At 67.8% G+C, this 115,343-nt stretch carries 96 protein-coding genes and 4 pseudogenes (2 of these 100 cut by a window edge); 54 read left to right on the top strand and 46 right to left on the bottom strand.

From position 1 onward, the window contains the following. The 7 genes from OHS16_RS29815 to OHS16_RS29785 form a co-directional block, all read right to left on the bottom strand. A protein-coding gene (locus tag OHS16_RS29815) for an APC family permease (RefSeq protein ID WP_328540350.1) crosses the window boundary here: on the bottom strand, positions 1-830 show its 5' portion. Its footprint begins 751 nt before the window's first position; the window shows 830 of its 1,581 coding nt (coding positions 1-830); its start codon is at positions 828-830; the stop codon falls past the left edge of the window. Between the two features lie 108 nt (positions 831-938). Further along, positions 939-2,558, bottom strand: a complete 1,620-nt coding sequence (locus tag OHS16_RS29810; RefSeq protein WP_443042715.1) for an MFS transporter — start codon at positions 2,556-2,558, stop codon at positions 939-941. A gap of 1,020 nt (positions 2,559-3,578) precedes the next feature. Then, the gene (locus tag OHS16_RS29805; RefSeq protein WP_328540349.1) at positions 3,579-3,821 is read right to left on the bottom strand and encodes a hypothetical protein; all 243 of its coding nucleotides are present in this window, start codon (positions 3,819-3,821) and stop codon (positions 3,579-3,581) included. Positions 3,822-4,151: 330 nt separating this feature from the next. After that, entirely contained in the window at positions 4,152-4,355 is a 204-nt protein-coding gene (locus OHS16_RS29800; protein ID WP_328540348.1) for a hypothetical protein, read from the bottom strand. Positions 4,356-4,381: 26 nt separating this feature from the next. Then, positions 4,382-4,828 (bottom strand): hypothetical protein, encoded by a 447-nt coding sequence (locus tag OHS16_RS29795; protein ID WP_328540347.1) that lies wholly within the window; start codon positions 4,826-4,828, stop codon positions 4,382-4,384. Between the two features lie 230 nt (positions 4,829-5,058). Continuing rightward, entirely contained in the window at positions 5,059-6,552 is a 1,494-nt protein-coding gene (locus OHS16_RS29790; RefSeq protein ID WP_328540346.1) for a sensor histidine kinase, read from the bottom strand. Further along, entirely contained in the window at positions 6,549-7,268 is a 720-nt protein-coding gene (locus OHS16_RS29785) for a response regulator transcription factor (protein ID WP_328540345.1), read from the bottom strand. The genes OHS16_RS29790 and OHS16_RS29785 overlap by 4 nt, the downstream gene beginning before the upstream one ends. A 283-nt stretch (positions 7,269-7,551) precedes the next feature. On the opposite strand from OHS16_RS29785, the pseudogene OHS16_RS29780 reads away from it, so the two are divergent. Beyond that, a pseudogene (locus tag OHS16_RS29780) lies at positions 7,552-7,817 on the top strand (hypothetical protein). A gap of 327 nt (positions 7,818-8,144) precedes the next feature. Here the strand turns inward: OHS16_RS29780 and OHS16_RS29775 are convergent. The 3 genes from OHS16_RS29775 to OHS16_RS29765 form a co-directional block, all read right to left on the bottom strand. Continuing rightward, positions 8,145-8,432, bottom strand: a complete 288-nt coding sequence (locus OHS16_RS29775; RefSeq protein WP_328540344.1) for a hypothetical protein — start codon at positions 8,430-8,432, stop codon at positions 8,145-8,147. A gap of 172 nt (positions 8,433-8,604) precedes the next feature. Next, on the bottom strand, positions 8,605-9,828 hold the full coding sequence (locus OHS16_RS29770; protein ID WP_328540343.1) for a DUF2637 domain-containing protein: 1,224 nt from the start codon (positions 9,826-9,828) through the stop codon (positions 8,605-8,607). Positions 9,829-10,011: 183 nt separating this feature from the next. Beyond that, positions 10,012-10,632: a TetR/AcrR family transcriptional regulator gene (locus tag OHS16_RS29765; RefSeq protein WP_328540342.1), complete on the bottom strand. Its 621-nt coding sequence runs from the start codon at positions 10,630-10,632 to the stop codon at positions 10,012-10,014. A 134-nt stretch (positions 10,633-10,766) separates the two neighbouring features. Here OHS16_RS29765 and OHS16_RS29760 point away from each other — a divergent pair, with 134 nt between their 5' ends. The 3 genes from OHS16_RS29760 (at position 10,767) to OHS16_RS29750 (ending at position 13,532) form a co-directional block, all read left to right on the top strand. Then, entirely contained in the window at positions 10,767-11,609 is an 843-nt protein-coding gene (locus OHS16_RS29760; RefSeq protein ID WP_328540341.1) for a class I SAM-dependent methyltransferase, read from the top strand. Between the two features lie 322 nt (positions 11,610-11,931). Next, positions 11,932-12,588, top strand: a complete 657-nt coding sequence (locus OHS16_RS29755) for a hypothetical protein (protein WP_328540340.1) — start codon at positions 11,932-11,934, stop codon at positions 12,586-12,588. 5 nt (positions 12,589-12,593) lie between these two features. Next, positions 12,594-13,532 (top strand): SRPBCC family protein, encoded by a 939-nt coding sequence (locus tag OHS16_RS29750; protein WP_328540339.1) that lies wholly within the window; start codon positions 12,594-12,596, stop codon positions 13,530-13,532. Between the two features lie 135 nt (positions 13,533-13,667). On the opposite strand, the gene OHS16_RS29745 is transcribed toward OHS16_RS29750, so the two are convergent. Both OHS16_RS29745 and OHS16_RS29740 read right to left on the bottom strand, forming a co-directional pair. Next, positions 13,668-14,018 carry a PRC-barrel domain-containing protein gene (locus OHS16_RS29745; protein ID WP_328540338.1) on the bottom strand — a complete coding sequence of 117 codons (351 nt, stop codon included), beginning with the start codon at positions 14,016-14,018 and terminating at the stop codon, positions 13,668-13,670. Positions 14,019-14,264: 246 nt separating this feature from the next. Beyond that, positions 14,265-14,432, bottom strand: a complete 168-nt coding sequence (locus tag OHS16_RS29740) for a DUF5670 family protein (protein ID WP_328540337.1) — start codon at positions 14,430-14,432, stop codon at positions 14,265-14,267. A 185-nt stretch (positions 14,433-14,617) separates the two neighbouring features. On the opposite strand from OHS16_RS29740, the gene OHS16_RS29735 reads away from it, so the two are divergent. Next, complete coding sequence (locus OHS16_RS29735) at positions 14,618-14,791, top strand: CsbD family protein (protein WP_328541033.1); 174 nt, start codon at positions 14,618-14,620, stop codon at positions 14,789-14,791. 272 nt (positions 14,792-15,063) lie between these two features. Continuing rightward, a complete protein-coding gene (locus tag OHS16_RS29730; protein WP_443042714.1) occupies positions 15,064-15,942 on the top strand; it encodes a class I SAM-dependent methyltransferase in 879 nt (292 codons plus the stop codon). 56 nt (positions 15,943-15,998) lie between these two features. Here the strand turns inward: OHS16_RS29730 and OHS16_RS29725 are convergent, their stop codons facing one another. The 3 genes from OHS16_RS29725 to OHS16_RS29715 all read right to left on the bottom strand — a co-directional run bounded on the left by OHS16_RS29725 (position 15,999) and on the right by OHS16_RS29715 (position 16,910). Continuing rightward, the gene (locus OHS16_RS29725; protein WP_328540336.1) at positions 15,999-16,214 is read right to left on the bottom strand and encodes a TetR-like C-terminal domain-containing protein; all 216 of its coding nucleotides are present in this window, start codon (positions 16,212-16,214) and stop codon (positions 15,999-16,001) included. Continuing rightward, a complete protein-coding gene (locus OHS16_RS29720; protein ID WP_328540335.1) occupies positions 16,211-16,495 on the bottom strand; it encodes a TetR/AcrR family transcriptional regulator in 285 nt (94 codons plus the stop codon). Before OHS16_RS29720 ends, OHS16_RS29725 begins: the two co-directional genes overlap by 4 nt. Before the next feature lie 118 nt (positions 16,496-16,613). Then, a complete protein-coding gene (locus OHS16_RS29715) occupies positions 16,614-16,910 on the bottom strand; it encodes a putative quinol monooxygenase (protein ID WP_328540334.1) in 297 nt (98 codons plus the stop codon). Between the two features lie 495 nt (positions 16,911-17,405). On the opposite strand from OHS16_RS29715, the gene OHS16_RS29710 reads away from it, so the two are divergent. The 4 genes from OHS16_RS29710 to OHS16_RS29695 all read left to right on the top strand — a co-directional run bounded on the left by OHS16_RS29710 (position 17,406) and on the right by OHS16_RS29695 (position 22,107). Continuing rightward, on the top strand, positions 17,406-18,491 hold the full coding sequence (locus tag OHS16_RS29710) for a ferritin-like domain-containing protein (RefSeq protein WP_328540333.1): 1,086 nt from the start codon (positions 17,406-17,408) through the stop codon (positions 18,489-18,491). Between the two features lie 387 nt (positions 18,492-18,878). Beyond that, positions 18,879-20,069 carry an MFS transporter gene (locus OHS16_RS29705; protein ID WP_328541031.1) on the top strand — a complete coding sequence of 397 codons (1,191 nt, stop codon included), beginning with the start codon at positions 18,879-18,881 and terminating at the stop codon, positions 20,067-20,069. Positions 20,070-20,782: 713 nt separating this feature from the next. After that, on the top strand, positions 20,783-21,085 hold the full coding sequence (locus tag OHS16_RS29700) for a hypothetical protein (protein ID WP_328540332.1): 303 nt from the start codon (positions 20,783-20,785) through the stop codon (positions 21,083-21,085). Between the two features lie 95 nt (positions 21,086-21,180). Next, on the top strand, positions 21,181-22,107 hold the full coding sequence (locus tag OHS16_RS29695) for a hypothetical protein (RefSeq protein ID WP_328540331.1): 927 nt from the start codon (positions 21,181-21,183) through the stop codon (positions 22,105-22,107). Positions 22,108-22,262: 155 nt separating this feature from the next. Here the strand turns inward: OHS16_RS29695 and OHS16_RS29690 are convergent, their stop codons facing one another. Then, positions 22,263-23,510, bottom strand: a complete 1,248-nt coding sequence (locus OHS16_RS29690; protein ID WP_328540330.1) for a DUF4032 domain-containing protein — start codon at positions 23,508-23,510, stop codon at positions 22,263-22,265. A gap of 352 nt (positions 23,511-23,862) precedes the next feature. Between OHS16_RS29690 and OHS16_RS29685 the strand changes: the two genes are divergently transcribed. The 3 genes from OHS16_RS29685 (at position 23,863) to OHS16_RS29675 (ending at position 26,599) form a co-directional block, all read left to right on the top strand. Then, on the top strand, positions 23,863-24,936 hold the full coding sequence (locus tag OHS16_RS29685) for a PP2C family protein-serine/threonine phosphatase (RefSeq protein ID WP_328540329.1): 1,074 nt from the start codon (positions 23,863-23,865) through the stop codon (positions 24,934-24,936). A gap of 418 nt (positions 24,937-25,354) precedes the next feature. Next, entirely contained in the window at positions 25,355-25,612 is a 258-nt protein-coding gene (locus OHS16_RS29680) for a hypothetical protein (protein ID WP_328540328.1), read from the top strand. 186 nt (positions 25,613-25,798) lie between these two features. After that, on the top strand, positions 25,799-26,599 hold the full coding sequence (locus tag OHS16_RS29675) for an alpha/beta hydrolase (RefSeq protein WP_328540327.1): 801 nt from the start codon (positions 25,799-25,801) through the stop codon (positions 26,597-26,599). An 84-nt stretch (positions 26,600-26,683) separates the two neighbouring features. Here OHS16_RS29675 and OHS16_RS29670 read toward each other — a convergent pair whose 3' ends face one another. Both OHS16_RS29670 and OHS16_RS29665 read right to left on the bottom strand, forming a co-directional pair. Continuing rightward, positions 26,684-27,535 carry an SDR family oxidoreductase gene (locus OHS16_RS29670; RefSeq protein ID WP_328540326.1) on the bottom strand — a complete coding sequence of 284 codons (852 nt, stop codon included), beginning with the start codon at positions 27,533-27,535 and terminating at the stop codon, positions 26,684-26,686. 315 nt (positions 27,536-27,850) lie between these two features. Beyond that, on the bottom strand, positions 27,851-28,297 hold the full coding sequence (locus tag OHS16_RS29665; protein ID WP_328540325.1) for an SRPBCC family protein: 447 nt from the start codon (positions 28,295-28,297) through the stop codon (positions 27,851-27,853). Positions 28,298-28,705: 408 nt separating this feature from the next. Between OHS16_RS29665 and OHS16_RS29660 the strand changes: the two genes are divergently transcribed. From OHS16_RS29660 to OHS16_RS29650, 3 genes are all read left to right on the top strand, one after another. Next, positions 28,706-29,923: a cation:proton antiporter gene (locus OHS16_RS29660; protein ID WP_328540324.1), complete on the top strand. Its 1,218-nt coding sequence runs from the start codon at positions 28,706-28,708 to the stop codon at positions 29,921-29,923. A gap of 335 nt (positions 29,924-30,258) precedes the next feature. After that, positions 30,259-31,788, top strand: a complete 1,530-nt coding sequence (locus OHS16_RS29655; RefSeq protein ID WP_328540323.1) for a carotenoid oxygenase family protein — start codon at positions 30,259-30,261, stop codon at positions 31,786-31,788. Positions 31,789-31,979: 191 nt separating this feature from the next. Beyond that, positions 31,980-32,468 carry a VOC family protein gene (locus OHS16_RS29650; protein WP_328540322.1) on the top strand — a complete coding sequence of 163 codons (489 nt, stop codon included), beginning with the start codon at positions 31,980-31,982 and terminating at the stop codon, positions 32,466-32,468. On the opposite strand, the gene OHS16_RS29645 is transcribed toward OHS16_RS29650, so the two are convergent. Together OHS16_RS29645 and OHS16_RS29640 are read right to left on the bottom strand one after the other, a co-directional pair. After that, a complete protein-coding gene (locus OHS16_RS29645; protein ID WP_328540321.1) occupies positions 32,469-34,871 on the bottom strand; it encodes a glycoside hydrolase family 65 protein in 2,403 nt (800 codons plus the stop codon). It lies immediately after the preceding gene. Further along, a complete protein-coding gene (locus OHS16_RS29640) occupies positions 34,868-35,659 on the bottom strand; it encodes an HAD family hydrolase (RefSeq protein WP_328540320.1) in 792 nt (263 codons plus the stop codon). The genes OHS16_RS29645 and OHS16_RS29640 overlap by 4 nt, the downstream gene beginning before the upstream one ends. A 343-nt stretch (positions 35,660-36,002) precedes the next feature. On the opposite strand from OHS16_RS29640, the gene OHS16_RS29635 reads away from it, so the two are divergent. From OHS16_RS29635 to OHS16_RS29590, 10 genes and pseudogenes are all read left to right on the top strand, one after another. Continuing rightward, entirely contained in the window at positions 36,003-36,158 is a 156-nt protein-coding gene (locus OHS16_RS29635) for a hypothetical protein (RefSeq protein WP_328540319.1), read from the top strand. A gap of 205 nt (positions 36,159-36,363) precedes the next feature. Then, on the top strand, positions 36,364-37,374 hold the full coding sequence (locus tag OHS16_RS29630) for an MASE1 domain-containing protein (protein WP_328540318.1): 1,011 nt from the start codon (positions 36,364-36,366) through the stop codon (positions 37,372-37,374). Between the two features lie 182 nt (positions 37,375-37,556). Next, positions 37,557-38,375 (top strand): maleylpyruvate isomerase family mycothiol-dependent enzyme, encoded by an 819-nt coding sequence (locus OHS16_RS29625; protein WP_328540317.1) that lies wholly within the window; start codon positions 37,557-37,559, stop codon positions 38,373-38,375. A 118-nt stretch (positions 38,376-38,493) separates the two neighbouring features. Continuing rightward, positions 38,494-38,928: a VOC family protein gene (locus OHS16_RS29620; RefSeq protein ID WP_328540316.1), complete on the top strand. Its 435-nt coding sequence runs from the start codon at positions 38,494-38,496 to the stop codon at positions 38,926-38,928. An 885-nt stretch (positions 38,929-39,813) separates the two neighbouring features. Continuing rightward, complete coding sequence (locus tag OHS16_RS29615) at positions 39,814-40,032, top strand: MbtH family protein (protein ID WP_328540315.1); 219 nt, start codon at positions 39,814-39,816, stop codon at positions 40,030-40,032. Positions 40,033-40,312: 280 nt separating this feature from the next. Continuing rightward, positions 40,313-49,912: pseudogene (locus tag OHS16_RS29610) on the top strand (AMP-binding protein); the annotation flags it as partial. Positions 49,913-49,971: 59 nt separating this feature from the next. Further along, complete coding sequence (locus OHS16_RS29605; protein WP_443042807.1) at positions 49,972-54,681, top strand: amino acid adenylation domain-containing protein; 4,710 nt, start codon at positions 49,972-49,974, stop codon at positions 54,679-54,681. A gap of 50 nt (positions 54,682-54,731) precedes the next feature. After that, positions 54,732-57,845, top strand: a pseudogene (locus OHS16_RS32175) (AMP-binding protein); the annotation flags it as partial. Positions 57,846-57,868: 23 nt separating this feature from the next. Further along, complete coding sequence (locus OHS16_RS29595; RefSeq protein WP_443042806.1) at positions 57,869-62,242, top strand: non-ribosomal peptide synthetase; 4,374 nt, start codon at positions 57,869-57,871, stop codon at positions 62,240-62,242. Between the two features lie 555 nt (positions 62,243-62,797). After that, the gene (locus OHS16_RS29590; RefSeq protein WP_328540314.1) at positions 62,798-63,235 is read left to right on the top strand and encodes an Asp23/Gls24 family envelope stress response protein; all 438 of its coding nucleotides are present in this window, start codon (positions 62,798-62,800) and stop codon (positions 63,233-63,235) included. Positions 63,236-63,338: 103 nt separating this feature from the next. Here OHS16_RS29590 and OHS16_RS29585 read toward each other — a convergent pair whose 3' ends face one another. Further along, positions 63,339-64,361 (bottom strand): PHP domain-containing protein, encoded by a 1,023-nt coding sequence (locus OHS16_RS29585; protein ID WP_328540313.1) that lies wholly within the window; start codon positions 64,359-64,361, stop codon positions 63,339-63,341. 251 nt (positions 64,362-64,612) lie between these two features. On the opposite strand from OHS16_RS29585, the gene OHS16_RS29580 reads away from it, so the two are divergent. The 4 genes and pseudogenes from OHS16_RS29580 to OHS16_RS29565 form a co-directional block, all read left to right on the top strand. Next, a complete protein-coding gene (locus OHS16_RS29580) occupies positions 64,613-64,807 on the top strand; it encodes a DUF6381 family protein (RefSeq protein WP_328540312.1) in 195 nt (64 codons plus the stop codon). Positions 64,808-65,387: 580 nt separating this feature from the next. Then, positions 65,388-66,101, top strand: a complete 714-nt coding sequence (locus OHS16_RS29575; protein WP_328540311.1) for an SDR family NAD(P)-dependent oxidoreductase — start codon at positions 65,388-65,390, stop codon at positions 66,099-66,101. Positions 66,102-66,269: 168 nt separating this feature from the next. Beyond that, positions 66,270-66,641 (top strand): YybH family protein, encoded by a 372-nt coding sequence (locus OHS16_RS29570; protein WP_328540310.1) that lies wholly within the window; start codon positions 66,270-66,272, stop codon positions 66,639-66,641. A gap of 32 nt (positions 66,642-66,673) precedes the next feature. Further along, positions 66,674-66,907: pseudogene (locus OHS16_RS29565) on the top strand (LysR family transcriptional regulator); the annotation flags it as partial. A 99-nt stretch (positions 66,908-67,006) separates the two neighbouring features. On the opposite strand, the gene OHS16_RS29560 reads toward OHS16_RS29565, so the two are convergent. The 5 genes from OHS16_RS29560 to OHS16_RS29540 form a co-directional block, all read right to left on the bottom strand. Beyond that, positions 67,007-67,702 carry a type 1 glutamine amidotransferase domain-containing protein gene (locus OHS16_RS29560; RefSeq protein ID WP_328540309.1) on the bottom strand — a complete coding sequence of 232 codons (696 nt, stop codon included), beginning with the start codon at positions 67,700-67,702 and terminating at the stop codon, positions 67,007-67,009. A gap of 167 nt (positions 67,703-67,869) precedes the next feature. After that, the gene (locus tag OHS16_RS29555) at positions 67,870-68,163 is read right to left on the bottom strand and encodes a hypothetical protein (RefSeq protein WP_328540308.1); all 294 of its coding nucleotides are present in this window, start codon (positions 68,161-68,163) and stop codon (positions 67,870-67,872) included. Between the two features lie 92 nt (positions 68,164-68,255). Beyond that, positions 68,256-68,558 (bottom strand): muconolactone Delta-isomerase family protein, encoded by a 303-nt coding sequence (locus tag OHS16_RS29550; protein ID WP_328540307.1) that lies wholly within the window; start codon positions 68,556-68,558, stop codon positions 68,256-68,258. A 299-nt stretch (positions 68,559-68,857) separates the two neighbouring features. Beyond that, positions 68,858-69,232 (bottom strand): toxin Doc, encoded by a 375-nt coding sequence (locus OHS16_RS29545; RefSeq protein WP_328540306.1) that lies wholly within the window; start codon positions 69,230-69,232, stop codon positions 68,858-68,860. After that, the gene (locus OHS16_RS29540; protein ID WP_328540305.1) at positions 69,232-69,474 is read right to left on the bottom strand and encodes a hypothetical protein; all 243 of its coding nucleotides are present in this window, start codon (positions 69,472-69,474) and stop codon (positions 69,232-69,234) included. Before OHS16_RS29540 ends, OHS16_RS29545 begins: the two co-directional genes overlap by 1 nt. A gap of 513 nt (positions 69,475-69,987) precedes the next feature. Between OHS16_RS29540 and OHS16_RS29535 the strand changes: the two genes are divergently transcribed. After that, positions 69,988-70,245, top strand: coding sequence for a DUF5133 domain-containing protein (locus OHS16_RS29535; RefSeq protein ID WP_328540304.1), 258 nt, complete (start codon positions 69,988-69,990; stop codon positions 70,243-70,245). Between the two features lie 70 nt (positions 70,246-70,315). Here OHS16_RS29535 and OHS16_RS29530 read toward each other — a convergent pair whose 3' ends face one another. After that, a complete protein-coding gene (locus OHS16_RS29530) occupies positions 70,316-70,960 on the bottom strand; it encodes a TetR/AcrR family transcriptional regulator (protein WP_328540303.1) in 645 nt (214 codons plus the stop codon). A gap of 237 nt (positions 70,961-71,197) precedes the next feature. Here OHS16_RS29530 and OHS16_RS29525 point away from each other — a divergent pair, with 237 nt between their 5' ends. The 7 genes from OHS16_RS29525 (at position 71,198) to OHS16_RS29495 (ending at position 80,736) form a co-directional block, all read left to right on the top strand. Then, positions 71,198-72,169, top strand: coding sequence for an alpha/beta hydrolase (locus OHS16_RS29525; RefSeq protein ID WP_328540302.1), 972 nt, complete (start codon positions 71,198-71,200; stop codon positions 72,167-72,169). Continuing rightward, entirely contained in the window at positions 72,166-73,014 is an 849-nt protein-coding gene (locus tag OHS16_RS29520) for an alpha/beta fold hydrolase (RefSeq protein WP_328540301.1), read from the top strand. Before OHS16_RS29525 ends, OHS16_RS29520 begins: the two co-directional genes overlap by 4 nt. A 432-nt stretch (positions 73,015-73,446) precedes the next feature. Next, a complete protein-coding gene (locus OHS16_RS29515) occupies positions 73,447-73,800 on the top strand; it encodes a hypothetical protein (RefSeq protein WP_328540300.1) in 354 nt (117 codons plus the stop codon). Positions 73,801-73,953: 153 nt separating this feature from the next. Continuing rightward, positions 73,954-75,132 carry an acyl-CoA dehydrogenase family protein gene (locus tag OHS16_RS29510; protein ID WP_328540299.1) on the top strand — a complete coding sequence of 393 codons (1,179 nt, stop codon included), beginning with the start codon at positions 73,954-73,956 and terminating at the stop codon, positions 75,130-75,132. Between the two features lie 563 nt (positions 75,133-75,695). Continuing rightward, positions 75,696-79,184 (top strand): glycoside hydrolase family 3 C-terminal domain-containing protein, encoded by a 3,489-nt coding sequence (locus tag OHS16_RS29505; RefSeq protein ID WP_328540298.1) that lies wholly within the window; start codon positions 75,696-75,698, stop codon positions 79,182-79,184. 287 nt (positions 79,185-79,471) lie between these two features. Next, complete coding sequence (locus OHS16_RS29500; RefSeq protein WP_328540297.1) at positions 79,472-80,263, top strand: cupredoxin domain-containing protein; 792 nt, start codon at positions 79,472-79,474, stop codon at positions 80,261-80,263. A gap of 23 nt (positions 80,264-80,286) precedes the next feature. Continuing rightward, complete coding sequence (locus OHS16_RS29495; protein ID WP_328540296.1) at positions 80,287-80,736, top strand: hypothetical protein; 450 nt, start codon at positions 80,287-80,289, stop codon at positions 80,734-80,736. A gap of 82 nt (positions 80,737-80,818) precedes the next feature. Here OHS16_RS29495 and OHS16_RS29490 read toward each other — a convergent pair whose 3' ends face one another. After that, positions 80,819-80,998 carry a DUF6480 family protein gene (locus OHS16_RS29490; RefSeq protein WP_328540295.1) on the bottom strand — a complete coding sequence of 60 codons (180 nt, stop codon included), beginning with the start codon at positions 80,996-80,998 and terminating at the stop codon, positions 80,819-80,821. A gap of 247 nt (positions 80,999-81,245) precedes the next feature. Here OHS16_RS29490 and OHS16_RS29485 point away from each other — a divergent pair, with 247 nt between their 5' ends. The 3 genes from OHS16_RS29485 (at position 81,246) to OHS16_RS29475 (ending at position 83,807) form a co-directional block, all read left to right on the top strand. After that, a complete protein-coding gene (locus OHS16_RS29485) occupies positions 81,246-83,111 on the top strand; it encodes a glycoside hydrolase family 15 protein (RefSeq protein ID WP_328540294.1) in 1,866 nt (621 codons plus the stop codon). Positions 83,112-83,354: 243 nt separating this feature from the next. Continuing rightward, a complete protein-coding gene (locus OHS16_RS29480; RefSeq protein ID WP_328540293.1) occupies positions 83,355-83,480 on the top strand; it encodes a hypothetical protein in 126 nt (41 codons plus the stop codon). A 3-nt stretch (positions 83,481-83,483) separates the two neighbouring features. Next, complete coding sequence (locus OHS16_RS29475; protein WP_328540292.1) at positions 83,484-83,807, top strand: nuclear transport factor 2 family protein; 324 nt, start codon at positions 83,484-83,486, stop codon at positions 83,805-83,807. Between the two features lie 179 nt (positions 83,808-83,986). Here the strand turns inward: OHS16_RS29475 and OHS16_RS29470 are convergent, their stop codons facing one another. After that, positions 83,987-84,781, bottom strand: coding sequence for a hypothetical protein (locus OHS16_RS29470; protein ID WP_328540291.1), 795 nt, complete (start codon positions 84,779-84,781; stop codon positions 83,987-83,989). A 96-nt stretch (positions 84,782-84,877) separates the two neighbouring features. Beyond that, the gene (locus OHS16_RS29465; protein ID WP_328540290.1) at positions 84,878-85,420 is read right to left on the bottom strand and encodes an HAD domain-containing protein; all 543 of its coding nucleotides are present in this window, start codon (positions 85,418-85,420) and stop codon (positions 84,878-84,880) included. Between the two features lie 328 nt (positions 85,421-85,748). Here OHS16_RS29465 and OHS16_RS29460 point away from each other — a divergent pair, with 328 nt between their 5' ends. Next, the gene (locus tag OHS16_RS29460) at positions 85,749-86,612 is read left to right on the top strand and encodes an oxidoreductase (RefSeq protein WP_328540289.1); all 864 of its coding nucleotides are present in this window, start codon (positions 85,749-85,751) and stop codon (positions 86,610-86,612) included. A gap of 134 nt (positions 86,613-86,746) precedes the next feature. Here the strand turns inward: OHS16_RS29460 and OHS16_RS29455 are convergent, their stop codons facing one another. Continuing rightward, a complete protein-coding gene (locus tag OHS16_RS29455) occupies positions 86,747-87,046 on the bottom strand; it encodes a DUF6355 family natural product biosynthesis protein (protein ID WP_328540288.1) in 300 nt (99 codons plus the stop codon). 311 nt (positions 87,047-87,357) lie between these two features. Here OHS16_RS29455 and OHS16_RS29450 point away from each other — a divergent pair, with 311 nt between their 5' ends. Further along, on the top strand, positions 87,358-87,603 hold the full coding sequence (locus tag OHS16_RS29450) for a phospholipase D-like domain-containing protein (RefSeq protein ID WP_328540287.1): 246 nt from the start codon (positions 87,358-87,360) through the stop codon (positions 87,601-87,603). A 91-nt stretch (positions 87,604-87,694) separates the two neighbouring features. Here OHS16_RS29450 and OHS16_RS29445 read toward each other — a convergent pair whose 3' ends face one another. Beyond that, the gene (locus tag OHS16_RS29445) at positions 87,695-89,131 is read right to left on the bottom strand and encodes a glycoside hydrolase family 43 protein (protein WP_328540286.1); all 1,437 of its coding nucleotides are present in this window, start codon (positions 89,129-89,131) and stop codon (positions 87,695-87,697) included. A 295-nt stretch (positions 89,132-89,426) separates the two neighbouring features. Here OHS16_RS29445 and OHS16_RS29440 point away from each other — a divergent pair, with 295 nt between their 5' ends. Continuing rightward, complete coding sequence (locus OHS16_RS29440) at positions 89,427-89,579, top strand: hypothetical protein (RefSeq protein WP_328540285.1); 153 nt, start codon at positions 89,427-89,429, stop codon at positions 89,577-89,579. 3 nt (positions 89,580-89,582) lie between these two features. Continuing rightward, a complete protein-coding gene (locus OHS16_RS29435) occupies positions 89,583-91,703 on the top strand; it encodes a SpoIIE family protein phosphatase (RefSeq protein ID WP_328540284.1) in 2,121 nt (706 codons plus the stop codon). 62 nt (positions 91,704-91,765) lie between these two features. Here OHS16_RS29435 and OHS16_RS29430 read toward each other — a convergent pair whose 3' ends face one another. The 9 genes from OHS16_RS29430 to OHS16_RS29390 form a co-directional block, all read right to left on the bottom strand. Further along, entirely contained in the window at positions 91,766-92,053 is a 288-nt protein-coding gene (locus tag OHS16_RS29430) for a gas vesicle protein K (protein WP_328540283.1), read from the bottom strand. Beyond that, positions 92,050-92,277: a gas vesicle protein gene (locus OHS16_RS29425; RefSeq protein WP_328540282.1), complete on the bottom strand. Its 228-nt coding sequence runs from the start codon at positions 92,275-92,277 to the stop codon at positions 92,050-92,052. Before OHS16_RS29425 ends, OHS16_RS29430 begins: the two co-directional genes overlap by 4 nt. Next, positions 92,274-93,254, bottom strand: a complete 981-nt coding sequence (locus tag OHS16_RS29420; protein ID WP_328540281.1) for a GvpL/GvpF family gas vesicle protein — start codon at positions 93,252-93,254, stop codon at positions 92,274-92,276. Before OHS16_RS29420 ends, OHS16_RS29425 begins: the two co-directional genes overlap by 4 nt. Beyond that, entirely contained in the window at positions 93,251-93,607 is a 357-nt protein-coding gene (gene gvpJ / locus OHS16_RS29415; protein WP_328540280.1) for a gas vesicle protein, read from the bottom strand. Before gvpJ (OHS16_RS29415) ends, OHS16_RS29420 begins: the two co-directional genes overlap by 4 nt. Then, positions 93,604-93,909, bottom strand: a complete 306-nt coding sequence (locus tag OHS16_RS29410) for a gas vesicle protein GvpG (RefSeq protein WP_328540279.1) — start codon at positions 93,907-93,909, stop codon at positions 93,604-93,606. The genes gvpJ (OHS16_RS29415) and OHS16_RS29410 overlap by 4 nt, the downstream gene beginning before the upstream one ends. A 1-nt stretch (position 93,910) precedes the next feature. After that, entirely contained in the window at positions 93,911-94,651 is a 741-nt protein-coding gene (locus OHS16_RS29405; RefSeq protein WP_328540278.1) for a GvpL/GvpF family gas vesicle protein, read from the bottom strand. Between the two features lie 3 nt (positions 94,652-94,654). Continuing rightward, a complete protein-coding gene (gene gvpJ, locus OHS16_RS29400) occupies positions 94,655-95,107 on the bottom strand; it encodes a gas vesicle protein GvpJ (protein ID WP_328540277.1) in 453 nt (150 codons plus the stop codon). A gap of 41 nt (positions 95,108-95,148) precedes the next feature. Next, complete coding sequence (locus OHS16_RS29395) at positions 95,149-95,472, bottom strand: gas vesicle protein GvpO (RefSeq protein ID WP_328540276.1); 324 nt, start codon at positions 95,470-95,472, stop codon at positions 95,149-95,151. A 172-nt stretch (positions 95,473-95,644) separates the two neighbouring features. Beyond that, on the bottom strand, positions 95,645-96,034 hold the full coding sequence (locus OHS16_RS29390) for a VOC family protein (RefSeq protein WP_328540275.1): 390 nt from the start codon (positions 96,032-96,034) through the stop codon (positions 95,645-95,647). A 245-nt stretch (positions 96,035-96,279) separates the two neighbouring features. Between OHS16_RS29390 and OHS16_RS29385 the strand changes: the two genes are divergently transcribed. From OHS16_RS29385 to OHS16_RS29370, 4 genes are all read left to right on the top strand, one after another. After that, positions 96,280-97,791 carry a metallophosphoesterase family protein gene (locus OHS16_RS29385; protein ID WP_328540274.1) on the top strand — a complete coding sequence of 504 codons (1,512 nt, stop codon included), beginning with the start codon at positions 96,280-96,282 and terminating at the stop codon, positions 97,789-97,791. 396 nt (positions 97,792-98,187) lie between these two features. Then, on the top strand, positions 98,188-98,673 hold the full coding sequence (locus tag OHS16_RS29380) for a potassium channel family protein (protein ID WP_328540273.1): 486 nt from the start codon (positions 98,188-98,190) through the stop codon (positions 98,671-98,673). Between the two features lie 270 nt (positions 98,674-98,943). Further along, the gene (locus tag OHS16_RS29375) at positions 98,944-99,264 is read left to right on the top strand and encodes an ArsR/SmtB family transcription factor (protein WP_328540272.1); all 321 of its coding nucleotides are present in this window, start codon (positions 98,944-98,946) and stop codon (positions 99,262-99,264) included. 47 nt (positions 99,265-99,311) lie between these two features. Further along, positions 99,312-99,908: a GNAT family N-acetyltransferase gene (locus OHS16_RS29370; protein WP_328540271.1), complete on the top strand. Its 597-nt coding sequence runs from the start codon at positions 99,312-99,314 to the stop codon at positions 99,906-99,908. Positions 99,909-100,164: 256 nt separating this feature from the next. On the opposite strand, the gene OHS16_RS29365 is transcribed toward OHS16_RS29370, so the two are convergent. Both OHS16_RS29365 and OHS16_RS29360 read right to left on the bottom strand, forming a co-directional pair. Next, on the bottom strand, positions 100,165-101,949 hold the full coding sequence (locus OHS16_RS29365; RefSeq protein WP_328540270.1) for an RICIN domain-containing protein: 1,785 nt from the start codon (positions 101,947-101,949) through the stop codon (positions 100,165-100,167). Positions 101,950-102,407: 458 nt separating this feature from the next. Beyond that, positions 102,408-102,941, bottom strand: coding sequence for a hypothetical protein (locus tag OHS16_RS29360; RefSeq protein WP_328540269.1), 534 nt, complete (start codon positions 102,939-102,941; stop codon positions 102,408-102,410). A 392-nt stretch (positions 102,942-103,333) separates the two neighbouring features. Between OHS16_RS29360 and OHS16_RS29355 the strand changes: the two genes are divergently transcribed. Continuing rightward, positions 103,334-105,103: an MOSC and FAD-binding oxidoreductase domain-containing protein gene (locus tag OHS16_RS29355; protein ID WP_328540268.1), complete on the top strand. Its 1,770-nt coding sequence runs from the start codon at positions 103,334-103,336 to the stop codon at positions 105,101-105,103. Positions 105,104-105,181: 78 nt separating this feature from the next. On the opposite strand, the gene OHS16_RS29350 is transcribed toward OHS16_RS29355, so the two are convergent. Together OHS16_RS29350 and OHS16_RS29345 are read right to left on the bottom strand one after the other, a co-directional pair. Next, a complete protein-coding gene (locus tag OHS16_RS29350; RefSeq protein ID WP_328540267.1) occupies positions 105,182-105,628 on the bottom strand; it encodes a nitroreductase family deazaflavin-dependent oxidoreductase in 447 nt (148 codons plus the stop codon). Between the two features lie 241 nt (positions 105,629-105,869). After that, the gene (locus tag OHS16_RS29345; protein WP_328540266.1) at positions 105,870-106,565 is read right to left on the bottom strand and encodes a nucleoside/nucleotide kinase family protein; all 696 of its coding nucleotides are present in this window, start codon (positions 106,563-106,565) and stop codon (positions 105,870-105,872) included. A gap of 371 nt (positions 106,566-106,936) precedes the next feature. Here OHS16_RS29345 and OHS16_RS29340 point away from each other — a divergent pair, with 371 nt between their 5' ends. The 4 genes from OHS16_RS29340 (at position 106,937) to OHS16_RS29325 (ending at position 115,119) form a co-directional block, all read left to right on the top strand. Continuing rightward, positions 106,937-108,247, top strand: a complete 1,311-nt coding sequence (locus OHS16_RS29340; RefSeq protein ID WP_328540265.1) for a M28 family metallopeptidase — start codon at positions 106,937-106,939, stop codon at positions 108,245-108,247. Between the two features lie 262 nt (positions 108,248-108,509). Next, complete coding sequence (locus tag OHS16_RS29335; RefSeq protein WP_328540264.1) at positions 108,510-111,137, top strand: alpha-L-rhamnosidase-related protein; 2,628 nt, start codon at positions 108,510-108,512, stop codon at positions 111,135-111,137. A gap of 98 nt (positions 111,138-111,235) precedes the next feature. After that, positions 111,236-113,146, top strand: coding sequence for a Na+/H+ antiporter NhaA (gene nhaA / locus OHS16_RS29330; RefSeq protein WP_328540263.1), 1,911 nt, complete (start codon positions 111,236-111,238; stop codon positions 113,144-113,146). Positions 113,147-113,277: 131 nt separating this feature from the next. After that, positions 113,278-115,119: an ATP-binding SpoIIE family protein phosphatase gene (locus tag OHS16_RS29325; protein ID WP_328540262.1), complete on the top strand. Its 1,842-nt coding sequence runs from the start codon at positions 113,278-113,280 to the stop codon at positions 115,117-115,119. Between the two features lie 141 nt (positions 115,120-115,260). Here the strand turns inward: OHS16_RS29325 and OHS16_RS29320 are convergent, their stop codons facing one another. Then, on the bottom strand, positions 115,261-115,343 hold the 3' end of the coding sequence (locus OHS16_RS29320; protein WP_328540261.1) for an APC family permease. 1,336 nt of this gene lie beyond the right edge of the window; only the last 83 of its 1,419 coding nucleotides appear in the window; its start codon lies beyond the right edge, outside the window; it ends in the stop codon at positions 115,261-115,263.

The raw sequence follows: 115,343 nt of genomic DNA, 5'->3' as shown, positions 1-115,343 counted from the left end.
GACGTGGTCACCAGCAGATACACCACGAGCAGTGTGACGGTGGAGATGACCGCCGCCCGGCCCGGTGTGCGGCTGCGGTCCGCCGTCTCCTCGTTGATCGACACGCAGGTGTCCCAGCCCCAGTAGATGAACACCCCGGCGAGCACACCCTTGGTGAGGGCATCGAGCGAACCGATGGCGGCCGGGTTGAACCACGACCAGTCGATGTGTGCCGATGTGCCCGGGGCCGATCCCCCGTACACCTTCACCAGCGCGGTGACGGCCAGGACGAGGAGCATGATCACCTCGACGGTGAGCAGCGCCTTCTGGATGTTGGCCGAGATCTCGATGCCGATGTAGCAGATCCACGTCATTACCGCGATCCAGATCACGCCGGCCACCGTGGTCCACAGCGTGCTGTCGGCCACCCCGTCGGCGCCGACGAGCTGGAATCCGTACTGCCCGGCGATCTGGGCCAGGTTGGCCATGACGATGATGTCGGCGGCGACGATGCCCCAGCCGCCCATCCAGCCCGTATGCGGGCCGAAGGCCCTGGAGGCCCAGGTGAAGGTGGTGCCGCAGTCGGGATCGGCCTGGTTGAGTCCCTTGTAGCCGTAAGCGATCAGGAACATCGGGACGAACGCCAGGATCATGATGATCGGCGACTGGACGCCGACGACCGCGACGATGACGCCGAGCGTCGCGGCAAGGCTGTAGGCGGGTGCGGTGGACGCCAGACCGATGACGACACTGGCGAACAATCCCAGAGCGCCGCCCTTCAGTCCTTTGTCCGTCGTGGCTGAGGGCGGTTCCGATGGGGAATCCGGGGAGTGGGCTGGAGACGAGGCCATGGGTTCCTCCGCTCGCGAACCAAGCGGTATTTTCCGGGAAATTCTCCTCCTTCCGCCTTCGGCTGACAACTGCGGGCCGGTTCGTCCGGCTCGTCACGGGGCCCGGCTTCAGTCCGGCGGCGGGTATTCCCGGGTGTCCTGGACGGGATTACCCGGAGTACTCCGTTCCGCCGGACCGGGGTCTGCCGGCGGCCCGAGCCCGGCACCGCCCCGCAGACGTTCGAGATCGGACGCGCGTACCTGGATGACCAGCAGGGCGATCAGGGCCGCGATCACGGCGAAGACCGCCGCGACGACGAAGGCGCTCGTGACACCCGAGGTGAGCACCTGGCTGCTGAAGGGCGGCGGCAGCCGGCCGGTGCGCTGGAACTGCAGCCGCTCGGCCGGTGTCGCCCGGGCCAGGAACTTCGGGATCTGGTCGGTGGCCTCGTTACGGCTGGCTGAGCCGAAGGTCGTGACCAGGATGGACAGCCCGAGTGAGCCGCCCACCTGCTGGGTGGCGTTGAGGATCCCGGAAGCGGCCCCCGACTCGTGCGGCGCGACGCCGGAGACCGCCATCAGCGTCAGGGACACGAACTGCAGACCCATGCCCAGGCCGAACATCAGCATCGGTCCGAGAATGCTGCCCAGGTACGAGCTGTGGATGTCGGTCAAGGTCAGCCACGAGAGGCCGCCCGCGGCCAGGATCGCGCCGGTGACCAGGAAGGGTTTCGGCCCGTATTTCGGCAGCAGCTGGGACGCGAGCCCCGCGCCCACCGCGATGACGGCGCTCACCGGGAGGAAGGCAAGGCCGGCCCGCAACGGGCTGAAGCTCAGTACGTCCTGCACGAAGAGGGTGAGGAAGAAGAACATCCCGAACAGGGCTGCGGCGAGGGACAGCATCATTCCGTAGGTGCCCGCCCGGTTGCGGTCGCGGAACATGGCCAGCGGGGTGATGGGCTGTCTCGATCCGCGCTCGATCGCGATGAACACAGCGAGCAGTACCACGGCGGCGCCGAAAGCACCGAGCGTCAGCGGATTCGTCCATCCCTCCTCCGAGGCCCGGATGAAGCCGTAGACGAGGAGCACCATGCCGGCTGTGGAGGTGAGTGCCCCCATGATGTCGAACTGTCCAGGACGGCGTTCGGACTCCCGGATGAAACGCGGCGTGGCGACAGCGATCAGTATCCCGATCGGCACGTTGACGAAGAAGACCCAGCGCCAGTCGAGCCATTCCACGAGCATGCCACCCGCGATCAGGCCGATGGCACCGCCGCCGGCCGAGACAGCGGCGAACACGCCGAAAGCCCGGTTCCGTTCCGGCCCCTCCCGGAACGTGGTGGTGATCAGCGCCAGAGCCGTGGGAGAGGCCACGGCACCACCTACGCCCTGCAGGGCCCGCGCGGCGAGCAGTTGCCAGGACTCCTGTGCCAGACCGCCGAGCAGCGAGGCGAGTACGAACAGCAGGACGCCGGCGAGGAACACGCGCCGACGGCCCAGAATGTCGCCGAGCCGGCCACCGAGCAGCAGCAGGCCTCCGAAGGTGACGGTGTACGCGTTGATCACCCAGGACAGGTTCTCCGTCGAGAAGCCCAGCGCGCTCTGGATATGCGGCAGCGCAATGTTCACGATGGTGATGTCCAGCACCACCATCAGCTGGCACGAAGCGATGACGAGCAGAGCAATCCCGTTACCGCCCCCGCGCCGTGTGGCCGGAGACTGCCCGGAATTCTCCTGAGAGCTCATCATGGGCACATGCCTTGCGACGGGGAATGAGGCTGTCCACTGATCACGCTAGGTCAGGCCCGGCGGCGCCACCACTCGGCTGGAACGACCCTCGACGGCCCGACTTCAAGCGTTCAAACGCCGCGGGCGGCGCGCTGTCAGGTCCGGGGTGCTGTGCCGCTCCCCTCCGGAGCGGCAGCCCGACGACGGGCGGGCCGGGGAGACGGTGAAGCGCCGGCCCGAGGAACGGACCGCACTGCCCGAACTCGCGAGCCCGGGCGCCGGCGTGACCGGCCCCCTGCCGCCCCCGCACGACGCCCGGCTGGGAAGTCCCAGCCGGGCGTCTGTCCGCACTGCTCACGGCTTGATCAACCGACCACGTGTGGCAACGACCACCCGAATTCGCCACCGGGTGGAGCCGAGACCGTCAGAAGACGGTGGTGATGCAGTCGATGAGGGCGTTCAGCCATGACTGGCCTGCGGCGGCCTGGTGAATGTGTTCACCCGCTGCCAGGGCCCCCGCCACGCACCCGGCGATGGATCCTAAGCACCTCACTCCTTCACGCCAGCGTGCCGGCCTGGATTTCCGTCCGGGCCGACACGGCATGATCACGACCTCCAAGACCTGACGCCCCGTAGTGAAGTGAGCCCCCGTCAGGGGGCCCGCAAGGCGATTCCCTGCGAGCGTCTCAGCATGAATGTGGTCACGCGAGCAGGACGGGTTGCACGAGTCGCAACGACTGTCATGGGGTTCCTCCAGCATTTCGAGCCCTTCCACATGGCCGGACGACTGACCGGCACCGGGCCCCCGCGCGAACGCACGGAGGTTCGACACCGAACAGGCACCAACTCTCGGAAAGGCAGCGGGTATTGCTCCTGCACGAGCAGTCTTCCGTATGCGACTGTTTCGAACCAGGCTTTCCCTTACGGCAGTTGCAGAGCGCCGGCGATCGGCGCACCGGACAACGGAGCGGGGGCATGACCACCCGCGTCACGGCCCGGCCGGGCAAGCCCCGAACTCGGGATCCCGGGCGAGGGGTACTGTCACGCAGGCGACCGCAAGCACCGTGTGCGTGCCGCCTCCGCAGGCAAGGCGATACGTGCACGGATGCGGGTGGAGGCGAAATCTGCCGTGTCCAGCAGGGTGACACCGGCATCGAGCGCGGCCCCGATGATGGCGACGCCCTCCGTGTCGGCACGCCCGTAGACCTCCCCGGACATCGCGTTGCAGCCGAGTCCGATGGAGGAGGCGTCAGGAGCGCTGGAAGGGGGGCGTCGAGTGCGCATGAGGATTCCCTTCCGTTGAACGACACCGGGCGTGGCGTCCCGGATATCGCCTCCCCACTCCTATCATTAGCGAGGGCCCTCACAATGAAGGGCCCCCACGCTGTCGGAGAGAGCCATCGACCGGCCGGCGACGGCCGCCCGGGCTCCGGCATCGTGACGTCGTGGGTGCCGTCGAGGGTCGTCGGCGAGCAGAAGATGTTCCGCCTGGGGAGAAGCGACTCCGCGCGCGGGCTCGAGCGGCAGGCGCTCCGGCGCACCCGGACGCTCGAGGCCTCGTCACCCGACGCCGTCTCCCCCGGGGTTGTCCGCACCCGGTGGAGACGGCGGATATCAGTGTCCTGCGCTGTCGGCATCGCCGTTCGCGTCCGCGGAATCAGCGGCGCGTTCGGCGTCGTCGACCTTCTTCTGCATCTGCGCCAGCTGGTCCGGTGCAGATGCCGAGCTGCCGCTCGAAGCGGCCGGGGCCGGCTCGGCAGGATCGGTGGACGACGAGCAGGCCGTGGCGGCCAGCAGCGGAAGCGCGAGCGTGGCCATCACCCACAGGGTCCGACGCCGGTGACTCATGACGCGGGGGCCGTCTCGTCCTTGGCGCCGGCGTTGTTCGCCCCGCACCAGGTGCCGACATCCTTCAGATCCGGCGCCTTCTTCTCCAGGGTGGCCAGAAGACCCTTGCGCGTGGTGAGCCGGTCGCCGAGGAAGGCGGCGATGGCGGTGTGATTCGCCTTCTTCGCGTTGGCGATGCGCTGCTCCAGGTACTTGATGGAGCCACGAGTGCCGGCCGTGCCCTCCATCCGCTTGATCCGCTTGTCGATCCTCTTCTCCAGCTTGGGCACCCGCCGGCACAGCTTCTTCGCCCCATCGCCCTTGGGGCCGTTGGCGTGCGCAGCCGCGGCAGCTGTCCTGGCCGGGCTCGCCGTGCCGGCGGCGTATGAGGGCGCCGCGGCTGCCGTGGTGGCGAGGACGAGGCCCGTAAAGGCTGCGGTCATGGTCGCTTTGCGACGCTGCATGAGGTTCTCCATTCCGTGTGCTGCTCGGACAGGCCGGCGGCCCCGGCCCCATGGGACAGAGCGGCAGGCCGCGTGAGCACGCTAGGAGCGGTTCTTGTGGTTTCTTTGTGGCCCGGTTCAGCGCCGGGCAGCCGTCCGGCCCGGCACACCCCGGATTCGGGGCATCACCTCGTGGCGGGCACCTGGCCAGCCGTACACGGACACACGGTGCTGACGCGTGAGGACGAACGTCAGAGATGCGCCGGGTCGAATTCCTGTCGCTGCGGGGCCGTGTCGGACAGCCAGGTCCGGTGCCACGGAGCCGCCGTACGGGGCCGGTCCTGCCGCGTCACGGGAAAGGTGATCTCGAATCGCGCTCCCCGTCCACCGGGGCCGTCCAGGACACGCAGCCGGGCGCGGTGGAGATCCGCCTGTTGCGCGACCAGTGTCAGGCCCAGACCCGATCCCGGGCTGTCGGCACGGCGCTGAAAGCGCTGGAAGACCGTCTGCCGGTGCTCCGGCGGCACTCCGGGCCCACGGTCGTCCACGGTGAGGACGACCGCCGGCGTGCCACCGTCGTGGGCCGCCCGCAATCGCACGGTCACATGCGCTCCTCCGTCCGCGGATCGGCCGTGCGCCAGGGCGTTGGCGAGGAGGTTGTCGAGGAGTGACCGCAGCCCGGGCTGCCATCCGTGCACCGTCAGGCCTTGATCGCTTTCGAGCGTCACCTCGGTCCCGGGGTGGGCGCGGCACACGTCGGACACCGAGGCGTCCGCGAGATCGGCCAGATCTACGGGCACGAAGGCGTCCGTCTCAACCAGGTCTCCCTGGGCGAGTGCCCGCAGCATCACCAGCAACCCCAGCAGACGGGCATGTCCGCACCGCAGGTCGTCCACGGTCTCCGCGCGGTCGGCGGGGTCGAGTTCGTGGAAGGCGTCGAGGATGTCGAGACTGGTCTGCATGCTCATCAGCGGGGTGCGGAGCTCGTGGGAAGCGGCGGCGGAGAACGAACGGGCCGTGGCCAGCGCCTCCGCGGTACGAGCGGCTTGTTCGTCGTAACGTGCGAGGAACGTCTGCAGGGTGTGGGCGAGGTCATCGACCTCGGTGATCCGCGTCGGAGCGTGGTCCAGACGGGCCGCGCTGGTACGGGGGTCCAGGCCGCTGGTCCGCTGCTGAAGGCGCCTCAGCGGCCTCGCGGCGCCTGCGGCCAGCGCCCACGCCAGGGCAGCGGACACCGGTGCGGCGAGCAGCGCGACGGCGATCACCCGGCCACGCACCAGCCGGATCTGAGCCTGGCTCGCGGCCTCGGGAGAGAACAGCCACAAGGTCGTCTGCTGTGCCCCCTCCCCACTGCCGGCCACCGGCATGGTTACGGCACGCCACGTCTTTCCGTCGGAGCGGACCGTGACCGGCTTCCTGGTCCGAGCCGGGAGGCGTACGGCCGGGTCGGGCTGCGATCCGTCCATGACCGTGCCGTCCGGTCCCGTCAGGCGGATGCCGATGTCCAGCGCGGCGGTGAACAGCTTGCGCTGGCGCGCCTGCTCGGCGCGAGGGCGGTCGGCCGATGTGGCCCGGAGCAGTCCGCGGGCAGCCGTCGCCACACTGCGCGCGCGCTCGTCGAGCCGTTGGTCGGCCTGCGCGTGCATGTCCTTGCTGACCAGGCCCACCAGCACCCAGCCCGAAGCCAGCACGAGCAGGGGCACCACAGCCCCGACCACGAGCGCGATCCGAGTGGACAGCCTCACGACCGTATCCCCCTCTCGCCGCTCCCGTCGGCGCGCAGGGCGAAGCCCACGCCGCGCACCGTGTGCACGATCCGCGGCCGTCCGCCTGCCTCCAGCTTGCGGCGCAGATAGCTCACAAAGGTGTCCACCACATCGGTGCGGACGTCGAAGTCGTAGCCCCACACCCGATCCAGCAGCTGATCACGCGTCAGGACGAGTTCCGCGTTACGGGCCAGAACCTCCAGCAGGTCGAACTCGCGCCGGGTCAGCTCCACCGGTCTGCCGTCGAAGTCGGCGGTGCGCCTCGCTGCGTCGAGCACCAGACGCCCGACGCGTATGGCGTCGTCGGCTGCCGGCGGCCGACGGCGCAGCAGAGCATGCAGCCGCAGCACCAGCTCGTCCAGGGCGAACGGCTTGACCAGGTAGTCGTCACCGCCGGCCTGCAGTCCGGCCACCCGGTCCGCCACCTCGTCCAGAGCTGACAGCATCAGCACAGGTGTGTCGTTGCCGTCGGCCCGAAGCCTGCGGCATACCTCGATGCCGTCGGTCCCGGGCATCGAGATGTCCAGCACCACGACATCGGGCGTCTCGCTGCTCACCTTCTCCAGCGCGGTCCTGCCACCGTCCGCCAGGCACACGGTGAACCCGTTCAACCGCAGGCCGCGCCCCAGTGACCGCCGGATCGACGCATCGTCGTCCACCAGCAGGACCCGTCCACAGCTGGCCGTCACACCCATTCCCGCCTCCGCACGCCGCTCCACCGACCACCGACCACCGACCACCGACCACCGAAATCATGCACCACGCTGCGGCGGGACTCCCAGGGGCCTCACGCTGCTGCCGGCCGCCCGGTCCGAACGACCACGAAGGGGCGGGCATCGGTCAGGCCTCGCGTTTCCCGGCAGCCGGGGCACGCGGTCGGGCCGGAGCCGCGGCCGACCGGCCAGGAGAATGCGGAGGGGAAATGGCGTTGCGCGCTCCGTGACCGGCCGGGATCCTCGCGTACCGGAGAGGGTAAAGATGGTCCACATCGTCCTGAACGTGTCGGCGCGCGATCTGGTGCATGCGGATCTGGCGTCGTGCGGGTGGTCGGGTTCCGCACACCACTTGGCAGGCGTCTCCGAGCAGTTGGAGCGTGTCCTGCTCTCGGAGCTCGGCAGCTCTACGAACGACTGGGCTACGTCGCAATCGGCCGTCAGCCTGATTCGTGGGATGAGCAAGCCCCTGACGGATCTCTGCACCGCCACGAAACGATGTGCGCGCTGATGCGCAAGGACCTCTGCTGAGCACGTTCACCGGCGACGGTTTGCGCGCTCAGGGCACCCGGTCGGCTCACATCCGAGTTGTGGCTGCCTGCTGTTCGATTGCACGTCGCACCGGACGAGCCGAAGGCCACCGCGCGCATGACGCGAGAGTGTCGGACGGCGTCGTCACCCTGTCTCCGCTGTACGCCGTGCCGACGACACCGGCGCGTATACCTGGCAGGCGAGGACGAACCGCTGGTGCGCCGGCTGAACGGGCGCCGGGACGCGAACGGGGGCTGAGGCGTACTGTCGCCGGTGCATGGAGCCATCGCCCGACCGGATCACCCGTTCAGCCGGACGCGGGGCTGCTCAGCCGGACGCGGGGCTGCGGAACTCCATCTTCACGACGTCGGCCGACACTCTCATGAACGCACTGACCTCACCGTCCAGCTGTGCTCGCGGTTCGTCCATCAGTGTGATCGAGACCGGCGCATGTTCTGCGAGGGAGATGGTGCTCCTGGAATCAACAGGCCCGTGCAGCACTCCGGAGCAGCGCCCGCCCTCAAAGGTGAGCTTGGCCTCCAGGCTGAGCATATGAGCGTCCTCACCCTCGGTGGTGAGCAGCGCCGGTCCGGTGTACTCCTGGTCGTCGATCATGCATTCAGCATCTACCCAGCTGTCAGACACCGCACATCGAAGGGCTCGCCCCTGCCCTCAGTTCGAAGTCGGTGTGCGCCGGTGCGCTGCCGGCTTCCGGACCTCCTCCGGACCCGGTCTCCGTGCCGGGCGCCCGTCCGTGAGTCCGCCAGGGACCCACGTGGCGGTGTCCCTACCGGCCGAGCGAGGATGCGGCCACCGGCGTCTGTGCGGGTCCTGGTCCCGCTTCGCCGACACCCTCGCCCGACGGCTCACCGCTGTCACCGGGTACCGCCCCGGTCAGGTGTCTTTGCCGGAACTCCGTCAGGAGCAGGCTCACGCCGGCGTCCGAGTCCGGCATCTGCTGCCCGTACCGGTCGTGCAGATAGTGCCGCCACTGCCCAACGGTGGGGACGACACCCAGATCGTCGACGTAGTGACAGAACACGGCGAAGTACCACTCGCCTGCCCTCTTCACATCGAGGACGCGTATCGCCGGCTCACCGGCGGGTTCCGCCCGACGGCCGCCCTCGTCGGAGCCGTCCGGTCCGGTCATGGCCCCCCTCGCATCCGTTTTGCCGCCCCTCGCGACACCGGCCCGGTCCGTTCCCTTCACGAAGGCTCCCCACGCCTCCGGGTGATCCAGGTCCGCCTCGGTGGGCATACGCCCCGCGGGCAACGCCGCCGGGCGGTTGCCCGCCGACGGAAGCTCTCCACCGGCCTGTTGGCCGGCCTTCGCGGCGAAGGCTGCGGCGGCGAGGCCGGAGGGGCCTGTTTCGGCGAGCGGGACGCCGTATTTGGCGAGCCGCAGGGGCATCAGGGATTCGATGGGGGCCTTGCGCCGCCAGTTGCGGCCGAACCGGGCCTGGAGGCGGGCCCGGTAGATCAGCCGGTCCTGTTCGAGCTTGATGACCTCGTCGTAACTGCGCAGCTCCCAGAGCTTCATGCGGCGCCAGAGCCGGAAGGTGGGAATGGGGGAGAGCAGCCACCGGGTGAGGCGGACGCCTTCCATGTGCTTGTCGGCCGTGATGTCGGCGATCCGGCCGACCGCGTGGCGTGCGGCCTCGACGCAGACCACGAACAGGATCGGGATCACGGCGTGCATCCCGGTGCCGAGCGGGTCCGGCCAGGCAGCCGCGCCGTTGAAGGCGATCGTCGCCGCCGTCAGCAGCCAGGCCGTCTGCCGCAGCAGCGGGAACGGGATGCGGATCCAGGTCAGCAGCAGGTCCAGCGCGAGCAGCACGCAGATCCCCGCGTCGATACCGATCGGGAAGACCAGCGAGAACGTGCCGAAACCCTTCTGTTCGGCAAGCCTGCGCACGGCCGCGTAAGAGCCCGCGAAACCGATCCCTGCGATGATCACCGCGCCTGCGACCACGACGGCGATGAGTATCCGGTGCGTGCGTGTCAGCTGCATCGCGGGCCCCCCGTTCGAATGTCACCGCTCATGATCATCCTGTCATCGAACGACTACGTCTGTCAGGCCGGTCGGGCGGGAGACCCGATGACTCAGCCCCTCTGCTCCGCCCGATCCGCCTTTTCCGCCTGCTTCACCGCAGATTCGCTGATCGACGGAATCTTCACCGGTCTCGATCCGCCACTACGGGGCGTCCGGAGCCGAGGCTGCTCCCCCGCTACCGTCACCGACGAGAACGGCCACCAGCCGCTCCGCCTGCTCGCGGGTGTCACCCGCGCCGTTCCAGCTGGTCATCAGGATGTGATGCAGGGTGCCGACGAGGGCGAGCGCCATGGAGGCGGTGTCGCCCCCTGCAGCGAGGCGACCGCGACGCTGTTCGGCATCAAGATATGCCGTGATCGCATCCTGGATCACCGTGAAACCGGGGGCGCCGGCGGCCAGCGCCTGGCGGATCCGGTCGGAGGCCCCTGGGCGGGTCATGGCAACGCCGACGATCGCGGGATGCAAGGAGTTCAGGACGGCGAGCGCGACCGAGACGAGATTGCCGGCCACAGTGGCCAGGCCGGCTCGTGAGCGGAGATCTGCCGTCCGGCTCGCGGTGCGCGAGAAGCGGTCCAGGACCAACTCCGCCACGAATTCGTCCAGTCCGGCGAAATGAGCGTTCAGCACACCCTTGGCACAACCTGCTTCCGCGGTGATGGCCCTTCCGGTGAGCGCCCCCGGCCCCTCCCTGACGAGAACCCGTTCCGCCGCGTCGAAGAGCCGTTCGCGAAGGTCGGGAATCGCCACTCCACGCGGTGACATAGGGCCTCTCCGGTTCCGAATTCGCGACGCTCCCCGGAAGCGAGGGGGATTGCCGGTATGGGCGCACGCCCATACTATTTGGGCGTGCGCCCATACTAGCGGCCGAGGGCGCCGCTCACTCAGGGAGGTACCTCATGCACATCGTCAACACCGCTCAGGCGCAGGCATGGAACGGGTACGAGGGCGAGCACTGGGCCCGGAACCAGGGCCGTTGGGACATGGTGAACCAGAGCTTCAACCCGCCGTTGCTCACCGCCGCCGCGATCGGGGAGCGCGACCGGGTACTTGATGTCGGCTGCGGTTCCGGAGCCACGACCAGACTTGCGGCCTGCCTGGCCAGGAGCGGCCGGGCCCTGGGTCTGGACATCTCGGCTCCGATGCTGGCACGCGCCGTGGAGACCGCACGGCTCGAGGGGATCGGCAATGTGACCTTCGAGCGTGGAGACGCCCAGGTCCACGCCATCGATGCCGGCGCATTCGACATCGTGATCAGCCGCTTCGGAGTCATGTACTTCGCCGATCCCGTTGCCGCGTTCACCAACATCGGCCGCGCTCTGCGCCCCGGTGGCCGACTGGCGTTCATCTGTGCTGCGGAAGCCAGGACCAATGAGTGGCTCGAAGCCATCATGACACTGCGGGACATCCTGCCCGTCGGTGATTTCGGTGCACCGGGCAGCCCCGGAATGTTCTCCCTGTCCGATCCGGACCTCACCTGCGCGATGCTTGCAGGCGCTGGATTCGAGCACATCGGCGCGGAGCGCCTGGAGGTGTACGGGACGTGGGGGCAGGACGCCGACGACACTGCGGCGTTCCTCCTCGGTTCCGGCCCCGGACGCCACCTGACCAGCCAGGTCACCCCACCGATCCGGGATCGGGCAGGCCGGAGACTCGCAGACAGTCTGCGCGCCCACCGGAAGAACGGGGAACTGCGACTGCGCAGCACCGCCTGGCTGATCACCGCCGATCGCCGGTCCTGAGCCGAATCACCTCGTGGGCCCCGCCCGGCATTTTCCTGGCGGGCGGTGACCGAGACGGCAGGGGACCGCACCTTCGGCCTGGTCTGCGGCGGCGACGGGGCGGGGCGCGCGGGGACCGACGTGCCGGAAAGCGAGGCTCCGCAGGTCAGATGGCAGAGGATGCGAGGGCCCGCCTTCCGGGGGATGGTGGAGTCATGGGGGCACCGCCACCTCGCCACTCGCTTCCCCAGGGGCAGCTTCAGGCGTCGCAGCGGTGAAGGAGGCCCGCGCCGGTCTTTCCCGGGCAGGCTTGGACCACACCTCTCGTCGTTGAGGGCTGCTCATGGATGACAGCACGAAGGTCTCTCTCGCCGCCGCCGTCGCGGCGGGCTACGTACTCGGTCGCACCAAGAAGGGGAAGCTCGGTCTTGCCCTCGCGTCGCTGGTGGTCGGCCAACGGCTACCCCGCAATCCGCAGGAACTTCTCAGCCAGGGTGTCCGCAGACTCGCGGAGAACCCCATGGTCGCGCCCTTGATCGAGCAGGCACGCGACGAGGTGTTGTCCGTCGGACGGACCGCACTGTCCGCGGCAGCGAACCGCCGCCTCGAGTCCTTTGCCGACGCCCTGGAACAGCGCACCTCCGCACTACGGGAACCCCGTGCGGAGGAAGACGAGGAAGAGGACGGCGACGCGGAGGACGACTTCGAGGAGGACGAGGAAGAGCCCGAAGAGGCCACCGACGGCGGGCCGGAGGATGAAGAGGAGCAAGACGAGGAGGAAGAAGAGGAAGAGGAGGAGCCTCCTCGTCGCCGTCCGGCGAAACGAACAGCCAAGCAACCCGCGAAGAAGACACCGGCCAAGAAGGCGCCAGCCAAGAAAGCAGCCGGGAAGAAAGCGCCTGCCAAGAAGGCAGCACCCAAGAGGACTCCGGCCAAGAAGGCGGCAGCCAAGAAGTCCACTGCCCAGAAGTCGTCGACCAGCAACCGCCGCAGGAGGTAACTCTCATGGCCACGAAGGACGACGACTCCACGGAAGAGAATGCTTCCGGCCTCGACCGGATCAAGGAAGAGCTGGCCGCGTATGCGGAAGCGCGAGGCCAGCGGTTGGTGGACTCCGCCGGCAGCAAACTCTCCGACCTGGCACAGGGCTTGGGCGATTCCGCCGACGGCAACGGTGGTCTGATGGATGTCGGGAAGCGGGTGCTCGGCGGCGAGAACCCGGTCAAGGCATTCGTCGGCGAGAAGGCCGGTAAGCTCAAGGACAAGGCTGTGGACACCGTCAAGAATGCCGTCGGGAGTGGCGGCAAGGCCGGGAACACCAAGGTCACCAACATCATCGAAGTCATCGACATCGGCAAGCCGTTGCGTCTGGTCTACGACCGGTGGACCGAACTCGAAGAGTTCAGCTCCTTCACCAAGGGCGTCACCAGCGTCAGCAAGTCGGACGAGATAGAAAGCGACTGGAAACTCAAGATCGCCTTCTCGAACCGCAGCTGGAAAGCCACCGTCCAGGAACAGGTGCCCGACGAGCGCATCGTATGGACGTCCGAGGGCGGCAAGGGATCGACGCGCGGCGACATCAGCTTTCACGAACTGGCCCCCAACCTCACGCGTGTCGTCGCCGTGGTCGAGTACTACCCGTCCGGCTTCTTCGAGAAGACCGGCAACATATGGAGAGCCCAGGGACGACGGCTGCGCCTGGATCTCAAACACTTCCAGCGCTATGTGACCCTCACCGACGACGAGGACGTCGAAGGCTGGCGCGGCGAGATCCGCGACGGGGAAGTCGTCCGCAGTCATGAGGAAGGGCTCGAAGACGACGAGCGGCCGGATGACGAGGAAGAGCCCGACGACGAGGAAGAGGACGAGCCCGAGGACGAGGACGACGAAGACTACGAGGACGAAGAGGAATTCGAGGACGAGGAAGACGAAGAGGAGGAGTGAGCACGCTCAAGTCGGCGGACGCCCGAGCCCGGCCGCGGTACGAAGACCGGGCCGGGCGTCTCATCGGGCGCGGGTCGGACGGTGGCCTTGCCCCGGCGAGCGGGTCGGGCGGAGCGGTCACGCAAGTCCGCTGTGTCAGGCGCGGTGACTGCTGTAATAGCCGGCGATCTGCTCGTGGTAGCCCGCGTCTTCGACATGCTTGTCCTTGTCGAATTCCGGGGAGTTCTTGATCTGGTCCTTGGTGAGGTCAACGAAGATCTTCCGCTCCGCTTCGTCGATGATCCGCACCGTACCCGCGGGGAGCAGGACGTGCTTACCGAGGATCCATACGCCGGTATCGACGACCAGGTAGGCGGAGTTGACGTCGTCCGAGTGTTTGTCGACCTTTCCGACACTGCCATCGGTGGCCTCGACCTTGTAACCGGTCAGGTCGATACCGGCGGCGTGACCGGAGGTCGGATGGTAGCCCCAAATATTGTCACTCATACAGCTCCCTCATTGAAACGCTTCGGATTCGACAGCGTTGAAACCCGTGGTCGCACGTCACCACCCGAAGGGTAGGGACGTGTGCTCAGAACACCGCATGCCCCGCACCTCTCCACTCACACAATCGGACACACAAAGGGCAACGCTTCATGGGTGCTTTTCCTTCGCGGTGCGGCAAAGGAAAGGGGTGGGTTCCGGCATGACCGAGCCGGAACCCACCCCATCGGGGACTTTCAAGAACGCCGTCTACCAGCGATACCAGCGGCCACGCTTGCCGCCTGCCGTCGGGCGGATGACGAAGCCGAGCAGCCACACCACCAACACGATAACGGCGATCCACCACAGAGCCTTGAGTGCGAAGCCCGCACCGAAAAGGATCAGAGCGAGCAGGAGAACCAGAAGAACAGGAACCATTGTTATCAACCTCCGAAGCACCGAGTGCCCCGGAAGAACCAGCTCACTCCTGTAAATCTTATGTAGTCCTTACGGCACGCTGTGTCACGACAATTTCCATGTGGCAACTGTCCGGGGTTTGAGCCCCCGACCTACGGCCAGACGTCCGGATGACACCGTTTTCGATACCGAGGATGTGAGTGGCTGTGGCAGCGGACGAGAAGGCGCGAGCCAAGGGTGAGCAGGCCGAGGGCAAGGCCAAGAAGGTGGCCGGCGGCGCCGTGGGCAACGAGTCTCTCGAGACCGAGGGGCGCGCCGAGGAGTCCACGGGCGACGCCCGCCAGGCGAAGGAGAAGGCCAAGGACGCCTTCAAGCACTGAGTGCCAACCGTCCCGCACTCGTTGGTCCCGGCGGATTCTGACTGCCGGGACCAACCGCTGTCCGGCCACCCCCAGCCGTGACAGTGAGGGGCCGGCGGACGTGACAGGACATCTGCACCACCTACCGGCAACCATGCGACAAGACCCGTAGCGCGCTCGGCCCGGCAGGGTCTCCGCCGCGGTCACAGCCCTTCGCCACCGTGCCCCGAACAGGAAAAGTAGCTGCCCTGGGGCAACAATGAAAGCAACCGACAGCGAGGGCGGTGGAGCCAGTGACATCGGATGAGCACCACCTCGCGGAACCCGAAGACCCGGATGCGCCGGACCAGGGCCGCACACCAGGGCACTACGGCAGCGAGGTGTTTCCGGCGGAGGCTCGCGGCGAAGGCGAGCGTATCGATCTCGGCGCCCGCGCCTACGACGGTGTGACGATGGCCCGGCTCAAAGCGCTGGGGGCGGGGCCGGGCTGGGACTGCCTGGACGTGGGCGCGGGGACGGGCTCTGTCGCCCGGTTGCTGCTCCAGGACGCGGGAGTGGCGAGGGTCGTCGCGGTCGACCAGGACGTTCGGTTCCTGGAAGCGCATCCGATCCCCGGCCTGACCGCCGTTCGGGCGGACATCACGGCCGAGGACTTCCACCTGGGCCGCTTCCGTCTGGTGCACGCCAGGTTCGTGCTGATGCATCTGGCAGACCGGGAGCGACTGGTCACCGCGCTCAGCAGGATGCTCGCACCCGGTGGTGTGCTGGTCCTGAGCGACGCCGCTGATCCGGTAGCGTCCGCCGGGGGCGCCACCGACACCCCCTTCACCAGGGTGATGCGCGCCATGTGGCAAGGACTCAGGGAAAGCATCGGCACCGACATCTCGTGGGTCGCCACCTATCCGCAGCTGCTGCGCGGCGCCGGACTGGCCGCGGTGGCGGCCGAGCTGCACGTGCCTCCGCTGGAGCCCGGCAGCCCCATCAGCCGTTTCTGGGCAGATACCTGGGACCGGTCCCGAACGGCGATGCTGGCCACCGGGCTGGTGGATGACGCGGCGATCGCCGCGGGAATCCGGTATCTGGACTCACCCGAGTGTGCCGGTCTGTCACCGGGGATGATTACCTGCTGGGGACGGAAACCCGAGGAGACCGGCCGCGCCGGCCGGCAGTGACGGTCGTGCGAGGAACACCTCGGGGAGACCCACCGGTACCCCGGACTCCTCGCCGTTCAGCACGCGCCCTGGATGATCGATGCGGTGAGACGTCCGGCCGCCGCGGGGTCCAGGGGTTCGTGACCCAGCAGGAAGCGGTACCAGAAGACGACGTACACCTGATCCACCAGCAGGTCAAGGTCGCATTCCTCGGGGAGTTCGCCACGCTCCCGGCCCCGGACAAGGACCTCGTGCAGCGCAGCACGCCGGGCCCCGGTGAACTCCCGCATCATTGGACCACCTGATCGGCGCGGTCCCACATCGCGTCCAGCAGGACGGCACCCTTCGACGGCCACCAGCGGTAGAGGGTCTGCTTGCCGACGCCCGCCTCGCGCGCGGTGGTGCTGACGGTTACTGACGCGCCGTCCGCTTCCGCGAGCAGCCGCAGCGCCGCGTCGAGGATCGCCTGTCGCGCGGCTTCAATGCGACGGCGACCGGTGTGGGGTCGCGCCGGCCGGCTGACGGTTCGCCGGGAACAACGGCCCCCTGCGCTGCAGAGCGTGCGCCTCGCCATCCATGTACCCGGTCGATCACCGGCTCCGGCTCCCGGCTGCCCCACGAGGCGCCGGACCACCGACGCCGGCACCTTCCGCAGCTGCGAGGTTCTTCGGGGTGCTGTGCCGGAGCTCGGTCTACTTGGCGGCGATGATGTCCGTGGTCCGGATCTCCGGCTCGCGGGCCAGCAGATCGGGGGCGATGTCGCCGAGCGCCTTGGCGATCTCGCCCCCCAGGTGCGCCGCACGGCCCTCCTCCGACTCGAAGGTGTCGAAGATTCCGAACTCCCTGCGGCCTGTCCTGAAGGCGTACCAGGTCACCGTCTGCTCCTCCGCATCGGCCAGCGCACGGCCGCTCTCCAGGAAGGCGGCCAACGCGTCCTCCTTGCCGGGTTTGGCTTCCAGGCGGACGAGCAGACCCAGTTTCACCGACATGCGAATTCTCCTGCTCTTCAACCGGATGAGTCCACGGGGGCGTGCTGAGACCCGTCCCCGTGGCGAAGCGGATCGGCGTCTCTTCCTACCAGTCGGCGGGCAGCCGGCAGGCCTCGGCCACGGAGCAGTTCCGTACGGAGCACCAGCATTCACGCGAACGCGGGACGGCACGGGACGGGCACGTCCGCCGGACCGGAGACGACAGGCCGACCGCTGTCCGATGTGCCGGCTGGGGTGGTGTCCGAACACCCGCCCCCTCCGCGCCGGCGCGGAACACCGGTGCTGGTCCGACAGGGTGATCCGCGCCCGCCCTGCCGGGGCGCGACCCCTGACTCCGCCTGATTGCCTGTTAGTTTCGCCCTTCTCTGCACGCCGATCGGGCAGAGCCGTCCGACGGACGTGGGTCTTACCGCAGTAGAAACGGAGCCGGGTGTGAGTGATCCGAACGAGGGTCTGAAGAGTTCGGCCATTCCCTCACTGGATCGCAGAGGATTCTTGAAGTCTGCCACCCTCGCCGTGGCCGGGCCGGCCGTCGTGGGCGCTGCTGCCACACCCGCAAAGGCGAGCGTAGGAGGCGCTGTTGCCCGGCTCATGGACACTCCTGGCGAAAGCCGGGACGCGGAATGGATCAAGGGCGCCCTCCAGGTAGCGGTGGAGCTGGAACTGGCAACCATCCCGCCGTATCTGTGCGCGTGGTGGTCCATCAAGGACCGCTCCAGTGAATGCGCCCGTCTCATCGCCGGGATCATCAACGATGAGATGTACCACATGGGGCTGGTCTGCAACCTCCTGGCGGCCGTCGGCGGGACACCGAGGATCGCCGACGCGGTGCCCAGCTATCCCGGACCGCTTCCCGGAGGTGTCCGGCAAGGCCTGACCGTCTATCTCTCCGGTCTGACCAAGGGGTATGTCCACGATGTCATGATGGCCATCGAAGCTCCGGAGGCCCCACTGGCACGGGTGGCAGGGCCGCCGAGTATCGGGTCTTTCTACACCGCGCTGCTGACTGCGTTTCACGAGGTCGGCCCGGCGCTGTCGCCGCAGCGACAACTGCCGCACCGGGTAGGCGCCGACAACCTGGTCGTGATGCGGACCCTGGACGACGTCGAGAGGGCCATCGAGATCATCAAGGAGCAGGGCGAGGGCACCGACGCATCGCCCGATGCGCCGTTCAGCAATCACACACCCGCCCACTACTACGCGTTCGGCGAGATCTACCACGAACGGCGGTTGAGCGAGTCCAACGGGGTGTGGGAGTTCACCGGAGCGGCCGTCCCGTTCCCCGACGCGCGTCCGATGGAAGTCGTTCCCTCGGGCGGCTGGCCTTCACCGGCCGGGCGTGTCCAGCGGCTCCTTCGTGAGTTCGACCGGAAGTTCACCACGATGCTCAACGACCTCGAAGATGCCTGGGCCACCGGTGATCCAGGTGCGCTCGACAGCGCGGTGCGGGCGATGCGCTCACTGGAATCGCCGGCCATCAGTCTGATGGGCATCCCGACACCCGGGGGTTCCGGTACCTACGGCCCGCAATTCCGTTCATTGCCGCGCCGCCCCGGCGCGACAGTCGGTGCGACGTCCTGACCCGGCACATGCCCGGAGGACACCGAACACGGCAGTCGCTCCGGCCGTCAGGCGGTCCTGAGGTGACGCGGCGATCCATGCGGTCACCCGTGCGTGCCGATTGACCCTGCGCCGAGGCGACCCCACACGTGAACCGTCACGGGGTCTGCACGCGCCGCAACCACGGCGCGTTGCCGGAGCCACCCGAGCGAGCTTCGCCGGCAGTGCTCGCCGGGCGGCGGCTCGGCCGTGATCACGGTCCACTGCTGACCTGCTGCCAGTGCTCCGGCACCAACCTGCCCTGGGTGCCCGCGGTGCGTGTCATGCTCTGAGGGATCTTGATGAGAGCGTGGGCGCTTGCCCGCCCGCGATGTCCGCCGATGGGAGCCCTCGCCAATGGCCCGTCAGATGCCCCGGGACCACAGAAGCCAACACCCTGGATATCCGGCTGCGGCGGCGGTGTTCGCGGTCGGCATGGCCGGGACCACACTGCCCACCCCGCTGTACGGGCTCTACCGGGATCAGCTCGGCTTCTCCGAGCTGATGGTGACAGTGGTGTTCGCCGTCTACGCCCTTGGGGTGATCGCCACTCTGCTGCTGGCGGGCAACGTGTCCGACGACGCGGGGCGACGGCCCGTGCTGCTGTGCGCCCTCGCGTTCTCGGCGGCCAGCGCCCTCTGCTTTCTTTTCGAGGGCGGCCTTGTTCCGCTGTTCGCCGGCCGGTTGCTGTCGGGGCTCGCCGCTGGACTGTTCAGCGGGGCGGCGACCGTCACGGTGATGGAACTGGCGCCACCCGGCCGGGAGGGGCGGGCCGGGCTGGCCGCGACGGCCGCGAACATGGGCGGGTTGGGCTGTGGCCCCCTGCTGGCGGGGCTGCTTGCCGAGTACGCACCGTGGCCGCTGCGCCTGACGTTCGTGGTGCATCTGACGCTGGTGGCAGCTGCCGGGGTGCTGACCTGGTTCCTGCCGGAGACGGTCCGCCACGCGAGTGGTCGCCTTCGGCTCCGGCCTCAGGGGCTCGTGGTGCCGGCCGAGGTCCGGGGTGTCTTCCTGCCCGCGGCGCTCGCCGCGTTCGCCGGTTTCGCTCTGCTCGGGCTGTTCACGGCAGTGGCCCCGGCCTTCGCTGCCGAGACTCTCGGGGTGCACAACCTGGCCGTTACCGGGGCGGTCGTCTTCTCCGTCTTTCTGGCCTCCACGATCGGGCAGTCACTCATGGGCCGAGTGGGGGTCCGCCGAGGCCTGCCGGGCGGATGCTTCGTCCTGGTCGTCGGACTGGTGCTCGTCGGCACCTCGTTGGCAGTCGAGTCACTGCCCGTGCTCGTGTCCGGCGCGATCTGCGGTGGGCTCGGCCAGGGGCTCTCGTTCCGCGCGGCGATGACCGCGATCAGTGGGGCCGCACCGCCGGAACAGCGGGGCGCGACGGTCTCGGCATTCTTCGTGGCCGCCTATGTCGGCATCTCCCTTCCGGTGGTAGGTGTCGGCGCTCTGACCCTGTGGCTGGGACTCAGGGGCGCCGGACTCGTTTTCACGGCCTGCGTCATGGTGCTGGCGCTGTCCGCTGGACTGTATGTGGCACGGCGGTTCGCCACCGAAGACTGAAACCCACGGGCTTCCACCGCCGGTTGCACTCCTCATGACGCACCGGAAGCCGGGACGCACGGCGAGTGGGCCCGCGTCCACCAGGGCGCTCGCACCGGCCGCTGCGGTAGCGGGCGGACATGCGAAAGCCCGGCCCTTGTGACGGGCCGGGCTCCGCTGGGTGGGATTTGCGTGAATTACCCCCCGTGGGGCCTTATGCCCCCGGTGTACCGGGCCTCGCGCCAACGCGCCCAGCAACCACACAAACGGATTCGTCCGGGCTAGCAGACGTCCCCACGACCTGGTGTTGCCCGATCGACTCGGGCCTTAACCACGTCCATTAGGCGTTGTTTCCCTACCGGAGTCAAACCGTCCGGTGCCCGTCGGATACCACCGGACAGTGCAACCGTCATCGACCTGCACCGACAGTTGTTTCTTTGTGTCACCGGTGTCACCTTCCGCCAATTCCCCGGATGGGACCGGATTCAGGAAAACAACTCGAGTAAGCATGGGACGCGGAGAGGGCACTGAGGCGGTTGAACACGGAGCGGAAAGTTGTGGCTAAAGGTTCAAAGACCAAGGAAACGGATTTAGTTGTGACCTGGTTGGAGACGGGCTTATCGTGGTCGAATTCAGGTTCCCGAACGGGTGATCCCGGTCAACGCCAACTGACCACGTCGCTTTGATCGTTTTCGGGGCCAACCGGGCTAGAGACAAAAGACCAAGGAAATCCGATGAGCCGTCTCCTCATGTCCTGTGCCGACTTCATCGCCGGTCGAACCGGCAGCCGTGCGGCACCCGCAGGACCGGACGCCACCGCGTGCGTCTCCCACCTCCCGTACGCCAGCGAACGCCACCTCGTCGTCCCCGTACGTCTGGTGGTGCTTGTGATCGTGCTCGCCTGCTTCGTCGCCGGCTTCGCGGCACTGCTGCGCGACGGTTACACGCCGACCGACACGGTCAGCGTCCTGTCCCTGGCCTCCGTCGCCGCTCTCGAAGCCGTGCGCCGCGCCAACGTCCTGGTCCGCCGCCGCTGACGGCGCCGTCACCCCAACCCCGTGTGCCGGTACCGGCCCTGCTCCGGCAGGGCCGGTACCCGCGCACCCCGGCGCCCAGTACTTGGGAGGACTCCATGGGACGCCCCGAGAAGACCATCACCACGTACAGCACCCCCGCAGGCGGCTTCGGCTGCCGGCTGCGCGGCGCACGCGACCGCGCGGGCAACCCCGGCTATCGGAAGATGGCCCAGGTGTGCGGCCTGAGTTTCGCCACTCTGTCGAAGGCCGCGGCGGGCGACCGGATGCCCACCTGGCCGGTTACCCAGGCCTTCCTCATCGCCCTCAACCACCTCTCCCCCGGCGGACGGCCCCGCGAGGACCTGGCCGACTGGTACGAGAAGTGGGAACGTGCCACGGAGCGCGACCTGGAACAGCCCGGCGGGCTGCGCCATCACACCCCGCGCCATGCCCGCACGGAAAAGCCTGTGGTGCGGCCGCGGACCGCTGAACCGCTCAATGCCACCACCGCCCTGCACTTCATGCAGCAGCTGCGGATCCTCAAAGCCTGGACGGAACTGTCGATGGAACAGATCTCCAGGCGCACCACGCAGTGGCCCCACGGCCAGCGCCTGGCGACCAGCACCATCAGCGACACCTTGCGCCGCGACGCATTACCGAGATGGGCCTTCGTGCATGCGTTCGTCACCGCCTGCGGAGGCCGCCGCACCGACCTCATCGCCTGGGAAACCGCCTGGAGCAGCATTCGCATCGCCCAGCTACTGGCCGCCGCTCCCAGTCCCACCGCGGGGCTGCGCAGTATCAAGAAGGAGATGGACCTGGCCACCGGCGCGGCCGTCGAACGTGTGCAGGAAGCCGCTCAGCACCTGAGGCTGGCCGCCCGCATTCCTCACCAGCCCACCGACGAGAACTGGCTGCGCCCCGCCGTGACCTCGCCCGATGACATGCCGTCGGAATGGGTAACGCCTTCGGAGGTACCCGCCGCATGGCTCGCCGCGGCTCTCGAACCTCCCAGCAATCAGGCCGCCTTCGACGGCGACTGAGATCTGTCCCGCCCGTGATCCCGCAGGGCGTCCGCCGGGGACCATGGGGTGACCCCGGGGACAACCGACGGCCGGGCCTGCGTACGTGCTTCGCAGGCCCGGCCGTTCAGCCGTACAGCACCGGGCCTATCAATGCCGCCGACGCCCGGTGGCTGTCAGGAGGATGTCGCCCCGTCGTCGGGCACCGCGGCAGGGCCGAGCATGTGCGGCAACACGTTGGCCAGGTAGTCCTCGACGGTCGCTACGATCCCCACATCCGCGTGGGCCCGCTCGGACAAGTACCAGCGGTGCTCCAACAGGTCGTGGTAGAGCTGCGCCGCATCCATCCGGCCGCGCAGCTCCAACGGAACGGCACGCACGGCCGGCCGGAAGACGTCGCGCACCCAGCGGTGGGCCAGTACTTCGGGCCGCGCTCCCAGGGGGTCGCCCGGCGCGTAGTCGTCCTGGGTGGCCATCCAGCTCTCCAGGTCATTGAGCAGGCTCCGCGCCTGGTTCTCCTCGGTGTCCAGACCGGTCAGGCGCAGCAGTTGCCGCTGATGGTGGCCGGCGTCCACCACCTTCGGCAGGAAGGTCACTGAGTCGCCGGCCGGTGAACGCTGGATCTGCATCTCGGCGACATCGAATCCCAGATCATTGAGCCGGCGTATACGCCGGTCGATGTAGTGCCGTTTGCTCGTCGGGTAGACCGACTCCCTGGTCAGCTCATGCCACAGATCTGCGTAGCGCCGGACGATCGTCTCCCCGAGGGTCACCGGATCGACCGAAGGATGAAGCGAGCCGCCCGCCTCCAGGTCCATCAGCTCGCCTGCGATGTTGACGCGGGCCAGCTCGATGTCGTACTCACGCTGTCCAGAGGTGAGCTGCGGCTGGATCTGCCCGGTCTCGGCATCCACCAGATATGCGGCGTACGCGCCGGCGTCGCGGCGGAACAGGGTGTTGGAGAGCGAGCAGTCGCCCCAGGCGAACCCGACCAGGTGCAGTCGCACCAGCAGCACAGCCAGCGCGTCCAGCAGCCGGTTCATGGTGTCCGGCCGCATGGTGGTCTCGAACATCGACCTGTAGGGCAGCGAGCCATTCAGGTGGCGGGTGATCAGAACCGGTTCCAGCTGCTCGCCGTCCGGGCCGACGCGCCCGGTCACCACGGCGATCGGATCGACGGCGGGAATGGCGAGGCGATCGAGATCGCGCAGTAGCCCGTACTCGCGCACCGCCGCCCACTCGCTCACCTCCTTGATCGCGACGACTTCCTCACCTGCCCGTGCGAAACGCACCACGTGCCGGGAGATACCACGGGGCAGCGCCACCAGACTCCCCTCCGGCCACTGTTCGAGCGGGATATTCCATGAGAGGTCGAGGATGTCCGTCGGGTGCCCCGCATCGGTAGCTCTGATCTGCAATGTCATGGCACTCCTCAGGCTCTCGTCCGCCGTGGTCGAGCAGCGGTCATGGTAGATGGCCTCCTCCCCCGGCGGCGCACGACCCGGTACCCGGGAACTCCACGGCCCGCACAGGAGGCGGCCGACAGCCGGGAGGATGATCCGGGACAGCCCCTCCGCGCCGGCAAGTACCGAGGACAGCCTCCTGGGCCGCCGCCCATCCCGGACCGGCCCGCCTCCGCTCGCTCCACCAGGCACACACTGAACACACGGAGCACCAAGGGTCCCATCCGATGGCCGGAGGGTGTCACGTGAGGTAAGCAGAGGTATGAGTTCGCTGCGGCTCCCGCGCTCACCCCAAAAGCCACGACGGTACTCGATGCCTCTCTTGGCGGTGCCGTTCGCGCTGATCGCGGTCGTCACCGTGGTGGACCTCCTGGCGCCGCCGGATGTACATCTCGGGCCGTTTCTGGTAGCGGCACCCGCGGTGACGGCGTCGTTCGCCGGCCCCCGCATGACGGCCCTCGTCGGCGCTGTCGCCGTACTCGCGCAGTCGCTCGTCGCCGGCGCTCGCACCAGCCTCACCGACCTCAACCACACCTACCAGATCGTGGCGCTCTTTCTGATCTCCGTCTTCGTCACCTTCTTCGCCTATCTGAGGGAGAAGCACGAACGGGAGATGTCCCATCTTCGATGGGTGGCTCAGGCAGTGCGGCAGGCGGTGATGCCGCCCCTTCCCGAGCGGAGCGGCGCGTTGCACATCTCGTCCGTCTACCTCGCCGCCGAGGCCGAGGCGCAGCTGGGCGGCGATCTGTACGCCGCCGTTCGCCAGGCAGGTGGAACGCGCGTGATGGTCGGCGATGTGCGGGGCAAAGGCCTCGACGCCATGGGTGAGGCGGCCGGACTGCTCGGTGCCTTCCGAGTGCTGGCACACCGGGAACCTGGGCTGCCCGAGGCGGTGGCCCAGCTGGACGCCGCCGTCACAGCGGACGGGACCGGCACCATGAAGCCGGGGCGCCAGGAGGGCGGCAGTGCGGAGGCCTTCGTCACCGCGGCCGTGATGGATATCCCTGACACCGTTCCGGAACTCCGTCTGGTCAGCTGTGGTCACCCGCCGCCACTCATCCTGCGCGCCGGCCACGTGCATGCGCTCGATGTAGGGGACCCCGCACCGCCCCTGGGGCTCGGGCATCTGCTCGACGTGGTGTTCGAGGAGCAGACCTTCGCCTTCGGCGTGGGCGACGTCCTGCTGCTGTACACCGATGGGGTCATCGAGGCCCGCGACGCCTCGGGGCGTTTCTATCCCTTGTCCGACCGGCTGGCGTCCTGCGGCGGGGGCGGGCCGGATGCTCTGCTTCAGCATCTGTGCGCCGATCTCCTCGATCACGCCGATGGTCACCTTGGGGACGATGTGGCCATGGTCGCCATCGAACGGCTTCCGGCAGACCGATGACGCATCTGTACCGCACCCACCTCGCCACCGCCCCGTTCCAGAAAGCGCGACCCGCTCCACCTCGGTTGTCCCCTTCAACAGCTCTGCGCGCTCCGCGCTCAACGCAGTCCATGCAGAGGCTGTGCGTGTTGCCGACAGGTACTCCTGGCCCTCTGTCGACGGGATGGCGCTGAGCTTGCCCGCCGATCGACTCCGCCCGTGCCCATCCAACAGGCCGCACCTCACGCGAGGTTGTGGAGGGCCCCGTGAACTGCGCCGGCCGCCCCCCGGGGCGCACGACCGTGTGGTGAACGTGTCCGAGCCCCGGAACGACCGGCTCTGCGCAGGCGGTCAGCGGTGGGAACGGTGACTCCGGATGCGGGGCTGGGCTTTTCGGGTGACGGTGGAGACACTCACGTATTCCAGCCATGGGAGAGTCATGATCGTCAAACTTTTGCATGAGAAGGGCCTCCGGAGCGACCACGCCTACACCGTCGCGTGCCTTGCCATCGGACTATCCGTGGCCTCGTGGGTGACGTCGATGAAGGTGGAACCGCTGGGCGTGGACCGTGCCGACCGGTGGGGGATCTTCGTCGCCACCTGGCCGGCGACCTGGTTCGGCCTCGGAGCGGCACTCGAGCAGTACGAGAGGGCCGAGACGGCCGGGCCCATTGCGTCGACCTTCGGGGACGGCTGACTACGGAGGTGAACCCGCCCGTCAGCTCGTCGGCATCCTCGACGGACGGGCACGCTGCCCGCCGGCCCTTCCGGACGCCGGCGGTACCGCGCATCATTCGGTACCCCACATGCTTGATCTTGTACGGTCGGTGCTCTGTTCCGATGCCCGCCACCCGGTGACGCAGAGCCCAGACGAGGATCAGCGATGGACGTAGCCGAGAACCGCAATGTGCCGTACATGCCCGGGGACGGTGCGCGAAGCAGACTGCTCGACGTCTATCAGCCCGGCACCGTACGGCCCGGTATGCCCAGCGTGCTGCTCTGGCACGGCATAGGTGCCGACGAGCGCGACGTCCTGGCGCCCCTAGCCCGCGAGATCGCGGGGCGCGGCATGCATGTCTTTGTTCCCGACTGGCGCTCCGACATGCCCGACGGCGGGCGTTCCCACCTGCTGGCATCCCTGCGTTACACACAGGAGAACGCCACCGCTCACGGGGCGGACGGACAGCGCATCGTGCTGGCCGGATGGTCGGCGGGAGCGGGCGCGGCGGCCGGGGTCGCTCTGCGGCCCGAACTCTTCGACGGCTGGCGGCCGGCGGCCGTGGTCGGCATCGCCGGCGACTACGGCAGGCCCGCCCGCACCACCGGCACAGCCCCGCTGGACGACCTGGCGGAGGTGGAACCGACCGGCATTCCGTTCGGGCTCATCCACGGTTCAGGCGACTCGACGCTGGGCAGCGGCAGTTCGCGTGCGTTCCACCGTGCGCTGCGGCACCACCAGTGGCCCGCGCAGTTCGACGAACCCGACACCGACCACGCCGGCGTCATCATGTCCGAGTACGATCCGGCGCTGCGCAGGTGCCGGAGCACATCTGCCCCGCATGCCCTGCGAGCCGGAGCGTGGACTGCCCGTCTCATCGCCTCGGCGGCTGCGCCGCCGGCATCGGACGGTGCCTCACGGACGCGGGCTTCGGTTCACCACGGTGAGGGGCCCGCCGTCCCGTGACGGTAGCGGGCGCACCCGCCCAGTAAGTGAAGCCGGGGCAGAGCTCGAGGCCGGACGCGGAGCATCCGCCGTGGGCGTCGCCGGTCAGACGACCCACTCCGCCGTCATCCCGGTGACCGCGCTGCCGTCGAGGTCGGCAAGCTTGGCGCCGACAAAAGCCCGTGCCCAGTCGGACGTCTGGCAGCGGAAGGCGGGGTGCTCGGCCGTCAGCGTCTCCACCACGACGGCCGCTGCCTCGGGCGACGTCTGGGCCGCGGCGAACGCATCCGCGGTACGCGCAAGATATGCCTGCATGGGGGGCGCGTACGGGCCCGCCTTCTCGGCACGTTCCTGCACGGAACGGACATCGACGTTGCGGACGAACTCGCTTGCTACGGCGCCCGGCTCGACAAGGCTCACCCTGACGCCCAGGCGTGCGGCAACGGGGTGGAGGGACTCCATGTACCCCTCGACCGCGAACTTGGCTGCGCAGTAAGCCTCGTTGAACGGCTGGCCGATCACACCACCGACGCTGCTCACGGTGATGATCCGTCCCTGCGCGGCTCGCAGGTGCGGCAACGCGGCAGCGGTCACGGTCAGCACACCGAAGAAGTTGACCTCCATCACCTTCCGCGCCTGCTCCACACCATCGATCTCCAGCGTGCCCACATGCCCGGCGCCCGCGTTGTTGATGAGTGCGTCCAACCGTCCGTGGTCGGCGACGACGGAGGCCACGCACAGCTCGGCGGAGGTGGTGTCGGTGACATCGAGCGGCCGGATCTCGACTCGGTCGGCGACCCCCGCCTGTTCGGCAGCGGTCCGCAGCGCCGGTGCCCTTGTGGTGTCGCGCATGGTGGCTACTACCCGCCAGCCCGCGCGGGCTGCGGCGACTACCGTTTCCAGGCCGATACCGCTCGATGCTCCGGTGATCAGCACGGTGGGCGGAGCAGAGTCCACGGCGGCGGCTCGATTCTGTGGGAGGAGTTGATGCCCGTCTCTCGCGGGCTCGGCGCGGTGTTCCCCTTCCGGGGGCGCACCGCCATTCTGCTGGCTGGAGCGAACTCGAAGCCAAATGGGCGCGACCGACGGTGCTCCACGCGAGCGAGCCGCGGGCATCGCCACCACCCGCCGGTGGCACGGCCCTTCGTGGACACGACCGGACTCTGCGGTCGAGCAGCCTGCCGGCTCACCACCCGCGACGGCCCCCCCGCTTCGGCTGCCCGTCCACCAGGACCGCACCCGGAGGACCTGCCCGGACGTCCGCCCGTCACCTCACATGGCCTCGACCGCGGCTTTGATCCGCTGCCCGAACGCAGGTGCGTCCTTGCGGGCTGCGCCGACGGCGAGTCCGGCCAGGAGTTTGCCCACGCCGTGACCTTCCAGGACGTTGAAGATACGTACCCGGGTGCCCCCCTCGCCTGTGGTCTCGAGGTCATATCCTCCCTCGACAGCTGTCACCAGGTTCTTGGACCGCTCATGCCAGCGGATTCGGTTCGGCGGTTCGAACTCATTGATCTCGAATTCCCTCGCCGTCTTCATACCCGCGTCCTTGACAGTGCTTCGGTACACCGTGCCCACCGCCGTCGGCCCCGGCGACGTCTTTTCGATCTCGATGACGCGAGGACTGAACTCACGGTCATGCTCTCCATCGGCCAGATAAGCGAAGACCTCACCTATCGGACGTTCGATATCTACTTTCGCTTCGAACTGGTTACTCATGGATGCTCCTCATCAGTCATTCACGTCGCGGATTCGGCAGATCGGTCAGGGACCTGATGCACAAGCCAGACGGCAACAGTGCTGCTCTTCGTCTGTCACGGGGTAATCGATGAGTGAAAGCCATGGCGTCGAATGAGCGTATGCCTGCAGGCCGACGGCGACAGTCACCGCTTCGGCGTTCGCGTTGACCTGATTTTCACACGCGGCCATAAATAGATTGTACTGCCGCACAACGGAGGCAGCAGGCTGGGCACGGCCCCGAGCGACCCGCCCGCCGTGTGAGCTTCAGGAGGCCGGTCCACTTCTATTCACCGTACCGGCCGCCGCGCGCTGATCCGCTGCGGACTGCGGGAGACCCCATAGAATCTGACCGGATCAGAGGAATGCGCACAGCCGAAAGCAGGGTGCATGCTTGCCGTTGCGATCATCGTGGGAATTCTGTTCGTCTGGACGCTTCTCGCGCACCGGCTGGCGCGATGGAGTATTTCCGCACCCATTGCCATGATGGCAGCGGGTATCGCGCTGACCAGCGGCTCGCATCCCCCACTCCATTTCGACCTCGACACACACACCTTCGAGCACGTGGTCGAGGTGATTTTGGCTCTGCTCCTCTTCGTTGATGCCATCGAAGTCCCCGGAGGGGTCCTCGGCAGAGAAAAGGCCCTTCTCACACGCCTGCTGGCAGGTGCGCTGCCGCTCACCCTGTTCGCTGCGTTCCTGACCGCCCTCGCCTTCTTCCCCGATCAGCCGGGCTGGGTCCTGGCGATCCTCGCGACGGTCGTCGTGCCCCTGGATCTGGCACCCATCTATGCGGTCATCCGCGACAGCAGGATCCCCTCGCGGCTGCGCGACGTACTCAATGTGGAGGGAGGCCTGAAGGACGGCATCATCTCGCCGGTCTACCTCCTCTGTATCGCCGCCTACACAGAATCCCACGGCAAGGGTGCCCACTACGCGGACGCGGTACTCGAAGCAGTCGGCGCAGCCTCATGGGCCGTCGCCACGGGCCTGGCCGTGGGCTGCACGGCAGGATGGCTGATGCGCCAGTCCTGGTCACACCGGTGGACCGAGCCCTCAGCGCTGCGGTTGGGTGTGCTCTCGGTTCCCCTGGCCGCGTACACCTTGTCCGGGGCGCTGGGTGGGAACGGGTTCGTCGCCTCCTTCGTCGCGGGTGTGTGCTTCGCCCCGGCAGCGAGGCAGCTCCCGGAAAGCGCGGTTGAGATGACCGCTGATCTGGCCACTCTCCTGACCATCGCGCTGTGGTTCCTCTTCGGGCAGATCGTCAATGACCAGTTCTGGGACGGACTTCACCTCGCGGTGATTCTCTACGCACTGATCGCCATCTCACTGGTCCGTATGGTCCCGGTCCTGCTGTCACTCGCGGGGTCGGGGCTGAAACTGACCGACAAGCTCTTTCTGGGCTGGTTCGGTCCCCGGGGCGTGACATCCATCGTGTTCGGCTCCCTTGCGGTCACCGAACTGCCGCCCAGCAGTGGTGACTTCGTTTCCGGCATCATGGTGATGACAGTCATGATGAGCATCGTGCTGCACGGCCTGAGCTCCGAGCCGATCGGCCGGTTCTACGGACGCGCCAGGAAGGCCGGGACACCCGCTCCCACCCGCTGAACCGCCTGTCGGCCGGGCCGCCCTCAGCCGTGATGCGTTCCGGCGCCCAGGGTCATGGCCTCTCGCCGGTGAGGGCCTCGGCGCACGCCCTGCCACGTGCTCATGCGCGCAGCCGGCATGGTGAGAACGATTCGCCTGTCGTGGTGCGTGCGATCCGTGCGCCGGGATGCCGGCGTCATCCACACCCGGAACACCGCCCCGGCGGCAGCGGGGGCTCAGCACCACCCCCCACACGGTCCTCAGCCCCACTGACACGGTCAGGTGCTCCGTCGCACACTCATCGACATCGGTTCGCACACCGACACACCGACCAATCGCTTCCGGGGGAGCACGTCATGCCAGAGCACATCCGATCCGGATTCACCCGGCGGGGGATCGTACGCGGGACGGCCGCGATCGCCGCGGCAGGCGGGATCCTCAGTATGGGTGGTGGAAGGGCCTCGGCCGTGCCGTCCCGGGCCGCGCGCCCGCACCCGGCCGGCCAAGACCGACACCATCCCTTCCTGAGCGGTGCCTTCGCGCCGGTGACCGAAGAGCTCACCGTGTTCGACCTGCCGGTGACCGGGCGTATCCCCCGCGAGCTGGACGGCCGCTATCTCCGCAACGGGCCCAATGTTCTCGGTCTTGAGGATCCGCGGGCGCACCACTGGATGCTCGGCGACGGGATGGTGCACGGAGTACGACTGCGCGAGGGCCGCGCGGAGTGGTATCGCAATCGATGGGTCAGGTCCGCCGCCGTCTCGCAAAAGCTGGGCGAACCCGGCCCTGGCCCCGTTCCGGACAACGACTTCGCGTGCAACACCCATGTGATCCCGTACAAGGGGCGCATACTCGCGATGCAGGAGAGCGGCCCGCTGCCCTACGAACTCGACGGCGAGCTGAACACGCTCCGCCCGTACGACTTCCGCGGATCACTGAGCGGTGCGTTCACCGCGCACACCAAATTCGACGCCAAGGCCGACGAACTGCACGCGATCACGTACTACCCGACGTGGGACCACGTACGGCACCTCGTCGTGGACCGCTCGGGGCGAGTGGTGCGAACGACGAGGATCCCGGTGGCCGACAACCCGATGATGCATGACTTCGCACTGACCGAGAAGCATGTGGTGATCTTCGATGTGCCGGTCACATTCGATCCGGTGGCGGCCGAGGCCGGTGCGTTGGTGCCGTACGTCTGGAACGACAGGCACCCGGCGCGGGTCGGCGTGCTGCCGAGGGATGCGAGCAGCGCGGGCGGGCTCCGGTGGTTCGAGGTGGCTCCCACCTTCTATTCGCACACCCTCAACGCCTACGACGAGGGCACGTCCGTGGTCATCGACCTGACCACGATGCCGGCGCCGTTCTACGCGGCGGGACGCGGCACCGACGGCCCCACCGCGCTCGGTACACCCGCCCTCGACCGCTGGACCGTGGACCTGGTCCGGGGCCAGGTCCATACGCGACGCATCGACGACCGGCCGCAGGAATTTCCGCGGGTGAACGAGTCACTGGTGTCCCGACGGCACCGCTACGCCTATGCGGCGGGGGCCGCTGAGATGTGGCAGGCGTATCTCTCCGCCGACGGTGTGCCGCCGGATCGTTTCTTCACCAACGCCCTGATCAAGCACGATCTGTTCCGCGGTACCACCCAGGTACACCGCTTCCCGCGGAACGCCGCGGTCGGCGAGGCCGTGTTCGTCCCTTCGGAGGCGCATGCGGCCGAGGACGACGGCTATGCCCTCGCCTATGTGCACAATCCGGAGCGCGGCGCAGCCGATCTGGTGATCCTGGCCGCGGAGGACTTCTCCGGCGAGCCGGTGGCGCGCATCCATCTGCCGGGCCGGGTCCCGCTGGGCTTCCACGGAAGTTGGGTCCCCAGCTGACGGACGGCAGGGTGGGCACGGCGCGCGCGACGACTCGCCGGGCCGAGGGTGGGCAAGGGGGTGCCCGAGGGGCAGAGGGCTGCGGCACGCGGGCAGCCACGGGCCGACGAATCGACGCCGTGCCTGTAGCGTTGAATCCGATTCCCGCCGCGGGAATTCAGTCGCGCCGTCGATGAACCAATTGAGGTGCCATGGGCTCCGAATCAGCGTCGTCGTCCCCGGGCAGTGATTCCGTACCGGCGGACACGTCGGACACCCGGGGCGGATCCAGGGGTATGCGGCCGGCCTCGCTGGTGACGTTCGTCCGTGAACTCGACCCCTCGGTGGAGTTCTACCGCGAACTGCTGCTGATGGAGGTGACGACCCGGGCACCCACAGCCGCGTTGCTCACCAGCGCCGACGGATGGCAGCTCTATCTGCGCGCCATGGGCAGCCATGCGGAACATTCACTCGGCGCCGTCGGGATCCAGTACGTCATCTGGACCGCCGCCGATCGCGACGACCTCCTCAGGTGCGAGCGCCTGCTCAAGGCACGCTCGGCGCATGTGTCCACCCGGGACGTCGAGGGACTCACCCTGGTCGAGGGGCGCGACCCGAGCCATCTGCCGCTGGTGGTCTCCTACCCCGGCCCGGACCAAGCCGTGCGCCACGAGATCATCTCCCGTATCTACGCCTGGTGATCAGTCACTCCCGGAGTGAGTGATCACTCCGGATGCGTCCGTCCCGGCGTCACGGGGTGCCGCGCGGCGCCGGGGTTCGCGGTGCGGAGGCTGTACGGGTGCGGTGAGCGGCGGGGACGCGGAGATCGGGCATTCCTGCGGGGCGCCGGCCGACACACTGACGGGCTGCCCGTGGTGGAGGAACTCCAGCGGTGGCCCGTCCACCAAGGTGTAGACGGCCGATTCCGCCGTCACTTCGACCCGCAGACGCCGCCGTTTGGGGGACACCACGAAAGCGAGCCTGGTGAGGCCCGGCGGCAGGCGGGGAGCGAAGCTCAGTTGCCCGATCTGGTCGCGCATGCCACCGATTCCGGCCACCAGGGCGATCCAGCTGCCGGCGAGAGCCGCGATGTGCAGGCCGTCCCGGGTGTTGTGCTCGAGATCGCCGAGGTCCATCAGCGCAGCCTCGGCCAGATAGTCGTGGGCCAGTTCAAGATGACCCACCTCGGCAGCCATCACGGCCTGAGTGCAGGCGGACAACGAGGAGTCCCGCACAGTGAGCCGTTCGTAGTAGGCGAAGTTCCGTGCCTTCTGCTCCTTGGTGAACGCGTCGCCACGGCGGGTCATCGCGAGGACCAGGTCGGCTTGTTTGATGACCTGCTTCCGGTACAGGTCGAAGTACGGGAAGTGCAGCATCAGCGGATAGTCGTCCGGTGTGGTGGCCGCGAAGTCCCACACCCTGTGCGATGTGAAGCCCTCGGACTGCGGGTGGATGTCGAGGGTCGTGTCGTAAGGGATGTACATCGCCTTGGCGGCATCCCGCCACTCAGCCATCTCCTCGTCATCCACGCCCAGTTGACGCGCTCGCTCCGGGTTGCGCTGGGCCGCGTCGGATGCGGCACTGAGGTTCTGCTGGGCCAGCAGGTTGGTGTAGACGTTGTTGTCCGCGACGGCGCTGTATTCGTCAGGGCCGGTGACTCCGTCGATGCAGAAGCGCCCTGACGGGTCATGATGCCCCAGGGACCGCCACAGCCGTGCGGTCTCGACGAGCAATTCGACCCCGATGGTCTCCTCGAAGGCTTCGTCCCCTGTCGCGTCCACGTAGCGGATGACCGCGTCGGCGATGTCGGCATTGATGTGGAAGGCCGCGGTTCCGGCCGGCCAGTAGCCGGAGCATTCCTCGCCGTGGATCGTCCGCCAAGGGAAGGCCGCGCCGTCCAGACCGAGTTGGCGTGCACGCTCGATGGCCATCGGGAGCGTGCTGTGCCGCCAGCGCAGCGCGTGGGCGGACGCCTCGGGTGCTACGTAGTTGAGCACCGGCAGTACATATGCTTCGGTGTCCCAGAAGCAGTGTCCGTCGTAACCGGGACCTGTGAGGCCCTTCGCCGGGATGGCCCTGCCCTCGGCACGGGCGCCCGCCTGCAGGAGATGGAACAGCCCGAAACGCACGGCCTGTTGCACTTCGGTGTCCCCGTCGACCTGTACGTCCGCTCCGGCCCAGAAGTGGTCCAGATGAGCCTTCTGTTCACGGAGCATGCCTTCCCAGCCGGTCCGCCGGGCACCGGCGAGCGCCGCATCCGCCTGATCGCGCACCGCGGGCAAGGAGCGTGCCCCCGACCAGCCGTACGAGACAAACTTGACCAGCCGGAGCGGCCGCCCGGGCTCCAGTGAAGCCGTCACGGTCACCCGCCCGAGATCAGGGAAGCTCTCCGCTGAGGTCTCGGTACCGGGCGGGCCGTCAACGACGTGGTCCATCGCGGCCGCGACGCACAGGTCGCTGTGACGGGTGGAGTGCAACAGCCCGGCCCGGGTCTCTGCCGCCGTATGCGCCTCACCCACCAGTGGCGCATCCAGCACGGCGGAGACCCGGGGGTCACCCCCGGGCTGCGGCAGCTGCTCGTTGGCGACGAGCTCGGACTGGATCACCACCCTCACCGGGCCGTTCAGCGGTTCCACCTCGTAGCAGACCGCCGCGATCGACCGCTGCACGAAGGAGACGAGCCGGGTGGAGGACACCCTCACCGCGCAGCCGGCGGGCGATACCCAATCGACCGTCCGCCGCAGCACTCCGTCCCTGAAGTCCAGCACCCTTTCGTGCGCCTGCAGTTCGCCGTAACGGACATCGAAGGCCTCGTCGTTGACAAGCAGCCGGATCAGCTTGCCGTTGGTGACGTTGATGACCGTCTGGCCGGACTCTGGATAGCCGTAACCGGCCTCTGCGTACGGCAGTGGACGCTGTTCGTAGACGCCACTGAGGTAGGAACCCGGCAGACCGTGCGGCTCGCCCTCGTCCAGGTTCCCGCGCCAGCCGATGTTCCCGTTCGACAGCGCGAAAAGGGACTCGCTCTGGGCGAGTACATCCAGACCCAGATCGGTCGACCGCAGACACCAGGGCTCAACGGGAAACTCCGGCTGGGTGATCATGAAAGGTCCAGGAGTTCGGCAAGGTCTTCCACCACGATGTCGGCGCCGTGTGTCTTCAGCTCATGCGCCTGGTGCGCCCGGTCGACCCCCACCACAAGTCCGAAGTCGCCCGCGCGGCCGGCTGCCACACCGGCCAGTGCGTCCTCGAAGACAGCGGCCTGCGCAGGGAGCACACTCAGCGCTGCCGCGGCCCTGAGGAACATGTCGGGGGCGGGTTTACCGGCCAGGCTCTCCTTCCGGGCGGTCAGCCCGTCCACGCGTACCTCGAAGAGATCTTCGATCCCGGCAGCCACCAGGACATCGCGGCAGTTGGTGCTCGATGAGACCACCGCACGGCGCAGCCCGGCCTTCCGTGCGGCGTGTACATAGCGCACGGAACTCTCGAAGACCCGCACCCCGTCCCGGTGAATCCGGCGCAGCACGATCGCGTTCTTGCGGTTCCCCAGTGCACGCACGGTCAGCGCTCCGGGCTCGTCGTGCTGATCGCCCTCGGGAAGCTCGATCCCCCGGGCCGCGAGGAAGGAACGTGTCCCGTCGTCACGCGGTTTGCCGTCCACGTACGCGTCGTAATCGGCAACGGGATCGAAGGCCACGAATTTCTCCCCCGTGTCGAGGGCCCGACGGCGAAGGTACTCGTCGAACATCTCGCGCCAAGCCGCAGCATGCACCTCCGCCGTCCGCGTGAGGACTCCGTCCAGGTCGAACAGACATGCGCGCACCCCGGGTGGCAGTCCGAGACCGGCAGCCCGGCGGGCCGGTCCGGGCTGTCCTTCTTCGAAAGAGTTCATCCGGGGCTCCCTCCGGAAAACGGTCGGCCTGCAGGCGGACTGCCTGAGCGGACATGGGTCCGCATGGACAGCCGGGCCGTCCGGTCGGCGCGCGGCGCTCGGAGACCGCCCTCAGGGACCAATATGTCACTTTCCGTGATATCCGCCACCGCTGGGACTCCGGCGGACCGACACGGGATGTGTCGCAGTAGGGCGACCGGCCTGCGCCCGCCATGAGGCCGTCCGGCAACGACCGGACGGTCATGCGGGCGGTCAGGAGGGGAGCACCTCCGCGTGCATGGATGTGCCCGGACCGGTGCGGACCACAGGGGGAACTGCGCTGACCGGCCTCATGCGCCCTCCGATGAGCCTGACCGTTTCGGTGATCATCATGGCGGCGGGCGTGTCGGTACCGGATTCCGGCAGCGACAAGAACTTCGATGGCCGCATGAAGCACGCCGCCACCCGGAGAGACAAGAGCCAGCGCGCCCTGCACTTCTCACCCGGCCTCGGCGGTTGAGGCTGCGTCGCGGCGGGGCGCCGGCAACGAGCATTGCGCCGGGGACAACACGTCCGCGCCCGCCGCGGATGCGGATCGGCGGCGGAACACCGGACGCGTGCGGCGGCTGTACGGCAGGGCGGCTCGTCCGGGCTCCCTCGGCCGCCGGGGCCGGCACTCGGCGCCGAGTGCCGGTGTGTCCCGGCGATGAGCGGTCGGCCGCCTGATGGCAAGCAGGTTCTTCAGTCCCGACAACAGCCGACCGGCCGTGGTTGTGGGACAGATGGTCGTGGTTGCCGCCGCGTACTACGCGTCGGCCCGACTCGGCCTGCTCAGGGAAGTGGTCGTGGACGGTGCGGTCGTCACGCCTTTGTGGCTTCCTGCTGGTGTCGCGCTCAGCAGCTTCCTCTACCTGGGCCTTCGGATGCTGCCCGGTGTGGCGGCCGGCGCCCTGCTCTCCGTTGCCACGATCAGCGACGCACTCGGTCCCTCCGACATCGCCATCGTGGCGGGCAACACACTCGCCCCCCTGTGCTCCTTCCTGTTGCTGCGCAGGATGGGGTTCCGGATGGAGCTGAACCGGCTGCGTGACGGTGCCGCTCTGGTCTTTCTCGGCGCCGTGGCGGGGATGCTGGTCAGCGCCACCGTGGGGGCCGGTGTGCTGACGCTCACCGGGAAGCTTCCCCACAGCCAGTTCTGGCGGGTCTGGTTGGCGTGGTGGGCCGGCGACAGTCTGGGCGTTCTCGTGGTCACTCCGCTGCTCCTCGTCCTGCGCAGGCTCCGCCGGCCCCGCTCCAGCGACCGCTGGGTGGAAGCCACCGTGCTGCTGGTGACGGCAGTCCCCCTCAACCTGCTGGCCACCAGAAGCTCGTTCTCGTTCCTCTTCCTCACCTTTCCCCTCGTCATCTGGGCTGCCCTGCGGTTCCAGCTTCCCGGGAGTGCCCCCTGCGCGGCTCTGGCCTCCGTACTGGCTGTCCTGTCCGCGACCGATGGGATCGGTCCCTTCGCCGGCCAGACGCTCTTCGAAGTCACGGCCACGGTGGCAGCCTTCAACGGCGCGGTGGCACTGACCGCCCTCCTGCTGGCTGCGATCGTCACCGAACAGCAGAACATCACTCGCAAGATCGAACGAGCGTGTGGAGAGCTGGCCGACCTGGTGGAACAACTCACCCCCGGAGTCGAGCAGCCCAGACCCCCGTCGGCCGGGCCCCCGCCCGTGGGCGATTCCGACTCCTGAAGTCCGGCGGGCTGTCAGCGCAGCCGGCCGCATGCCTGCGCCGAGGGAAGCGTCATGGCCTTCCCGGTCTGCCGGCCGGCGCCGACTGCCACCCGCTTACAGTCCTCGCCAGGGCTACTGGCACTCTGCACGCAGTGGCCGGACCTGCCGTCGAAGGGCTGGTCCCGTGAAAGGGAGACAGCATGGAGCCGATATCTGCACCCGCCCGGCGTGGCGCACTGCCCGAGGGGCTCAGCGAAGCGATCCGCGGGACCGCAGCGGAGATCGCAGCGCAACTACGCGGCCGTGCGGACACGGATGGACCGGTCCCGGGCTCCGAGTGGACTGTCGGCGAGGCGGCGGCCCACTTGGCGCAAGCCAACCAGCTGATGGCCGACATAGCGGCCGGCCAGGGGCGCAGCCACGGTGACGGGACGCCACAGAGCCTCGCGGCGGCCAATGAAGTCGCCCTCGCCCAATTCGGTCAGCGCGCGGCCGAACCGCTGGCCGAGATGATCGTGGCCCAGGCAGACGCCTTCCTCAGAGCTGTGGACCTGCGTTCACCCGAGGACACCGTGGACACGCCCTTGGGCGCGATGGACCTGGCGACATTCGGGTCGTACCTGCTCACGCACATGCTCGGGCACGGATACGATCTCGCCCGCGCGGTGGGCGGAGCCCACATGCTCGATCGCAAGCGTGTCGAGCTGTCCATGCCCTTCATGATGGCGACCATGCCGAACGTCGTGGCCGGTGCCGCAGCCGGCCTGACCGCACGCTTCGCGGTTCGGCTGTGGGGCACCGCGGCCTTCGGAGTGATCTTCACCAACGGCGAAGTGACGATCAGTTCACGCCCCATCACCCGGCCGGACTGCACCATCCTCATCGAGCCGGTGACATTTCTGCTGATCGCGCTCGGCCGCTGCGACCCCTGGGGTGCCATCGCACGCGGCCGCGTTCTCACCTGGGGCCGCAAACCATGGCTTGCGCCCCGCTTCCCCACCTTCTTCACCGCGCCCTGAGCCCGAGGAGTCCGGTGGCTCGCCTCCGGCCGAAGGCCGGATCTCCCAGGCGGCGGGTGCTGCGACCCTGGAGCGAAGCAGTACCGCGAGACCCAGAACGAAGCGGTACGGTGCTGTGATGGCAGCCGGAATCGATCTCACTCTCGACTGTGCCGACGCACAGCTCCTGGGCAACTTCTGGAAGACCGCTCTGGGGTATGTCGACGAACCGCCTCCGGCCCCCTTCGGAACCCGCGCTGAGTGGCATGCGAGCTTCGGCCTCCCGGAGGACGATTCGGTGGATGACGGCGCATGGCTGTGCGATCCGGACGGCATGGGCCCCAAGCTCTCCATCCTCAAGGTCCCGGAACCCAAGAAAGCCAAGAACCGGCTGCATATCGACATCCGGGTACCGGGGCACGGCAGCGCCGATGAGCGGTGGACCCGGGTGAGAGCCGAGTCCGGTCGGCTGGTGAAGGCGGGCGGGTCCGTGTTGGAAGAGTTCGACGGGCACCACATCGTCATGTCCGACCCGGAGGGCAACGAGTTCTGCGTCGCTGCCGCTCCGGCCTGAGGGGCCGCATCGAGCAGGGCGCTTCGGCGGTCGGCAGGACGGCGCACTGACCGCAAGCGACATCATCGGATTCCGTGCTCCCAGCTCCGGCTCCGGCTCCGATCGATCCGGCACGCTCCGGTAGGGCCAGGAGTTCATGGGTGCCCGCGCCGTGCCCTGTGCCGGGCTGCGAATCCGCACCGGCGGACCGAAGCGTCGCGTGGAACCGAACCGCCTCCGCAGCCATCCATGGAACCGCACCGCCGGCAGCTGCGTCTGCCAGGGCGACCTGTCCGTCGCGTTCTCCGCGGCCGAGTGCGGCGCCTCGCACCGCATTACGGTGAGCGTCCACGATTCCCTGGCCGAAAACAACGTCCGGGGCCGGATAGAGCCCTCTCCGTGAAGTAGAGAGTCATGCACCGGGGGCGCAAGGCGGGCGTACCGAAGCACACCGCGATACCTCTCCTTTGTGACGAGCTCCCATGCGCCCCCTCCTGGCGGCCGAGCGCGGGCGCAGGAGACCTCTCCCTCCGGGTGGCAAATACCTATCGCTTTTTGGCTGAATCCCGACTGATATACCAAATAGGCAATTGCCACAGACATAATGTGCGTCGTCTGCCCCTTAAATGTCGGGTAGGTAGGGGGCGAGACGGCGCGATGGCGCTCAGCGAGAACAGCCTGCCGCTCAGGCATGGTTTCCGGTTTAACGGACAGACACCTGCCGAACTTGGTTTCATGCGAAGGTGTGCAGACATAGCGCACGAGCGTCGCCGCGCAGATCACTGTTCGGGTCGCCGCACAGAATCAGCAACAGGCGCCGGGGTCGGACAAAAAGCCTCCAGGGGTGCCCGCAATCCCTTGCTTTCCGTCGACCCGGAGACCTGCTATTACCGAGATGGGGGAATCATGGTTAATCCTTTCGACGACGACACGGCTCAGTTCATCGTTCTGGTCAACGAGGAGCAGCAGTACTCGCTGTGGCCGGCCGCTTCGGAGGTGCCGGGGGGATGGAGGACGGCTCGGCCCGAGGGATCACGTCAAGAGTGCCTGGACTTCGTCGAGGCCACCTGGCTGGACATGCGCCCCGCCAGCCTTGTCAACGCCATGGCCGCCGAAGGCAAGTAGACCGTCGATACACTCAGCTGACCAGCAACGATGCCGCGCGGGTGCGGCAAAACGATGCCGCACCCGCCCGAGTCGGCTGACAGGAGCCCGCCACCGATCCAGCGGGGCCACCACCACCCCACCACCCAGACCCATCGCCGTCATCCATGCCACGCCCATGTCACTGATGAGCCGTCCCCGGTTTGTCCGGGCGTGGTTTTGCGACGCGGCTCAACGGCCCGCGGGGTGCGTCGTCATGCCCGCAAGCACTTTCCGAACACTCTCGAAAGGCTGAAACGTCATGCAGAAAAACCATGCCCGCCTCCTCCCTTTGACGACCGCCCAACAAGGCGTGTGGTATGGCCAGCTGACAGATCCGCAGAGCCCGAAGTACAACATCGGTGAATGCATAGAAATCCAAGGACAGCTGGACGAACGTTTATTCAGGGAGGCGCTTCGCCAGGCTGCGGATGAGTGTGAAAGCCTTAACACGGAGTTCATCACTCAGGACGACGTGGTCCATCAACAAGTTGTCCAGAATTCAACGGAGCGCTGCCGGTTCGTTGACCTGAGCGGCAGTAGCGATCCGGCCATGGCGGCCGAAAGCTATATGACTGACGACATGGGCACGGTCGACCGGCTCACCTCACCGCGCCACACCTTCGCCCTTCTGAGACTCCAACCCGACCTGCACTACTGGTATATCCGCTATCACCATATCGCCATGGACGGACTGGGAGGTTCGGTATTCGCACGCCGAGTCGCGTCCATTTACACCGCCGGCGTGAAGGGCGAGCAGACACCGGCAGTTATTAGATCCTTGAACGAGTTGGTGGATGCGGAGGCGGAATACCGCGATTCGCCGGAGTTCGAGAGCGACCGAGCCTACTGGACCCACAAGTACAGCGACCTCTCGCAACCCTCCGGAGCCGACGAAGGACCGCTCGGCTCAGCAGCCGGCGTCGGCGACGCCGTGTTCATCCCGCGCCGGACCTCCTTACGCACCACCGACAGCGATGAACTGCCCCTGGCCGCAGGCAGCCAACTGCACCAGGGCGAGAGCCTGCCTCCCGGTGTCATGGACGGCCTGCGGCGACTGGCCTCCGAAACCCGCTCGACTTGGCCCGCCGTCTTCGTCAGCGCGATCGCCGCATACGTCGGCCGTGTTACTGGCTCCCGCGACATCGCCATCGGACTCGCCTCCAACGGCCGCCGTGCGAACCTGCGCGAGGTCGTGGGGATGACCGCCAATATCCTCCCGCTGAGGATTCGGCTGACACCGGACATGACGGTGGAAGCCCTGGTCCGCACGGTATCTGCCGAAATGCGGCTGGCCTTGCGTCACCGACGGTACTCGCGGGAACAGCTCTCCCGAGACCTCAAGATCATCGGGAGCTCGGCGCAGCTCTCCCATGTGGTCGTGAATGTGATGCCGTATGACTACGGCCTCGATTTCGCCGGCAGCCCCGGCCTCTCGCGGCTGCTGTCCACCGGCCCGGTCGACGACGTGTCGGTCTTCATATCCGAACGAGCAGAGGGAAAGGGGCCGTTGATCGGCCTCGACCTGAACCAGGACCTCTACAACCCGTCGGACGCACTTCCCCATCAGCAGGGCATCACCGGCCTGATCACGGATCTGTCCCAGGCCGCCCCGGCCACCCCGCTGGCACACCTGCGGATGCTGGACCACGCAGCTGCCGAACTCGTACTGGACGGCGGGCGCGGCAGAACGCTTCAGCTGCCCTGGGGCATCGAGTCACCGACGGGCCTCTGCCTTCCGGAGTTGTTCGCTGCCCGGGTGGCGGCGCATCCGGAAACGATGGCCGTGTCGGATCCCGGCCGCGACGAAACGCTCACCTACCAGGAGCTGGATGAGATCTCGAGTGTGCTTGCCGGAACCCTCACCGCGCACGGCATCACCCCCGAAGACGCCGTCGGTGTGCTGCTGGAACGCTCCGCTTCCGTAGTGACAGCCTCGCTCGCCGTGGTGCGCGCCGGCGGCATGTACGTACCCCTGGACACACGCTGGCCCCTCGAAAGACTCCACCAGGTAGCCCGGACAGCCGGCCTCCGCGCCCTGATCACCACCACCGAACACACCACACTGCCCTGGACCAACGACATCCGCGACACCCTCCCCATCATCACCATCGACACCCTCGGCAACATCACCAACAACAACCCCCCAACCCCAGCACCCCTCCCCACCATCACCAACGGCGACCAACTCGCCTACACCATGTTCACCTCCGGCTCCACCGGCACCCCCAAAGCCGTCGGCATCACCCACACCGACATCGCAGCCCTCACCGCAGACACCACCTGGCACACCACCACACCCCACACCACCCTCATGCACTCCGCCTACGTCTTCGACGCCTCCACCTTCGAAATCTGGGTCCCCCTCCTCACCTCAGGACACATCGTCATAGCCCCACCCCACACCCTCGAACCCCACACCCTCCACCACACCATCACCACCCACAACATCACCACACTCTTCCTCACCACCGCCCTCTTCAACACCATCGCCGAAACCAACCCACACACCCTCACCGGACTCACCACCCTCTGCACCGGCGGCGAACAAGCCTCCCCCACCACCATGCAACACATCGCAAACACCCACCCCACCACCCACATCCACCACGTCTACGGCCCCACCGAAACCACCACCTTCGCCACCCACTACACCGTCCAACCACACACCCCCACCGGACCACCCCCCATCGGCCAACCCCTCGACGGCAAACACACCTACATCCTCGACACCAACCTCAACCCCGTCCCACCCGGCGTAATCGGCGAAATCTACATCGCCGGAACCGGCCTCGCCCGCGGCTACCTCAAACAACCCGCCCACACAGCAACCCACTTCATCGCCAACCCCCACACCCCAAACGGCACCCGCATGTACCGCACCGGCGACCTCGCCCGATGGAACACACACGGCCAAATCGAATACCACTCCCGCACCGACAACCAAATCAAACTCCGCGGCCACCGCATCGAACCCGGCGAAATCACCACCGCACTCACCAACCAACCCACCATCACCACAGCCTTCACCTGCATACGCGAAGACACACCCGGCAACCCACGCCTCACCGCCTACGCCGTACCCGCCAACAACTGCCACCCCACCGAACAAACCCTCACCGAAGAACTCAACCGCACCCTCCCCCCCTACATGATCCCCAACACCATCATCATCATCGACGCCCTACCACTCACCCCCAACGGCAAAATCGACCAACAAGCACTCCCCACACCCCCAACCACCACCACCCCCAACGGCCGCCCACCCCGCACCCCCCGCGAAGAAATCCTCTGCGGACTCTTCACAGACATCCTCCACACCGACCACATCACCATCGACGACAACTTCTTCACCCTCGGCGGACACTCACTCCTCGCCACCCGACTCGTCAGCCGCATCCGCACCACACTCCAAACCGAACTCAACATCAAAACCCTCTTCGACCACCCCACCATCGCCACCCTGGCCCCAGCCCTCGACAAGGCAGGCAACGCCCGCCAGCCCCTGAAACCCGAGCCGCGGCCGGAAATGCTGCCGCTCTCCTACGCCCAACAACGCCTCTGGTTCCTCAACCGACTCGAAGGACCAAACCCCACCTACAACATCCCCCTCACCCTCCACCTCAACGGCCCCCTCAACACCCACGCACTCCACACCGCACTCACCGACGTCATCACACGACACGAAACACTCCGCACTGACTTCGTCGAGGACAACGGGATCCCGCAGCAGCGCGTTCATGCCGCGGAAGAGAGCTCCCAGCTGGTGGCCCTGAACCTCGAATGCGCCCCCGACGGAATCGGATCCGATGAGATCCGGCGCTGGGCGGAAGAATCGATTTTGTCGTTCACCTCTGCTCCATTTGATCTGTCAGCCGGCCCTGCCCTCCGGGCACGGCTTCTTCGGCTGGGTGCTGAGGACTATGTGCTGGTGCTGGTGGTGCACCACATCGCCGCCGACGGATGGTCCCTCGCGCCCCTCGCCCAGGACCTCGGCCACGCCTACCGGGCACGCACCCAGGGCAACACCCCCCAATGGACACCACTCCCCGTCCAGTACGCCGACTACACCCTCTGGCAACGACACACACTCGGCGACGAGAACGACCCCGAAAGCCTCACCAACCAACAACTCACCTTCTGGAAGAACGCACTCCACGCCACACCAGAACTACTCCAACTCCCCCTCGACAAACCACGCCCCGCCACCCTCCAACACCACGGCGATCAGGTCCCTTTCGCTCTCCCCGAGGATGTGCATCGACAGCTGACGGCTCTGGCCGGAGCCTCAGGATGCAGCATGTTCATGGTGCTGCAAGCCGCCCTCTCCCTCGTCCTGTCCAAACACGGCGCCGGCAACGACATCCCCCTCGGCACCGCCGTCGCAGGACGCACCGACGAAAACCTCGACAACCTCATCGGATTCTTCGTCAACACCCTCGTCCTGCGCACCGACCTCACCGGCAACCCCACCTTCCACGAACTCCTCCACCGCGTCCGCACCTTCGACCTCGCCGCCTACACCCACCAAGACCTCCCCTTCGAACGCCTCGTCGAAGCCCTCAACCCACCCCGCACCCAGAACCACCACCCCCTCTTCCAGACCATGCTCGTCCTGCAGAACCAAGCCTCAACACACCTCAGCCTGCCGGGGGTGACGGTGACCGACCGATCGGCACACCCGGGCATCAGTAAGTTCGACCTGACCTTCTCGATCACCGAGATGCGAGACGGAAGGGGCCGGCCCGCCGGGTTGAGCGGGTATCTGGAGTTCTCCACGGAACTCTTCGGCACCAGCACAGCGCAGGCGCTCTCCCGTCATCTCTCCAGGGTTCTGACCGCTGTTGCAGCAGACCCGGACAGGTGCGTCCGCGACGTCGATCTGCTGGACGGAGAGGAACGCACCCGCGCCATCGCACAGGGATGCGGCCAGGTCAGGCCGGTATCCGCTTCGTCGGCAGTCGAGATGTTCCAGGATCAGGCCGCCCGCACACCCGAGGCCGTTGCGCTGCGAGATGTGCGGGGTGGGTCAACGTACGGGGAGCTCAACGCGCGCGCCAACGATCTCGCCCACCACCTGATCGGTCGGGGTATCGGCCCCGAAGACGTCATCGCCATCGCCCTGCCGGGGACCGCGGACATGGTGACCGCCATGCTGGCCACGCACAAGGCTGGTGCGGCCTACCTCCCCGTCGACCCCGACTACCCGGCGTCCCGCATCGCCTACATGCTCGACGACGCCCACCCCGCCCTGCTCATCACCACAACACAGTCACACCAAAAACTGCCCCACACACCCACCCCCCACCTACTCCTCGACCACACACCAACCTGGACCACCGGAAACACCACCAACCCGGACCACACCCCACACCCCCACCACCCCGCCTACATCATCTACACCTCCGGCTCCACCGGCCACCCCAAGGGAGTCATCACCACCCACGCCTCCCTCACCAACCACATGACCTGGATGGCCCACCACCTCACCCTCACCCCACAAGACCGCGTACTCGCCCGCACATCACCCAGCTTCGACGCCTCCGTATGGGAAACCTGGCTCCCCCTCCTCCACGGCGCCTCCATATGCACACTCCCACCCGAAGCCAACCACGACCCCCAACTCCTCACCCACCACATCAACCAACACCAAGCCACCATCGCCCAATTCGTCCCCTCACACCTCACCACCATCCTCAACACCACCACCACAACCCCCACCACCCTCCGCGCCGTCATGTCCGGCGGAGAACCCCTCCCACCCCACCTCGCACACCACACCGCACAAACCTGGAACACACACGTACACAACCTCTACGGACCCACCGAAACAACCATCGACGCCACCGCCCACACCGTAGAACCACACCCCGACCACACCGGAACAAGCATCCCCATCGGCCAACCAATCTGGAACGTCTCCGTATATGTGCTGGATGAGGGGCTGCGGCCGGTGCCCCAGGGCGTACCCGGCGAGCTCTACATATCCGGCGACAGCCTGGCCCGTGGATACCTCGGCCGGCCCGCCCTCACCGCCACCCGCTTCATCGCCAACCCCCACACCCCGAACGGCACCCGCATGTACCGCACCGGCGACCTGGTGCGCTGGAACACCCACGGCCAACTCGAATACCTCAACCGCACCGACAACCAGATCAAACTCCGCGGCTACCGCATCGAACTCGGCGAAATCGAAAACACCCTCACCACCCTCCCCCACATCACCGCCGCCTGCGCCACCATCAGAGAAGACCAACCCGGCAACAGACAGCTCGTCGCCTACACAGTCACCACTGACCGAGGCGGGCGGCCGGTGCCCTCTCTGCGCGACGCGGTCGCTGAGGTCCTGCCCGGATACATGGTCCCCTCGGTGTTCGTCGAACTCGACGCACTGCCTCTCCTGCCCAACGGCAAGGTCAACCGAAGTGCCCTTCCCGAACCGCCGATGGAGCCGACCGGCGCCAGGAGCCACAGCGGTGGTCGCTCTGTCGCGGAGGACATCCTGTGCGGGCAGTTCGCCGATGTGCTGGGGCTGCCGGACGTCGGTCCCGACGACAACTTCTTCGACATGGGGGGCCATTCACTTCTGGCGACGCGCCTGGTGAGTCGGATCCGATCGCTCCTCGGTGTGGAAATCCAGGTGCGCTCCCTGTTCGAGCACCCGACGGCCGCAGGTCTCGCCTCCGTGCTGGACGACGGGGCAGCCGCCAGGCCGGGGGTGGAGCGAGCGGAGCGCCCCGAGCTGATCCCACTGTCGTTCGCCCAGCAGCGTCTCTGGTTTCTCGACCAGCTGGAAGGACCCGGATCGACGTACAACATCCCGCTCGTACTCGACCTCAACGGCCGGCTCGACGCGGATGCGCTGCGCGCCGCGGTCGGTGAGGTTGTCGGGCGACACGAGTCCCTGAGGACCATCTATCCCGACCGGGATGGGATACCGCACCAAGTCGTGCTCGACGGCCCAGCCGTCGAGGCGGAACTCCCGGCGCAGTATGTCGACGCGAGCGAACTCGACGAGGCCGTGCTCGCCGCGGTGCGGACCGTTTTCGACGTCACCAAGGATCTTCCTCTGCGCACCTGGCTCTTCAGGACCGGCGAGAACCGTCATGTACTGGTCCTGGTGGTGCACCACATCGCCGCCGACGGATGGTCGCTCGCACCACTCGCCCGAGACCTGAGCGTCGCCTACCGGGATCGCGTCGCGGGCGGGGCCGGGGACCGGCCGGGGCCGGCCGCGCAGTATGTCGACTACACGCTCTGGCAGCGAGCGACACTCGGGGACGAGACCGACCCCACCAGTGTGGGCTCCAGGCAACTCGACTTCTGGCGGGAGTCGTTGCATGGGCTTCCACAGCTTCTGGACCTGCCGCTTGACCGTCCTCGGTCCGCTGTCCCTGATCATTCGGGCGGGGTGGTCACCTATTCGGTGAGCGCGGATCTGCACCGCCGGATGCGCGACCTGGCGAACTCCGCAGGCAGCAGTCTGTTCATGGTGCTGCAGGCCGCCGTGTCGACGATCCTCTCCCGGCACGGCGCGGGAGACGACATCCCGCTCGGTACTCCCATCGCCGGACGCACCGACGACGCACTGGACGACCTGATCGGTCTCTTCGTCAACACCCTTGTCCTGCGGACCGACCTCTCCGGCGATCCCACCTTCAGGGAACTGCTGGCAAGAGTACGGGAGTTCGACCTTTCGGCGTACGCCCACCAGGACCTGCCCTTCGAGCGGCTGGTCGAGGCGGTCAATCCGGAACGGGCACGGAATCACTTCCCTCTCTTCCAGACCATGCTGGTGCTGCAGAACCAGGACACCGCCGACATCGTGCTGCCTGAGCTGACAGCATCCAGCCGTCTGGTCCACAACGGAGTGAGCAAGTTCGATCTGACTTTCGCGTTCACCGAGGACGCCGACACCGGTGCCCTTACAGCCGGCGTCGAGTACGCGACCGCTCTCTTCGACGCCACCACCATCGAGGCGTTGGCGGCAAGGATCATCAGGCTGCTGGAAGCGGCCACCACCGACCCGGATCGCCCTGTTCACAGCTATGTCCTGCTCTCCGCCGAGGAGCGCGAAGCTGTGGCGGGCTGGGGCCAGGGGGCCGGTCTTCCGGAGGGTGTGCGGGAAGCTTCTCTCCCGGAGCTGTTCCAGGCGCGGGTTCAGGCACACCCTGATGCGGTCGCGATCTCGGGTGCGACCGGGACGCTCACCTACCGGGAGTTGGATGAGATCTCGGGTGTGCTGGCGGGAGTGCTGACCGGACACGGTGTTCAGTCCGAGAACGCCGTCGGTGTGCTGCTGGAACGCTCCGCTTCCGTAGTGACCGCCTCGCTCGCCGTGGTGCGCGCCGGCGGCATGTACGTCCCCCTGGACGCACGCTGGCCCCTCGAAAGACTCCACCAGGTAGCCCGGACAGCCGGCCTCCGCGCCCTGATCACCACCACCGAACACACCACACTGCCCTGGACCAACGACATCCGCGACACCCTCCCCATCATCACCATCGACACCCTCGGCAACATCACCAACAACAACCCCCAACCCCAGCACCCCTCCCCACCATCACCAACGGCGACCAACTCGCCTACACCATGTTCACCTCCGGCTCCACCGGCACCCCCAAAGCCGTCGGCATCACCCACACCGACATCGCAGCCCTCACCGCAGACACCACCTGGCACACCACCACACCCCACACCACCCTCATGCACTCCGCCTACGTCTTCGACGCCTCCACCTTCGAAATCTGGGTCCCCCTCCTCACCTCAGGACACATCGTCATAGCCCCACCCCACACCCTCGAACCCCACACCCTCCACCACACCATCACCACCCACAACATCACCACACTCTTCCTCACCACCGCCCTCTTCAACACCATCGCCGAAACCAACCCACACACCCTCACCGGACTCACCACCCTCTGCACCGGCGGCGAACAAGCCTCCCCCACCACCATGCAACACATCGCAAACACCCACCCCACCACCCACATCCACCACGTCTACGGCCCCACCGAAACCACCACCTTCGCCACCCACTACACCGTCCAACCACACACCCCCACCGGGCCACCCCCCATCGGCCAACCCCTCGACGGCAAACACACCTACATCCTCGACACCAACCTCAACCCCGTCCCACCCGGCGTAATCGGCGAAATCTACATCGCCGGAACCGGCCTCGCCCGCGGCTACCTCAAACAACCCGCCCACACAGCAACCCACTTCATCGCCAACCCCCACACCCCAAACGGCACCCGCATGTACCGCACCGGCGACCTCGCCCGATGGAACACACACGGCCAAATCGAATACCACTCCCGCACCGACAACCAAATCAAACTCCGCGGCCACCGCATCGAACCCGGCGAAATCACCACCGCACTCACCAACCAACCCACCATCACCACAGCCTTCACCTGCATACGCGAAGACACACCCGGCAACCCACGCCTCACCGCCTACGCCGTCGCAGCACAGGGAACACACCCCGACCCCGCCGAACTCACCACAGCCATCGCCCACACCCTCCCCGACTACATGATCCCCAACACCATCATCATCATCGACGCCCTACCACTCACCCCCAACGGCAAAATCGACCAACAAGCACTCCCCACACCCCCAACCACCACCACCCCCAACGGCCGCCCACCCCGCACCCCCCGCGAAGAAATCCTCTGCGGACTCTTCACAGACATCCTCCACACCGACCACATCACCATCGACGACAACTTCTTCACCCTCGGCGGACACTCACTCCTCGCCACCCGACTCGTCAGCCGCATCCGCACCACACTGCATACGGAAACCACGGTCAAGGCGCTCTTCGAGCACCCCACCGTCGCCTCACTGGCCGTAGCCCTCGACAAGGCGGGCGAGGCACGGCGGCCCCTGGGACCCGAGCCGCGGCCGGATGTGCTGCCGCTGTCCTACGCCCAACAACGCCTCTGGTTCCTCAACCGGTTGGAGGGTCCGGGGTCGACTTACAACGTTCCGCTGGTCCTGCGGCTGGACGGGGTGCTGGATGTCGACGCCCTGGGCACTGCGCTGCGAGATGTCGTGGGCCGGCACGACACGCTGCGCACCGTGTATCCCGACATCGATGGTGTGGCGCGGCAGCTCGTTCTGGAAGCATCGGCGATCGATCTGGACCTCAGGCCTCACTCGGTGGACCCGGAGGACCTGGACCGGGAACTGACGGCGCATGTCTCCCATGCGTTCGACGTCGCGTCGGATGTTCCGTTGCGGGCACGGCTTCTTCGGTTGGGTGCTGAGGAGTATGTGCTGGTGCTGGTGGTGCACCACATCGCCGCCGACGGATGGTCCCTCGCACCCCTCGCCCAGGACCTCGGCCACGCCTACCGGGCACGCACCCAGGGCAACACCCCCCAATGGACACCACTCCCCGTCCAGTACGCCGACTACACCCTCTGGCAACGACACACACTCGGCGACGAGAACGACCCCGAAAGCCTCACCAACCAACAACTCACCTTCTGGAAGAACGCACTCCACGCCACACCAGAACTACTCCAACTCCCCCTCGACAAACCACGCCCCGCCACCCTCCAACACCACGGCGACACCCACACCTTCACCCTCAACAAACACCTCCACCAACAACTCACCGACCTCGCCCGAACCACCGAGTGCAGCATGTTCATGGTGCTGCAAGCCGCCCTCTCCCTCATCCTGTCCAAACACGGCGCCGGCAACGACATCCCCCTCGGCACCGCCGTCGCAGGACGCACCGACGAAAACCTCGACAACCTCATCGGATTCTTCGTCAACACCCTCGTCCTGCGCACCGACCTCACCGGCAACCCCACCTTCCACGAACTCCTCCACCGCGTCCGCACCTTCGACCTCGCCGCCTACACCCACCAAGACCTCCCCTTCGAACGCCTCGTCGACGTTCTCAGTCCGGCGCGGACGCAGAACCACCACCCCCTCTTCCAGACCATGCTCGTCCTGCAGAACCACGCAGCCGCGGACATCGAACTCCCCGGAGTCACCACCAGCGCCCACCCCGTCCACACCGGCATCAGCAAGTTCGACCTCACGTTCTCCTTCACCGAGACGCAGGACGTGTCCGGTCGGCCCGGCGGTATCGACGGGAGTCTGGAGTTCTCCACCGAGCTCTTCGAGCCGTCGACCGCCCGCAGCCTCACCGCCCATCTGCACCGGGTACTGGCCGCGGTCGCTGAGGACGCGGGCCGGTCGTTGGGGGAGATCGAACTGCTCAGCGACGATGAGCGGACACAGCTTCTGGCAGCTGGGCAAGGGTCGCAGTGGTCCGTGCCGTACCGGACCGTACCCGAAGCGTTCGAGACTCAGGCCGCGCGGACACCGGGAGCCGTCGCGGTCCGCGACGCCGAGCGCACGCTGACCTACGCCGACCTGAATGCGGAGGCCAACGACCTCGCCCACCACCTGATCGGTCGGGGTATCGGATCCGAGGACCTGGTCGCGCTGGCCGTGGCGGGTACCGCGGCGACAACGGTCGCGATGCTGGCCGTGCTGAAAGCGGGTGCGGCCTACCTCCCCGTCGACCCCGACTACCCGGCGTCCCGCATCGCCTACATGCTCGACGACGCCCACCCCGCCCTGCTCATCACCACAACACAGTCACACCAAAAACTGCCCCACACACCCACCCCCCACCTACTCCTCGACCACACACCAACCTGGACCACCGGACACACCACCAACCCCGACCACACCCCACACCCCAACCACCCCGCCTACATCATCTACACCTCCGGCTCCACCGGCCACCCCAAGGGAGTCATCACCACCCACGCCTCCCTCACCAACCACATGACCTGGATGGCCCACCACCTCACCCTCACCCCACAAGACCGCGTACTCGCCCGCACATCACCCAGCTTCGACGCCTCCGTATGGGAAACCTGGCTCCCCCTCCTCCACGGCGCCTCCATATGCACACTCCCACCCGAAGCCAACCACGACCCCCAACTCCTCACCCACCACATCAACCAACACCAAGCCACCATCGCCCAATTCGTCCCCTCACACCTCACCACCATCCTCAACACCACCACCACAACCCCCACCACCCTCCGCGCCGTCATGTCCGGCGGAGAACCCCTCCCACCCCACCTCGCACACCACACCGCACAAACCTGGAACACACACGTACACAACCTCTACGGACCCACCGAAACAACCATCGACGCCACCGCCCACACCGTAGAACCACACCCCGACCACACCGGAACAAGCATCCCCATCGGCCAACCAATCTGGAACACGCGTGTGTACGTCCTCGGCTCCGGGCTCGAGCTGATGCCGCCCGGCGTGACCGGCGAGCTCTACGTGGCGGGTGACGGTCTCTCCCGCGGATACCTCGGACGCCCCGGTCTGACGGCATCGCGTTTCGTCGCCGACCCGTTCGGCGCGGCCGGCGAACGCATGTACCGCACCGGCGACCTGGTGCGCTGGAACGGAGACGGCAGGCTCGAATACATCTCGCGCGCGGACGACCAGGTCAAACTCCGTGGTTTCCGGATCGAACTCGGGGAGATCGAGGCCGCACTCACCAGACTGCCCGGCATCGACGCCGCGTGCGCCGTGGTGCGCGAGGACCGGCCCGGGGAAAGACGTCTGGTGGCGTACACCGTGGCCACCGCCGCGGACAGCGGACAGCGCCTCGGTGCGCTCAAGCTGCGCAGCCTGCTCGCAGCCGACCTCCCGGACTACATGGTGCCATCGGTATTCGTGGCGCTTGAGACCCTGCCGCTGATGCCCAACGGCAAGGCCGACCGCGGGGCACTTCCGGCACCCGACCCGACGGCCGGGCGTATCGCAGGGCGGGCTCCCCGAAGCGAAGGGGAGAAGGTTCTCTGCGAGGTCTTCGCAGACACGCTCAACATCGCGGGCTGCGATGTCGACGACGACTTCTTCGCTCTCGGCGGCGACAGCATTCTGTCCATCCAGGTGGTCAGCAAGATCCGCAAGGCGGGCTGGGTCATCACCCCACGGGACGTCTTCGCCCATCGCACTCCCGAAATGATCGCCTCCGTTGCCCTGCCGCTCGGCGAAGGCCTGGACACCGTGGCGGACACCGGAGTCGGAGAGGTCCCACTCACCCCCATCGCCGCCTGGTTCCTCGAACGGCCGGGTACCACCGACGGCTACAACCAGTCGAACGTGCTGCGCTGCCCCGCAGGGGCGCAGGTGAAGGACCTCGTCGCGACTCTCCAGATGCTTCTGGACCATCATGACGCGCTGCGTATGAGAATCACCCGGACGTCCGGCAAGCGTCCCGACGCCGAAATCCTGCCTCAGGGCGCCGTGTCCGCCCATGAGCGTCTCACCCGTGTGTCCACGGCAGGTCTGGACGAGGACGCCGCGGCCGCGATCATCGCAGAATCGGCGGAGGCTGCCCGCCTGCGGCTGCGGCCCGGTGACGGCATCATGCTGGAAGCAGTCTGGTTCGATCCGGGCCCGGACAGGTCGGGCAGGCTGCTGCTGGTCATCCACCACCTGGCTGTGGACGCGGTGTCCTGGCGTACCCTCACCGCCGACATCGCGGAGGCCTGGCACGCGGTGACAGCAGACCGCACCGGATCGTCCGCCGAGGTGCCGTCCGGTGGCGAAGGGACGGCATTGCCTTCCGTCCTCACCTCGTACCGTCGATGGGCCGAGTTGCTGATGGCCGAGGCGTACAGCCCGGCACGCATCGCGGAACTGCCCCTGTGGGAAGAGATTCTGCGTACGCCGGATCCGCAACTGGGTCTGCGGCCGCTCGACGCCCAAGAGCACACGGCCGGCAGCGCCCGGACGCTGACTGTCAGGCTCCCCGCCACCTGGACCCAGCCTCTCCTGACCACCGCGCCCAGCGCCTTCCACGCAGGAATCAATGACGTGCTCGTCGCCGGCCTGGCGCTGGCCGTCGCCGGGTGGCGTACGGAACGCGGTACCCCGGGGGGCTCGGCTGTGCTGCTGGATCTGGAGGGGCACGGCCGGGAGCAGATTGCCGAGAACGCCGATCTTTCGCGGACGGTCGGCTGGTTCACCAGCATGTACCCCGTCAGCGTCGACCCCGGCCCGCTCAGCTCCCGGCGGCCGCACGCGTACGACAGCGCACTTCTCGACCGTGCGCTGAAGCGGGTCAAGGAACAGCTGCGCGACATTCCCGACCATGGCATCGGCTACGGCCTTCTGCGCCACCTCAATCCGGACACCAGGGAACTGCTCCGGGACGCGGTGACTCCGCAGATCGGCTTCAACTACCTGGGTAGGTACGCGGTCCCGGATGGTGACGATGGCGCATCCGACTGGCAGCCCCTCATCGACGCCCGCGGGCCACGCAGCCAGGACCCGGAGATGGCCGCCCATCATCTGCTGGACATCAACGCCTACACCCAGGACCTACCGGACGGCCCGCGCCTGGTCGTCGGCTGGACCTGGCCGGCCGCCCTCCTCGACGAGGACGACGTCCAAGAGCTCGCGGAGGGCTGGATGCGCGCCCTGCGCGCCATCGCTGAACACGCTCAAGCACCGGACGCGGGTGGATACACACCGTCCGACCTTCCCCTGGTCTCCATGAACCAGGCCCAGATCGACCGACTGCAGAACAAGTGGGGTGGCCGTAAGTGACCGGGTTTCAGCTACAGGATGTTCTGCCGTTGACACCTCTGCAGCAGGGCATGCTCTTCCATGCTCTGTACGATACGGAGGCAGTCGACGTCTACACGGCACAATTCGTCTTCGACATCGAGGGCCCCGTGCAGGTGACGACGCTGCGAAATGCCGTCCGGGGGCTGCTTCGACGGCATGCCAATCTGCGGGTGGGATTCCTCCACGAGGATCTCGACGAGCCGGTCCAGGCAGTCGCCACCGAAGTCGATCCGCCGGTCGACGAACTCGACTTCACCATGGACGGCGAGAGTTCCCGTGCCGCCCGGCTCACAGCTTTCCTGTCAGCCGACCGCACCCGCCGCTTCGATCTGTCCCAACCGCCCTTGATGCGGTTCACCCTGATCAGAACAGGTGATCAGCAGTACCGCCTGGTGATGACCAGCCATCACATCTTGCTGGACGGGTGGTCGATGCCGCTCCTCGTGCAGGAACTGTTCGAGCTGTACGCACGCGACGGGGACGACAGTGCCATGCCGCGCGTCGCCCCCTATCGCAACTATCTGGCCTGGCTGGCCGGCCAGGACCGTGCCACCGCGCTCGATGCCTGGCGCGATGCCCTGACAGGGGTGGAGGAGCCGACTCTGCTGGCCGGCGCCGGGCGGGCCACCACAGCCACGGGCGAACTGCCGGATCAGGTCGTGATGAGTCTCGGCAAGAACACCACGGCTCGTCTTCGCGAAACCGCCCGGCGTCACCGCCTCACCCTCAATACGCTGGTGCAGGGCGCCTGGGGGCTTCTGCTCCAGCGGCTCACGGGCGGGCACGATGTGTTGTTCGGCGCCACCGTATCGGGCCGGCCTCCGGAGATCGCCGGTATAGAGACGATGGTCGGCCTCTTCATCAACACCATCCCGGTCCGGGTCGGTGTACGCCCTGCGGATACCCTGTCCGCGCTCCTGAACAGGGTGCAGGACGAGCAGACACGCCTGCTGGATTCGCAGTACCTCGGTCTCACCGAGATCCGCTCGCTCACCGGTCTCGACGAGCTCTTCGACACTCTTGCCGTCTTCGAGAACTACCCTATGGACGCGCAGTCGCTGCGGAACGCCCAGGACGGCCTGCCCGGCCTTCGCATCACAGGCTTCCACGGCACCGATGCGGCTCACTATCCGCTCACTCTGACCGTGGCGCCGGGAGACGATCTGCGGATCACGTTCGGGCACCGGACGACGGTCTTAGGACACACATCGGTACAGCTCATGGCCGACCGGATGCGACTCCTGCTGGAGGCCTTCGCCGCCGGTCTGGACCAGAAGGTCGCGGAGATCTCCGTACTTCTGGACGGGGAGCGTGAGCTTCTTCTTGCGCAGGCGAACGGCGCGACGCTTCCCGCGGGTGTGACGGGAGCCTGCCTTCCGGAGTTGTTCGCTGCCCGGGTGGCGGCGCATCCGGAAACGATGGCCGTGTCGGATCCCGGCCGCGACGAAACGCTCACCTACCAGGAGCTGGATGAGATCTCGAGTGTGCTTGCCGGGACCCTCACCGCGCACGGCATCACCCCCGAAGACGCCGTCGGTGTGCTGCTGGAACGCTCCGCTTCCGTAGTGACAGCCTCGCTCGCCGTGGTGCGCGCCGGCGGCATGTACGTACCCCTGGACACACGCTGGCCCCTCGAAAGACTCCACCAGGTAGCCCGGACAGCCGGCCTCCGCGCCCTGATCACCACCACCGAACACACCACACTGCCCTGGACCAACGACATCCGCGACACCCTCCCCATCATCACCATCGACACCCTCGGCAACATCACCAACAACAACCCCCAACCCCAGCACCCCTCCCCACCATCACCAACGGCGACCAACTCGCCTACACCATGTTCACCTCCGGCTCCACCGGCACCCCCAAAGCCGTCGGCATCACCCACACCGACATCGCAGCCCTCACCGCAGACACCACCTGGCACACCACCACACCCCACACCACCCTCATGCACTCCGCCTACGTCTTCGACGCCTCCACCTTCGAAATCTGGGTCCCCCTCCTCACCTCAGGACACATCGTCATAGCCCCACCCCACACCCTCGAACCCCACACCCTCCACCACACCATCACCACCCACAACATCACCACACTCTTCCTCACCACCGCCCTCTTCAACACCATCGCCGAAACCAACCCACACACCCTCACCGGACTCACCACCCTCTGCACCGGCGGCGAACAAGCCTCCCCCACCACCATGCAACACATCGCAAACACCCACCCCACCACCCACATCCACCACGTCTACGGCCCCACCGAAACCACCACCTTCGCCACCCACTACACCGTCCAACCACACACCCCCACCGGGCCACCCCCCATCGGCCAACCCCTCGACGGCAAACACACCTACATCCTCGACACCAACCTCAACCCCGTCCCACCCGGCGTAATCGGCGAAATCTACATCGCCGGAACCGGCCTCGCCCGCGGCTACCTCAAACAACCCGCCCACACAGCAACCCACTTCATCGCCAACCCCCACACCCCAAACGGCACCCGCATGTACCGCACCGGCGACCTCGCCCGATGGAACACACACGGCCAAATCGAATACCACTCCCGCACCGACAACCAAATCAAACTCCGCGGCCACCGCATCGAACCCGGCGAAATCACCACCGCACTCACCAACCAACCCACCATCACCACAGCCTTCACCTGCATACGCGAAGACACACCCGGCAACCCACGCCTCACCGCCTACGCCGTACCCGCCAACAACTGCCACCCCACCGAACAAACCCTCACCGAAGAACTCAACCGCACCCTCCCCCCCTACATGATCCCCAACACCATCATCATCATCGACGCCCTACCACTCACCCCCAACGGCAAAATCGACCAACAAGCACTCCCCACACCCCCAACCACCACCACCCCCAACGGCCGCCCACCCCGCACCCCCCGCGAAGAAATCCTCTGCGGACTCTTCACAGACATCCTCCACACCGACCACATCACCATCGACGACAACTTCTTCACCCTCGGCGGACACTCACTCCTCGCCACCCGACTCGTCAGCCGCATCCGCACCACACTCCAAACCGAACTCAACATCAAAACCCTCTTCGACCACCCCACCATCGCCACCCTGGCCCCAGCCCTCGACAAGGCAGGCAACGCCCGCCAGCCCCTGAAACCCGAGCCGCGGCCGGAAATGCTGCCGCTCTCCTACGCCCAACAACGCCTCTGGTTCCTCAACCGACTCGAAGGACCAAACCCCACCTACAACATCCCCCTCGCCCTCCACCTCAACGGCCCCCTCAACACCCACGCACTCCACACCGCACTCACCGACGTCATCACACGACACGAAACACTCCGCACACTGTTTCCGGAGAGGAAGGGTGTCCCCGAACAGCTGGTGCTGGAACCCGATCACGTACATGTCCATACCGAAGTGGACGACGTCACCGAGTCCGAGCTCCAGGAGCACATCGATCGCACCACAGCACAGCCGATCGACATCGAACGCGATATTCCGATACGTGTGCGCTTGTTGCGGTTGGGTGCTGAGGAGTATGTGCTGGTGCTGGTGGTGCACCACATCGCCGCCGACGGATGGTCCCTCGCACCCCTCGCCCAGGACCTCGGCCACGCCTACCGGGCACGCACCCAGGGCAACACCCCCCAATGGACACCACTCCCCGTCCAGTACGCCGACTACACCCTCTGGCAACGACACACACTTGGCGACGAGAACGACCCCGAAAGCCTCACCAACCAACAACTCACCTTCTGGAAGAACGCACTCCACGCCACACCAGAACTACTCCAACTCCCCCTCGACAAACCACGCCCCGCCACCCTCCAACACCACGGCGACACCCACACCTTCACCCTCAACAAACACCTCCACCAACAACTCACCCACCTCGCCCGAACCACCGAGTGCAGCATGTTCATGGTGCTGCAAGCCGCCCTCTCCCTCGTCCTGTCCAAACACGGCGCCGGCAACGACATCCCCCTCGGCACCGCCGTCGCAGGACGCACCGACGAAAACCTCGACAACCTCATCGGATTCTTCGTCAACACCCTCGTCCTGCGCACCGACCTCACCGGCAACCCCACCTTCCACGAACTCCTCCACCGCGTCCGCACCTTCGACCTCGCCGCCTACACCCACCAAGACCTCCCCTTCGAACGCCTCGTCGAAGCCCTCAACCCACCCCGCACCCAGAACCACCACCCCCTCTTCCAGACCATGCTCGTCCTGCAGAACCACGCAGCCGCAGACATCGAACTCCCCGGAGTCACCACCAGCGCCCACCCCGTCCACACCGGCATCAGCAAGTTCGACCTGAGCTTCGCTTTCACCGAAACCCACGACGAACGCGGCGCCCCCCGGGGAATCGGTGGGACCGTGGACTTCTCCACAGAGCTGTTCGAGGCAGGGACGGTCCACCGTCTCGTGGAACGGCTGATCCTGCTGCTGGACTCCGTGGTCTCCGATCCTCATCGGAACATCTCCGGATACGACGTGCTCCCGGCCGATGAGCGGTCCCTGGTCGACGAATGGGGACGCGGCCCCGCTCTGAGGGGGCCGGCATCGACAGTGCCTGAGCTGTTCCAGGAGTGGGCGGCGCGCACCCCGGACGCTCCCGCCGTTCGCGACGACTCGGGCACCTTGACGTACGGGGAGCTCAACGCGCGCGCCAACGATCTCGCCCAGCATCTGGTCGAGCAGGGCATCGGCCCCGAAGACATCATCGCCATCGCCCTGCCGCGCACCACCGACATGGTGACCGCCATCCTCGCCACACACAAAGCGGGTGCGGCCTACCTCCCCGTCGACCCCGACTACCCGGCGTCCCGCATCGCCTACATGCTCGACGACGCCCACCCCGCCCTGCTCATCACCACCGCCCCCGTCCACCGGCAACTTCCCACGACCGAAATCCCCACCATCGATCTCGGCAGCAGCGTGGTCCACAGAACCTCGGACAGTCCCGGCACCAACACCTCACCGCGCCCCGATGACCCCGCATACGTGATCTACACCTCTGGCTCCACCGGCCGCCCCAAGGGGGTGATCGTCAGCCACCGGGGGGTCGGAGCGATGGTGCGGACACAGGCAGAGCGGCTCCGCGTGGTCCCGGGAAGCAGAGTTCTGCAGATGGCGTCCATCAGTTTCGACGCCGCGTTCTGGGACATCTGCATGGGACTGCTGACCGGCGCCTGCCTCGAGATGGCGGACCGGACGAAGCTGATTCCGGGCCCGCCTCTCGCCCAGCTCCTCGTCGAGCGGGGCGTCACCCATCTCACCCTGCCCCCGGCCGCTCTGGCCGTGATGCCGGCGAACGATGGTGTGCCGTGCGATGTCACGCTGGTCCTTGCCGGTGAGGCCTGCACACCTGCGCTGGTCCGCCAATGGGCCACGAACCGCCGTATGTTCAATGCCTACGGGCCTACGGAGGCCACGGTCTGCGCCTCCATCAGCACCGTGCAGGAGGCGGATGGTCCACAGTCACCCTCGCATACCGTGCCCATCGGGACTCCTGTGGACAGCACCCGGCTCCTCGTACTGGATGAGGGGCTGCGGCCGGTGCCCCAGGGCGTACCCGGCGAGCTCTACATATCCGGCGACAGCCTGGCCCGTGGATACCTCGGCCGGCCCGCCCTCACCGCCACCCGCTTCATCGCCAACCCCCACACCCCGAACGGCACCCGCATGTACCGCACCGGCGACCTGGTGCGCTGGAACACCCACGGCCAACTCGAATACCTCAACCGCACCGACAACCAGATCAAACTCCGCGGCTACCGCATCGAACTCGGCGAAATCGAAAACACCCTCACCACCCTCCCCCACATCACCGCCGCCTGCGCCACCATCAGAGAAGACCAACCCGGCAACAGACAGCTCGTCGCCTACACAGTCACCACGCCGGGGGCGAATCCGGACGAGGAAGGTGCCGACCTGCGGAAGGTACTGGCTTCGACGCTGCCGGAATACATGGTGCCCTCCGAGTTCGTCACGCTCGACGCGCTGCCCCTCACTCCGAACGGAAAGGTGGACCGGCAGGCGCTGCCCACCCCCACCTCCACCCGGACTGCTGGGCGCGCACCGCGCACCGAACGCGAGGAGGCACTGTGTGGAGCCTTCGCCGATGTCCTCGGCCTGTCAGACATCCATATCGATGAGGACTTCTTCGCGCTCGGCGGTCATTCCCTCCTCGCGGTGCAGCTGGCCCAGCGCATCGAGGAAAGGCTCGGTGTGCGGCTCTCGATGCGGGCGATCTTCTCCGCTCCCACTGTTGACGGCATACGCCAGCTGCTCGACACACCGGATCGGTCGACCGGCGTACCTGACCCCCGCCTCCAGGACGACGTGCGCCTCGGACCGGACATCGTGCGGCAGATGAGCAGCGGTTCCACGCACGCCACGGGCGAACAGCGGCCTCTGCTGACCGGCGCGTCCGGATTCCTGGGGGCTTTTCTCCTGCGTGACCTGCTGGAGTCGACAGACGCCCAGGTCGACTGCCTGGTGCGCTCGGCCGACGTGGCCGAGGGCGCGCACCGCCTGCGCTCCAACCTGGAGCGGTACGGCCTGTGGCAACACAGCTATGCCGAGCGGGTCCGGCCGCTCCCAGGCAGTCTGTCGTCTCCCGGGCTCGGACTGTCCGAGGGCGTGTACCGGTCACTGTGCCGCCGGGTGGGCGCTGTGTACCACAACGGCGCCCAGGTCAACTTCGCCTCCCCCTACGCGGATCTGCGCGACGCGAATGTCAGGGGCACCGAGGAACTGCTGCGCATCGTCGCCGCGTCCCAGTCCAGTGGTATGCACTACATCTCGACGACGGGCGTGTACGGCCCGCAGGCGGGAGGGAGCCGGCCGATCACTGAGGCCACTCCCACGGGGCCGGTGCAGGACCTGCCCGACGGCTACTCGCAGAGTAAGCGGGTTGCCGAGCAGATCGTCGACATCGCGCGGCGCCGCGGACTGCCCGTAACCGTCTACCGCCCCGCCCGGATCTCGGGTGACTCACAGACCGGCGCCTGCCAGGATCGCGACCTCCTGTGGCAGTTCATCAAGGGGTGCCTGCAGGCCCGGGCGGTCCCCGAGGATCTGGACGAGTCGACCGGCTGGGTACCGGTGGACTATGTGAGCGCAGCTGTGGTGGCGATCGCCGGAGCGGAGCACGGCTCCCCTGCCGGGGACCACGGTGCTTTCCATCTCACCAACGACCGGGCGCCACGGCTCACCGAGGTGTTCCGGGCAGCGGACACACTCGGATTCGCCGTGGAGCCCATGCCGCACGAGGAGTGGCGCAAACGAATCGAGAACGATCAGGACAATGCCGCACAGCTCTTCCTCGGTTCCGCCGAACGGGAGACAACGAGGGACCGGAACGCGGCAGAGGCGCGCAGGGCGCCGCGTACGTTCGACTCCTCGGCCACCGCGGCAGTGGCTGCCGCGGCCGGTGTAAGTCTGCCTGAGCTGTCCGATGCGACACTGCTCGCCTATCTGAACTACTTCATCGGTACCGGATTCCTTCCGTCCCCCGGGGACGACGGCCTCCGGCACTGATCCGGGAACGGTTCCCGAGCGGACGGCCGCTCCCGGCGTCCGCTCGGGTACCGCTCCCACCGGGAGCCGGGGTGCCCGTTCCCGTTTCGTCACCGCCATGACGTCTCAGCGCCGGTAGCGGTGGCAGCGACCCCCTCGGCCGGCGAACCGCTCCCGGATGACATATTCGAGCCACACCTCTATTGCCTGGCTGGATCCGGTGCAATGCTGAGACAGCGGTGATCCCTTGCTGACAGGCGGAGGTCTCCAGCCCTGGCACTGTTGGCGGGTGCTCGGGCGCCGTTGCCGCCGTCCCTCCCGGCCTCCCTTCGGGAGGGCCGACGTCTGTGCCCTCGATCGTTCAGCCGAACGGGGGCCGTGGGCCGCACCCGATCCCCCTCCGCATGCTCGGACACGGCGGGTCGGCACACCTCATTGGACGGAAAACCCCCGAATGGCGGCTTCCCGGTGGCCGGAGGACATTGGAAGAGGTGACGCGAAAGGCGCCGGGTCAGGATCCGCTGACGCCCCCGCCATCGCTCACATACGACGTCTTCTCACCGTGGAGGATTTCCGATGGACAGCACCGACACATCCGCTCTGGGCAAGAGCAGCACTCGCGGCACGACGACCATCGCCGATTCCGTGGTCGCGACCATTGCGGGCATCGCGGTACGCGAGACCGATGGCGTCTATGCCGTCGGCGGCGGGGCCTCACGGGCTCTGGGGTCGGTCCGGGACAGGGTTTCGCGGTCGTCGTCCCCCGGTCGGGGCGTCAAGGTCGAGGTCGGCGAGACGCAGGCCGCGATCGACGTGGAAATCGTGGTGGAATACGGCGAGCCGATCGCCGACGCGGCGAAGGACATCCGCGCCCATGTGACCGACGCGGTGGAGACGATGACCGGTTTGGAGGTCGTCGAGATCAACATCAGCGTCCTCGACGTCCACGTGGCCGGTTCGGATGACGAGGAAGAGGACGACGAGGGCGGCGGCCGAAGCAGCAGGGTCCGGTGACACTGCTTCGCTTCCGGAGTCCTCGGGACGCTCCCGGGCTGTGAGCTCTCGCGTTCGGATATTCCGGGGAACGTGATGAAACCCGGCGCCTGCGACGACGGTGTCAGGTCCCGGTCCCTCCCGCCCAGGTCACGAGCCGATCGGCAGTCCATGTGTTGATGATCCGGTCTGCTGTCACACCGCATTCCTCCGCGCGGGCGCAGCCGTAGATCAGCCAGTCGAGCTGGCCGGGGGCGTGCGCATCACTGTCGATCGAGAAGAGTGTCCCCGCGTCCACCGCCTGCCGGAGCAGACGCCGCGGCGGGTCGAAGCGGTCGGGGCGGCAGTTGATCTCCACCGCGGTCCTGTGATCCGCACAAGCGGCGAAGATCTCGGCTGCGTCGAACTGCGATTCCGGGCGCAGCCGCCCGGTGATCTGCCGGCCGGTGCAGTGCCCGAGGACGTCGACGAGCGGATTGCGCACTGCTGTCAGCAGCCGCTTGGTCATCGCTGCCGCGTCCATCCGCAACTTGGAGTGCACGGAGGCCACCACCACGTCGAGCTCCGCCAACAGCTGCGGCTGCTGGTCGAGTTCACCGTCGGCCAGGATGTCGCATTCGATGCCGGTCAACAGCCGGAACGGCGCTAGCCTTTCATTCAGCGCGGCCACCAGGACGAGCTGCTCACGCAGCCGTTCGGGGCTCAGACCGTTGGCGATCGTGAGTCGTGGGGAGTGGTCGGTCAGCACGCACCACTGGTGCCCGAGGTCCTGTGCCGCCCTGGCCATCGCCTCCACCGGGCTGCCCCCGTCCGACCAGTCCGAGTGCATGTGGCAGTCGCCGCGCAGGGCGCCGCGCAGCGACTGTCCGCTGTCACCTTCGACGAGCGGGCCGCCCGCCTCCTCCTCCAGCCGCGTCAGGTAGGCGGGCACCGACCCGCGCAGTGTCTCTTCGGCAACCTTGCTGGTCTTGGGGCCCAGACCTTTGAGCCGGGAAAGGCTGCCACTGTCGGCGCGTTGGCGAAGCTCGTCGTCCGACAGGCCGGCGACCACACTTGCGGCGGTGCGGAAGGCGCGTACGCGGTAGGTCGCCGCCCCCTGCCGCTCCAGCAAGAAGGCGATCCGCTCCATCGCCTCGACCGGTTCCATGCATCGCTCCTCCCGATCCTGCGGCAGTTCGCTCACACGTTGCCGCACTCGCGGGCCGGCTGCCACCGCGGTCCGCCCACTCGTCCGGTGGTCGCCCGGGACATCCGAACCCGGCGGCGCAGGCTCACTTTTCAGCGCAGGAGTGAGTGCCGGAGCTGCATAGATAGCGGTGCGTAACCGCTCGGAATGCGGGTTCGCCCGAGCGCTGGTTCTCTGGAGCAGTCCGCTCAACCACAGACACAGGAGTGATCATGAGCGTTGCAGGCGAATCCGGTGGCCGTGCCCAGCAGATGCGCGCCAAGGCGGAAGAGATGAAGCAGGCTGCGGAGCGTGCGACAGACCCGCAAGAGCGTCAGCGGCTGACCGAGAAGGCCCGCAAGCTGCAGGAGCAGAGCGAGCAGCAGAAGAGCCACATGCGTAACGAGGACATGGACACACTCATGTAACCGTTCGCTGCCTCATCGGCCCGTGGTTTCCTTTCCGTTCAACGGACAAGGAGGCCACGGGTCTCTGCATGTCAAGCGGCATCAGGGCCGACAGACCGGTTTTCTCACCGCCGTTCCCGGGGATCCGGTGCACATCTCCTGCCGAACGGGTGTCCTCGCCCGAGAGGTCGGCCCGGTACAACTCGGCGCCTCGTGTGGTGGCGCAGCCCTCGCTGAACATCGGATGCCGCACGGGCAGTACCGAACGCAGCTGTGATGCCCGGGCCTTCGTGCCCGGCCGGCGCACGCCGCAGCCCCGGCCCGAGTTCTCCGACGCTTTCACCGCGCCCGGTGTGGCGCGCTCACCCATGGAACGGAGCGGACGTGCCGTTCCCTGCATCGGCCGCGGGAAGAGTCGTTTCCGCGGGAGCGGTCATGCTGCTCACCAAGGCTGCGGCGGCAGGACTCACCTCCCGTCCTCGCGCGGACCCTGTACGCCGGGTACTGCCGACGCGGACGGCGAACCGCCCGGCGCGCACGCCGTCGCCCACGTTCGGCGTCTGGGCATGCCGAACTCAGCGAACAAGGCGAAGATCCAATCATGGACACCGCACAGAAAGTCGCCATCGTCACCGGAGCCTCACGAGGCATCGGTGCAGCCCTGGTCGCGGCCTACCGCGGGCTCGGCTACGCGGTCACCGCGACCGCCCGCTCCATCGGGACGTCCAGCGACCCCGAGGTACTGGCCGTGCCCAGCAACGTGGCCGAGCCCGGAGCCGGAGCGCGGGTGGTCGGCGCGACCATGGACCGGTTCGGCCGGATCGACACGTTGGTCAACAACGCCGGGCTCTTCGTCTCCAAAGCGTTCACCGAGTACACCGACGCGGACTACGAGTCGGTGGTCGGCGTGAACGTGCGCGGCTTCTTCGAAGTCTCGCGCAGCGCGATCGCCGCGATGCTCTCCCGCGATGGCGGTGGGCACGTCGTGAACATCTCCACCAGCCTGGTCGACAACGCCGACGCGCGGGTGACCGGCGCGCTCGCGTCCCTGACCAAGGGCGGACTGAACGCCGTCACCAAGTCGCTGGCGATCGAGTACGCCACCCTCGGCATCCGGGTGAACACCATCGCGCTCGGCGTCATCCGGTCCTCGATGCACCCGACCGACACCGACGGCGCCATGGCCGCGCTCCACCCGGTCCGCCGGATGGGCGAGGTCGACGACGTCGTCCGGGCAGTCCTCTACCTGGAGCAGGCCCCGTTCGTCACCGGCGAGATCTCACACGTCGACGGCGGCCAGAGCGCGGGTCACTGACCATGCTCTCGTTTCCGGGCTCCCCCGGGCCGTCCGGGTGAACCGCGAGGCCACCGGTCCGGCGTCCGCTGTGGCCCGGAGCCGTACGCCGGGCCGGGCCCCGGCCGGGCGTACGGCTCCGGGCCGCGACGAACGTACTACCCGCATCCGACCGACAGGAGAATCCCGATGACCAGTACGCCGGACACCGAAGCGATCCTGCGGGACGTCCTCGACCGGTGGAAGGCGGCCGTCGACGCGCACGAACCCGATCAGGTCGCCGTCCGCTTCACCGACGACGCGATCTTCCAGGGACTGCACCCCTACAGCGTCGGACGGCAGGGCGTCGCCGCGTATTACGCCGCCCAGCCCCTGGGGATGACCGCCCAGTACCGGGTCCTGGAGACACGGCAGCTCGCCGACGACCTCATCCTCGGTTACCAGAGCGTCATGTTCGGCTTCATCGACCGGCCCCCGTTGACCGTCAACCTCAGCCTGCTGCTCAGGCGCCTGGCGGACGGCTGGTACATCGCCCACTACCAAGTGACCCTCCTGCCCTGACCGCCGCGATCCCCATGCCGCCACGACGAAGCATGACGAGCATGGAGCTGCGCCGACTGCGGCATTTTTTCGCCGTCGCCGAAGAACTGAACTTCGGCCGGGCCGCCGAACGCCTGCTTCTCTCGGGCCCTTCCCTGTCACAGCAGATCAACGTGCTCGAAGGCGACTTGGGCGTGCGGCTGTTCGATCACAACCGCCGCTCGGTGTCGCTCACCCCGGCCGGTCCGGCCCTGCTCCCGCACACCGGCGCCCCGCTGGAACACGCCGGCCGGGTCGGAACCGGCGCGGCCTCGGCTATGGAACCAGCCAGCTGCCCGGCAGGAGCAACGGCGAAGGCCTGCGGGCCACGAAGTCCGCCGGGGCACTCACGCAAAGATCTTCAGCAGCCGCTCCCCCAGCACTGCGGCCGACTGAGGATTCTGCCCGGTGATGAGGTTGCGGTCCTCCACCATGTACGGTTTCCAGATCTCGCCGCGGCTGAAGTCGACGCCGATCTTTTCCTTCAGTTCCGTCTCCAGCAGCCACGTCGCCCTTGAGGCCAGGCCGACGCCCTCCTCCTCCTCATTGGTGAAACCCGTGACCCGGTAGCCCTTGAAGGGCGACTCGCCGTGAATCCTTGTGGCCAGCATCGCGGAGGGGGCATGGCACACGATCGCCAGGGGCTTGCCCGAGGCGAGCTGCGCCGTCAGCAGCCGGCCCGCGTCGGCGTCCAACGCCAGGTCCGCCATCGGCCCGTGGCCACCGGGCAGATACACCGCGTCATAGTCCTCAAGACGGACGTCCGACAACTGGAGCGGCCGCCGCATCACCTCCGCGGAACGGATGATGGCCTCCAGATCGAGCGCACCCTGTTCACCACCTGCCATTGATGGGCGGAGACTCATCATGTCGACATTCGGGGTCACGCCACCGGGGGTCGCTACCACCACCTCGTGGCCGGCATCGGTGATCGCCTTGTACGGGGCCGCGAACTCCTCGGCCCAGTAACCGGTCGCGTACCTCGTGCCGTCCTTGAGCACCCAGTATGTCGCCCCGGTCACCACGAAGAGTACTTTCGCCATCACAACATCGCCTCCTTGCCCCCACCAGGAAAAATTCAGCACATTTCAGCCTAGCCACATGCTCGGACAGGTGCATGCGGACGAAGGCCAGGGCCCCTGGCCGACGGTCCATTCGGTCCTGCATCCGTGCATCCAACTCCACGCATCAGAAGGGTCGTTGAAGACCGTCACCGATCGCCGGGGGACGACACCTGATTCCGCTTCCGCTGGTCCTGGAACACCTGGCGCGCGAGGATCGCTGCCCGCCGATTCAGCGCCGGAACGATGGCTCGGTTCCGGCCTTCCGGCCCGCCCGCCTGCCCAGCGGCGTGGCGCAGTGAGCGCCAGGACACCACAGCCCAGGCGTCGGCGAGCAGCGCGTACAGGATGACGGCAGGCCAGACGAACAACTCCGAGCCGGTGCGGGCAGCGAGGGCGCAGGTGCCGGTTACGCAGGCGCCGCCAGGAAGTTGAAGGACCATGAGGTGGGGCGAAGGGCAACCCCGCTCGGAACTCCCTCACGGTCAGCGCCGCCGCCGCGGCCCGACGGCCGATGCGTACGACGGTTCCGCCGTCACGGCGTACCGAAGCCCCGGCCGGGGTCGTTGGGGTGGGGTTCGAGCGGGGTCACGTCGAGGGTCATCCAGGAGTGCAGCGGCAGCGTGCCGAGCACCTTCTCGTGGAGTTCCTCCTCGTCCTCGGCCCGCCAGACGCCGAGGCTGCGCAGCTCTCCGACCGGGCGCCACAACCGCGCCAGGTTGCCGGTCGCGGCCAGTTCCTTCGCGCGGACCGCTTCGGCGGCCCGCCGCCGGTCGACCTCGTCCTGGCTGGTTCCCTCAGGAACAGTGGTGGTGATCTCGACGAGGAACTCTCGCATGATCTCGCTCCGTTCGGTGGGGGCGGCGACGACCCGAGGACCGACGATGGCGGCCCGTCTCCACCGAGGAGCGCCGCGATCAGGCCGGACGCCGGCGGGCCGGTACAGTCGATCGACACCAGGCCCCAGTGCTCCAAGTGTCCGTCCGGCACAGGATCCACGCCACTACCGGTTCCTCTTCTCTGGGAGGATCGGCCTCTTACCGACGCAGGCAGCTGCGGCCACCGAGCCCCGTCGAGCAGCGGTTCCGGGTACACCCGTGGGCAGCGGTGCCCGGCCGGCCGGGTCGCGCGGCGCCATCAGATCTTCCATTCGCGGAGCTGTTCAGCAGCCCTGTACAGACTCGCGTCACCGGACCGGATCTTGCGGACCAGCTCGGGAAGCGCTCCGTAGGGCGGGTCGATCCCTTCGCCTGACTGCCCCATGTACTGGGCGGCCACAATGGCCGCGAAGAGGCTGTTGCGATAGGGCAGGGGTTCCAGGCGCACGATCGTGTGGAGCAGTGCGGCGGCCCGCCAGGCGCTGTCGGGATCCGCAGCGGCGAGTGTCGGCAGTTTCGTCCTGTGCCGGGCGACGGCGGCGACCATCGCGGAGTAGTCAGCGACGGACACGTCCTCCGGGACAGCCTGCTCCTGTACGTCGAGCAGCCAGGCGACGTCCACGTACAGGGCCATCAGGCGGCGCTGGATCCGTAGGCTGTCCTCTGCGCAGGCGGAACTTCCCCGGGAAAGGCCTCGTCGAACTCGCCGCGAAGCCTGTCGCCCCATTCCAGGGCGCCGGCCACAAACGTCCTGCGCTGGTGTTCGCGCACGCCGAGGTCGTGCAGATACACCTTGAGACTCTTGCCGTCCGCTGCCGCGGCGGCCCGGACCTGCTCGAGTTCTTCGTCGGTGAATGTCACATTCAGGGAGGGCATACAGGCATGGTACCTACTAGGTACCATGCCTGGAAAGAGCCGCTCGCGAAGAACCGCCCGGTGGATCGGACAGTCGGCCCGAACACCGCGAAGACCGCGCACCCGATCGTCGTCCGTCCGACGTCCCTCACCGCAGGACGGCGGGTGACCACCTTCCGGCAGGCTCGTGGACCCTGCCCGCGATGATGCCTTCGTGGCCACGCTTCTGCGCCGCGCCGGCCTGCGGCCGGGGCCCGGTGATGCATCCTGAGCGGAGCGGGTGTCGGCGAAGTATCCGTGGGTGAGGTGACCGTCAGCTGTGCGGCCGTGGGCGAAGTGACCGGGCAACCACGTGCGGGGCTGCTCTCGCGTGACCAGGCGTCAGGCCTGGCAGTCCGGGATTCACCGCTCACCCGGAGCCTCGGCCCTCCCGGCCCGCCACAAGTGAACGAATGCACAAACCCGTGCCGCGAGGGAATACGGCGGCGGGACCCGGGACATACGGACGGCAGGCACTCGAGAAGGGCTCCCCGCATGCTCACCCCCGACCCCCAGGTACTGCGGACACTCCTGTCCCGCCACGCCACGCTGTGCATCGCACTGCTGGAAAGGGAAACAGCGCACGCTCAGCACGCCCTCGAAGACGTCAGCTACACCCTGTGCGTGCTCACCGGCACCCGGACGGTCACCGACGCCATCCTCACCGCCGATGGCATCCTCGACCGGTCACACCGCTCATCCACCGCCTCCGCGGTCACCTCTTGCCCGCCCGGTCAGCCACTCGCCGCCTGAACGGGGCACGGAGGCTGCCACCGCGAAGCCGCACGAGCGGCAGGTTCATCCCGACCGGAGGGCCGGCGACTCACGCGTCGGCGGCCTCCTCTCGTTCCAGGGCACGCACCAGGGCCTCGAACCCCGCTTCGACCCCCGCCGTCTCCCCGCTCGTGAGCCAGTCCACGAGGAAGCCCCGCAGGACGGCAAGGATCATCTCAGCGACCTGCAGCCTGCGTTCATCGGTCCAGTTCTCCGGACAGAGGGACAGGAGTGCGGGCAGATACTGCTTCGACGCGTCCCGCCCGAACTCGCCGTAGCGTTCAGGGTCGTACATCGCCAGCCCGATGGCCTGGTCGAGAGTGCGCAGCCCCGATGTCGCGTCCAGGAGGGCCGACCACATCGCGCGCACCCGGGACGCCAGCGTCCGGCAGCCCGGATGCTGAGCGGCGGCAAGCGCGTTCCCGATACGCCTCTCCCTCAACCGGGGGATGGCCTGCTTGAGCAGGTCGTCGGCTCCGTCGAAGTAGTAGAGAAGCACCTTGTGCGTGGTGCCGGCGGACCGTGCGGCCCGCCGGAGCGAGAAATCCACGAGTCCGTTGACCGCGAGGTCGTCGATGACCCGCTCGAGCAGGTCCCGGCGCCTGGCCTCGCCCCGCCTCGATCCCGTCGATCGCCGGTAACCCGCCCGCCCTTGCGGGGCGCGGTCACCGGCGTTCCCATCGGCAGTGTCCATGGCCGGATGTCCTCACACAGTTGATGCACGACCCCACTGATGATGCCAGCACCGCCGCCTTCCCGATCAAGCCTGCCGTCCGGGTGACCAGCACAGGAGCCGTCCCGGCGCCGGCCGAGGGCGCAGGGCTCGCTCCGCTGGGGCCGGATCACGCGCGCAGAGCGGATCTGCCCGGCGGCATCCGTCACTGGCAGAAAAGTGAACCGCGTGGTTCACTTAAATCAGGATCCAGTCCACATGGAGGTCGTAGTGCGGGTGTCCGTGGAGCGGGAGAAGGTCCGATTCATCAGCGGCGGCACCGAATGTGCGGCCTGGCACTATCCGGGAACCAACGGCGCCTGTGTGGTCATGGCCGCCGGGTTCGCGATACCCAAGGAGCCCGGTACCGACCTGTTCGCGGAACGGTTCAGCCATGCCGGTTTCTCCGTACTCGCCTTCGACTTCCGCCGCCTCGGTGAGAGCGGTGGCAGGTCACGTCAGGTCGTTCGGCTGCGCGAGCAGCTGGCCGACTGGCAGGCCGCCATCGCCTTCGCCGCGGACCTGCCGGAAGTCGACCCTCCGCACATCGCGGTGTGGAGCTTTTCCCTCATCGGCGGCCAGGTCCTGGAAGTCGCGGCGCTGGATCATGGAGTAGCGGCGGCGATCGCACAGACACCGATCACGAACGGGCGCGTCTCGACCCGCCAGGCGATGGGACATTCGACCCCTTACGCGCTGCTGCGGCTCGCCGGACGGGGTGTCCTGGACGGAGCGGGCAGTCTGGTCGGGCGCCGGCCCCTGCTGGTACCGACGGCCGGCAAGCCGGGTGCCGTCGCTCTGCTCACGACGCCGGACGCGATGACCGGCCCCCGCGCACTCGATCCCGAGAACAGATATCCCGACTGGCAGCAGACGGTCGCCGCCCGCTCAGCGCTCCGCGCCGGTTCCTACAGCCCCGGCCGCCATGCCGCGAGCGTCACCTGCCCGCTGTTGGTCGTCGTCTGCGACCAGGATCAGACGGCTCTTCCCGGACCCGCGGTCCGAGCCGCGCAGCGAGCGCCCCGCGCGGAGGTGGTCCGCCTGCCCGGTGGGCACTACGCACCGTTCACGGACGCACACGAGCAGGCCGTCGACTGCCAACTCGCCTTCCTCCGTCGGAATCTGCTGGAACATGCCCCGGCAGATCCGGCAGCGGCACCATTCACTGCGCACCGGGGACAGGGGTCATGACGGAGATCGAACTGTCCGCCGGGACAATCGAATACGAGGACACCGGCGGCAACGGCCCCACCATTGTGCTCCTGCACGGTCTCCTGATGGACTCATCACTGTGGGACGGGACGCTCGCGAGCCTGGCCGTCGACCACCGGTGCGTGACACCGACGCTCCCGTTCGGCGCGCATCGTCATGCGATGAGGGACGACGCCGATCTCTCGCTGCCCGGGATCGCGCGCCTGGTTGCGGAGCTTCTCGAACGTCTCGATCTGCATGACGTCACGCTCGTGGGCAACGACACCGGCGGGGCCGTCGTCCAACTGCTCATGCCGGACGCAGGCGTTCGCGTGGGAAGGGTCGTGCTCGCCTCGTGCGAAGCGTTCGACAATCTTCCACCCGGTCTGACCGGCAGGACGCTCGCCCTGACCGGCAAGCTCTCTCCCCGGTCGTTCGGACTGTTCATGCAGCACATGCGGCTCCGGGCGTTCCGGCGGCTTCCGTTGGCGTTCGGATGGCTGACGCTCCGGGGTGACGCCGCAACCGCCCGGTGGGTGAAACCGGTCATGACGCAGCCCGGAATCCGCAGAGACGCCGTGCGTCTGCTGCGCGCGGTGTTCGGCGACCGCGGTCTCCTGCAGAAGGCCGCGGAGAGCCTGCCGGGCTTCGACCGTCCGGCCCTCGTGGTCTGGGCAAGCCGGGACCGGGTGATGCCCCTCGAACACGGCCGCCGGCTCGCGGAACTGCTCCCGCGGGGACGGCTGGTCGAGGTGGACGACAGTTACACGCTCATCCCGCTGGACCGGCCGGAAGAGTTCGCAACGATCATCGGGGAGTTCATCCACACCCCCGTCGGCGCCTGACGTGCTCTGCGACCCCGGAGGTGACGGGGCCGGTTCGGCAGGCCCGGAGAGTTCCGATCAGGGAGGCGGCTTCGTGGCGGGGCCGCCCCGGTCACTCGGGAAATGCCCTCAGTCTCCGCCACGGAGGCATCGGTACGCTCAATGGTCCGCTCCAACTCCGCCGAGTCATTGGGGACTTGTTATCTGAGCAGACCGGCTGCGACACGCGGGCCGATCACCCGCACCGGAGGCGGTGCGCGTCACAGGTCGGGCGCCCCGGTCACTCGTGCTGGTGATCCGGCGGCGTGCCGCTTGTCCCCCGACTCGGCGCTGGTGAAGGGTGGGTGCATGCGACGTCGGGCCGGTATTCTCATCCTTCTCGTACTCTTGGTCACGACCGGCTGCACTTCCGTGTCGCCGGCGGCGAACCCGCCGCCACCCGCGCGTGCGCCGATGGCGGACCCATCGCCCTCAGTCACCCGCTCCTGGCATCCGGCGCAGCCCCGGAGCCACGACGAACTCGCCACGAGCGAACCGGACGGCGGGGCGAAGAAGCCCAAGGCGAAGCCCGAACCGGTCCGCAGAGCTGCCGAACAGCGCCCAGAGGCACGCCACCGCTACACACCGGCGCCACCGCGCCGAGCCATGGCCGTACCGCAGCCATCGCTCCCCCGACCGCGAACGCACCCGGCGATGCGCCGGCCACAGCCCGCACCGGGCTTCGACATGGGCAGCCTGTGCCATCAGTCCGACGGTGTCACCGACCCCTCCATCACCGATGCCTGCACGAGCAACTTCGGTCACTGAGCCGTCTCCCGGACGACCCGGTGGCAAGGCCCAGCCGATCCACCGGAACGGGTCCGCGCATCCCCGGTCAACGGCCGAAGCATCGCTTGTGGATCACCGGGTAGGCGAGCGGTACACCACGCAGGAGTGATCACGGAGCGCGAGGGCTGACATATGGACCACAGCATTCTGGAAGAAGACCTTTACCGCTTCGAGGATCTGCTGGACGACGGGGAACGCGCAATCCTCCACCGCGTCCGCACGTTCCTGCAGAAGGAAGTAGCCCCGCAAGCCAACGAATGGTGGGGCAAAGCGCAGTTCCCTGAGCACATGATCGCCCGCTACGCCGAACTCGGCATCGCCGGACTCTCCTACGAGGACTGCACCACCACCCCTGCCAGCAACCTCCTCAACGGCTTCATCGCGATGGAGATGGCGCGCGTCGACCCGTCGATGGCAACGTTCTACGGGGTGCATGCGGGACTGGCCATGGGCAGCATCGCCCGCTGCGGCTCCCCGGAGCAGCGGCAGCGCTGGCTGCCCGCCATGGGCCGCATGGAGCGGATCGGGGCCTTCGCCCTCACCGAGCCGCAAGGTGGCTCCGATGTCGCCGCCGGTCTGCACACCACGGCCCGTCGCGACGGTGACACCTGGATCCTCAACGGCGCAAAGCGATGGATCGGCAACGCCACATTCGCCGATCTCATCGTTGTCTGGGCCAGGGAGGAGGACAGCAATCATGTTCTCGGCTTCGTTGTCGACGGAGCTTCGCCGGGTTTCTCCGCCACTCGTATCGAGAACAAGATCGCGTTGCGGACCGTCGAGAACGCCGACATCACCCTCACCGACTGCCGAGTGCCCGAAACCGACCGGCTCCAGCGGGCCAACGGATTCCGCGACACCGCGGACGTCCTGCGTCACACCCGGAGCGGCGTCGCCTGGGAAGCCGTTGGAGTGATGCTCGCGGCCTACCGCATCGCGCTGGACTACACCCGTGAGCGCGAGCAGTTCGGAGGGCCCATTGCCCGCTTCCAACTGGTCCAGGACCTTCTCGTGCGCATGCTGGGCAATGCCATGGCCTCCCTGGGCATGGTGGTCCGGCTGGCGCAGCTCGAGGACGCGGGCTCCTTCCACGACGAGCATTCGGCGCTGGCCAAGGCGTACTGCACCACCCGGATGCGTGAGACCGTCGGATGGGGGCGGGAGCTGCTTGCGGGCAACGGAATCGTTCTGGACTACAGCATCGGCCGGTTCGTGGCCGACGCCGAGGCCCTGTACTCCTACGAGGGGACACGGGAGATCAACACACTCATCACCGGCCGGGCAGTGACCGGTCACGCGGCTTTCGTCTGAGCCCCTCCCCCGCCACGTCGCGTCGCACGGCCGGCATGAACGGGGCAGCCCTCATCCGCCGGCGGCCGCTCCATGGTGGGTGCGTGCCGGACCGAGCAAAGACCCCTCTGGTATCCGCGGCCGGTCGGTGACGATGCCGGCTTCGCACCTGGAGCCGGCATACGTGAAGCTTTCGTACGTGAAGCTGAAGGCGCCGCCCCGCCTGCTGTGACCCGCCGGCCGGCCGCGCGGCCGGCTTCGGCGACGAGGCGGCCGTGCGCAGCGAGGTCCCGCACTCGCCGGTCGGGGCGGACGTCACACTCGCGAGCCTGGCGATTACCGCGTGAGCCCGAACGGTGTTCCGGAACGCTCCGCGTCCGCTGCCGTGTGCTGCGTCGGCGCGCCAACACCGGATCCTGGCCTTCCGGAGCTTTCATTGACGTCACCGTACTCTTCAGACTCTTCCGTTGAGCGGTCAATTCCTGGCGCCATTCGGCCCCTTGACGGTAAAGACGGCCAGGCATAGCGTCCGTCCGAAGCTGAACCGGGCGACTTGTAATGACCACCTAGATAAGGAAGTTGGCATGCAGATGGCCAGAATCACGGCGCAACGTCGCAGATGGCGGATCACCACATCGATCGCCGGCTCCCTCGTCGTATCGGCGCTGCTCGTCGCACAGACCGGCCAGGCCGCCGCCATCCCCCAAGCGAGAACGCCGGGCGCCGACACGCAGTGCCCCTGGATCGGGGCGAAGGCGTCCGCCGATTCCCGCGCAGGCCAGGTCGTGTCGAAGATGACGCTCGACGAGAAGATCGCGACGGTGCACGGCGCGGCCAGTGGTTCCTACACCGGCGAAGTGCCCGGAAACGCCCGTCTGTGCATCCCTGCTCTGAAGATGCAGGACGGTCCGACGGGCGTGCGGATGAACGACACCACCCAGCTGCCGGCGGCGACCGGTGTCGCGGCCTCCTTCGACCCTTCGGTGGCCAAGTCCTACGGACAGGTGATCGGTGAGGAGGACAGGACAAAGGGCGTGGACGTCGACCTGGGCCCCACCGTCAACATCGTCCGCGACCCGCGCTGGGGACGTGCCTTCGAGTCCTACAGCGAAGACCCCTATCTGACCGGGCAGATCGGCTCGGCCGACATCAACGGCATCCAGTCCCGGGGCGTCATGGCGCAGGTCAAGCACTGGGCCGTCTACAACCAGGAAACCAAGAGAAACACTTCTTCTGACAACGTTGTCGTCGATGACCGCACGGTTCGGGAGATCTACACCGACGCATTCGGCACCATCGTCGACCAGTCCCACCCCTCGTCCGCCATGTGCTCCTACAGCTGGGTCAACGGTACGGACGCCTGTGAGAACGCCTACCTCAACGACATCCTCAAAAAGGACTTCGGGTTCGACGGCTTCATCACTTCGGACTGGGGCGGTACGCACAGCACCGTGGCCGCGGCCAATGCGGGCATGGACATGCAGATGCCGAACGGATCGCACTTCGGGGCCGCGCTCAAGACGGCCGTGCAGAAGGGGCAGGTTCCGCAGAGCCGGGTGGACGACATGGTGACCCGCATCCTGCGCGAGGAGTTCCGCTTCGGCCTGTTCGACCACCCGTCCGCGGACACCCACGAAGCCATGGCGTCGACACCGGACCATGTCGCCTTCGCCAAGAAGGCCGCGGAGGACGGCACCGTCCTGCTGAAGAACGAGGGGAACGTCCTTCCGCTCGACACACACACGGTGCATTCCATCGCGGTCATCGGCGACGGTGCGGGGGTCGACACCATGAGTGCCGGAGGCGGTAGCGCTGCCGTGGCAGGCACCGGCACCGTCACGCCCTACCAGGGCATCAAGACGCGTGCCGGATCCCGGGCGACTGTCGCGTACGCCCAGGGCAACCAGGAAACCGGAGGCTCCCTGCCGGCAGTCGAGAGCGCGTATCTCACCCCGCCGTCCGGCAACGGACACGGGCTCCAGGGCGACTACTACGCGGGCGCCGCCCCGGACGGCAAGCCTCTCGCCACGCAGACCGATCCGCAGGTCGCATTCAACTGGAACGGAAAGGTCCCGGCCCCCGGCGTTCCCTCGACGAATTTCGCCGCCAAATGGACCGGATCGCTCACCCCACCGACGACCGGCACCTACACCTTCGGGCTGACCAGCGACGACGGCAGCCGGCTGTTCATCGGCGGCAAGCAGGTGATCGACAACTGGCGCGACCAGGGCGGCACCAGCACGGAGACCGCGAAGGTGGAACTGACCGCGGGTACTCCGGTACAGGTCGAGATCGACTACTACCAGAGCGGCGGTGGCGACAAGGTCAACTTCGGCTGGACCCGGCCGGGCGCCGGCACCGACCCGATCGGCCAGGCGGTTCGGCTCGCTGCCGATTCCGATGTCGCCGTCGTCTACGCCAACGACTTCGAGTCCGAGGGCAGTGACCTCTCCGGCATCGACCTGCCCGGCGACCAGAACGCCCTCATCGAGGCGGTCGCAGCGGCCAACGCCAACACCGTGGTCGTACTGAACACCGGCTCCGCCGTCACCATGCCATGGCTGAACAAGGTGAAGGGTGTGCTCGAGGCCTGGTATCCGGGTCAGGAATCGGGCAACGCCATCGCGGCGCTGCTGTTCGGAGACGTCAATCCCTCCGGCAAGCTCCCCGTCACCTTTCCCAAGTCGCTCGCCCAGGTCCCGGCTTCGACGACGGAACAGTGGCCCGGCGTGAACGGTCAGGTGCAGTACTCCGAAGGCCTGAACGTCGGCTACCGCTGGTACGACAAGAAGGCCCTCGCTCCGCTGTACCCGTTCGGATACGGGTTGTCCTACACCTCGTACCGCTTCTCCAAGCTGCGTGTGGAGGGCTCGAGGCTCAACGAGGACGGATCCCTCCGGGTCAGCGCCGATGTCACCAACACCGGCCGGCGCGCGGGCTCCGAGGTCGCACAGCTCTACCTGGGCGCCCCCGCGTCAACGGGCGAACCGGCCAGGCAGTTGAAGGGCTTCCGGAAGGTGCATCTGAAGCCGGGGCAGACCCGTACGGTGACGTTCGAGCTCACCGCCAAGGACGCTTCGTACTGGAACGAGACCGCTCACGCGTGGACACTGGGAACCGGCACCTACGGCGTTCGCATCGGCGACTCCTCACGGAACCTGCCGCTGAGCGGCGCGTTCCGGGTCGACCGGACGACGGGACCGCGCTACACCGCGGTGACCGCCCCGGCCACAACGGAACGCAGTGCGACCCTGTCCGTGCGTACCACCTTCACCAACCGCTCCACCCAGCCCGTGCATCAGGCGGCGACCACCCTCACCACCCCCAGCGGCTGGTCGAAGACCGCGAGCACACCATCGGCGTTCAAGACCGTACCCGCGGGCGGATCGGTCTCCACGAAGTGGACTGTGGAGGTACCCGCCGACGCGAAGGGCGGCAAGGTGTCACTGACCGGCACCACCACCTACAAGGGATCGGGGACCCTGCCACCGGCCACGGGGAAGGCGGCCGTCCGGGTTGCGTTCGCCGGACTGCCGGATGCCTTCGGCACCGTCGGCGTCAGTGACGACGCGGATCCGACCGCGGGAAACCTGGACGGCAAGGGATACAGCTTCTCCGCCCAGGCTCTGGCCGAAGCCGGAATCACACCGGGCGCCGCCGTCGGCGGGGGCCCGGCAGCATTCACCTGGCCCGACGTTCCCGCGGCCCGGCCCGACGCGGTAACCGCCGCCGGCCAGCTGATCGCCATGAAGGGTTCCGGATCGTCCCTGTCCTTCCTCGGGGCCGGGACCAATGGCACCCAGAGCGGACCGGTCGTCGTGACGTACACCGATGGCAGTTCGTCCACGGCCACCTTGACGTTCGCCGACTGGTACAGCAACGCGGCCGCGCCCGGGGGTTCACTGGTGGCCACGACTGACCACTGGAACCGGCCCGCCGGCAGTACCGACCCGGCGGACCACAAGGTGAGTCTGTACTCGGCTGCCATCCCCCTGACCCAGGGGAAGCAGGTCGCTTACGTCAGCCTGCCGGACAACGCCGAACTGCACCTCTTCGCCGGCACGATCAGCTGATCTCCTCGGCTCCACAAGGGCTCTGCCGTTCCCCGGGGACGGCAGGGCCCTCGCCGTTCCCCGGGGAAATACGGCCCGGTCGCGATCCGGATGCCGGTCGAGCCTGCGGGTGGCAATCGGACGGACACCGGACAGGCGCCCCTTTCGGGTGTTCCTCCCCGGGTGGCGGTCAGCCGGATGGCCCGCTCCGGTGGTCCGGATCCGGCTGCTCGCGTCAAGTGAGGAGAGGCAGCCCCTCCGACGGGCTGCGCTCCCGCTCGCCAGGTGAGGTTCCGGAGGAGTCAGCAATGAAGACGAGATGCGCGCGGACTGCTGCTGCGGTGGGTCTCGCGGTGACCGCGGCGGCGGCCGGGGGCTGCTCGCAGGCGACATCCGGGACCCATGCGCAAGCACCTGTCGCCTCATCGGCTGCCTCCGCGGAACCCCTGGCGGCAGCAAGCTCCGCCACGATGCCATCGAAGATCATGACAGTCGGCGCCGACGGCCTTGGGAAGATCATCGTTGATGGCAAGGGCAGGACCCTCTACCTCTTCAGCGGTGACAGGTCCGCCAAGCCGACCTGCACCGGCACCTGCGCAAAGGCCTGGCCACCGGCGAAGGTCGAGGCCAGACCGACCGCAGGCAAAGGGGCCAAGAGCTCACTGCTGGGGACCACCACGCGCAGCGACGGCAGCAAGCAGGCCACCTATCACCATCACCCCCTCTACTACTTCAGCAAGGACAAGAAGGCGGGTGACACCGGAGGGCAGGCCGTGAAGGCCTTCCACGGCCAGTGGTTCGTCCTCGACCCGGCCGGAAACAAGATCACGAAGGAGGTCCCGAGCAACAGCCGGGCGCGGATCGTGATCAAGAATTTCAAGTACGCACCCTCATCGCTCACCGTGAAGCCCGGCACCACGGTGACCGTGGTCAATCAGGACTCCGTCACCCACACCGTGACGGCCAAGGACAAGTCGTTCGACACGGGCAACGTCGCGGCCGGCAAGACCGTCAGCTTCAAGGCGCCGTCCAAGGCAGGGTCTCATCCGTACAACTGCACCATCCACCCGTACATGAAGGGCACACTCACCGTCGGTTGAGCCGGTGCGGTCAGGGAGAACTCATGCGGCCAGCACGTTCTGTACTCTCACCCGGGCCCGTCGGCGGCCTGCCGGGAGCCATCGCCCGGATCCTGGCCGCCGCGGGGCTGGGTGTCGACGCCTGGGTGCACGCCCGACTCGCGGATCAGTACGACGCCGTCGCGGCGAGCATCAGCCAGGGCACGCTGTTCCGCATCGAAGCCGCCTTCGCCTGTCTCGCGGCACTCCTGGTCCTGATCTGGCGGCGCCTGCCCGCTGATGCCTTCGCCTGGCTCGTCGCCGCCGGAGGACTCGCACTTCTTCTGGTCTACCGCTACGTCGATGTGGGAAAGCTGGGGCCGGTGCCCAACATGTACGAGCCCGTCTGGTTCAACGACAAAACGATCACCGTCGTCGCCCAGGGAGTCACCATCATCATGGCCACCTATCTGATGGCCACCTCGCGCAGGCGCGGTCGGCCGCAGCTTCGGTGAGTAAGCGGTGCGCCAGGCAGTGAGGCGCCGCGCAGAGCATTCGGACCCGCGCGCCGCTTGATTCCGGCACGGAGATGCGTTCTCAGGCAGAGAAGATGCGCGCGACGAAGAACGCGGCGAAAAGAAGCGCACCGCACAGAATGAGGGCTGCCCAGAAGCGGGGGTGCTCCCACATACCGCCGTCCGGACGCTCTTCGTGCGCTTCCGCTATGCACCCCTCCGCGGGAGGTGTCTCTCCGGGTGGTGTCCTGACCTTGTCCATCTCTTCATGATGAGACCCGGCGCGAAGGTCCGCACGTTGTCCCCCGGAGGCGCCGTTCCCGGCTGTCGCCGCGACCGTACCGGCGGCGGGGTCCACGTCCGTCGGTTCACCATCGGAACACCCCTCGGCGCAGCCGCCGACGAGCGCTTCCCGGGCAGAAAAGTGACGATGGAGCGTGTCAGAGCCGGCGAACGACACCCGCTGGAGCTCCGGTGCACGGCGCCCAGGACGGGAGACAGGACATGCCATGGCCTACCAGGCGCCGGAAGACTCACGGGACACCGCTACCGACTATCTGCCGATCGCCGAACACGGGCTGATAGGCGATCTCCGTACTGCGGCGCTGATCGGCACGGACGGCAGAATCGACTGGTTCTGCGCTCCGCGGTTCGACTCCCCCAGCGTTTTCGGCTCGCTCCTCGACTCCCGTCGTGGCGGGCACTGGCGGATCAGTCCGGACTGCCGGGCCGCGGCCCGGCAGCAGTTCTACTTCCCCGACACCAACATCCTGATCACCCGGATGCTCACCGAGGACGGGATCGTGGAGATCCAGGACTTCATGCCGCTGGTCGAGGAACACCATGAGCAGCACCAGCAGTGTCTGGTGCGGCGGGTCGTAGGAATCCGCGGCCGTATGCGCATCGATGTCGAGATCGCTCCGCGTCTCGACTACGGCCGCGACGCCCACCGGACCACCGTCTCCGGGCGAGGGGTGCGCTTCGACGGCGCGACACTGAGCGTCACCGTCGACAGCTCGGTCGAACTGCGCGTCGACGGTGACGACGCCCGCGGCCGTTTCACCGTGGACGAAGGACAGACGGAACTCTTCCTGCTGCGTACCGAAGAACCGGGCAGCGCCGCAGCCGACGACCGGGAACCGGTGGACACGGAGAGTGTGGAGGCGCTGTTCCGGTCCACCATCACGTTCTGGCGCGCCTGGCTGAAGCAGTCCACGTACACCGGGCGGTGGCGGGAGATGGTGCACCGTTCCGCCCTGACGCTCAAGCTGCTCACCCACGAGCCCACCGGCGCCATCGTGGCCGCCCCCACACTGGGGCTGCCGGAGCAGCTGGGAGGCGAACGCAACTGGGACTACCGGTACGTGTGGATCCGCGATGCCGCGTTCTCCTTGTACGCGCTGCTGCGGCTGGGCTTCACAGGGGAGGCGAAGGCCTTCATCCAATGGCTGGCCGCGTGTCTGCACAACGCGGCGGACGGGAGCCACGGACCGCTCCACGTCTTGTACTCCATCGACGGAGATGCGTATCTGCCCGAGCAGACCCTCGACCACTTCGAGGGCTATCGCGGCTCACGCCCGGTCCGGGTGGGGAACGATGCGGCGAACCAGTTGCAGATGGACATCTACGGCGAACTCATCGACTCCATCTATCTGTTCAACAAGTACAGCGTCGGGATCTCGCACGACAGCTGGATGGACCTGTGCACCATCGTGGACTGGCTGCTGGAGCACTGGGACACCGCCGACGAGAGCATCTGGGAGACCCGGGCCGGCAAGCAGCACCACACCTACTCACGGCTGATGTGCTGGGTCGCGGTCGAGCGCATGATCAGAATGGCCCGGCAGCGAGGGCTTCCGGGGGATCTGGTGCGGTGGGAGTCCGTCCGCAACGAGATCTACCGGCAGATCATCGAACGCGGCTGGAACGACGAGGCCAAGACCTTCGTCCAGCAGCTCGGTAACGGCAGGAGCCCGCGGGCCGTCGTGGACGCCTCGCTGCTGCTCATGCCGATGGTCAAGTTCTGCTCCCCCGATGATCCGCGCTTCCGCTCCACCATGGACGCCATCGCCGGTCAGCTGGTGATGGACAGTCTGGTCTACCGTTACGACCCCAAGATGGCGCCCGACGGCCTCACCGGGGAGGAGGGCACGTTCTCCATCTGTTCCTTCTGGTGGGTCGAAGCCCTGACGCGAACCGGCCAGATCGAACGGGCGAGGCTCGCTCTGGAGAAGACGTTCACCTACGCCAACCACCTCGGCCTGTACGCCGAACAGATCGGCATGACCGGCGAGCATCTCGGAAACTTCCCCCAGGCGTTCACTCATCTCGCGCTCATCAGCGCCGCAACCAACCTGGACCACGCGATGGGCTGACGACTCCGACCGGGAGGCAGGTTCCCGGAGCCCCTTCGTGCCGACGGATCCCCAATCGCGGTGCGCTCCAGAGGGGCCGTGTCACATTCCGGAGGGTCGTGTCGTCGTACTGCGGAGAGAACACACCATCCGGTGAGCCGGGACGCTCGGCCGGGGTCTGCTGTACCGCCGGCCTCCGAGCGCCCGTCTCAGGGCGACCGGTGTGGTTCGTGAATCGGGTTCAAGGCGATGAGGAGGAACGGGATGAGCGACTTTCGGGCCATCGCGGATCGTGTCGAGATCGAAGCCCTGCGCGGTGAGTTCACCGACGCGGTGATGATGCGCGACTACGACCGTATCGCTTCGCTGTTCACACCGGACGGCGTATAGCGTATGCCCGACATCCCCGTCGAGCTCGAGGGGCGGGAGCCGATCCGCGCCTGGGGCAGGCGGGTGCCGGACGTCGTGGACTTCCTTGTGCAGAACACGCACCCGGGCCTGATCCGGCTCGACGGTGACACCGCGTCAGGCCGCGCGTACATGTCAGAGGTCGGGCGTGCCCGCGACGGCCGCGGAGGCCTGAACTACGCCATCTACCATGACCGCTACCAGCGCACGGACGACGGCTGGAAGTTCGCCGAGCGCGTGTACGAGGTCCGGTACGAAGACACCTCGCCGCTGGCCGGCTCACCGCCCTGCCAGGCTGGGGATGCATGACCATCCCACCGCGAAAGCAGGGTCGTTCGACAAGATCAGTCCTGGTGTTCTCAAACGGTCCGGCTCCCCAGCAGGCCGCAGAACCGCTGCCTGCCAGATGCGCTGTGTCGGGACGTCATGACCCGTGGACGGCCAGTGGACCGGCTGACGCCGGACCTCCACGGGAGTGACCGGGTGGGTCACATTGCGGGAAGGACGGCCAGCGACCCGGACACCACGTCGAGCGCCACTCTGTGCGGTGCACCGGCCCGGTGCGGCACCTGGATCCGTACATCAGCCGATGTGGCGGTGGGCGTCACCGCGTAGGCACCGTCCTTGCCCGCCGAGGGAAGACGCAGCGCCGCGGAAGCCGAAGTGGCATGCAGGGCAACGGAGTCAGGGGCTCTCGCGAAGGCGATGTCGGCGCTCCCGGAGACCACGGTGATGACGGCATTCGATGAGCGCAGTCCGGTGGCGGTCATACGGTCCGATGCGGTGTCCACGGTCAGCGGACCGCCGAGGCCCTCCAGGTCCGTCTCGCCGGACGTCTGCCGCAGCCGCAGCCCGGTGTGCTGCGGGACGGTGAGCCGCAGCGCACCGGCACACGGAGCGTCGGAACCGTCGCCTGCCGAACACCGTATGCGCAACGTGTGACGGCCTGCGGCGGCTTCGAGACGGGCGCGTATACCGCCGCCGTGGTCATCGTCGTATGTGCCAGAGACAGCCGTGGTGTTCCGGGCAGCCGCCACCCGGATCTTTCCTGACACACCGTCAAGGACCACCAGGCCGGTGTCACCTGCCCGGAAGCCACCCTCTCGCACCTGGCTGTGCCGGATCGGATCGGGCCCGGCATAAGGGCCGTGACGGCCGTGGTGGCCCACGACGACCAAGGTGACGACGACGGACAGAGCGGCGACCGGGACCGCGATGAGCAGGGCCTGCCGCTGAGGCAGACGCCGCCGCCCCGGCGCCGTCTCTTCCTGAACTGTGTCCATGCCGAAGCGCCTGCCCCGCACCCCCCGTTCGAACCGGGCCCGGCCGGCCTGAAGGTCAGGGAACGGCGCATGGGCAAGCCGCAGGACCGGGCTCCGTCAGCTGCCCTCGGGTGCCGGGCGGATCGTGCGGAGCCATGCTTCGATGGCTGCGAAGTCGGCGTCGACAAGACCCCTTCGGGGGTCGACCCGGTGCAGCAGGGCCTGCCCCCGGTATCGAGCGGACACCCAGTCCCGGTCCCTCTCCGTGATCTCGTCGTCGACCCAGACGAAAGGCCGGCCGGCCGCCCAGTCGAGGAGGGTGCGGGTCTTCCAGTGCAGACCGTGCCACTCCGCCCGGCCATCGGTACAGGTCGGCTCGGGCCAGATCACCACCGGCAGCTCGGGCAGGCCCAGCCGTGGCGCCACGCAGCTGTTCGCCTCGTCCATCCAGGTCGTGGCCCACACCAGCCGGCACGGGAGCCCGGCCAGCCGGGGCCCGTGCGCGGGATTGATCCTCACCAGAAGAGGATTCGAGTCACCCGGTTCGACGCCCGTCCGGTATGTCGGGTACCCACCCGGGCGCTCCTCCCACGTCGCCCCGAACGGGATGAGCGGCCCGTCGACATCGAGAAAAAGCAGAGGAGGCCCGGGGTCGGTCACGGTTGCACGATAGCGAGCACACCCTGCCCGCGCTCCCGGCGTTCGGACCGGCGAGGTCACACGTGGTGAGTGGTGCCAGGCGGGCGTCAGACAGCGGGGCGTCAGGGCGCATCGGCTGGACCACTTGAAGCCAACTACAACGTTGCGGTTGCTCAGGGATGGCGTTACGGTCGAATTACAACCGCACCGTTGGACTTACGCCCCTCGCTCGGAGCCGCGCGCCGGGTCGCGGTGCGCACTTCGCGGTGCGCACTTCGCAGTCAGCAGTTGGCAGTTGGCAGTTGGCAGTTGGGCAAGAGCATCCACGCAACTCGACGAAAGAGTCAGCATGTCCAGCACCCTCCCCGGCGGCAGCCTCACGCTCGCCGACGACCTCACCGTCCACCGCATGGGATACGGAGCCATGCAACTGGCAGGACCCAATGTCTTCGGGCCGCCCAAGGACCGCGACCAGGCCGTCGCGGTGCTTCGGGAGGCCGTCGGCCTGGGTATCACGCACATCGACACCAGCGACTTCTACGGCCCAGCCGTCGTGAACGAGATCATCAAGGAAGCGTTGCATCCCTATCCCGCAGACCTGCACATCGTCACCAAGGTCGGTGCGCGCCGCAGTGATGACGGCGGCTGGTTCCCCTCGCTGGAGCCCGCGGAGCTCACGTCACAGGTCCATGCGAACCTCCAGCACCTGGGACTCGACACCCTCGACGTCGTCAACCTGCGCGTCCCCATCGAGGGCACCGGGCAGGAGTCCTTGGCAGAGCAGTTCGGCACCCTGGCGGAGCTGCGGAAGGACGGCCTCATCCGCCACCTCGGCCTGAGCGGCGTCTCCCTGACACAGCTGGCCGAGGCCCGGACCATCGCACCCGTCGTCACCGTGCAGAATCTGTACAACCTGGCGAACCGGCAGGACGACGACCTCGTCGAACGCTGCGCGGCCGAGAACATCGCGTTCGCCGCGTTCTTTCCGCTCGGCGGCTTCACCCCCCTGCAGTCCGAGACGCTGACCGGCGTCGCCACCCGTCTCGGAGCCTCGCCACAGCAAGTCGCCCTGGCCTGGCTGCTCCAGCGGACCAGGACGACCGTCCTCATCCCCGGGACCTCCTCGCTGTCCCATCTGCGTGAGAACATCGCAGCAGCATCCCTGGAACTCCCCGCGGAGGCGGTCGCGGAACTCGACGGCATCGGGCGATAGGGACTGGGTGACCGGCCGGACGTGGGCACAAGCGCCCTCCACGTCGACGGATAGCCCCCCGCCTCCCCTGAGCCGGGCGCTGCGGCGACGAGCAGCACCACGGACCCTGGGCGGCGGGGGGCTTCATGCCATGACTACGAGGGGTTGCAGCCCGCCCCGCCGACGTAGGCAGCGAAACGGACATGGTTCTTCGGGCCCAGTCCGGTGGTACCGGGCCGTACGCAGATCACCTTGTCCTTGCCCCGGACGATGTCCAGCTTGATCCGGACCGTCGTCCTACCGCAGTGGTTGTAGTACGCATACGTTCCGGTCTGGTAGTACCCGCAGGGCTCATGGCCGCGTGCGGCGGCCGAGCTGGGGCCCGCCGTGGTCATCGCCGCCGCGGCGGCGAGAACTGCCACCGCACTCCATCGCTTGACATAGGTGAGCACCATGCATCCCCGATTCAACAGTTATCAATGGGAATGCCAGTTTTACCCCAAAAGCCTCCGCATATGACGGCTGACCGGCGAAGAGTCACTCGGACGGGCATGCTGCTCATGCCGTGCTGACTCTTCTGCGTCACTCGACCGGCCCGACCGCATTCGGTGTCTCAGCGGTGGAACAGGCAGCTGTGGCCCTCGTCCGCGTCGCCCACCGACCACTGCGGTTTCAGACTCTTTCCGTCCTGCACATAGTGCGGTTCGTACACACTTCGCGGCCCCTCGAGGTCTAGGACGCCGACCCCTCGACCACGAACTCCGTCGTGCACTCGAAATACCTGCTCATCGACGGCATGTACGACGGCACGGCCAACAAGCTTGTGTGGACCGGAAGTCACAACTACTCAGGCCCTTCGCTGCGCGAGAACGACGAGGCGCTGCTGAAGGTCGACGACTCCGCGTACCACGACGCCTATGTGTCCAACTTCAATGCCGTGAAGGCCGCAGCGGTGCCGGGTACAGCCGATGGTACGGACGCCTGCAAGGGCGTCGTCTCGACGGACGACTGACGGCTGTCCCTCGGGGCGCCGACGGCGGGGTCGCCGTCATGGGACGGGGTGCGGATGCCGAGCGGCCGGGACGGCCGCTCGGCATCCGCGTTCAGCGTGTCGAGATCTCCGCCCGGTCGACGGAGATGTACGCACCGCTGGACGAAGGGCTGTGATCGCCGGTCACCCGCAACCGCAACGTGTGGGTCCCGAAGGGCAGAACCGGGCTCACGTAGTTGAGTTGTTCACCCATCCGGATCGGACCGAAGTAGTCACCGGTCTGTTCGGCTCCGCCGTCCACGGAGAAGGCGGCGATGCCGTTGCCCGTATCGCGTACGGACAGGAGAGCGATCCGGGTACCGGTGAAGGTCCAGGTCGCCGTTGCTCCCGGTTGGTTGCTCCAGTGGTCGTCGCTCCAGAAGCACTGACTGCCGCAACCGCTGCCCGAGTTCCACGCACCCGTGTACGCGACGGAGCCGGCGCCACTGGACGAGTTGGTGTCATTGATCCAGAACGGGCCGCCACCGGGGTCGCCCGATGGCAGGTCCTGGGTGGCACCGGCGGCAGCCGGCGAGCCGAGATGGGGCGTACCGTCGTCGTTCCAGCCGATTTTCTGGGCGCGGGTGGTGCGGCCGTCGTAGGTGAAGGCGGACGTGTTCTTCGCGTGGTAGACAATCCAGTCCTGGGTACCGTCCGGGCTGGTGAAGAAGCCGTTGGAACCCGGGCCCCAGACACCGGCGGCGTCACTGCGGGCGAAGACCGCCCCCGAGTGCTGGACCCAGTTGGCCGGCCGCAGGGGGTCGGCGGTGTCGGAAATGGACTGCATCCAGAGCTGGTAGTCGGGCTTGCCCGTGTCGCAGGTGGAGTAGACAAGAAAGGTCTTCCCGCTGTGCTGAAGTATCGAGGGCGCCTCACGCACCTCGGGGCAGCCCCCTGCCGACGGCAGATAGACCCGGTTGCCGGAGATCGTCCAGGGGTTGGACATCGGGGCGAGGTAGATGAGGTTGTGTCCTTCGCTCCCGGCGCCCGACCACACCATGTAGAGGCGTCCGTTCTGGTGGAGGACCACGGGGTCGATGGCCCACAGGCCCTGTGCGTCGGGTGCTTCCAGTTTCGCCTTGAAATGGTAGGGGCCGAGCGGATCAGCTCCCGCGGACTCGACCACATACAGGCGATGGTGCTCGTCGACACCGTCGTCGGCGGTGTAGTAGATGTACCAGTGGCCGTCCATCAGATAGAAGGACGGTGCCCACACCTGACGGTCGCGTGTGCTGTCGGTGTCCTGCCAGACCGTGGTGCGGGGCGCGGTGAGGAGCCCACCCAGAGTGGGGGCCTTCGCGATGCGCACAGCATCGCCCTCGGTCGCCGCCAGGTAGTAGTTGCCCTGGTAGTACGTCATATAGGGATCCGCCCGGGTGCCCAGCGGATTGCGGAAGGTGCCACCCACCGCGTGGGCCTGGCGGGGAAGTGCCACGACACCGCAGAGGGCCAGCAGCCCGGCCAGTAACAGGGTCAGAGCCGATCGCCCCGGAAATACGAACCGGCGCATGGAAGTCCTCCTGGTGGCAGTGACGTGAGCGAGTACGTCGGCGGACGGGGAGTTACAACGTTGTAAGGACAGCATGCGAGCAGTACCGCGTCCAGACCTCCGACAGCGGATCCTGCCCGGGCGGGCTGTCCACCGGCCTTCGCCGCCACTGATCGCATCCCTCCGGTGGCGGTACCCGCTGCCCGGACCTGTTCGTACCGGGCACCCCGAAACGCCGGAACCGGCCCGGATGGCCCGCCCGGCCGGGGGCCCCTCTCCCCCGGTGCGTAGCTCGCTGCGGGCGTATCGTCCATATATGGCGCTTTTCAGAGTCGGTCGCGACGGCGCGCTCGTCAATGGCGCCGCAGTGAGCACTGCCGCTGTGGCGAGCGAGGGTGCTGTCGCGGGCGGGGGCCGCTTCGCAGGGCGCGTACGGGTCACCCGGGCCGCTGCCGCACAGGGAGCGTGAAGCGTGCCGGGCCCGGGCGCCGCAAGTCCCAAAGGCCTGGGTCAGCAGTGGCTCGATCCCGTTCTGGCCAAGATCGTTCGGGAAACAGAGGCGTCGGTCGGAATGGTGTATCTGCTGCCGCCGGGCCAGGATGCGCTGCGTCTCGTGTTGGTGACCGGGATTTCCGGGGAGATCGCAGCTCCCTGGGCACGGGTGAGTCTCTCGGACCCCATTCCGGTCGCCGATGCCGTCCGGGAGCGGCGCCTGGTGTGGGTCGGCAGCCAGGAGGAGATTGCGCATCGCTATCCGCGGGTGGGACTCGTACTCCCCTACGACTTCGTGCTGGCGGCCAGCCCTGTGGCCACTTCGGACACCGCTCTGGGGGGTTTGGTACTGCTGTGGCCCGGGTTCCATTCGCCGGAGCTTTCGGCGCAAGAACGCGAGGCGGTCCGTGAGTGCAGCACCCGCATCGCTTCCGGGCTCGAGCGGGCGGGTGACTACGGACGTCTGGCACCGGACGGAGCCCGGCCCCGGGTGCTGGTCCAGCCGCGCGGCCGGGTTCCCGGTCCGGCCGAGGCGATGGCGGGGGCCGAGTTCATCGACCGGCTGCCCGGCGGCAGTTGCTCTCTGGATCTGGAGGGCAGGATCACCTTCATCACTGCCACCGGCGCGGACCTCGTCGGCGGTTCACCCTCGGAGCTGGTGGGATCCCTGCCGTGGGAGGCGTTGCCCTGGCTGGACGATCCCGTGTTCGAGGACCGCTACCGGGCCGCGGCGGTCAGCGGCCGATCCACGTCCTTCACCGCGCTCCGTCCCCCGGACCGCTGGCTGGCCTTCCGTCTCTACCCGGACGCGTCGGGCATCAGCGTGCGCATCACTCCGGTCTCAGCGGACCACGTGGTGGGCCTGCCGAAGGCGGAGCGCCCCCCGCCCCGCACCGTGCCGAGCCGCGCGGCCACCCTGTACCACCTGATGCATCTCGCCGCCACGCTGACCGAAGCCGTCGGGGTGCAGGATGTCGTGGCCCAGGCTGCCGACCAGTTGATGCCGGTCTTCGGTGCCCAGGCCCTCGCCCTGATGACGGCGGAAGAGGGACGGCTGCGCATTCGTGGCTTCCGCGGATACGACCCGGAGCTCATGGCCCGGTTCGACGGAGCGCCTCTGTCATCGGACACCCCCGCCGTAAAGGTCCTCAACACCGGCGTGCCGAACTTCTTCGCCACCTTCGCCGAACTGAGGCAGGCCTATCCCCCGGCGGTACTCCAGGACAACATGGGTGCCTGGGCCTTCCTGCCCCTCATCGCTTCGGGAGACTCCATCGGCTCGCTCCTGCTGGCCTACGACCGGCCGCACACCTTCGCCCCGGCGGAGCGCACCATCCTCGTCTCACTCGCCGGGCTGATCGCCCAGGCCGTCGACCGCGCACGGCTCTACGACGCCGAACACCAGCTGGCGCAGAGCCTGCAGGGCGCGCTGCTGCCCCACACCCTGCCCGGCGTCCCGGGGCTGGAAGTGGCGGCCCGCTATCTCCCCGCCGTCAGTCATATGGCCATCGGCGGCGACTTCTACGACCTCATCCGTCTGGACGACACCACAGCGGCCGTCACCATCGGCGACGTCCAGGGGCACAACGTCAATGCCGCAGCTCTCATGGGCCAGGTCCGGACGGCTGTTCACGCCACGGCCGGCGCGCCGCCCGAAGAGGTCCTGGCCCGCACCAACCGTCTCCTCACCGACCTCAATCCCGGCCTCTTCACCAGCTGCCTCTACGCGCATCTGGACCTGGCACGCCGCCGCGCCCATCTGGCCACCGCGGGCCACCCGCCACCGCTGCTGCGTCATCCGGACGGACGTACCCAGGTCCTGGATCTGACACCGGGCCTGCTGCTCGGAATCGACCCCGGTGCCGCGTACGTCTCCGCGGAAATTCCGGTGCCGCCCGGCACCCTGCTCGCCCTGTACACCGACGGACTCGTCGAGACACCTGGTGTCGATCTCGACGAGTCGACCGCTGATCTCATGGAACAGCTTTCACAGGCCAGGGGTCAGGACATGGAGACTCTCGCGGACACACTGGTCCGCTACGCGAAGCAGTCCGCTCCCCGCATCGATGACATCGCCCTGCTCCTCATCAACGCCCAGTAGGCGCTGACCCGCGGGCCATTCCGGCGGGTAACAAGGAGAGGCCGGGATGTTCCGGCCTCTCCTCAGAAATGGGTGTCGGAGAGCAGGGTGCCGAGAGGACCGAGGTCGAGGTTGAGGTCCTCGCGGCGCAGGCCGTGCTGCGTGCACAGCTCCGACATACGCTCGTCGAGCAGCATCAGAGTCGTTCCGACACGCTCTTCCTGCTCCGCGGTGAGGTCCCCCTGGTCGAAGCGGCGGATGGCCTGCCGCTCCATGAGCTGACGCAGGAGTTCCACCACGGTCAGTACCAGCGAGGCGAGATCCCGGCCCACATTCTCCCGGTCGATGTCGACCCTGGCCGCCGCCGTCACAGCGGACCCCCGTCGTCCCACGGGGCCGGGACGCGATCGCTGACCGATGCGAGCAGGGCGTGCAGGGACAGTCTGATCAGGGGCACTTCGGCGATGGCGATCACCAGGTCACCGCTGATGACGACGCCGGTGCCCAGCACGCGGTCCAGGAGATCGACCAGCGGAACGCCGATGGGCGCCCCGCTGTCCGGGCCGCGCCAGGCCACGGTTCCCGCCGCCGTCATCCTTCATCGCCCCCTTCGGTGAACGAGTACGGCACCCAGGGTCCCGAGAGGTCGATGTCGACGTGCCGGAATTCGGGCCGCCGGCGCAGTGAGTCGACCGCGGTAACCAGCTCGTGCTCCCGCTCCTTGGCGATCAGGTATGCCGCGTTCATGATCTGGGGGCGCTCCTTCCCCGTGATCTCGGTGCTGTGCGGTCGCCGTCGGACGGACGCTGCGGAAATGAGCCGCAGGGCCCGGTCGACGCGGTCTGCCGCCTGCAGGGCTTCGTCGTGACGCTGTTCGGCGGCCCTCTGTCGTTCCCGCACCCGGCTGAGATAGTCGCGCCCGCTGCCCGGACGGCCGGTGTCAGATGCGCCCGGCGAGTGCGGCGCCTGCGGCGAGGGCGGCGCGTTCGGTGCATGCGGTGCTTCCGACGAGCATGGTGTGTCCGTCCCGTGCCGGGAGTCCCGGCGTCCGCGCTCCGTCTCCCGGGCGACGTGCGGGGGGCCGCCGTCCGGCTCCGGGCGCCGAGCTGCCCGCAGCGCATGCACCTTGACGGCCCACTCGGTGCGTCCCTCGACCCGGTCCAGCGACTGCCGGAAGCGCTGTGCACTCGACCACAGCACTTCGCCGGCCCTCGCGTCGTCGTGGTAGAGCGTCGCGAGCGGCAGCGGCACGACCGGCCCACCGGTGGCGGCAGCGCTCACCACCTCGTGGTGAGTCCTGACGCAGCGTTCGAGTTCTCCGGGGTCCGCCAGACGGCGGCGCAGTGCTTCCTCGCAGAACGCGGCCGACGGCACGTCCTGCACCACCGCGTACAGCTCTCCCGCGGTCAGCAGGCGCAGCGGACCGCCCTCGTCGTACCCGCCGGTGTGCTCCGCCACGGCCGCTGCCGGACCATCGCTTCGGCAGACGGCGTACACATACGTGAGATGCGCGGTGGGGAGGCCTCCCCGGTCGCGGCCCGGCCGATCGGAATGCGTCGAAGTCACTGTCATCTGCGATGCGACTCCTTCGTGCTGTCCGTCTTCGAGCCCGTGCCGGCTTCCAGCGCTTCGAGTTGTGCGCGCAGTTGCCGGTTCTCATCGGCGAGGCTGTCGTGAGCGGCCCGGGACGACAGTGCCGGATCGGTCTCCCACCAGTCGATACCTGCCCTTCTGGCGGTTTCGACCGAGGCGACGAAGAGACGGAGCCGAATGGTGAGGAGTTCGATGTCGAGCAGGTCGATCTTGATGTCGCCCGCAATCACAATGCCCTTGTCCAGGACCCGCTCCAGGATGTCGGCGAGGTTGGACGTGCTGCCCGCCTCCCTGGGCGCGGGGGCCGTGTCCCACGAATCCAGTTGCGTCATGTCGCCACCTCAGTGGTCTCTCCCTCGACGTACCGACGGTTCACGTCGGGCGGAGCGGAAGCGACGACGACCCGTCGGTCCCGTCGCTCGAGCAGGTCGAGCAACCGCTCCTCCTCGCGTTCGAACTGCTCCTCGCTGATGTCTCCGTCGTCGAACGCCCTGTTGAGTGCCCCCAGTTGTGCACGGATGACGGCCGGGTCGTGCAGTTCTCTGTCTGCCGCCTCGGTAAGCCGGTCGGCAACCCAGACCACGCCTCGTACCGGCGCCAGCGGAAGCAGGACCACTGCGGAGAGGAGACCCATCTCAGACCCCGGCCGGCACGTTCTCGGTGGGCACGAAGCTGTAGCACGGAAGCGGTCCGGTCACCCGGAGAGCGGCCTTCTGCCGGTATTCGGCGGAGAGCCGGTCGACGCAGCTGTTGAACCGGGACAGGTCCCCGCGCGCGACAAGGAAGGACACATTGCGTACGCAGCCCTCGACGTCCGGTCCCTCCTGCGACTCGGCCGCGACAGCGGCGAGCGCGGCCGAGATCTGTTCGGCGGCGTGCGCGGCCCGGCGTCGCATCCCGGCCACGACAGCTTCGCCGAGGCGCACATTGACCTCGTATCCCGGACGGCTGCGCACCTCCTCGCGCAACTGCCGTACGCGGGGGTCCTCCCGGACCAGATCGGAGAGCGAGTCCTCCGCCGGCATGACCTTGAGGTTCATCTCAAGGCGGCCTTCGACGCTCTCCAGGGCGGCCAGATACTCGGCGCTGCGGGCCTTCGCACCGTCGAGAACGGCGGTTTCGCCGGGAGCGATCGCGCCGAAGCGCATGGGGAGGACCGGCCCGCCGGGCACCAGGTCCGAAAGCAGGCGCTGATGTGCCATCAGGTCCCGCCGCCGGGCGCGCAGTGTCTCCGGGACCGGACCGATCACAGCGGCCAACTCGCCACAGGGCAGCAGCCGGACCGGCGCCTTCGTATCACCCACGCCACGCACGTCCGCGGGCAGCGGGTGCCCCGCTCTGACGAACGCGTACACGTACACACCTGGTGCGGCCATCTGTCACTCTTCCTCTGTACGTCGACGGCTGCGGGGGCGGCCCCCGTCGCCACTTCGGCCGGCTGCGCTGCGACGGCGAGGCCGCGACTCCTCCTCCTCGCCGTCGTCGTCGCCCATCCCGAGCTTGTCCTTGACCTTGCTCCCGGCGGACCGGACGGCCTTCTTCGCACCGGCCTTGCGCACGCTCTTGCCCATGCCTCCCCCGAAGAGTTCGGGCACGGTCTTGCTGGTGGCGTCGTGGTCGAGGTCGAGCCGGTTGCACGCTTCGGCGAAACGCAGATACGTGTCGACGCTCGCCACGACGATCCGGGCATCGATCTTGAGGATCTCGATACCGACAAGGGAGACTCGTACGAACACATCGATGACCATTCCCCGGTCGAGGATGAGTTCGAGGACGTCGTAGAGAGTGCCGGCGCGCGGGACACACACGACCTCGTCGCTGTAAGCGGTCATGGAAGGGGCCGTTTCTCTCGGGTGGCTTCGGTGGGCTGCGCTCATATGTCCGCCGCCCCGCGCCGGTACCGCCGGACCCGGCGGTACTGAAGGAGGTGACCATCTGCGTCGAGCTCCACCTCGTAGGTGGCCAGCAGGCTGGTCGTGTCGGGGATACGGGCGACTTCCAGGACGTCGACGCAGACACGCCAGCCCTCGTCGTCCGACCGGCAGACTCCGGACACGCCTTCGGGCGGGTGGTCGATCAGCCTGGAAAGGGATTCACTCGCCCGCAGAGCGGCCCTCTCCGCTCCTCGTAGGTCCGACGTGCGGGAAGCGGCGGCTGATTTGCCGGATCCGGCGCGTTTCACACGTTGCTCAGCCATGCTCCAGAGTCTGGGCGCCGGAGATCGGGCGCGCGCGCTGTCGGCCGCCGAACGAGTGGCAGGGGAGGCAGCGGCTCTCCCCTGCCATGACATGGATCAGATGTGCGTCAGATGCTCACGTCTGCGCGGCACTGCGGGGATGTCGTGCCCGGGTGCTGCGCACAACCCGGGATCAGGACGTCGGCGTGTGGGCGACCAGCGCGAACGAGTGCCCCGCGGGGTCGGAGTACAGCCGGACGTCGTGCCGTCCCCCGTTGTCCTTGGTGTCCAGGGGCCGGGCGCCGAGACCGATCGCCTCACGCTCCGCCTCGTCCATGTCGTCGGGGGAAACCAGGATGCGCAGATGGGCCTGAAGGGCGCCGTCCGGCCGCGGCCAGCTGGGTGGTGCGTAGCCGTGGTCCCTGCGGACGGCCATGCGCGTGCCGTCGTTGCCGACGACCTCCATGACATCCGGATCGGCGCTCATACGCGTTGTCGCTCCGAGCAGATCGGCATAGAACTCGGCGAGTTCCGCATGCTCGGAGCAGTCCAGCACAAGCACGGTCGTCTTCGGAACCGCCATGATCTCCCACTCTCGGTCGCCCGCACGGAACCTGGTCGCTGAACGGACGACTACCCGGAACCGGACGCCACACGCAGAGCCGGCCGCCTCGGACGGCCGCAACATCGGACGGGCACCCCTCGGACCATGTCCGGACGGTCGTGACTCACAACCGGGCGGAGCACCCCCTGCTTGCCGTACTGGCCTCTCCGGCCCGCGCCCGGCCCGCCCAACTGCCGGAGACCGCACCGCGCTAGAGTTCCGCGATGTCTCCCTCCTCGCGTGAATCAGCGGCCGGCGCAGGCTGGCACGGCCAGAAACCCGGCGAATACCGGAACTTGATGCCAAGTCAGGTCGAAAAGGTCTTCTGGCTCAACCCGGTCACCCTCTGGAAGGCGCGCAACGGACCCGTGGCATCGCTGTTCGGCGATCCGACCGGCGCCGACCGTGAGCGCTGGGTGCGGCAGCAGTCCCAACGAGGCTGCGCCACAGAGGACTTCGTGATCGAGCGCGACGATCCGGAGAGCTACTCGTTCATGCTCATCGGCGACACCGGCGAAGGCGACGATCCACAGTACGCCGTGGTCCCCGGGTTCCTCAGGGCAGGTGCCGGAAGCCGCTTCGCGCTTCTCTCCAGCGATGTGCTCTACCCGGTCGGCAGCGCCAACGAGTACGGACCGAAGTTCTTCCAGCCGTACCGGGATTACGAAGCGCCGATCTACGCGGTGCCCGGCAACCACGACTGGTACGACGGCCTCACCGGATTCATGCGGGTCTTCTGCGATGCGCCCGCGCTGCCCCCGGCAGCACGCCCGAAGCCGCTGTCGGCCGCGTGGTGGCGGGCGGCTCTGTGGAGGTCTCCCGATGTGCCGGACGAACTGCGCCTGGCTCAGGCCCGGCTCATGCGGTCCGAGCCGTCACAGGCGGCGTCGCAGCCGGGGCCGTACTGGGCGATCGATTCGGGGCCACTGCGCATCGTGGGCATCGACACCGGGCTGCTCGGTCGTATCGACCGGGAGCAGGGGCAGTGGCTGCGCCGGGTGTCCAGCGGACCGAAGCCCAAGATCCTGGTCACCGGTTCGCCGATATACGTGGACGGTGAGCACCACCCGTGCGCGATCGAGGGCGGCGGCACCGTCGACGAGATCGTGCGTGATCCGGACTGCAACTATGTCGCGGCCATCGGCGGCGACATCCACAACTACCAGCACTATCCCGTCGATGTGGGCGGGCGGACCATCGAATACGTCGTCGCCGGTGGTAGCGGCGCCTTCATGCACGCCACTCACACCATTCCGCGCGTCGACGTCGGCGGTGTCACCGAGCAGGACTTCCGCTGCTACCCGTTGCGCGGCGACTCACTGGCGTTCTACAGCAAGCTCTACGGGCGAAGGCTCCGTATGCGGCGGCTGTTCGACCTGACGCCTGAGCTCGCGACGGCAGTGATAGCCCGTCGGCTCGGCATCGCGGCAACGCGGCAGACCGATGAGCCCGTCACGCTGCGGGCGAGACTGATCGCGGCTCTGCTCGGGGTCGCCGCACGGCCGCGCCGCGGCCGGCGACTGCGCCTGCCGGTCCGTAAGGCGCTCACCCAGGTGCTGTCGCCGGGGTCCGCGACCTACGACCCGCCGTTCTTCAAGAGCTTTCTGCGGATGGACGTCTCACCGGGTGGTCTGCGCATACGGTGCTTCGCCGCCACCGGCTTCCAGGAGGACGAGATCGAACCACCGGTCGAGGACGACTTCGTCATACCGCTCAACCCACGCGGGTCGCACTGAGTCCGCCGCAGCGTCAACAGTGCGGATCCCAGGCTCGCAACGGGGTTGTGGCCGAGGGCGCCGGTTCACCCGTCCGGTGCGCAGGCGGTCGTCGGGTCCGCCTTCCGTATGCAGCAGTTGCTGCATACGTGCGGTGGCGGGTGCGAGACGCGCAGGAGTCGGTCCGCTTCGCCGGCTTCTCGCTGCCGGCCGCGGGCCGGTGCGGACACGATCTCCGGGCGGACTGCCGTCGGCAGGTGGACACCACTCGCCCGTCCCGTCAGTGACCGCCACACTTACCCGGGATGCCCGGTCGAGGGATGCATACGAAGCGTCCACCGCCTCGATCGGGTGACTGGCGCTCCGGCGGACGCGCGTCCGTGAGCAGGGCAGGCCCGAGCCGTGCATGATCCGGAAATGCTGCCCGGATTCATGACCAAGGCGATCGACATCCTGCTGGCCAGGGAAGGCCGCTCGCTGCACACACGCACAGCCGGCTGGGCGACCGTGGTTCTCGTGGTGACCATGCTCCTCGGCTCCTGGGCGGTCGTGGTCGCCGAGCACGGCGCACCGGACGCGAATCTCACGACCTACCCCCGGGCCCTGTGGTGGTCGGCCGAGACCGCGACGACGGTGGGCTACGGCGACTTCTATCCCCGGACCCTGTGGGGCCGGATCATCGCCTGTGTGGTGATGGGTGTGGGCATCACCACCTACGGCATGGTCACCGCGGCGCTTGCGACCTGGTTCGTGAGCCGTGAGAGTACCCGCCGGCACCATCTGGCCGAGGCCGTGGACCGCACGGCACACCATGTCTGCGAGGAGACCACCCAGGTCCTGCACGAGCGCTTCGATCGTATGGAGCACTTGCTCGCCGAGGCGGGCGGCCGGTCAAAGGGCTGACAGGACCGCCGAGCGCGACCGCTGCTGCGTACGAGCAGACCGCGGAGGGACGAGCAGACCGCGGAGGGGCCCGGAGACCGGCCCCGGTGGCGCCGGCCGGTCGGCAGCCGGGCACCGGTCCCACTCGGCGGTGTTGCGTAGGAACATTCCTTCCTATAGTCGCTGCCATGAACACAGGAAATATCCGGATGGTGTCCCTGACGGTGGCAGACCAGGACCGGGCCGAGGACGTCGACGCCGGACCGCGGCCCGCGAGCGGGTGACGAAGCGATGACGGCCGCCGACGTGATCTTCTCAGCGCTGGCCAGCCCGGTCCGGCGCCGGATTCTCGATGTCCTGGGCAAAGAGGGCCCGCAAGCCGTGAACGCGATCGCCGCCCTCTTCCTCATGGAGCGGCCCAGCATCTCGGAGCATCTCAAGGTCCTTCGGGACGCCGGACTGGTCTCCTGCAGCAGAATTGGTCGGGAGCACCACTATCAGCTGAATGCCGATCCACTGCGCGAGATCTCCCGCTGGCTGGCGCCGTTCGAAGATCACATGCGTGGCCGGCCCACAGGACTCGGCGATACCCTGGAGACCAGGGGTGAATGACCCGCTACGGCACTACTTGTCCTACTCTCCGGTGATATCGTCATAGCATGGTTGACCGCCGTGCTCACCGTGTCGTCATCGAGGGCTCGTGCATACATACCCCTCGGCTGACACTGCGACCATGGGCATCCGGCGACGCGGAAGCGGCACTGGCGATCTACGGCACCGGCGAGGTCTCCCGATGGCTGGCCCCGGCCCTGGCCGCGGTGCCCGACGTAGCGGCGATGCAGGCACTCATCGGCCACTGGATCATCGAATCCGGATCCTTGGAGCCGCCGCAGGGACGATGGGCGATCGATCTGCGGGAAACCGGTGAACTGGTGGGCGGAGCCGCGCTGCTGCCTCTGCCGCCGGACTACGCAGACCTCGAGATCGGCTGGCAGCTGGCACCCGGCGTGTGGGGCCGGGGTCTGGCCGCCGAGGCCGGACACGCCGTGGCCCATCAGGCCTTCGAATCCGACTCCGCCGTCGAGGAGCTGTTCGCGGTCGTCCGGCCCCGGAACAACCGGGGAGCCGCCACGGCCCGCCGCGTGGGGTTGGAGTGGGTCGGAGAGACCGAGAAGTACTACGGACTGCGGCTACAGGTCTACCGCCTCCGCAAAGGGGACCTCGACGACAACGGCCCGACGGCCGGCCGGCGATAACTTCACACCCCGGGCACCGAGGACCCCCTGGCCTTCTCCGGCAGCCTACGGTGTGCAGCCGACCTTGCCCACGAGACCGTTGGACCCCATCCGAACCACGACGGCTGCCCCGCCGCCTCACCCTGCCTGGGGCGGAGCGGCGAACGGCACCACTCCCGGAAACGACTGCCGCACGGTGGCACTACCGCGCAGCACGAGCCCGGCCCTCCGCCCGGTTGATGACCTCACCGTCCGGCATGGCCGGCCGCACGTCGGCCTACGCGACGACGGCGCGGCAGGCATCTGCCCGGTCCACCGCGTCGACAGGGCCGGACGCGTCGTGCCCGACTGCTTCGAAACGCCGCACGTCGTAACCCCCCGCCGGGACGGCCTCGTCCGAGGGCCCGCGGTCCCCGTGCCCGCGTCCCTGCTGCCCGGCAGACACGGAAGGCGCGCACGCCCCTGCCGAACCGTGCGGGCCGATGTGGGTCCCATCGGCTGCGGCCTTCGGGGACGGAGGCGGTTCTGCGACGGATCGGGAGCGGGGTGCGTTCTCCAGGGGGTCCAGGTGCCACTTCTGATCCGCCGAGCCGTCGCGGTTCTTGACGGCTACATCCACTCCCACGTGAGGAGATGTCGGGGTGACCGCCAGCCCCGGGTGCCATCGGGGCAACAGCTCGCCCTGCACGGTCAGGTCGTAGCGCACATCGTTGGCACGTGCAGAGGAAGGCCCGGCACACGAACGCAGCGAGACCAGTCCTTCTTCGGCGTGGGAGTCGAGACACAGTGCCTTGTCTGCGAGGTTGCGCAGCAGGCCGTCGTCCTCGTACGACCAGAGCTGGCTCGTGGCGAAGGAGCACACCGCCATCTTCGTACCGGCCCCCGACACCGCCTCGCCGCGGATGTCAAGACACAGACCCGCGGCGTCATTACGCAGCCTTGCCCGCGAAGGGGTTCCGGGAAGTCCGTTGGAACCGGTCGCCGACGGGGCGGGCGACGGCCACCGCGAGGTGGGCCGGGATGTGACGGTGTGGCTGCCGGCCGGCCCCGCGGAAGCCGCGGGGCCTTCCTCGTCGTCCGACATGAGGTCGGCGGCCAGCATGGCCACCAGCAGCGCGGCCACGACAAGGCCAAGACCGCCGAGCAACACCTTCGCCCGTTTGGAGCGTGTGAACTGCCCGCCCAGAGCGACCATATCGGGAAGCAGGCGGTGGCGCCCGGCACCCGCTTGCCTGCGCTCCCGGCCGCCGGGACCCGCGGCGTGCAGCCCCTGGCCGGCCCGGCCCGGACGTGAGTCGAGGTAACGCCGGGCACCCCAGCCGAGCACCGTTTCGGCCAGCAGAAGTCCCAGCGAGCCCTGGAAAAAGCCGAGTTGCTCTGCAGCAGTGCGGCAGTAGGGGCACCCCGTCAGATGCTGCTGGACATCCGGGAGCATGACGTCACCACGTCGAATCGACACGTCGAGCAGTCGGTTGTACGAGCGACATTCCTTGCTCGGGGCAAGTTCCCGGTGGGCCCGTACACAACCCGCACGGAATTGCTCACGAGCCTGCTCGAGGGCGTCCGATGCCGTGTGCTCATCCACGCCCAGCAAACCGGCGGGTACGGTTATGGGTTCGGCCTCGACCTCGGTGTGCCAGAGCAAGCACTGTGAAACACCCGGCAATGTCTGGAAGGACCGATGAGCGAGCTTCCGATTCTCCGCGGCAATGGACTTCGCCAGCCGCAGACCGCGACCGCCCGTCGGCTTCCGTAGTTCAGGTATCAGAGCAGCTATGTGCGGCTGGGCCGACCAAGCCTTGACGATGTCCCGTACGACGACCAGCAGCCGCGGGCGCAGCGCCTCGACCGGTTCGCCCTGCGCCAGGCGCTCGAGCACCTGGTGGAAAGCCGCCGTAGCGACGATCGACGCGACATTCCCCGAGGATGCGACACAGATCGTGGCGTAATCGTGGACCGGCGCCCAGTGACTGGCGAGCAGTACCGCGACAGGGTGCGCCTCGTCGCCTTCGGGATGCACTCTCAGCTGGGCGGCGAGACTCTCGTCGGACTCCCGGGGCATGGCACCTGGCGGAAAGGACGGCGGGCGCGGGGTGTGCGGGATGTGCACAGAACTGATTCCTTCCGAGGCACAAAATGCCACAGAGAAGTGCTGACCGCCGGAAGACGGCCCCTGATTGGTGCATACCTAGTTGGCATGTCAGGGAAAGCGACCCATGGCCGAAGGCCACGGAGGGTTGCCGACACAATGCCTTGTGGGCCCACCGGCACGAGTTCTCCGAACGGTGATTCCAGAACCGAACATCGTCCACGCGTAAGAGCGTTCACCCTTGCACATGTGACTCATGGGGAACAAGACACCTGGGCCACTTCACCGTGACTTCAGCGGAATCCGTAGTGCACCATTCCCGCAGTCGTACCCGCTTTCGAACTCCGGGTAGGCGGAGCTACCCGGGGTTACACTTCTAATTATTCACGCCGTCAACTTCTGTCCATTACACGGAAGTCGGGCCGGGCGCCTCAGCGAGGGATCTCCTCCACATCCGAGAAGCCCACCGCACGGTTCCATCGCAGTCGCGTCACCGACTCGGTCGAGGCATTGGTGAACGTCAGTTCTCTCTGGCCGTCGGAGGCCGTGACCTTCTCCCAGCCGTCGAAGTCCTTCGTGACCTCGGTGTCCCACTTCGACAGGCCCATGGAACCGACCGCCGCGATGGACTCCGTCGGTGGCTCGCCGTCGGCGCAGTAGGGCCCCCAGTTCGCGATGGCGGCGACAACGCCGCGGAACCTCTTGAGCGTCACGCTCAGGCACGGATCGGCGCCGGTCCTGTGCACCAGATGCGGCGAGCTCCACCTTGTCGCCCCGGCATCGAGGTGCTGTTCCATCAGCCCGCGTCCGGCGGCGTAATACATGCCCGCCCGGCCGCCGTTGTCCAGCGCGATCTCCGCGTCGAAGCGTCCGTGCGGATGCGGCGTCGGTGCCGGGCGGGAGTCGGGGGCGCCGCCGGCATCCAGCCGGCCGCAGCCCATCAGCGTTCCCAGGAGCAACGCCACTGCGCCCAGAGCACACCTTCCGCCTCTGTTACCACTCACCCACATATACGTCTCCCGTCCCACTGCTCGGTTCCTGACATCCCTGCGGCTCCGGCCGGTGCGCCGTCCCTCGCAACCGGCAGTCTCGCCGATCGACGACGCGTGGCCGCGCCTCCGCACCCGTGCACTCCGGGTCGCTCCCGCCTGCTGGGCGCAGTGTCCCGGCACCCGCTGCGCTCTGCAGCACGGGCTCGAACCCGGCGGGGCCCGCACATGCGGCTGCGCGTCTGCCGCCTCCGTCCCTGCCGGTATCGGAAGCCCGGACGGTTGCCGGAGCGCCTGTCGGAGATGTCGGACACCGCGGACATGGTTACGCTCGGACAACCGGGGGCGATGAGGTGTGAGGTGGCATCGTGGCCAGGCTGGTCTCCGTCAACGTCGGACTCCCCAGGGATGTGCCCTGGCACGGCAGGACTGTGCGCACAGGCATCTGGAAATCCCCCGTCACCGGCCCCCGCATGGTGCGCCGGCTGAACATCGACGGGGACGGCCAGGGCGACCTGGCGGGCCACGGCGGCGAGATGCGCGCGGTCATGGTGTACCAACTCGACTCCTATCGCTACTGGCAGCGGGAACTCGGGCGGGACACCTTTCCGTATGGTGTGTTCGGCGAGAACTTCACGGTGGAGGGCCTGGCGGACGACGAGGTCTGCATCGGGGACCGCTACCGGGCCGGGGACGCCGTCTTCGAGGTCACCCAGCCCAGGGTGACCTGCTACCGGGTGGGCATGCGTCTGGAGGAACCGAGGATGCCCTCCCTGCTGGTGTCCCACAGGCGACCGGGTTTCTACTTCAGAGTCATCGCCGAGGGCGAGGTCGAGGCAGGCCAGGACATCGTCAAGATCGCTTCGGGGCCCGAAGGGATGACGGTCGCCGAGGTCGACGGGCTGCTGTATCTCCCCGAACATCCACTGGGACGGATCCGCCGGGCGCTGCGGGTCGACGCCCTCAGCCCGGGCTGGCAGGGCTCCTTCCGGGCCATCCTGGAACAGGTGGAACAGAGCACCGGTGCAGACTCGGGCAACGCCGGCCTCAGTCCCGAGGGAGCCGGCCGAGCACTGGCATGGAAGGGATTCAGGCCGCTGACCGTGGCCAGGATCAGCCAGGAGAGCCGGAGCGTCATGTCCTTGTGGCTCGCCGATCCGGACGGCGCCGCGCTGCCCGCCGCAGCGCCCGGCCAGTACCTCACGGTGCGTTTGGACGCCGACAGTGACGGCCCTTCACTGGTGCGCAGTTACTCGTTGTCCGGCCGGCCAGGCGGTGACCAGTACCGCATCAGCGTCAAGCAGGAACCCCACGGCGCTGCCAGCACCCGGTTCCATACCCGGGTGCGGGTCGGCGACCGTGTGCATACGGCAGCGCCGCGCGGCTCCTTCGTCCTGGCACCCGGCACAGGTCCCGTGATCCTGGCGTCGGCCGGAGTGGGCGCGACACCGGTGCTGGCCATGCTGCAGGCCGTCGCCGCGTCCGGGGCCGACCGGCAGGTGTGGTGGCTGCACGGTGCGCGTGACGGCGCCGACCACGCGTTCGCGAAGGAGGTGCGGCATCTGATCGCCGGTCTGCCGCGCGGGCACGCCCGCATCTGCTACAGCCGCCCCCGCCCCGAGGACCGCCGGGGCACCGACTACACCGACACCGGGCATCTGTCCGCCGCACTGACCGCGCGTCTCGATCTGCCCGCCGACGCACTCGCCTATCTGTGCGGCCCTGCCGCTTTCATGAGTGATCTCACCGAGGCGCTGACCGCGCAGGGCCTCGAGCCTCAGAACGTCCATACCGAGATCTTCGGGGCCGGCCCGGCAGTCACACCCGGCATCGCCCCCGCCAAGGCCGCGCCTCCTCACCAGCCCGCCGGGCCAGCCGGAACGGGACCGGCGGTGACCTTCGCGCGCAGCGGACTCACGGTTCCCTGGAAGCCTGAGTACGGCACTCTTCTGGAGCTCGGTGAGGCGTGCGACGTACCGGTCCGCTGGTCCTGCCGCACCGGTGTCTGTCACACCTGCGAGTCGGGTCTACTGGCGGGCGCGGTCGACTACGACCCCGACCCCGTCGAACCACCGTCGGCCGGAAACGCGTTGATCTGCTGTTCCCGCCCCGGTGAGGACACCGTTCTCGACCTGTGAACCCAGCGTGGCCGACGGGTGAACGGCCCCGGCCCGGACGGCCGCGGCTCGCCGCCGTCCGGCGGCGGACGGTGCTCGTCAGTGGTCCCGCGGCGCTGCCTCCAGAACGAACACCGGGATCTCACGGTCCGTCTTCTCCTGGTAGTCGGCGTAGTCGGGATACGCCGAGACAGCGCGGTCCCACCACGCCGCCTTCTCGTCCCCGGTCACCTCACGGGCCGTCATGTCCTGGCGTACGGGGCCGTCCTGGAGCTCCACCCGTGGATCGGCGACGACATTGTGATACCAGACAGGGTGCTTGGGAGCCCCACCCATGGAAGCGACGACCGCGTAGGCACCCTCGTGCTCCACACGCATCAGGGGACTCTTGCGGATCTTCCCGCTCCTGGCACCCCTGGTGGTCAGAACGATGACGGGCATCCCCCGCATAGTCGTCCCCTCGACGCCCCCCGAACCCTCGTAGAGCTCGACCTGATCGCGCACCCACTGCTCCGGGCTCGGCTCGTACTCGCCCTCAAGAGGCATGCTGCTACCGTCCCTTCTTCGAAAACCCACGTCACTTCCGGCTACGGGAGTCGCAACCGCATCACGAGCTTGGCTCATTACCCCACCCGGCGCAATCACAGCGAGCGGTGGCCGGGCGCCGTCGGAGCGAGCACGACACGGTCCGCGCAGCGGAAGGACAGGCCTGAGCGGGCGCGCCGCCCCGGCTGTTCCGCCAGGTACGCCCTCCGCACGGCCCTGCACCCATGTCCGCCTCGCGCCCCTATCGGCCCTCGGTCAGGGTGAGATCGGCGAGACTGGCCGTGCGGCGGATGGCGGCGCTGGTGTCCTCGTCCACTCCGCCGGCTTTGGCGTGAGCGTCAGCGGCAGCGAACCCATGGGCGATGTAGCGGCGGGTGAGCCGCTCACGACGCGCTTGCGGCTCGGCGTCCAGAAACCAGATTTCGGTGAAATGCTCGCGTACCCGGTGCCAGGGCTCCTGGTCCGCGAGGAGGAAGTTGCCGTCAACGATGACCAGTCGGTGGTGCGGGGCGACTTCGACGGCTCCGGCTACGGGCTCCTCGATCTCCCGCCTGAACTCCGGCCACCACACCGTTGTTTCCGTCTCCCGCAGGGTGCGGGCGAGCATGGCCAGAAACCCGACTCCGTCGAAGGTATCGATCGTGCCCTTGCGGGTGCTCTGGTGGCGGGCGTCGATCACCCTCTGCGCCAGATGGAAACCGTCCATGGAGACGGCCACCGTCCGAGCCGGCAGCAGGGCCTCTGCCCTATCGCATAGTTGCGCGGACAGTGTGGACTTGCCCGCGCCCGGCTCGCCGACGAGGCCGATGAGAACCCTGCCGTCCTCGGCCAGGTTCAGGGCGCGCCGGGTGAGCGAGTCGAGTGACGGCTGCCGGTACAGGGGGGCGAGGCCAGGCGTGGCGGGCTCGGGCAGTGGGTTGTTGGCGTTGAGGGACATCTGAGGAAGCTCCGTCGGGTCATCGTTCGCGAACCTGCCGGGCGGTCTTCCGCGACAGCCGGTACCTCCACCGAACCAGACCGTCCGGCCGTGCGCCGCCCCCCGAGAGTGGTCGGGCCGGATTCCGGGAGGCGCCGGGGCGGGAGGGCATGGTCGGGCGGGGCGGGACCGCCGCCCCGCAGCGGGGATGATTCCGGATATAGGACAGAGCTGACCGGATTCCACCCTTGACGCGCCCATGTCATTACGTTGAACATCGGGCACGCACATCGCACCTGCCCGTCGCACCGGTCTCTCCTGAACCCAGTGAAGGAGAGCGCGCCCCCGCACGTTCCGTTCTGTCACTCCTGTACGGAATTCGGAGCTCCCCCATGAGATTCCCAGCCCCCGGAAGGCTGGCCGCAGCAACCGCGGTCGCCCTCGCAGCCTTCCTCGCCCCCGCTCTCCCCGCCACGGCCACAACCGCGGCCACGGTCGCGGCGCCGGACATACCTCTCGCCAATGTCAAGGCACATCTCACCCAGCTGCAGTCCATAGCCACTGCCAACGGCGGCAACCGCGCGCACGGCCGGACCGGCTACAAGGCGTCCGTCGACTACGTCAAGGCCAAACTGGACGCGGCCGGATTCACCACCACACTCCAGCAGTTCACCTCCGGCGGATCCACCGGCTACAACCTGCTGGCCGACTGGCCGGGCGGAGACCCCAACCAGGTGCTGATGTCGGGAGCGCATCTCGACTCGGTCACCGCGGGACCCGGCATCAACGACAACGGCTCCGGATCCGCGGCCGTGCTGGAGACAGCGCTCGCGGTGTCCCGCACCGGGTACCAGCCCACCAAGCATCTGCGATTCGCCTGGTGGGGCGCCGAGGAACTGGGGCTCGTCGGGTCCAAGTACTACGTCAACAACCTGGCGTCCAGCGAGCGCTCGAAGCTGACGGGGTACCTCAACTTCGACATGATCGCATCGCCCAACCCGGGCTACTTCGTCTACGACGACGACCCCACGATCGAAAAGACCTTCAAGGACTACTTCGCGACGCTGTCCATACCGACCGAGATCGAGACCGAGGGTGACGGCCGCTCCGACCACGCCCCGTTCAAGAGCGCCGGAGTCCCCGTCGGCGGACTCTTCTCCGGCGCGGACTACATCAAGACCTCCGCTCAGGCCCAGAAATGGGGAGGCACGACCGGGCAGGCCTTCGACCGCTGCTATCACGCTTCCTGTGACACCAGCGCAAACATCAACGACACCGCCCTCGACCGGAACAGCGATGCCATCGCCTACGCGGTGTGGACACTCTCCGGCGGCGGGACCACGCCGCCGGACGGGGGAAACCAGTACGAGAACACCACGGACGTCGCCGTCCCCGACGCCGGTGCGGCGGTCACCTCGGCCGTGACCGTCTCAGGCCGTACGGGCAATGCGCCCGCCGCGCTGCAGGTCGGCGTGGACATCAAACACACCTGGCGCGGTGACCTGGTGATCGACCTGGTGGCACCCGACGGAACGGCATACCGTCTCAAGAACAGCAGCAGCAGCGACTCGGCCGACAACGTGCTCGCGACCTACACCGTGAACGCTTCGAGCGAAGCGGCGAACGGCAGCTGGAAGCTGCGCGTCCAGGACACCGCGGCGCAGGACACCGGCTACATCGACAGCTGGAAGCTCACGTTCTGACTCACGGCCGTGAACGGCGGCTCCGCCGGCGGCTGCTGACCACTGACGCTTGACTGCTGACGCCACATCCTCCGGATGCGGTCCTGACGCCACCACTGGGCGCCTCTCCGGCGAGAGGCGCCCTTTCAGCGCGGCGCCCGGCCGGCCCGTCGCACCGTCCACCCCCTGTACGGATCGCCGCCATGCGGATAGCGTCACTCTGCGATCGGGAAATGAAACGATTCATATCCTGCGCACATCCGCGTGGTGGAGGGACTTGGACGTGACGAGCGAACCGAAGAAGAACAGCGGTCCACAGCGTCGTGCCGTCATCGGTGCGGGGATCGGTGGCGCCGCATCGGTCATAGCCGGCTTGCCGGTCATCGCCGGAACGGCCGCCGCGGCTGATTCCGCGTCACTCGCAGCACCGTCCGGGGCGGGAGAGGCGGCCTGGCACCGCTATGTCCTGGGTCCTTCCGGCCGGACCGTGCGGCCGGTACGGATCGTCCGGTCGGAAGGGGACGTGACCCGGCCCGAGGCCCTGCTGACCCCGGGCGGCGAAGTCACCGTTCTGCGCCGCGTTCCGCCACCCCCCGCGCCGCGCTGGCCGGAAGGGACCACCGCCACGGGTTCCTCCACCCACGCGGGCAACAACGGAAGCGACGGCCGGCCCAGGACCTACGCGGCACAGAACTGCCTCGACGGCGACCTCAGTACCTTCTGGAACGATGACACCGAGGGTGTCTTTCCCGACACCCTGACCATCACCCTGTCCGGGGAACTCGAACTGTCCGGTGTGACGCTGGTGTCCGACACCGACGGTGTGCCCGCCGACTTCGCGGTGGACGTCTGGACGGGCTCGGGCTGGCACACCGCTGCCGCCGTGACCGGCAACGCCGCCGTACAGCGCGCTGTCGCCTTCGACACGCCCGCGACCACCTCCCGGGTGCGGATCACTGTCACCGCCGACCAGGACGGGGGCCAGGGCGTGTTCACCCGGATCAATGAGGTCTGGCCGCAGGCGGTGGAACCGGTGACGGCGCCCAGTGTCACGATCGACTTCGGCAAGGTCGTCGTCGGACTGCCCGAGGCAGGCTTCGCCTGGGCGTCGGACAACCACCCCGGAGTGCGCCTGGCGTTCTCCGAGACGTTGCGGTACCTCAGCGTTCGGTCGGACTTCACCCGGGCGGACCAAGCGGGGGGCGCCGGGGAGGGCACCGACCAGTACGCGGTCCCCGCGGCGGGCGGCACGTGGACCGACACCAAGGGCTACAGCGCCGACGGTGACAAGGTGTACGCAGACGGCTTGCACGGCTTTCGCTACATGAACATCACCCTGGACGCGCTGCCGTCCGACATGCCGGCCGCCCAGCCGTGGGGCACCGTGGCCGTCGACCATGTGGCACTGGACTTCACGGCATACCTCGGAACACCAGCGTCCTACCGTGGCTGGTTCCTCTGCTCCGACGAGGAACTGAATCGCTACTGGTACGGCGCGTCCTACACCAACGAGTTGATCGTCGACACCTTCCGCAGGGACGACGTGGACCCGCGAGGTGCGTTCAGTTCGTCGCTGGACGGCAAACTGGTCCTGCACGACGGTGCAAAACGCGACCGGGACCCCTATGTCGGCGATGTCGCGGTGTCGGGGCGCACCCTCTACCTCACCCATGACGACGCCGCCGACGCGGCGCGCAACGTGCTGGCCGATCTGGCCGATCACCAGCGGGACGACGGCTGGATCCCACCGGCCTCCATCAACAACTACACACTCCCGCTGTTCGACTACCCGCTGTGGTGGGTGACGTGCAGCTGGGACTACCTGCTCTACACCGGCGACCGGGACTACGCCGAGCACTACTACCCTCACCTGGTGAAGGTGCTGGACGGCTGGTACCCGAGCGTCACGGACGACGAGGGACTGCTGAGCAAGGGGCTGAACGGCACTTCCGGATACGGTGACTACGCGTTCCTCGGCAGGACCGGGCGGGTCACCTACTACAACGCGAACTACGTTCAGGCGCTGCGGGACGCCGCGCGCATCGCCGGTCATCTTGACCACGCGGACGACGCGCTGCGGTGGAACGCCCGGGCGGAAACGGTGGCCCGGGCCATCAATGTCCACCTGTGGGACGAAACGGCCGGCGCCTACCTGGATTCCTCCACCGGCGCGGTGCGCCACGCCCAGGACGGCAACGCCATCGCCATCACCTCGGGTGTCGCCGGCTCCGACCGCGCCGCCTCGGCCCTGGCCCACCTGGACGCGACAACCAGACTCCGGTACGGCAATGCCTTCATGGACAACGACACACTCTTCGGCGGTGCGTCCCAGCGTGTCTACGCCTTCACCTCCTACCCGGAACTGGTGGCGCGTTTCGAGTCGGACCAGGCCGACTCGGCGATCGACCAGATCAAGCGCACGTACGGGTGGATGCACAGCCATGATCCCGGCATCACCCAATGGGAGGGCATCGGACCGAACGGCTCCCCGTACGAGGAGGGTTACACCAGCATGGCGCACGGGTGGTCCACCGGAGTGCTTCCCGCGCTCACCCACCAGTTGCTGGGCGCGAAACCGGCATCCCCCGGATACGGCACCTGGGAGGTGTGTCCGCGCCCAGGGGCGGTGAGCTGGGCCCAGGGACGGCTCCCCACACCCCACGGCCCGCTCGGAGTGGAGTGGAGCCACGAAGGCGAGGTGTTCAGCCTGACCGTGCACGCGCCCGGTGGGTCGCGCGGGTCCGTGTCCCTGGCGACGAACGGCCACCACGTCACCGTGCGCTCCGGCAGCCGCGTCCTGTGGGACGGCGGCCGGGCGGCCATGCCTGGGGTGCGTCATGACGGCGGCCGGGTGACCGTGTCGGGCTTGTCGGGAGGCACCCATCATTTCACCGTGGTGCAAAACCGCTGACGCGCCGGCGGTGCGGTCGCCCGCTGCTCGGTCCGCCGCTGCGGCGGGGCGGTAGCGGTCGCCGGGCGGCGCCGTGCCGTGCCGTGCCGCTGCCGAGCATGGACAATCGCGGAGTGACCGAATCGCCGGCCGATCACGGCTTCGCCGGACAGACCGCCTGCAGCAACAGCGACGCGCGCACGCCGTGGCGCGCGTTCCTGCGCACGGAGACGGGCAGCGCCGCCGTGCTGCTGGTGGCCGTGATCGCCGCGCTCGGGTGGGCCAACATCGACCTTTCGTCCTACGAGGGTTTCTGGCGGACGCAGTTGTCGCTGCGGGCGGGATCTCACGAGGTCTCGCTGGATCTGCGCGAGTGGGTCAACAGCGGACTGATGACCGTGTTCTTCTTCGTCGTCGGTCTCGAGGCGCGCCGTGAGTTCGACATGGGCGAGCTGCGTGAGCGGCGGCGGGTGGCCCTTCCGGTTCTGGCCGGTGTCAGCGGCATGCTCCTGCCCGTCATGATCTACCTCGGCTTCAACGCGGGACACGGCACCACACACGGCTGGGGCGCCGCGATGTCCACGGACACGGCGTTCGCACTCGGAATGCTCGCGTTGCTGGGCTCACGGCTGCCGGCCGGACTGCGTACCTTCGTCCTCTCCGTCGCTGTCGTCGACGATTTCGTGGCACTTGCCGTCATCGCGGTCGCCTACAGTGAACACATCGAACTGCCGGCACTTCTGGTGGCGGCCGGTATCCTCGGTGTCGCCCTGCTGATCAGCGCGAACGGTGTGCGCAGAGGCGCCGTGTACGCGGTGCTGGCGGTAGCCACCTGGGGGGCACTGCTGGAATCGGGGGTCGACCCGGTCGTTGTGGGTCTGGCGATGGGCCTGCTCACCTACGCCTATCCGGCCGATCGCGGAGCACTCGAGCGCGCGACTGGTCTCTTCCGTCTCTTCCGTGAACAGCCCACTCCTGAGCTGGAGCGTTCCGCGCGGCTCGGGCTGGCATCGGCGCTTTCACCCAACGAACGGCTTCAGCGGATGTACCACCCGTGGAGCAGCTATGTGATCGTGCCGCTCTTCGCTCTCGCCAACTCAGGTATCAGGATCACCGTTGACCGGCTGTCGGCGGCCTTCACCTCGCCGATCACCCTGGGCATCCTGCTCGGATTCACGCTCGGCAAGCCCATCGCCGTCTTCGGCACCGCCTGGCTGGCAAACCGCCTCAGCCGTGGCCGGCTCCAGCCCGCCGTCGGCTGGGGTGCGGTCCTCGCGGGTGGCGCGAGTGCCGGCGTCGGATTCACCGTCTCTCTGCTCATCGCCACACTCGCCTTCGACGGCGCCCAGCTGGAGCAAGCGAAGATCGGCACCATCAGTGCGATGATCTGCGCCTTCATCCTCACCTGGGCCATCAGCGCGGCGATCGCACTCCTGCCGAGGCACCGGCGCACCAGCGCGCTGCTCGGAACGACGGAGCCCATCATCGATCTCGCGACACCGGTCGATCCGGGCCACGACAGAGTACGCGGGCCGTTGAGCGCGCCGGTCACGGTGGTCGAATACGGCGACTTCGAATGCCCGTACTGCGGTCAGGCGGAGTCCGTCATCCGGGAACTGCTCGCTGACTTCGGAGACGTCCGGTACGTGTGGCGGCATCTGCCGCTGACCGACGTCCATCCTTTGGCACAGATCGCCGCAGAGGCATCCGAGGCCGCGGCCCGACAGGACGCGTTCTGGGAGATGCATGACCTTCTGCTCGATCATCAGAGTGCTCTCCACCCCTCTGACCTGCACCGTTATGCCGACGAGCTGGGGCTGGACACCCAGCGGTTCCAGCGGGACATGCGTCAGAAAAGGGGCGCGGCGCGGATCGCCGAGGACGTGGACTCGGCCGACACCAGCAGTGTGTCCGGAACGCCGACGTTCTTCATCAACGGTCGTCGCCACAACGGTGCCTACGACATCGGCCATCTCTCCGCGGCCGTGCGTGAGGCCCGCATGCGCGCCGCGCTGGTGCCACCGGACTGAGCCGCGCCCGCCTGTCACTGCCCGGCTGAGTCCGGCTCTCCCGCGCCCCGTGACGGCTCCCGCACTGCGAGGAAGGCCGTCCCGTCGGAGCATGGGACGAGGAGCAGGTACCGGGGACGAAGGGGCACCAGATGGGTGGTGGACGGGACGAACCGGGTCCGGAGGATCAGGACGCCGAACTGAGGCAGGTCGAGGACCTGAACCAGCTCGGCGATCGAGCCGAATCCGCCCGGGAGCACGTGAGCGGAGCTCCGGGCGCTGCGCGGGGGGCCGGCGCACGCGGGGACACGGACCCGGTCGTGGAGTCCCGGCGCCGTGATGCCGTGCTGCTCGGACTGGGCCACGCTCTTGCCGGGGCGGAGTCGCTCGACGAGGCCCTGGACATGCTGTCCCGCTTGCAGGCGCCGGATTTCCCGCTGGACGGGCAGGTCGTGTTCGGCGTCGCGGGGAAGTTCCTGAGCGCGCTCGGTCAGTCCGGCTTCCGGTCCTCGGGCACCGACCAGACCATCCGGATGCCGATGACCACGCACTACCCGGCCGTGGACGTGGCCCTTACGGGACGGCCCGTCTATCTGAACTCGCCGGAGGACTACCGCCGGCGCTTTCCGGTGACCTACCCGCTGTCGGCCCGCATGGGACGCCAGTCCTGGGCCTTTCTGCCCCTGGTGACCGAGGGGCAGGTCAGCGGCGTATGGCTGGCCGGGTTCGGCTCCCGCGTGGCGTTCACCGCGGACGAGCAGGCCCTGCTGGCGCAGGCAGCGCGGCTGATCGCGCATTGGATGGAGCGGACCAGCACCGACGAGGCGGAGCTCGCTCTCTCACGCGGGCTGCGCCGAAGCATGGGAAGGGCCGGTACTTCGTTCGCCGGGATGAGCATGGCGGCGCGATATATGCCGGCGGCGGGCGGTCTGGTGGTGGGCGGGGACTGGTTCGACGGGATAGAACTTCCGAACGGCAGACTTGCCCTGGTCATCGGCGATGTACAGGGCCACGATGTGCACGCGGCGGGGCTGATGGCACAGCTGCGTACCGCGGTGCACGCCTATGCGGCGGAGGGGCACAGGCCCGACGCCGTCCTGTCTCGGGCGTCGCGCTTTCTTGCCGCGCTGGACGACGACAGGTTCGCGACGTGCATCTACATCGAGACCGATCCGTCCACCAGCGTCATGCGGGTCGCCCGGGCCGGTCACCCGCACCCCGTCCTGCGCATGCCGGACGGCACCTGTGTGATCAAACACGTCCCCGGCGGGCTGCCGCTCGGACTGGCGCCCCAGGAGGACGACTACCCCGTCTCCGAGCTGGAACTTCAGGAGGGCGAGATCCTGCTGCTCTGCACCGACGGGCTCATCGAGACCGGTGGTCACGACATGTACAGCGGCTGGACACGGGTACGGGATGCGCTCTCGCCGGGGCCGGGCTGGGACCTCGAAGGCATGGCCGACCGTTTGATCCAAGCGGTGAGCGGTTCCCCGGCGGAAGGTGACCGGGGCCGGCCGGCCCCGGTCAACGAGGACGACATCGCCCTGCTCCTGCTGCGCCGCGAAACGGGAACTCCGGCGCCCGACGTGCCGGAGCGGCGGCTCGTGCTGACCATCGAGCAGGACCGGGCCATGGGCGTGTCCGAGGTACGCACGGAGCTGAAGCTGTTGCTGCACGACTGGGCCTCACCCGATCAGATCGACACCGCGACCCTGCTGGCATCGGAGCTGCTGGGCAATGTGCTGGTGCATACCGACCACGCCGCCGCTTTCACCGCGACCATCACGGGCGAGCTGGGCAACCGTGTCCTGCGCGTCGAGGTCACGGACCGCGGCGATGAACTGCCGCATCAGCGCGCGCCCGGGGAACTGGCCTCTTCCGGGCGCGGTCTGGTGCTGCTCGACATCCTCTCCGACCAGTGGAGTGTGCGCCCGGAGCCGGAGGGCAAGACCGTGTGGTTCTCGATCGGGGAGGCGTCGGGCGGAGGGGTCTGAGCACGGAATCAAGTCACGGAGTCGCGGCCGTCCGGCCTCTTCGACGGCGCCCTGCACTGATGATCGTTCGTCCCGGCATCGTTCAGGCGGGGCGGTCGGCGGCGCTCATCCTTCCCACCCGGTACGCGGGAGAGTGCTCGGTCAGTCCTCCGGCAGCACGATCACCCAGCGGTCGGCGCGCCGGGGGCGCAGATACAGCAGCCAGTAGAGGCACGCCAGGGCTA

Source organism: Streptomyces sp. NBC_00344, from assembly GCF_036088315.1.
In the GTDB taxonomy this organism is placed as follows: domain Bacteria; phylum Actinomycetota; class Actinomycetes; order Streptomycetales; family Streptomycetaceae; genus Streptomyces.
This window is presented reverse-complemented; position numbering and strand designations above follow the sequence as displayed.

Coding starts and splice junctions, on each gene's coding strand:
- OHS16_RS29810 (WP_443042715.1), bottom strand. CDS start 2,558: ATGATGAGCTCTCAGGAGAATTCCGGGCAGTCTCCGGCCACACGGCGC.
- OHS16_RS29805 (WP_328540349.1), bottom strand. CDS start 3,821: ATGCGCACTCGACGCCCCCCTTCCAGCGCTCCTGACGCCTCCTCCATC.
- OHS16_RS29800 (WP_328540348.1), bottom strand. CDS start 4,355: ATGGCCACGCTCGCGCTTCCGCTGCTGGCCGCCACGGCCTGCTCGTCG.
- OHS16_RS29795 (WP_328540347.1), bottom strand. CDS start 4,828: ATGCAGCGTCGCAAAGCGACCATGACCGCAGCCTTTACGGGCCTCGTC.
- OHS16_RS29785 (WP_328540345.1), bottom strand. CDS start 7,268: ATGGGTGTGACGGCCAGCTGTGGACGGGTCCTGCTGGTGGACGACGAT.
- OHS16_RS29775 (WP_328540344.1), bottom strand. CDS start 8,432: ATGATCGACGACCAGGAGTACACCGGACCGGCGCTGCTCACCACCGAG.
- OHS16_RS29770 (WP_328540343.1), bottom strand. CDS start 9,828: ATGCAGCTGACACGCACGCACCGGATACTCATCGCCGTCGTGGTCGCA.
- OHS16_RS29765 (WP_328540342.1), bottom strand. CDS start 10,632: ATGTCACCGCGTGGAGTGGCGATTCCCGACCTTCGCGAACGGCTCTTC.
- OHS16_RS29760 (WP_328540341.1), top strand. CDS start 10,767: ATGCACATCGTCAACACCGCTCAGGCGCAGGCATGGAACGGGTACGAG.
- OHS16_RS29755 (WP_328540340.1), top strand. CDS start 11,932: ATGGATGACAGCACGAAGGTCTCTCTCGCCGCCGCCGTCGCGGCGGGC.
- OHS16_RS29750 (WP_328540339.1), top strand. CDS start 12,594: ATGGCCACGAAGGACGACGACTCCACGGAAGAGAATGCTTCCGGCCTC.
- OHS16_RS29745 (WP_328540338.1), bottom strand. CDS start 14,018: ATGAGTGACAATATTTGGGGCTACCATCCGACCTCCGGTCACGCCGCC.
- OHS16_RS29740 (WP_328540337.1), bottom strand. CDS start 14,432: ATGGTTCCTGTTCTTCTGGTTCTCCTGCTCGCTCTGATCCTTTTCGGT.
- OHS16_RS29725 (WP_328540336.1), bottom strand. CDS start 16,214: ATGATGCGGGAGTTCACCGGGGCCCGGCGTGCTGCGCTGCACGAGGTC.
- OHS16_RS29720 (WP_328540335.1), bottom strand. CDS start 16,495: ATGGCGAGGCGCACGCTCTGCAGCGCAGGGGGCCGTTGTTCCCGGCGA.
- OHS16_RS29715 (WP_328540334.1), bottom strand. CDS start 16,910: ATGTCGGTGAAACTGGGTCTGCTCGTCCGCCTGGAAGCCAAACCCGGC.
- OHS16_RS29705 (WP_328541031.1), top strand. CDS start 18,879: ATGCCCCGGGACCACAGAAGCCAACACCCTGGATATCCGGCTGCGGCG.
- OHS16_RS29700 (WP_328540332.1), top strand. CDS start 20,783: ATGAGCCGTCTCCTCATGTCCTGTGCCGACTTCATCGCCGGTCGAACC.
- OHS16_RS29695 (WP_328540331.1), top strand. CDS start 21,181: ATGGGACGCCCCGAGAAGACCATCACCACGTACAGCACCCCCGCAGGC.
- OHS16_RS29690 (WP_328540330.1), bottom strand. CDS start 23,510: ATGACATTGCAGATCAGAGCTACCGATGCGGGGCACCCGACGGACATC.
- OHS16_RS29685 (WP_328540329.1), top strand. CDS start 23,863: ATGCCTCTCTTGGCGGTGCCGTTCGCGCTGATCGCGGTCGTCACCGTG.
- OHS16_RS29680 (WP_328540328.1), top strand. CDS start 25,355: ATGATCGTCAAACTTTTGCATGAGAAGGGCCTCCGGAGCGACCACGCC.
- OHS16_RS29675 (WP_328540327.1), top strand. CDS start 25,799: ATGGACGTAGCCGAGAACCGCAATGTGCCGTACATGCCCGGGGACGGT.
- OHS16_RS29665 (WP_328540325.1), bottom strand. CDS start 28,297: ATGAGTAACCAGTTCGAAGCGAAAGTAGATATCGAACGTCCGATAGGT.
- OHS16_RS29660 (WP_328540324.1), top strand. CDS start 28,706: ATGCTTGCCGTTGCGATCATCGTGGGAATTCTGTTCGTCTGGACGCTT.
- OHS16_RS29655 (WP_328540323.1), top strand. CDS start 30,259: ATGCCAGAGCACATCCGATCCGGATTCACCCGGCGGGGGATCGTACGC.
- OHS16_RS29650 (WP_328540322.1), top strand. CDS start 31,980: ATGGGCTCCGAATCAGCGTCGTCGTCCCCGGGCAGTGATTCCGTACCG.
- OHS16_RS29645 (WP_328540321.1), bottom strand. CDS start 34,871: ATGATCACCCAGCCGGAGTTTCCCGTTGAGCCCTGGTGTCTGCGGTCG.
- OHS16_RS29640 (WP_328540320.1), bottom strand. CDS start 35,659: ATGAACTCTTTCGAAGAAGGACAGCCCGGACCGGCCCGCCGGGCTGCC.
- OHS16_RS29635 (WP_328540319.1), top strand. CDS start 36,003: ATGAGCCTGACCGTTTCGGTGATCATCATGGCGGCGGGCGTGTCGGTA.
- OHS16_RS29630 (WP_328540318.1), top strand. CDS start 36,364: ATGGCAAGCAGGTTCTTCAGTCCCGACAACAGCCGACCGGCCGTGGTT.
- OHS16_RS29625 (WP_328540317.1), top strand. CDS start 37,557: ATGGAGCCGATATCTGCACCCGCCCGGCGTGGCGCACTGCCCGAGGGG.
- OHS16_RS29620 (WP_328540316.1), top strand. CDS start 38,494: ATGGCAGCCGGAATCGATCTCACTCTCGACTGTGCCGACGCACAGCTC.
- OHS16_RS29615 (WP_328540315.1), top strand. CDS start 39,814: ATGGTTAATCCTTTCGACGACGACACGGCTCAGTTCATCGTTCTGGTC.
- OHS16_RS29595 (WP_443042806.1), top strand. CDS start 57,869: ATGCTGCCGCTCTCCTACGCCCAACAACGCCTCTGGTTCCTCAACCGA.
- OHS16_RS29590 (WP_328540314.1), top strand. CDS start 62,798: ATGGACAGCACCGACACATCCGCTCTGGGCAAGAGCAGCACTCGCGGC.
- OHS16_RS29585 (WP_328540313.1), bottom strand. CDS start 64,361: ATGGAACCGGTCGAGGCGATGGAGCGGATCGCCTTCTTGCTGGAGCGG.
- OHS16_RS29580 (WP_328540312.1), top strand. CDS start 64,613: ATGAGCGTTGCAGGCGAATCCGGTGGCCGTGCCCAGCAGATGCGCGCC.
- OHS16_RS29575 (WP_328540311.1), top strand. CDS start 65,388: ATGGACACCGCACAGAAAGTCGCCATCGTCACCGGAGCCTCACGAGGC.
- OHS16_RS29570 (WP_328540310.1), top strand. CDS start 66,270: ATGACCAGTACGCCGGACACCGAAGCGATCCTGCGGGACGTCCTCGAC.
- OHS16_RS29560 (WP_328540309.1), bottom strand. CDS start 67,702: ATGGCGAAAGTACTCTTCGTGGTGACCGGGGCGACATACTGGGTGCTC.
- OHS16_RS29555 (WP_328540308.1), bottom strand. CDS start 68,163: ATGGTCCTTCAACTTCCTGGCGGCGCCTGCGTAACCGGCACCTGCGCC.
- OHS16_RS29550 (WP_328540307.1), bottom strand. CDS start 68,558: ATGCGAGAGTTCCTCGTCGAGATCACCACCACTGTTCCTGAGGGAACC.
- OHS16_RS29545 (WP_328540306.1), bottom strand. CDS start 69,232: ATGGCCCTGTACGTGGACGTCGCCTGGCTGCTCGACGTACAGGAGCAG.
- OHS16_RS29540 (WP_328540305.1), bottom strand. CDS start 69,474: ATGCCCTCCCTGAATGTGACATTCACCGACGAAGAACTCGAGCAGGTC.
- OHS16_RS29535 (WP_328540304.1), top strand. CDS start 69,988: ATGCTCACCCCCGACCCCCAGGTACTGCGGACACTCCTGTCCCGCCAC.
- OHS16_RS29530 (WP_328540303.1), bottom strand. CDS start 70,960: ATGGACACTGCCGATGGGAACGCCGGTGACCGCGCCCCGCAAGGGCGG.
- OHS16_RS29525 (WP_328540302.1), top strand. CDS start 71,198: ATGGAGGTCGTAGTGCGGGTGTCCGTGGAGCGGGAGAAGGTCCGATTC.
- OHS16_RS29520 (WP_328540301.1), top strand. CDS start 72,166: ATGACGGAGATCGAACTGTCCGCCGGGACAATCGAATACGAGGACACC.
- OHS16_RS29515 (WP_328540300.1), top strand. CDS start 73,447: ATGGCGGACCCATCGCCCTCAGTCACCCGCTCCTGGCATCCGGCGCAG.
- OHS16_RS29510 (WP_328540299.1), top strand. CDS start 73,954: ATGGACCACAGCATTCTGGAAGAAGACCTTTACCGCTTCGAGGATCTG.
- OHS16_RS29505 (WP_328540298.1), top strand. CDS start 75,696: ATGCAGATGGCCAGAATCACGGCGCAACGTCGCAGATGGCGGATCACC.
- OHS16_RS29500 (WP_328540297.1), top strand. CDS start 79,472: ATGAAGACGAGATGCGCGCGGACTGCTGCTGCGGTGGGTCTCGCGGTG.
- OHS16_RS29495 (WP_328540296.1), top strand. CDS start 80,287: ATGCGGCCAGCACGTTCTGTACTCTCACCCGGGCCCGTCGGCGGCCTG.
- OHS16_RS29490 (WP_328540295.1), bottom strand. CDS start 80,998: ATGGACAAGGTCAGGACACCACCCGGAGAGACACCTCCCGCGGAGGGG.
- OHS16_RS29485 (WP_328540294.1), top strand. CDS start 81,246: ATGGCCTACCAGGCGCCGGAAGACTCACGGGACACCGCTACCGACTAT.
- OHS16_RS29480 (WP_328540293.1), top strand. CDS start 83,355: ATGAGCGACTTTCGGGCCATCGCGGATCGTGTCGAGATCGAAGCCCTG.
- OHS16_RS29475 (WP_328540292.1), top strand. CDS start 83,484: ATGCCCGACATCCCCGTCGAGCTCGAGGGGCGGGAGCCGATCCGCGCC.
- OHS16_RS29470 (WP_328540291.1), bottom strand. CDS start 84,781: ATGGACACAGTTCAGGAAGAGACGGCGCCGGGGCGGCGGCGTCTGCCT.
- OHS16_RS29460 (WP_328540289.1), top strand. CDS start 85,749: ATGTCCAGCACCCTCCCCGGCGGCAGCCTCACGCTCGCCGACGACCTC.
- OHS16_RS29455 (WP_328540288.1), bottom strand. CDS start 87,046: ATGGTGCTCACCTATGTCAAGCGATGGAGTGCGGTGGCAGTTCTCGCC.
- OHS16_RS29445 (WP_328540286.1), bottom strand. CDS start 89,131: ATGCGCCGGTTCGTATTTCCGGGGCGATCGGCTCTGACCCTGTTACTG.
- OHS16_RS29440 (WP_328540285.1), top strand. CDS start 89,427: ATGGCGCTTTTCAGAGTCGGTCGCGACGGCGCGCTCGTCAATGGCGCC.
- OHS16_RS29425 (WP_328540282.1), bottom strand. CDS start 92,277: ATGACGGCGGCGGGAACCGTGGCCTGGCGCGGCCCGGACAGCGGGGCG.
- OHS16_RS29420 (WP_328540281.1), bottom strand. CDS start 93,254: ATGACAGTGACTTCGACGCATTCCGATCGGCCGGGCCGCGACCGGGGA.
- gvpJ (WP_328540280.1), bottom strand. CDS start 93,607: ATGACGCAACTGGATTCGTGGGACACGGCCCCCGCGCCCAGGGAGGCG.
- OHS16_RS29410 (WP_328540279.1), bottom strand. CDS start 93,909: ATGGGTCTCCTCTCCGCAGTGGTCCTGCTTCCGCTGGCGCCGGTACGA.
- OHS16_RS29405 (WP_328540278.1), bottom strand. CDS start 94,651: ATGGCCGCACCAGGTGTGTACGTGTACGCGTTCGTCAGAGCGGGGCAC.
- gvpJ (WP_328540277.1), bottom strand. CDS start 95,107: ATGACCGCTTACAGCGACGAGGTCGTGTGTGTCCCGCGCGCCGGCACT.
- OHS16_RS29395 (WP_328540276.1), bottom strand. CDS start 95,472: ATGGCTGAGCAACGTGTGAAACGCGCCGGATCCGGCAAATCAGCCGCC.
- OHS16_RS29390 (WP_328540275.1), bottom strand. CDS start 96,034: ATGGCGGTTCCGAAGACGACCGTGCTTGTGCTGGACTGCTCCGAGCAT.
- OHS16_RS29385 (WP_328540274.1), top strand. CDS start 96,280: ATGTCTCCCTCCTCGCGTGAATCAGCGGCCGGCGCAGGCTGGCACGGC.
- OHS16_RS29380 (WP_328540273.1), top strand. CDS start 98,188: ATGCTGCCCGGATTCATGACCAAGGCGATCGACATCCTGCTGGCCAGG.
- OHS16_RS29375 (WP_328540272.1), top strand. CDS start 98,944: ATGACGGCCGCCGACGTGATCTTCTCAGCGCTGGCCAGCCCGGTCCGG.
- OHS16_RS29370 (WP_328540271.1), top strand. CDS start 99,312: ATGGTTGACCGCCGTGCTCACCGTGTCGTCATCGAGGGCTCGTGCATA.
- OHS16_RS29365 (WP_328540270.1), bottom strand. CDS start 101,949: ATGCCCCGGGAGTCCGACGAGAGTCTCGCCGCCCAGCTGAGAGTGCAT.
- OHS16_RS29350 (WP_328540267.1), bottom strand. CDS start 105,628: ATGCCTCTTGAGGGCGAGTACGAGCCGAGCCCGGAGCAGTGGGTGCGC.
- OHS16_RS29345 (WP_328540266.1), bottom strand. CDS start 106,565: ATGTCCCTCAACGCCAACAACCCACTGCCCGAGCCCGCCACGCCTGGC.
- OHS16_RS29340 (WP_328540265.1), top strand. CDS start 106,937: ATGAGATTCCCAGCCCCCGGAAGGCTGGCCGCAGCAACCGCGGTCGCC.
- nhaA (WP_328540263.1), top strand. CDS start 111,236: ATGGACAATCGCGGAGTGACCGAATCGCCGGCCGATCACGGCTTCGCC.
- OHS16_RS29325 (WP_328540262.1), top strand. CDS start 113,278: ATGGGTGGTGGACGGGACGAACCGGGTCCGGAGGATCAGGACGCCGAA.